Source organism: Rheinheimera sp. MM224, from assembly GCF_947090785.1.
Taxonomy (GTDB): domain Bacteria; phylum Pseudomonadota; class Gammaproteobacteria; order Enterobacterales; family Alteromonadaceae; genus Pararheinheimera.
The window spans coordinates 4,038,898-4,154,240 of sequence record NZ_OX352320.1; the positions used below are offsets into that span (position 1 = coordinate 4,038,898).

General features: G+C 45.9%; 101 protein-coding genes, 1 tRNA gene and 1 pseudogene (2 of these 103 only partly in view). 32 read left to right on the forward strand and 71 right to left on the reverse strand.

Features of this window, described 5'->3' with window-relative positions; translation table 11 throughout:
• Positions 1 to 4,649, reverse strand: partial view of a S8 family serine peptidase gene (locus OM978_RS21480; RefSeq protein ID WP_319633884.1) — the 5' portion only. 580 nt of this gene lie to the left of the window's left edge; only the first 4,649 of its 5,229 coding nucleotides appear in the window; the start codon lies at positions 4,647 to 4,649; its stop codon lies beyond the left edge, outside the window.
• Between the two features lie 417 nt (positions 4,650 to 5,066).
• Between OM978_RS21480 and OM978_RS18880 the strand changes: the two genes are divergently transcribed.
• From OM978_RS18880 to OM978_RS18900, 5 genes are all read left to right on the forward strand, one after another.
• Positions 5,067 to 5,909: a MipA/OmpV family protein gene (locus OM978_RS18880; protein WP_264343881.1), complete on the forward strand. Its 843-nt coding sequence runs from the start codon at positions 5,067 to 5,069 to the stop codon at positions 5,907 to 5,909.
• Positions 5,903 to 6,268, forward strand: a complete 366-nt coding sequence (locus tag OM978_RS18885; RefSeq protein ID WP_264343883.1) for a DUF3019 domain-containing protein — start codon at positions 5,903 to 5,905, stop codon at positions 6,266 to 6,268. Before OM978_RS18880 ends, OM978_RS18885 begins: the two co-directional genes overlap by 7 nt.
• Positions 6,268 to 6,954, forward strand: a complete 687-nt coding sequence (locus tag OM978_RS18890) for a response regulator transcription factor (RefSeq protein WP_264343884.1) — start codon at positions 6,268 to 6,270, stop codon at positions 6,952 to 6,954. The genes OM978_RS18885 and OM978_RS18890 overlap by 1 nt, the downstream gene beginning before the upstream one ends.
• A 43-nt stretch (positions 6,955 to 6,997) precedes the next feature.
• Complete coding sequence (locus OM978_RS18895) at positions 6,998 to 8,179, forward strand: sensor histidine kinase (RefSeq protein WP_264343886.1); 1,182 nt, start codon at positions 6,998 to 7,000, stop codon at positions 8,177 to 8,179.
• A 300-nt stretch (positions 8,180 to 8,479) separates the two neighbouring features.
• Positions 8,480 to 10,663, forward strand: a complete 2,184-nt coding sequence (locus tag OM978_RS18900) for a M3 family metallopeptidase (protein WP_264343888.1) — start codon at positions 8,480 to 8,482, stop codon at positions 10,661 to 10,663.
• A gap of 70 nt (positions 10,664 to 10,733) precedes the next feature.
• On the opposite strand, the gene OM978_RS18905 is transcribed toward OM978_RS18900, so the two are convergent.
• Both OM978_RS18905 and pmbA read right to left on the reverse strand, forming a co-directional pair.
• Positions 10,734 to 11,264 carry a hypothetical protein gene (locus tag OM978_RS18905; protein ID WP_264343890.1) on the reverse strand — a complete coding sequence of 177 codons (531 nt, stop codon included), beginning with the start codon at positions 11,262 to 11,264 and terminating at the stop codon, positions 10,734 to 10,736.
• Between the two features lie 110 nt (positions 11,265 to 11,374).
• Positions 11,375 to 12,721: a metalloprotease PmbA gene (pmbA, locus tag OM978_RS18910; protein ID WP_233009284.1), complete on the reverse strand. Its 1,347-nt coding sequence runs from the start codon at positions 12,719 to 12,721 to the stop codon at positions 11,375 to 11,377.
• Between the two features lie 185 nt (positions 12,722 to 12,906).
• Between pmbA and yjgA the strand changes: the two genes are divergently transcribed.
• The gene (yjgA, locus tag OM978_RS18915; RefSeq protein ID WP_264343892.1) at positions 12,907 to 13,434 is read left to right on the forward strand and encodes a ribosome biogenesis factor YjgA; all 528 of its coding nucleotides are present in this window, start codon (positions 12,907 to 12,909) and stop codon (positions 13,432 to 13,434) included.
• A gap of 27 nt (positions 13,435 to 13,461) precedes the next feature.
• Here the strand turns inward: yjgA and pssA are convergent, their stop codons facing one another.
• The 25 genes from pssA to OM978_RS19040 form a co-directional block, all read right to left on the reverse strand.
• Positions 13,462 to 14,805, reverse strand: coding sequence for a CDP-diacylglycerol--serine O-phosphatidyltransferase (gene pssA, locus OM978_RS18920; RefSeq protein ID WP_264343893.1), 1,344 nt, complete (start codon positions 14,803 to 14,805; stop codon positions 13,462 to 13,464).
• 136 nt (positions 14,806 to 14,941) lie between these two features.
• Positions 14,942 to 16,381, reverse strand: a complete 1,440-nt coding sequence (gene tldD, locus OM978_RS18925; RefSeq protein ID WP_233079816.1) for a metalloprotease TldD — start codon at positions 16,379 to 16,381, stop codon at positions 14,942 to 14,944.
• Complete coding sequence (locus OM978_RS18930; protein ID WP_264343895.1) at positions 16,378 to 17,217, reverse strand: carbon-nitrogen hydrolase family protein; 840 nt, start codon at positions 17,215 to 17,217, stop codon at positions 16,378 to 16,380. The genes tldD and OM978_RS18930 overlap by 4 nt, the downstream gene beginning before the upstream one ends.
• A complete protein-coding gene (locus OM978_RS18935) occupies positions 17,210 to 21,184 on the reverse strand; it encodes a YhdP family protein (protein ID WP_264343896.1) in 3,975 nt (1,324 codons plus the stop codon). Before OM978_RS18935 ends, OM978_RS18930 begins: the two co-directional genes overlap by 8 nt.
• Positions 21,184 to 22,653 (reverse strand): ribonuclease G, encoded by a 1,470-nt coding sequence (gene rng, locus OM978_RS18940; protein ID WP_264343897.1) that lies wholly within the window; start codon positions 22,651 to 22,653, stop codon positions 21,184 to 21,186. Before rng ends, OM978_RS18935 begins: the two co-directional genes overlap by 1 nt.
• A complete protein-coding gene (locus OM978_RS18945; RefSeq protein ID WP_264343899.1) occupies positions 22,650 to 23,213 on the reverse strand; it encodes a Maf family protein in 564 nt (187 codons plus the stop codon). Before OM978_RS18945 ends, rng begins: the two co-directional genes overlap by 4 nt.
• 8 nt (positions 23,214 to 23,221) lie before the next feature.
• The gene (gene mreD, locus OM978_RS18950) at positions 23,222 to 23,704 is read right to left on the reverse strand and encodes a rod shape-determining protein MreD (RefSeq protein ID WP_046521340.1); all 483 of its coding nucleotides are present in this window, start codon (positions 23,702 to 23,704) and stop codon (positions 23,222 to 23,224) included.
• A complete protein-coding gene (mreC, locus tag OM978_RS18955) occupies positions 23,704 to 24,591 on the reverse strand; it encodes a rod shape-determining protein MreC (RefSeq protein WP_264343900.1) in 888 nt (295 codons plus the stop codon). Before mreC ends, mreD begins: the two co-directional genes overlap by 1 nt.
• 14 nt (positions 24,592 to 24,605) lie before the next feature.
• Positions 24,606 to 25,649 (reverse strand): rod shape-determining protein, encoded by a 1,044-nt coding sequence (locus OM978_RS18960; RefSeq protein ID WP_046521342.1) that lies wholly within the window; start codon positions 25,647 to 25,649, stop codon positions 24,606 to 24,608.
• A gap of 286 nt (positions 25,650 to 25,935) precedes the next feature.
• Positions 25,936 to 30,687, reverse strand: a complete 4,752-nt coding sequence (locus tag OM978_RS18965; protein WP_264343901.1) for a DUF6701 domain-containing protein — start codon at positions 30,685 to 30,687, stop codon at positions 25,936 to 25,938.
• Between the two features lie 67 nt (positions 30,688 to 30,754).
• On the reverse strand, positions 30,755 to 31,207 hold the full coding sequence (locus OM978_RS18970; RefSeq protein WP_264343903.1) for a PilX N-terminal domain-containing pilus assembly protein: 453 nt from the start codon (positions 31,205 to 31,207) through the stop codon (positions 30,755 to 30,757).
• Positions 31,208 to 31,214: 7 nt separating this feature from the next.
• Positions 31,215 to 32,015, reverse strand: a complete 801-nt coding sequence (locus tag OM978_RS18975) for a type II secretion system protein J (protein WP_264343905.1) — start codon at positions 32,013 to 32,015, stop codon at positions 31,215 to 31,217.
• Positions 32,015 to 32,569: a prepilin-type N-terminal cleavage/methylation domain-containing protein gene (locus OM978_RS18980; protein ID WP_264343906.1), complete on the reverse strand. Its 555-nt coding sequence runs from the start codon at positions 32,567 to 32,569 to the stop codon at positions 32,015 to 32,017. Before OM978_RS18980 ends, OM978_RS18975 begins: the two co-directional genes overlap by 1 nt.
• The gene (locus tag OM978_RS18985) at positions 32,563 to 33,102 is read right to left on the reverse strand and encodes a Tfp pilus assembly protein FimT/FimU (protein ID WP_264343907.1); all 540 of its coding nucleotides are present in this window, start codon (positions 33,100 to 33,102) and stop codon (positions 32,563 to 32,565) included. The genes OM978_RS18980 and OM978_RS18985 overlap by 7 nt, the downstream gene beginning before the upstream one ends.
• Positions 33,103 to 33,123: 21 nt before the next feature.
• Complete coding sequence (locus tag OM978_RS21485; RefSeq protein WP_319633885.1) at positions 33,124 to 33,723, reverse strand: prepilin-type N-terminal cleavage/methylation domain-containing protein; 600 nt, start codon at positions 33,721 to 33,723, stop codon at positions 33,124 to 33,126.
• Between the two features lie 31 nt (positions 33,724 to 33,754).
• Positions 33,755 to 34,396: a prepilin-type N-terminal cleavage/methylation domain-containing protein gene (locus OM978_RS18995; RefSeq protein WP_264343909.1), complete on the reverse strand. Its 642-nt coding sequence runs from the start codon at positions 34,394 to 34,396 to the stop codon at positions 33,755 to 33,757.
• A 102-nt stretch (positions 34,397 to 34,498) separates the two neighbouring features.
• The gene (locus tag OM978_RS19000; RefSeq protein WP_264343910.1) at positions 34,499 to 35,716 is read right to left on the reverse strand and encodes a type II secretion system F family protein; all 1,218 of its coding nucleotides are present in this window, start codon (positions 35,714 to 35,716) and stop codon (positions 34,499 to 34,501) included.
• On the reverse strand, positions 35,716 to 37,461 hold the full coding sequence (locus OM978_RS19005; protein ID WP_264343911.1) for a GspE/PulE family protein: 1,746 nt from the start codon (positions 37,459 to 37,461) through the stop codon (positions 35,716 to 35,718). The genes OM978_RS19000 and OM978_RS19005 overlap by 1 nt, the downstream gene beginning before the upstream one ends.
• Positions 37,462 to 37,465: 4 nt before the next feature.
• Positions 37,466 to 38,701, reverse strand: a complete 1,236-nt coding sequence (locus tag OM978_RS19010; RefSeq protein WP_264343912.1) for a tetratricopeptide repeat protein — start codon at positions 38,699 to 38,701, stop codon at positions 37,466 to 37,468.
• Positions 38,698 to 39,609, reverse strand: a complete 912-nt coding sequence (locus OM978_RS19015) for an ExeA family protein (protein ID WP_264343913.1) — start codon at positions 39,607 to 39,609, stop codon at positions 38,698 to 38,700. The genes OM978_RS19010 and OM978_RS19015 overlap by 4 nt, the downstream gene beginning before the upstream one ends.
• Positions 39,610 to 39,611: 2 nt before the next feature.
• A complete protein-coding gene (mshL, locus tag OM978_RS19020; RefSeq protein ID WP_264343914.1) occupies positions 39,612 to 41,306 on the reverse strand; it encodes a pilus (MSHA type) biogenesis protein MshL in 1,695 nt (564 codons plus the stop codon).
• Positions 41,303 to 41,632 (reverse strand): hypothetical protein, encoded by a 330-nt coding sequence (locus OM978_RS19025; RefSeq protein WP_264343916.1) that lies wholly within the window; start codon positions 41,630 to 41,632, stop codon positions 41,303 to 41,305. The genes mshL and OM978_RS19025 overlap by 4 nt, the downstream gene beginning before the upstream one ends.
• Entirely contained in the window at positions 41,610 to 42,260 is a 651-nt protein-coding gene (locus OM978_RS19030) for a hypothetical protein (protein WP_264343918.1), read from the reverse strand. The genes OM978_RS19025 and OM978_RS19030 overlap by 23 nt, the downstream gene beginning before the upstream one ends.
• Positions 42,257 to 42,871, reverse strand: coding sequence for a PilN domain-containing protein (locus OM978_RS19035; protein WP_264343920.1), 615 nt, complete (start codon positions 42,869 to 42,871; stop codon positions 42,257 to 42,259). The genes OM978_RS19030 and OM978_RS19035 overlap by 4 nt, the downstream gene beginning before the upstream one ends.
• Positions 42,855 to 43,817, reverse strand: a complete 963-nt coding sequence (locus tag OM978_RS19040) for a hypothetical protein (protein ID WP_264343921.1) — start codon at positions 43,815 to 43,817, stop codon at positions 42,855 to 42,857. The genes OM978_RS19035 and OM978_RS19040 overlap by 17 nt, the downstream gene beginning before the upstream one ends.
• 102 nt (positions 43,818 to 43,919) lie before the next feature.
• Between OM978_RS19040 and OM978_RS19045 the strand changes: the two genes are divergently transcribed.
• Positions 43,920 to 44,840, forward strand: coding sequence for a 1-aminocyclopropane-1-carboxylate deaminase/D-cysteine desulfhydrase (locus OM978_RS19045; protein WP_264343922.1), 921 nt, complete (start codon positions 43,920 to 43,922; stop codon positions 44,838 to 44,840).
• Here the strand turns inward: OM978_RS19045 and OM978_RS19050 are convergent.
• Positions 44,812 to 46,620, reverse strand: a complete 1,809-nt coding sequence (locus OM978_RS19050) for an EAL domain-containing protein (RefSeq protein WP_264343923.1) — start codon at positions 46,618 to 46,620, stop codon at positions 44,812 to 44,814. The genes OM978_RS19045 and OM978_RS19050 overlap by 29 nt on opposite strands.
• Before the next feature lie 167 nt (positions 46,621 to 46,787).
• Between OM978_RS19050 and OM978_RS19055 the strand changes: the two genes are divergently transcribed.
• Entirely contained in the window at positions 46,788 to 47,264 is a 477-nt protein-coding gene (locus OM978_RS19055) for a GNAT family N-acetyltransferase (RefSeq protein WP_233009257.1), read from the forward strand.
• A gap of 213 nt (positions 47,265 to 47,477) precedes the next feature.
• On the opposite strand, the gene OM978_RS19060 is transcribed toward OM978_RS19055, so the two are convergent.
• Complete coding sequence (locus tag OM978_RS19060) at positions 47,478 to 48,179, reverse strand: 2OG-Fe(II) oxygenase (protein ID WP_264343925.1); 702 nt, start codon at positions 48,177 to 48,179, stop codon at positions 47,478 to 47,480.
• A gap of 18 nt (positions 48,180 to 48,197) precedes the next feature.
• Here OM978_RS19060 and OM978_RS19065 point away from each other — a divergent pair, with 18 nt between their 5' ends.
• Positions 48,198 to 48,590 (forward strand): acyl-CoA thioesterase, encoded by a 393-nt coding sequence (locus OM978_RS19065; RefSeq protein ID WP_264343927.1) that lies wholly within the window; start codon positions 48,198 to 48,200, stop codon positions 48,588 to 48,590.
• Positions 48,591 to 48,674: 84 nt separating this feature from the next.
• Positions 48,675 to 50,387, forward strand: a complete 1,713-nt coding sequence (gene ggt / locus OM978_RS19070) for a gamma-glutamyltransferase (protein ID WP_264343929.1) — start codon at positions 48,675 to 48,677, stop codon at positions 50,385 to 50,387.
• Positions 50,388 to 50,471: 84 nt separating this feature from the next.
• Here the strand turns inward: ggt and OM978_RS19075 are convergent, their stop codons facing one another.
• The 8 genes from OM978_RS19075 to OM978_RS19110 form a co-directional block, all read right to left on the reverse strand.
• Positions 50,472 to 51,227 (reverse strand): arylamine N-acetyltransferase family protein, encoded by a 756-nt coding sequence (locus OM978_RS19075; RefSeq protein WP_264343930.1) that lies wholly within the window; start codon positions 51,225 to 51,227, stop codon positions 50,472 to 50,474.
• Between the two features lie 19 nt (positions 51,228 to 51,246).
• Positions 51,247 to 51,573, reverse strand: coding sequence for a DUF2288 domain-containing protein (locus OM978_RS19080; protein WP_264343931.1), 327 nt, complete (start codon positions 51,571 to 51,573; stop codon positions 51,247 to 51,249).
• Between the two features lie 66 nt (positions 51,574 to 51,639).
• Positions 51,640 to 52,989, reverse strand: coding sequence for a sigma 54-interacting transcriptional regulator (locus OM978_RS19085; RefSeq protein WP_264343933.1), 1,350 nt, complete (start codon positions 52,987 to 52,989; stop codon positions 51,640 to 51,642).
• 2 nt (positions 52,990 to 52,991) lie between these two features.
• The gene (locus tag OM978_RS19090; RefSeq protein WP_264343934.1) at positions 52,992 to 53,567 is read right to left on the reverse strand and encodes a YtzC family protein; all 576 of its coding nucleotides are present in this window, start codon (positions 53,565 to 53,567) and stop codon (positions 52,992 to 52,994) included.
• A complete protein-coding gene (locus OM978_RS19095) occupies positions 53,564 to 54,982 on the reverse strand; it encodes a sensor histidine kinase (RefSeq protein ID WP_264343935.1) in 1,419 nt (472 codons plus the stop codon). Before OM978_RS19095 ends, OM978_RS19090 begins: the two co-directional genes overlap by 4 nt.
• Positions 54,983 to 55,241: 259 nt before the next feature.
• Positions 55,242 to 55,442 (reverse strand): hypothetical protein, encoded by a 201-nt coding sequence (locus OM978_RS19100; protein ID WP_264343937.1) that lies wholly within the window; start codon positions 55,440 to 55,442, stop codon positions 55,242 to 55,244.
• 480 nt (positions 55,443 to 55,922) lie between these two features.
• Positions 55,923 to 57,152 (reverse strand): adenosine deaminase family protein, encoded by a 1,230-nt coding sequence (locus OM978_RS19105; RefSeq protein ID WP_233009247.1) that lies wholly within the window; start codon positions 57,150 to 57,152, stop codon positions 55,923 to 55,925.
• A 102-nt stretch (positions 57,153 to 57,254) separates the two neighbouring features.
• Positions 57,255 to 57,341, reverse strand: a tRNA-Leu gene (locus OM978_RS19110).
• 477 nt (positions 57,342 to 57,818) lie between these two features.
• On the opposite strand from OM978_RS19110, the gene leuA reads away from it, so the two are divergent.
• From leuA to OM978_RS19135, 5 genes are all read left to right on the forward strand, one after another.
• The gene (gene leuA, locus OM978_RS19115) at positions 57,819 to 59,390 is read left to right on the forward strand and encodes a 2-isopropylmalate synthase (protein WP_264343938.1); all 1,572 of its coding nucleotides are present in this window, start codon (positions 57,819 to 57,821) and stop codon (positions 59,388 to 59,390) included.
• Between the two features lie 2 nt (positions 59,391 to 59,392).
• Positions 59,393 to 60,475: a 3-isopropylmalate dehydrogenase gene (gene leuB / locus OM978_RS19120; RefSeq protein ID WP_264343940.1), complete on the forward strand. Its 1,083-nt coding sequence runs from the start codon at positions 59,393 to 59,395 to the stop codon at positions 60,473 to 60,475.
• Complete coding sequence (gene leuC / locus OM978_RS19125) at positions 60,475 to 61,899, forward strand: 3-isopropylmalate dehydratase large subunit (RefSeq protein ID WP_264343942.1); 1,425 nt, start codon at positions 60,475 to 60,477, stop codon at positions 61,897 to 61,899. The genes leuB and leuC overlap by 1 nt, the downstream gene beginning before the upstream one ends.
• Positions 61,896 to 62,498 (forward strand): 3-isopropylmalate dehydratase small subunit, encoded by a 603-nt coding sequence (gene leuD / locus OM978_RS19130; RefSeq protein WP_264343944.1) that lies wholly within the window; start codon positions 61,896 to 61,898, stop codon positions 62,496 to 62,498. Before leuC ends, leuD begins: the two co-directional genes overlap by 4 nt.
• A gap of 305 nt (positions 62,499 to 62,803) precedes the next feature.
• Complete coding sequence (locus OM978_RS19135) at positions 62,804 to 63,175, forward strand: DUF3718 domain-containing protein (RefSeq protein WP_264343946.1); 372 nt, start codon at positions 62,804 to 62,806, stop codon at positions 63,173 to 63,175.
• A gap of 260 nt (positions 63,176 to 63,435) precedes the next feature.
• On the opposite strand, the gene OM978_RS19140 is transcribed toward OM978_RS19135, so the two are convergent.
• The 3 genes from OM978_RS19140 to OM978_RS19150 all read right to left on the reverse strand — a co-directional run bounded on the left by OM978_RS19140 (position 63,436) and on the right by OM978_RS19150 (position 67,636).
• Positions 63,436 to 64,497 carry a PepSY-associated TM helix domain-containing protein gene (locus OM978_RS19140; protein ID WP_264343947.1) on the reverse strand — a complete coding sequence of 354 codons (1,062 nt, stop codon included), beginning with the start codon at positions 64,495 to 64,497 and terminating at the stop codon, positions 63,436 to 63,438.
• A gap of 12 nt (positions 64,498 to 64,509) precedes the next feature.
• Positions 64,510 to 66,585, reverse strand: a complete 2,076-nt coding sequence (locus tag OM978_RS19145; protein ID WP_264343948.1) for a TonB-dependent receptor — start codon at positions 66,583 to 66,585, stop codon at positions 64,510 to 64,512.
• Between the two features lie 85 nt (positions 66,586 to 66,670).
• The gene (locus OM978_RS19150) at positions 66,671 to 67,636 is read right to left on the reverse strand and encodes a hypothetical protein (protein WP_264343949.1); all 966 of its coding nucleotides are present in this window, start codon (positions 67,634 to 67,636) and stop codon (positions 66,671 to 66,673) included.
• A 134-nt stretch (positions 67,637 to 67,770) separates the two neighbouring features.
• Here OM978_RS19150 and OM978_RS19155 point away from each other — a divergent pair, with 134 nt between their 5' ends.
• The 4 genes from OM978_RS19155 (at position 67,771) to OM978_RS19170 (ending at position 71,136) form a co-directional block, all read left to right on the forward strand.
• Positions 67,771 to 68,397 (forward strand): trimeric intracellular cation channel family protein, encoded by a 627-nt coding sequence (locus OM978_RS19155; RefSeq protein ID WP_264343951.1) that lies wholly within the window; start codon positions 67,771 to 67,773, stop codon positions 68,395 to 68,397.
• A gap of 131 nt (positions 68,398 to 68,528) precedes the next feature.
• Entirely contained in the window at positions 68,529 to 68,981 is a 453-nt protein-coding gene (locus OM978_RS19160; RefSeq protein ID WP_264343952.1) for a MarR family winged helix-turn-helix transcriptional regulator, read from the forward strand.
• Positions 68,978 to 70,042: an HlyD family secretion protein gene (locus OM978_RS19165; RefSeq protein ID WP_264343953.1), complete on the forward strand. Its 1,065-nt coding sequence runs from the start codon at positions 68,978 to 68,980 to the stop codon at positions 70,040 to 70,042. Before OM978_RS19160 ends, OM978_RS19165 begins: the two co-directional genes overlap by 4 nt.
• A gap of 62 nt (positions 70,043 to 70,104) precedes the next feature.
• The gene (locus OM978_RS19170) at positions 70,105 to 71,136 is read left to right on the forward strand and encodes a DUF2955 domain-containing protein (protein ID WP_264343954.1); all 1,032 of its coding nucleotides are present in this window, start codon (positions 70,105 to 70,107) and stop codon (positions 71,134 to 71,136) included.
• 30 nt (positions 71,137 to 71,166) lie between these two features.
• Here OM978_RS19170 and OM978_RS19175 read toward each other — a convergent pair whose 3' ends face one another.
• Genes OM978_RS19175 through OM978_RS19210 form a run of 8 tightly spaced genes read right to left on the reverse strand, consistent with a single transcriptional unit; the run spans position 71,167 to position 85,777 of the window.
• Positions 71,167 to 71,925 (reverse strand): TerC family protein, encoded by a 759-nt coding sequence (locus tag OM978_RS19175; protein ID WP_264343956.1) that lies wholly within the window; start codon positions 71,923 to 71,925, stop codon positions 71,167 to 71,169.
• A 45-nt stretch (positions 71,926 to 71,970) separates the two neighbouring features.
• Positions 71,971 to 72,768, reverse strand: coding sequence for a hypothetical protein (locus OM978_RS19180; RefSeq protein ID WP_264343958.1), 798 nt, complete (start codon positions 72,766 to 72,768; stop codon positions 71,971 to 71,973).
• A 39-nt stretch (positions 72,769 to 72,807) separates the two neighbouring features.
• Positions 72,808 to 74,439: an HD family phosphohydrolase gene (locus OM978_RS19185; protein ID WP_264343959.1), complete on the reverse strand. Its 1,632-nt coding sequence runs from the start codon at positions 74,437 to 74,439 to the stop codon at positions 72,808 to 72,810.
• Between the two features lie 15 nt (positions 74,440 to 74,454).
• Positions 74,455 to 76,662 (reverse strand): CHASE2 domain-containing protein, encoded by a 2,208-nt coding sequence (locus tag OM978_RS19190; RefSeq protein ID WP_264343960.1) that lies wholly within the window; start codon positions 76,660 to 76,662, stop codon positions 74,455 to 74,457.
• A complete protein-coding gene (locus OM978_RS19195; RefSeq protein ID WP_264343962.1) occupies positions 76,656 to 77,471 on the reverse strand; it encodes an MBL fold metallo-hydrolase in 816 nt (271 codons plus the stop codon). Before OM978_RS19195 ends, OM978_RS19190 begins: the two co-directional genes overlap by 7 nt.
• Positions 77,472 to 77,480: 9 nt before the next feature.
• Positions 77,481 to 83,237, reverse strand: a complete 5,757-nt coding sequence (locus tag OM978_RS19200) for an Ig-like domain-containing protein (protein WP_264343963.1) — start codon at positions 83,235 to 83,237, stop codon at positions 77,481 to 77,483.
• Positions 83,238 to 83,259: 22 nt separating this feature from the next.
• A complete protein-coding gene (locus OM978_RS19205) occupies positions 83,260 to 84,435 on the reverse strand; it encodes a FecR family protein (protein ID WP_264343964.1) in 1,176 nt (391 codons plus the stop codon).
• Complete coding sequence (locus OM978_RS19210; RefSeq protein ID WP_264343965.1) at positions 84,425 to 85,777, reverse strand: tetratricopeptide repeat protein; 1,353 nt, start codon at positions 85,775 to 85,777, stop codon at positions 84,425 to 84,427. The genes OM978_RS19205 and OM978_RS19210 overlap by 11 nt, the downstream gene beginning before the upstream one ends.
• Positions 85,778 to 86,050: 273 nt before the next feature.
• Here OM978_RS19210 and OM978_RS19215 point away from each other — a divergent pair, with 273 nt between their 5' ends.
• Positions 86,051 to 86,911, forward strand: a complete 861-nt coding sequence (locus OM978_RS19215; protein ID WP_264343967.1) for a YifB family Mg chelatase-like AAA ATPase — start codon at positions 86,051 to 86,053, stop codon at positions 86,909 to 86,911.
• 72 nt (positions 86,912 to 86,983) lie between these two features.
• Positions 86,984 to 88,780 (forward strand): hypothetical protein, encoded by a 1,797-nt coding sequence (locus OM978_RS19220; protein ID WP_264343969.1) that lies wholly within the window; start codon positions 86,984 to 86,986, stop codon positions 88,778 to 88,780.
• An 89-nt stretch (positions 88,781 to 88,869) separates the two neighbouring features.
• On the opposite strand, the gene OM978_RS19225 is transcribed toward OM978_RS19220, so the two are convergent.
• The gene (locus OM978_RS19225; RefSeq protein ID WP_264343970.1) at positions 88,870 to 89,235 is read right to left on the reverse strand and encodes a hypothetical protein; all 366 of its coding nucleotides are present in this window, start codon (positions 89,233 to 89,235) and stop codon (positions 88,870 to 88,872) included.
• A gap of 111 nt (positions 89,236 to 89,346) precedes the next feature.
• Between OM978_RS19225 and OM978_RS19230 the strand changes: the two genes are divergently transcribed.
• Entirely contained in the window at positions 89,347 to 90,378 is a 1,032-nt protein-coding gene (locus OM978_RS19230) for a nucleotide kinase domain-containing protein (RefSeq protein WP_264343972.1), read from the forward strand.
• Here OM978_RS19230 and OM978_RS19235 read toward each other — a convergent pair.
• Genes OM978_RS19235 through OM978_RS19265 form a run of 7 tightly spaced genes read right to left on the reverse strand, consistent with a single transcriptional unit; the run spans position 90,341 to position 95,165 of the window.
• Positions 90,341 to 91,420 carry a hypothetical protein gene (locus tag OM978_RS19235; protein WP_264343973.1) on the reverse strand — a complete coding sequence of 360 codons (1,080 nt, stop codon included), beginning with the start codon at positions 91,418 to 91,420 and terminating at the stop codon, positions 90,341 to 90,343. The genes OM978_RS19230 and OM978_RS19235 overlap by 38 nt on opposite strands.
• Positions 91,421 to 91,423: 3 nt before the next feature.
• Positions 91,424 to 92,185, reverse strand: a complete 762-nt coding sequence (locus OM978_RS19240; protein ID WP_264343974.1) for a hypothetical protein — start codon at positions 92,183 to 92,185, stop codon at positions 91,424 to 91,426.
• Complete coding sequence (locus OM978_RS19245) at positions 92,172 to 92,828, reverse strand: C1 family peptidase (RefSeq protein ID WP_264343975.1); 657 nt, start codon at positions 92,826 to 92,828, stop codon at positions 92,172 to 92,174. The genes OM978_RS19240 and OM978_RS19245 overlap by 14 nt, the downstream gene beginning before the upstream one ends.
• Positions 92,825 to 93,799, reverse strand: a complete 975-nt coding sequence (locus tag OM978_RS19250) for an ImmA/IrrE family metallo-endopeptidase (protein ID WP_264343976.1) — start codon at positions 93,797 to 93,799, stop codon at positions 92,825 to 92,827. The genes OM978_RS19245 and OM978_RS19250 overlap by 4 nt, the downstream gene beginning before the upstream one ends.
• Entirely contained in the window at positions 93,799 to 94,137 is a 339-nt protein-coding gene (locus OM978_RS19255) for a helix-turn-helix domain-containing protein (protein WP_264343978.1), read from the reverse strand. Before OM978_RS19255 ends, OM978_RS19250 begins: the two co-directional genes overlap by 1 nt.
• A gap of 12 nt (positions 94,138 to 94,149) precedes the next feature.
• Positions 94,150 to 94,449, reverse strand: a complete 300-nt coding sequence (locus OM978_RS19260) for a hypothetical protein (protein WP_264343979.1) — start codon at positions 94,447 to 94,449, stop codon at positions 94,150 to 94,152.
• Between the two features lie 53 nt (positions 94,450 to 94,502).
• Positions 94,503 to 95,165, reverse strand: coding sequence for a 4'-phosphopantetheinyl transferase family protein (locus tag OM978_RS19265; RefSeq protein ID WP_264343981.1), 663 nt, complete (start codon positions 95,163 to 95,165; stop codon positions 94,503 to 94,505).
• Between the two features lie 111 nt (positions 95,166 to 95,276).
• Between OM978_RS19265 and OM978_RS19270 the strand changes: the two genes are divergently transcribed.
• Entirely contained in the window at positions 95,277 to 95,831 is a 555-nt protein-coding gene (locus OM978_RS19270; RefSeq protein WP_264343983.1) for a hypothetical protein, read from the forward strand.
• Between the two features lie 20 nt (positions 95,832 to 95,851).
• Here OM978_RS19270 and OM978_RS19275 read toward each other — a convergent pair whose 3' ends face one another.
• Entirely contained in the window at positions 95,852 to 96,385 is a 534-nt protein-coding gene (locus OM978_RS19275; protein ID WP_264343985.1) for a hypothetical protein, read from the reverse strand.
• 417 nt (positions 96,386 to 96,802) lie between these two features.
• On the opposite strand from OM978_RS19275, the gene OM978_RS19280 reads away from it, so the two are divergent.
• From OM978_RS19280 to OM978_RS19295, 4 genes are all read left to right on the forward strand, one after another.
• On the forward strand, positions 96,803 to 97,009 hold the full coding sequence (locus tag OM978_RS19280; RefSeq protein ID WP_264343987.1) for a hypothetical protein: 207 nt from the start codon (positions 96,803 to 96,805) through the stop codon (positions 97,007 to 97,009).
• Between the two features lie 9 nt (positions 97,010 to 97,018).
• The gene (locus OM978_RS19285) at positions 97,019 to 97,606 is read left to right on the forward strand and encodes a DUF6338 family protein (protein ID WP_264343989.1); all 588 of its coding nucleotides are present in this window, start codon (positions 97,019 to 97,021) and stop codon (positions 97,604 to 97,606) included.
• Between the two features lie 30 nt (positions 97,607 to 97,636).
• Positions 97,637 to 97,798, forward strand: coding sequence for a hypothetical protein (locus OM978_RS19290; RefSeq protein ID WP_264343990.1), 162 nt, complete (start codon positions 97,637 to 97,639; stop codon positions 97,796 to 97,798).
• A 166-nt stretch (positions 97,799 to 97,964) separates the two neighbouring features.
• Entirely contained in the window at positions 97,965 to 98,417 is a 453-nt protein-coding gene (locus OM978_RS19295) for a hypothetical protein (RefSeq protein ID WP_264343991.1), read from the forward strand.
• A 231-nt stretch (positions 98,418 to 98,648) separates the two neighbouring features.
• Here the strand turns inward: OM978_RS19295 and OM978_RS19300 are convergent, their stop codons facing one another.
• The 6 genes and pseudogenes from OM978_RS19300 to OM978_RS19320 form a co-directional block, all read right to left on the reverse strand.
• Positions 98,649 to 99,611, reverse strand: a complete 963-nt coding sequence (locus tag OM978_RS19300; RefSeq protein WP_264343992.1) for a hypothetical protein — start codon at positions 99,609 to 99,611, stop codon at positions 98,649 to 98,651.
• A gap of 590 nt (positions 99,612 to 100,201) precedes the next feature.
• On the reverse strand, positions 100,202 to 100,738 hold the full coding sequence (locus OM978_RS19305) for a hypothetical protein (protein WP_264343994.1): 537 nt from the start codon (positions 100,736 to 100,738) through the stop codon (positions 100,202 to 100,204).
• Between the two features lie 162 nt (positions 100,739 to 100,900).
• Positions 100,901 to 101,278 (reverse strand): annotated as a pseudogene (locus tag OM978_RS21550) (TniQ family protein); the annotation flags it as partial.
• Positions 101,275 to 102,165: a TniB family NTP-binding protein gene (locus OM978_RS19310; protein ID WP_264343995.1), complete on the reverse strand. Its 891-nt coding sequence runs from the start codon at positions 102,163 to 102,165 to the stop codon at positions 101,275 to 101,277. The pseudogene OM978_RS21550 and the gene OM978_RS19310, both read right to left, overlap by 4 nt.
• Positions 102,162 to 104,108, reverse strand: a complete 1,947-nt coding sequence (locus OM978_RS19315) for a Mu transposase C-terminal domain-containing protein (protein WP_264343996.1) — start codon at positions 104,106 to 104,108, stop codon at positions 102,162 to 102,164. The genes OM978_RS19310 and OM978_RS19315 overlap by 4 nt, the downstream gene beginning before the upstream one ends.
• Complete coding sequence (locus OM978_RS19320) at positions 104,105 to 104,734, reverse strand: TnsA endonuclease N-terminal domain-containing protein (protein ID WP_264343997.1); 630 nt, start codon at positions 104,732 to 104,734, stop codon at positions 104,105 to 104,107. The genes OM978_RS19315 and OM978_RS19320 overlap by 4 nt, the downstream gene beginning before the upstream one ends.
• 153 nt (positions 104,735 to 104,887) lie before the next feature.
• Here OM978_RS19320 and OM978_RS19325 point away from each other — a divergent pair, with 153 nt between their 5' ends.
• A complete protein-coding gene (locus OM978_RS19325; protein ID WP_264344000.1) occupies positions 104,888 to 105,562 on the forward strand; it encodes an ATP-binding protein in 675 nt (224 codons plus the stop codon).
• Here the strand turns inward: OM978_RS19325 and OM978_RS19330 are convergent.
• Positions 105,559 to 106,743 carry a Bcr/CflA family efflux MFS transporter gene (locus OM978_RS19330; RefSeq protein WP_264344001.1) on the reverse strand — a complete coding sequence of 395 codons (1,185 nt, stop codon included), beginning with the start codon at positions 106,741 to 106,743 and terminating at the stop codon, positions 105,559 to 105,561. The two genes, OM978_RS19325 and OM978_RS19330, sit on opposite strands and share 4 nt — an antisense overlap.
• Positions 106,744 to 106,888: 145 nt before the next feature.
• Between OM978_RS19330 and OM978_RS19335 the strand changes: the two genes are divergently transcribed.
• Positions 106,889 to 107,593 (forward strand): substrate-binding periplasmic protein, encoded by a 705-nt coding sequence (locus tag OM978_RS19335; RefSeq protein ID WP_264344003.1) that lies wholly within the window; start codon positions 106,889 to 106,891, stop codon positions 107,591 to 107,593.
• On the opposite strand, the gene OM978_RS19340 is transcribed toward OM978_RS19335, so the two are convergent.
• Positions 107,590 to 108,141: a sugar O-acetyltransferase gene (locus OM978_RS19340; RefSeq protein WP_264344005.1), complete on the reverse strand. Its 552-nt coding sequence runs from the start codon at positions 108,139 to 108,141 to the stop codon at positions 107,590 to 107,592. The two genes, OM978_RS19335 and OM978_RS19340, sit on opposite strands and share 4 nt — an antisense overlap.
• A gap of 141 nt (positions 108,142 to 108,282) precedes the next feature.
• Between OM978_RS19340 and OM978_RS19345 the strand changes: the two genes are divergently transcribed.
• Positions 108,283 to 108,957 carry a DUF3334 family protein gene (locus tag OM978_RS19345; RefSeq protein ID WP_264344006.1) on the forward strand — a complete coding sequence of 225 codons (675 nt, stop codon included), beginning with the start codon at positions 108,283 to 108,285 and terminating at the stop codon, positions 108,955 to 108,957.
• A gap of 23 nt (positions 108,958 to 108,980) precedes the next feature.
• Here OM978_RS19345 and OM978_RS19350 read toward each other — a convergent pair whose 3' ends face one another.
• The 4 genes from OM978_RS19350 to OM978_RS19365 all read right to left on the reverse strand — a co-directional run bounded on the left by OM978_RS19350 (position 108,981) and on the right by OM978_RS19365 (position 112,270).
• A complete protein-coding gene (locus OM978_RS19350; RefSeq protein ID WP_264344008.1) occupies positions 108,981 to 110,156 on the reverse strand; it encodes an ATP-binding protein in 1,176 nt (391 codons plus the stop codon).
• Between the two features lie 172 nt (positions 110,157 to 110,328).
• Positions 110,329 to 111,024 (reverse strand): winged helix-turn-helix domain-containing protein, encoded by a 696-nt coding sequence (locus tag OM978_RS19355; RefSeq protein WP_264344009.1) that lies wholly within the window; start codon positions 111,022 to 111,024, stop codon positions 110,329 to 110,331.
• On the reverse strand, positions 111,024 to 111,398 hold the full coding sequence (locus OM978_RS19360) for a DUF3019 domain-containing protein (RefSeq protein ID WP_264344010.1): 375 nt from the start codon (positions 111,396 to 111,398) through the stop codon (positions 111,024 to 111,026). The genes OM978_RS19355 and OM978_RS19360 overlap by 1 nt, the downstream gene beginning before the upstream one ends.
• A 14-nt stretch (positions 111,399 to 111,412) precedes the next feature.
• Entirely contained in the window at positions 111,413 to 112,270 is an 858-nt protein-coding gene (locus OM978_RS19365; RefSeq protein WP_264344011.1) for a MipA/OmpV family protein, read from the reverse strand.
• Positions 112,271 to 112,868: 598 nt separating this feature from the next.
• Here OM978_RS19365 and OM978_RS19370 point away from each other — a divergent pair.
• Together OM978_RS19370 and rlmF are read left to right on the forward strand one after the other, a co-directional pair.
• Positions 112,869 to 113,909 carry a LacI family DNA-binding transcriptional regulator gene (locus OM978_RS19370; protein WP_264344012.1) on the forward strand — a complete coding sequence of 347 codons (1,041 nt, stop codon included), beginning with the start codon at positions 112,869 to 112,871 and terminating at the stop codon, positions 113,907 to 113,909.
• Positions 113,910 to 113,930: 21 nt separating this feature from the next.
• Positions 113,931 to 114,866, forward strand: a complete 936-nt coding sequence (gene rlmF / locus OM978_RS19375; protein ID WP_264344013.1) for a 23S rRNA (adenine(1618)-N(6))-methyltransferase RlmF — start codon at positions 113,931 to 113,933, stop codon at positions 114,864 to 114,866.
• Between the two features lie 81 nt (positions 114,867 to 114,947).
• Here rlmF and OM978_RS19380 read toward each other — a convergent pair whose 3' ends face one another.
• Positions 114,948 to 115,343, reverse strand: partial view of an MFS transporter gene (locus OM978_RS19380; protein WP_264344014.1) — the 3' end only. Its footprint extends 1,116 nt past the window's final position; 396 of the gene's 1,512 nt are visible here — the last part of the coding sequence; the start codon falls outside the window, past its right edge — the gene reads right to left on this strand; it ends in the stop codon at positions 114,948 to 114,950.

The following is a 115,343-nucleotide window of genomic DNA, read 5'->3' on the forward strand; positions in this document are numbered from 1 at the left end:
CTCAGATCAAACTGTGTTGCTTCTGGTCCGGTATAGTCATAACAGATCACCATATCGCGTTTAGCCACATCAGTTAAGTTGTTATAAGCCGCACTGATACCTGTTTCCTGAGCATATGGGAAACCAAAGATATCGAGCGGTCCATAGTTACCATGCAAACCTATGGAAGCAAAATCACCTGTGCCTGCAAAATCCATGTCGCCGTATGCCATGACGATTTCGAATTCGCCTGAACCGTAACGGTAGGATTTATTAAGAATCAGGTCGAAGGTATAACGGTCATCATCTTCAGTGCCATTTGAGCTGGCATTGCCGAACCAATCTACGCTCACGCTCTGGGTGCGGGCATTGACCCACTCTACGATAATCTCATCACCGGCAAAGCCCAGCGCAATACCTGAACCTTTAGCTGGCTCAAGCATATTTTGCTCTAACGGAGTGCCTAAGGCATCAACCACTGTAGCCCAGCCACTGTTTTCTAAATCCGGCTGACCACGCCAGAATGGAGCAATAAAAGGTCCATAAGGTGTCATCAGGTACGGGAATTTTTGCTGGATTAAATGCTGACCGCCATACCAGGCCGGACCAAAGCTGACATAACCTTGTGGCGACACAATGAAGCGATCATAAGTCATATAATCTTCATTATGGAACAGGTTCATTCGACCTTCATCACCCCAGTAATCGGCTAAATGAATTTCAAACGGATTGACATAAACCCAGTTGCCATTGCTGTCATAACCACCTGAACCAACCCAGTCACCTGCTGTTCCGCCAACGGCAGGGACAAAACCGTAGTTTTCAGCTAAGCCAACGAAACCAGCACCATTGCTGCCGTAGTTCGGCACACGACACATGGCATCAGTTTCGCTGTTGGTCACAGTGTAGTTACGCATCCAGTTGGTGGAATCTTGCTGTACACCAGCAACCCGAATGCTATTACCTTCAACAATCAGATTAGCCTGCTGTTCCACACTGCTGACTTTCACAGAATCCGGCAGCAAGGTTAAACCGGCTGGGACCACGGTACTTAAGTCAAAATCACGATCCGCACCTGTGTTGTTTTGCACCACATGCACTGTCACATCGACAACATCACCGCCACGAACTTTATCATTTACCTTAACAGTAACATCATTCATACCACGCTCTAAACGCACGGGGATGAAACCAACATTACCTGGCGCCGCACTGCTGCCAATATCTACACCAGCATACGCCACATCACCTTCAACCAGTTGATCCAGGCTCCAGCTTAAATCTACATCTACTGCGCTGCCATCTGTCACTGCAGGTCCGGCTACTTGTAAACCAGTTGCTCCCGCAAGCACAACAGCCGTTGCTACTTTATAAGTGTCAACCAGGTCTTCTGCTTTAACACCATAGTAGCCTGATGGATCCGGGCCTTCCTCACGTATCCAGTCAAACATATTTAAACTGGTATTGGATAATAAGACCCAGTACGAGCCAGCGTCCGGATTGGTCAGGTTGCAATGGTTCAGCTCAATTTGAGTAGTAGATGAACATAACCACTCTTCATCAAAATCAGCCTCGCCATTGCCATTAAAATCACGACCTATATGAATAGCTAAAGAACCACTTAGATCACCGATGATTGGATTAATACCTGGGCCTTTGACATGGTCCAACACTTCTACCACTAAACGTGCCGAACCTTCAGGTACGTTGATCAGAGAGATCTGGTTATTGCCTTGTTCATAATCACCATCTGTATAGATTGGTTGATGGTTGTTATCCTGAGGTAAGGTCACTTCAACAGTGTCTGCTTTCACCGGACCGTGGGCACGGTAAACCATATCGTTACTGGCAGCTAAAGGCAGGTCTGCGATCCGGTAGCCACCATTGTCGCGATGCACAGTCAGATTCACAGCTTCCGGTAAACCCAGACGGTCAAAATTGACCGAAACGGGCCAGTGTGACGCAGGAATAGCAGCGTCTGAAGCAGTCAGATTGACGTTAGTCCACAGCTCCAGCCCTTCCATTTTGTTTCCGGAACCAGCCAACTGTGAGTTGTACTGGGCCTGGATATCAGCAATGTCCGCCTTAATGACGATATTCTGACTTTCACCCGCTTTCAGGCTGAAGCTTGCAGGGAAAAACTCCATTTTGGCGTTATGCATATTAATTTCGCCATCAAAGGGGCTGGTCCAGCGATCATAGACCCAGGTGTCTGCGCTTAATGTCCAGTTACCGTCACGCGTCGCCGTCACTGTCCGAACCCAGGAACAAACACCGGCCCGGCAGTTACTGTTGACCAGTTGTGGTAAGTTTAACTGACGTACATCACCACCAACATTCGGATTGGCCAGCTTAAAGTTCGCCACGGTTTCATCCATGATCAAACCTGCATCAACTGCAGCTTTGACATCCACCCGACCAGCACCCGCTCTGTGTTGAGACGCTGGGTGGCCTTCAGGTAAATACTCAGGATCAACATCACGACGTACGGTCTGTGATGCAGTCATCTCCATGGCTGATTGCACCTCTGCAGCAGTCCAGTCCGGATGCGCCTGACGCACTAACGCCATGGCACCAGCAATATGCGGCGAAGCCATAGAGGTACCACTTAACATGGCCCAATCCTGCGACTGTGCAGTACCTGGCTCTAAAGGATGTTCATCCGCATAAGGGGCGTAAATATTGACACCAGGTCCGGCAATATTAGGGGCCAGGTGGTGCTTATAAGTGGTGGATGGGCCAAGTGACGAGAAATCAGCCAGAATATCACCAGCAGCCGGGTCAATAGTGCGGGCGACTGAACCACCTGTGATACTGACTTTATGGTCTGCGCCACCATCATTGAGCCAGTTAATGATATTCTGACCCGTGTTATAGCTGACATGGATGCCGGGTAATGGGAAAGTGTCATCCATAATCTGCATTTCTACATCGGTAATGCCCTGGTACCAATCTTCGTTATACAGAATAAAACCACCAGCGCCACCGGCCAATACGTTGTGGGCTTTCGCCACTCGTGCATTGATACCCCGCTTACAGATAACAATTTGATCTGGCGTGAAAGTGTCTGGCGCAAAGGCGTTTTCACATTTTTCATCGCCAAAATCAGCAGCTAACACAGCCTTGCCATCAACAATACTGCCGGTGGAAAAACCTGCAATATCATCGGGCCACTCTGCATCCGGATCAATACTGACATATGGAGTTGAGCTGCCGCCGCTAAAGCTGATCAGGTTTTTAGTGACGTCCAGTACACGGTCATGAGTACTGGCGGCTACCACCATGGACCATGGAGAGCTGTGCCCCAGACTGCCAAAAAAGGTGTTGTTTTCATCGCCGCCGGAGTTACCCGCAGCAGTAGCCACGATAATACCGGCTTCACGGGCAGCCAGCATAGCCAGCTCAGTTGAATCTTCCCACGGGAAACGCTCAGCACCACCTATTGAGAAGTTCAGGATATCCACACCATCTTCGATCGCTTGCTCATAAGCGCTAAGAACGGCTTCTGTCGGACAACCGTCCAACAAACAGACCTGATAAGAAACTATATTGGCATGAGGCGCTACACCTGAGGTGGACTCAAAGGTATAGCCCATTGGGTCACCATCACCATTGCCCGAAGAAGGCGACAGTAAAGGTACATCTTCAACATAGTTACCTGCGGCAGTACCTGCCACGTGGCTGCCATGGCCCTGATAATCTTCACCTGTTGCTGTGCCAAGGCCGCCGTATGAATCGGTGATCACAGGCCAGCTGTAAACACCAATCAGTTTGTCGTTACAGACAATTTTACCAGTTGCACAGTCACCGAGGTAAACCCCCTCACCCAACGGGTTAGTATGGTTATAGCCATCGCCACCCAAATCAGCAAAAGCTATATGATCGGAGTTGATGCCGGTATCGATAATACCAACAACAATACCTTCACCTTTCTGAGGGATATTGCTGACTGTGTTGCCAGACCACACCTGATCAGCACCGATAAAACCCGGACCACGGTCGGTCAGAATTTTTTGCATAGTGGAGCGTTCAACAAACTCAACCTGTGGCAAGCTGGCCAGTTTTTTAGCTTGCTGCTGGGTCATTTTCATCGAGAAGCCGTTCACTGCTGTAGTAAAACGCGCGCTGGCTTTACCGCTGATCCCCTGGCTTTGTGCCATATTGATCACGCTATCCTGCTTTTGCATCAGGTAGCTTTTGTAACTTTGTGCACGAGTTACAGCCAGTTGTTCAACAGCTGCAGTATCAGCAACTGCCTGACAGCTTTTACCCTGTTGGTTTTTCAGTGCGCCGGATTTAACTGCAAGCTCACGTTTAATAACACTTTTTGCGGTGGCTTCAAATCCCTTAACCCGGCCATCATAAATAGCAACAGGCAAGTCTCTTAAGCGGACGATATAAACATCTTCGCCTGTACGCTGTGGCTCAGCAACAAACTTCGCCTTGGCTGACGCAGGCTGAATTTGTTGGTTTTTGCCACCCGGCATAGCACGGGTTACATTGCCTAGTTGCTGCGGTTGATGACCAACATTTTGTTTTTTTGTTTGTGTTGGTTTGATTTGCTGTAATTTGATGGTATTGGCATTGGCAGGAGCCGCCTGAGCTGACAATGCTACCCCTACGCCATAAAGCGCAGACAGCATAGCCAGACTAACTGATTTTAACTTCACACTTCCTCCAGTGAATGCTTTGGATGATTAAAAGTTGTACTTTTGCATTCGGCCCGAAGTTATAACGTGCAAAAAAACGGCAAACTGTACGAAAGTGTGCAGCTAAGTTTTACCTGAATTTGCCTTAGTGAAACGACTCAGCTTTGTGTGAATTTTGGAGGCAGCAGAGCTTTTTACATTGTGTTTCTGCCGCCTCTGTACACTTTTGCACACTTTCACATGCTGTTATCCGCTAGCATCGCCCGTCCGCTATGACTTGGCCTCTGATGTGATGACTGGAATGAATAAAAGCCGCACCTGGGTTCGTTACGGATAAATAAAACACCAGCTATGATTAACCTGAGACCCGATGTCATTGGAATGTGAAACAAGCTGGGGATCTTTTTAATTTTTGTCAGCCATTTACAGGTTAAATACATGCTTTCAGGCTATCTGCGTCTTTTACTTACTACCTGGCTACTTTTTGCGGCAAGTTTCTTTGCTCTGGCAGAAGAAGAGACTCAAGACGTGCAGCAGTGGCAGTTTAGTGTGACAGTGGGGCATGGCCAGTATGGCACTTTGTTGTTTGATGCCAGTAATACCAATCTATATGTGTTGCCGCGCTGGTCGTTGTACTACAAGCGTTTTTATCTGGAAAACCTTGATCTTGGATTCAATCTGGTAGAAACAGAACATTTTTCGCTGGATTTGAGTGGCAAGCAAAGTTTCGACGCACTGTCGGTACGGCATAACAGTGCTGAAGATGGTTTGATTAAATCTTTAGCGATAAATAACGTCAAAATACCTGTTCTTTGGGATGAAACCATTCAGGATGTCATCAATTTTCAACGACGCCATTTAAGTTATTTAGCGGGAATAACGGCATATGCCAGGACAGATAATTTTGAACTGCGCAGTGAATGGCACACCGATATTTCCGGAGTACATAACGGCAACGAGTGGAATACCTTACTAAGATATCAGTATCAGGGGCAGTCTTTTAACTTAGCCCCAAGCTTGGGTATACGTCGGCTTGATCAACGTTTCGCTAACTATTACTTTGGCCTGGGTTATCACGACACCTCCAATATGCTCAGAGTTCAGCCGGGGCACATGTGGCTGCCCTCTGTAAGACTGGATGCCAGCCTGAATCTAAGTTCGAACCTAAGCTTTGCTGCGAGTCTGAGACGGGAGTTTTATCCGGCAGAGGTGATGCAGAGCTTATTTATTGGTTCGCGCCAGCATGACATTTGGTTTATGGGTTTCATGTATCAATGGTAAAAGCAAACTGCTTTACATTGCTTGTTTTACTTACGCTGCCCTTTGCTTCTGAGTCGGCACAGTTTGAAATTTTGCCCAAATTCTGTCTAATTGGTAAAAATGACGTTTGTGTCACCACACTACAGATGCGCTGGAAAACCAATACCGTTGCCTGCCTGGTGAATGAGAACACAAAAACCGTATTGCATTGCGCCAGGCAACAAGACGCCTACAGCATGACTTTGCAGAGCAACGAGACAGTGCTTTTTAGTCTGATGGATCAAAGCAGTAAAAAAGTGCTCGCCACTAAAGCCTTTAAAGTTCTGCAACATCAACAACAAGCGTTACAGCAAAGGCGGCTGTCATGGAGCGTATTCTGATGACTAAGCACATACTTTTGCTTGAAGATGATCTGGAGCTTACCCGACTGATTGTTGATTGCCTAAACTCCGAAGGTTATACGGTAACCTCCGCTTACAACGCGGCCAGAGCTGCTCAACTGTTCCATCAACAAAGCTTTGATTTGGTTATATGCGATGTGACATTACCAGGTAAAAGTGGTTTTAGTTTTGTCGAAGAAATTCGGCACAGTTTTGCCGGGCCTATTCTGTTTATGACAGCTCAGGTCTCAATGAAACAACAATTATATGGTTTTGAGCTTGGTGCTCAGGACTACTTGCTGAAACCCATAGATCCACGCTTGCTGCTGGCCAAGCTAAAAGTATTTCTGGCTCAGGACAAAGCGCCCATAGCGTTAAACTCTGAGCTGAAACAGCATAACTTACGGCTGGATACCAAAGCCAAGAACGCCTATCTGGCGGACACCCGGATCGATCTGACAACAGCTGAATTCCGATTGCTGGATGCGTTGATGCAACAGTATGGTGAAGTCGTCAGCAGAGACTGGCTGTTTCAACATCATCTGGGCAAAGTGTATGACGGTATAGATCGCACCATGGATGGCAGAGTATCCCGCTTGCGGAAAAAACTGCAGGGCATTGACCCAGCCTGGAACATAGTCATTTCATGGGGTGAGGGCTACTATCTTGCATATACACCGACCTGAATGGCTGTCTTTATCATTGCTACGCTTTTATTTCGTGCTGGCAATGACAGTCCCCATTCTTGCGTACACAGTAAATACCCTGCATCGTTGGCATACGGCAGACAGTGCTCCTGTCATTGCTCTTGATACCTTATTGTCTCAGGCTTTTACCACTCATCAGCACTCGTCCGGCAAAGTAGTATGCATAATGTCCGCAGAGGAAGATTGTGCTGATGCTGTATTTGTTCACATTAAGCCTCAGATCTGGCAACACACTGAAACCACGGGACAAGATAAATATCTGGAATTATCTGAAACGGCAGACCGTCGCCTGCTTTGTCAGCACCAGAGCGATAACAGCTTATATTGCCTGCGGCTGGAAGCTGAAAACTCCCCACTGGATAAAAAACTACTCTTTAGCCTGTTGTTTTACAGTGTGTTGTTTATTGCGTTTTTTATTTATACAGGCACCTTATTTAAAGATGCCGCTGTATTGCGATCATCCGCCTTAAATGAAATACGCCACGGCCATCTGCCTGCATTTACCCTGAGCAAAAAATCCTATCTGGAACCTCTGGCGCACTCCTTACAAAATATGACTGCCCGTATTGCAGAACTGACCCATTTCCAAACCGAAATTGCTGAGACTATTTGTCACGATATAAAAACGCCCGTGGCCCGTATGCATTTTATAGCGCACCAATTGGATAAGAAGGGAGAGCCACAGACTGCACAGCAACTGATGCGCAATTTGGCTGAAATTGAAAACAACATCAACGAATACCTGATGTTGGCACAGAACCAATATACACCTGACGAAATGGCTTACGAACACTTTAACCTGTCTGATTTTTTACATCAGATGGTGGACCTTTTCACCCAGGATAACCAGTTGACCTTCGATGTTGCAGTTGCATCAGACTTACTGATTACCGCCAATAAAAGATTACTACACAGGGCTATAGCAAACCTGCTGAGCAACGCGATGCGATACGCCGGAACCCGGATTAATGTGACGGCTGAAGTTGCTGATGGATATTGCCATATCGTGGTGCATGACGACGGACAAGCGGCCAGCCTGAACGTCGCATCCAAACGCCCTGCCGAGTCGCTGCATCATTCACTTGGTTTAAGTATAGTGCGGCGAGTATGTATGCAGCACAATGGACATTTTGGTTTTTCCGCGTCATTACATGGTGGACATGCTGCGACAATCAGCATTCCAATAACACAAGCCAAAAAATAAATTGGTTTGAAGATCAGGCCCGGTGTATACGCTTGCTTAAGACGTGGCAGTGAAAGCAAGCAGAATCCTTGAGGTTGAGCCTATCCTGTAACCAAATCAGAAGTCAGCCAATACTGCTGTTTTCACGAAACAAATACATAGCTGGCTTTTGCCCCCCACTTATCCCGCTAAACCTGCCATTTACTGCAAAACCTGTTCTTTCAACACTGCTTTTGGCATACTCGACCAGTTAACACTTGATGATTTTTTACTGTAAGTTCATAACAAAAAAACAACCAAGATACCCAGAGGAAACGATCTATGCGTAAGACCTTAATCGCCAGCGCCATTGGAGCAGCAGTCGCTTTGAGCGCCTGTTCCAAGCCAGCCGAAGAAGCTAAAACTACAGCAGCAGTTGAGCAAACTCAAACTGCAGCCCCAGCAGCGGAGCAAGGTGCAGTGAGCAACCCATTGTTAGTAAAAAGTACTCTGCAGTACGAAGCACCTGAATTCGATAAAATTAAAGTTGAGCATTATCAACCAGCGATGGAAGAAGGGATTAAGCAGCATATGGCTGAGATCCTGACTATTGCTGAGAATAAAGAACCTGCAACTTTTGACAACACCATTGTGGCTATGGAGAAAAGTGGTGAGTTGTTAACTCGTGCCTCCACTACATTCTTTAATATGACAGGCACCATCAGCAACGATGAGATCCTGAAAATTCAGTCCGAAATGGCGCCTAAATTTGCCGCGCATTCAGACAACATCAACCTGAATCCACAGCTGTTTGCCCGCGTAAAATCTGTATATGACGCTCGTGCTACTTTAGGTTTAGACGGTGAAGCCACCCGTTTAGTCGAAGATTATTATGAGCGTTTTGTTCGTGCCGGTGCCAACTTAACCGAAGAACAAAAAACCAAAATCCGCGCGTTAAATGAAGAACAGTCCACACTGACTAACAAGTACCAGCAAAACCTGATGCAGATGACCAAAGACATTGCCATCTTCGTCGACAACAAAGAACAGTTAAAAGGTTTATCAGAAGCTGAAGTGACTGCTGCAGCCGAAGGCGCAAAAGCCCGTGGTCAGGAAGGTAAGTTCATTATTGAAATTACCAATACTACTCGCCAGCCTGTTTTAGCTTCACTGGAAGACCGTGAATTACGTAAAAAAGTATGGGAAGCCTCAGCTTACCGTGGTATCTCGGGCGAAACAGACAACCAGCCTATCGTCGCTCGTTTAGCTCAGTTACGTGCTGAACGTGCCAAGCTGTTAGGTTATGACAACTGGGCTGCGTACCAGTTAGAACCGACTATGGCTAAAACGCCTAAAGCTGTTCTGGATATGTTCGCTTCTATGGTTCCTGCTGTAGTGGAAAACACCAAAAAAGAAGCCGAAGCTATTCAGGCGATGATCAAAGAAACCGGCGGTGACTTTGAATTACAACCATGGGACTGGGAGTTTTACGCTGAGAAAGTTCGTAAAGCCAAATACGATTTAGACGAAGCAGAAGTTCGTCAGTATTTCGAGTTTGAGCGCGTACTGAATGACGGTATGTTCTACACCATGAACAAGCTGTTTGGTATTACGCTGAAAGCGCGTCCGGATTTACCTGTATATCACCCGGACGTAAAAGCTTATGAAGTGTTTGACGCTGACGGCAAAAGCATGGCTATTTTCTATGCTGACTACTTTGCCCGTGACGGCAAACGTGGTGGTGCCTGGATGAGTTCTTTTGTTGAGCAAAGCAAGCTGTTAAACCAGAAGCCTGTAGTTGTAAACGTAATGAACATTCCTAAAGGTCCGGCTGGTGAACCTACGCTGGTTAGCTATGACAATGTGACCACTATGTTCCATGAATTTGGTCATGCGGTGCATGGTTTATTCTCAGATGTAAATTATCCGAGCTTAGCTGGTACTTCAGTATCACGCGATTTCGTTGAATTCCCGTCGACTTTCCAGGAAGACTGGGCAGCTCACCCTGACGTGATTGGCAACTATGCCAAACACTACAAAACAGGCGAAGCTATTCCTGCTGAACTGTTAGCAAAAATCATGAAATCACGCAGCTTCAACCAGGGTTATGACACACTGGAATATATGTCTTCTGCCCTGCTGGACATGGAATGGCATTCTCTGCCAGCCGATGCACCACTGCAGGACGTACAGAAGTTTGAAGCAGCTGCACTGAAGAAACACGGTGTGGATTTGGCTGCTGTGCCACCACGTTATAAGTCGACTTTCTTCGCTCACGTATTCTCTGGTGGTTACTCAGCCAGTTACTACGCTTATATGTGGAGTGAGATTCTGGCTGCTGACGCTTTTGCCTATGTGCAAACTCAGGGCGGTTTAAAGCTGGAAAACGGCATTAACTTCCGCAAAAACATCCTGTCTATTGGTAACAGCAAAGACCCAATGGAAGCCTACAAAGCCTTCCGTGGTCAGGAACCTACTACTGATGCTCTGTTAATCCGTCGTGGTTTAAAGACTGGCATTAACTAAGTTCTGCTGGTTTCAAGACACAAAAGCCGCTCACTGAGCGGCTTTTTCTTGATGGTATTCGCGCGCTATATTACTCGGCTGGCTTGGTAGGACAACTGGCTAATAACTGCTGTAAATGTGCACCTAAGTCCTGTTGGGCAAACTGCTGACTGGCAATGGCCATCTGCTTTAACGTCTGCAATGCCTGCTCTAAACCTTGTTGTTCAATTAAGGTTTTGGCATACACAGCTGCATCAGCGCCACGTTGTAATAAGCCCGCCATTTGCTCCAGAGACACATCCTGTTCCATCACCTGCTGTAAATCAGCCAGTAACTGCGACACCTTGGCCGACTCGACTAAAGCGCCTTCCACACTGATTAAGCGGCCAACCGGATCGGCCACTAAGGTCGTAGCAACACAAGAAGCGACAGTGCCCGCTTCAGCACCATTGGCAACAGCTTCTAAACCCTGAGTACGAATTTGTTCTACCGCCTGCTGTAATTGCTGATCTTTCGCCAGCCAGGCTTGTTCTAACTGCTGCTTTTCATCTCCGGCGAAATAACCACAGCTGGTCAGCAAAAAAGATAAGGTAGCTGGTACTAAAAAAGATAAGGACTTCATAAAAACTCCGGGAAAAATAATTAATGCTTTAGTGGGTATAGCTGGGGGAAAGTTCAGAAAAATCAAGAGGAAACAAAAAAGGTCAGAGCTAATGCTCTGACCTGAATATATTAATGACCAGCGATTTGCATCTGGCCTATCAGCACTGACCCTGTCAACACGCCACCACGAGGGTCAACGTCTTTGCCTATGGCCTGAATATCCATAAACATTTGCTGCAAAGTACCAGCTATAGTGATTTCGGATACAGGGAACTGAATTTGACCGTTTTCAACCCAGAAACCAGCAGCACCGCGTGAGTAGTCCCCTGTGACTGTATTGACGCCCTGACCCATAAGTTCTGTCACCAACAAGCCCGTGCCCATATCACGGCACAGCTGAGCTAAGTCGGCATCACCATGTTGCACTAACCAGTTATGGATACCACCAGCATGACCCGTGCTTGGTAAGCCTAACTTACGGCCTGAATAACTGGTGGTCAGGTAAGTATTTAATACGCCTTTATCCAGCACTGTTAAATCGCGGGTTTTCACACCTTCGCCATCAAAAGGACTGGAAGCTAAAGCTTGTTTTAAATGCGGACGCTCAATAATAGTCACTTTGTCAGACATCACAGGCTGGCCGACTTTATCCAGCAGGAAACTGGATTTACGGTAGATACTGCCACCACTGATCGCAGACACCAGATGACCAAAAATACTGCTGGCGATATCAGCACGGAAAATCACCGGCACTTTTTGCGTGCCCAGCTTGCGGCCATTTAAGCGTTGTACTGTTTCCAGTGCAGCTTCGCGGCCAATCTGAGCCGGGTCCAGCAACGCACCTAATTCACGGGCCACTGTGTAGCTGTAATCGCGCTGCATATCGTCGCCGTCTTCACCAATCACTACACAGCTCAGGCTGTGACGGCTGCTTGGGTAACCGACCAGTTGACCATGGCTGTTACCATAGACTTTTAAGCCCTGATGTGAGGAAAAGGAAGCACCTTCGGAGTTGGTGATCCGGGCATCATAAGCAAAAGCAGCTTCTTCAGAGGCTTTACACCATTCAATAGCTTGTTCGGTAGAGACTGAAGCCGGGTGAAATAAATCCAGATCCGGTGGCGATAATTCCAGCCAGGCCGCATCAGCTAAACCCGCATGTGGATCTTCAGAAGTGTAACGGGCTATATCAATAGCAGCTTCCACTGTGCGTTTTAAAGCGGCCGGGCTTAAATCAGCTGTAGAAGCAGAACCTTTACGCTGGCCGACATAAATACTGATGCCTAAACCACCATCCTGATTAAACTCGACGGTTTCTACTTCGCCATGGCGGGTTTCGACACTTAAACCACGGGTACGGTTCATCGACGCTTCGGCGCTGCTGGCACCTAATTGTTTTGCATGTGCCAGCACCTGGCTGACAGCATCTTTTACTTCGGCGATTTCTTGCCAGATTGTAACTTCGGTTTGACTCATTGCTTTACCTGTCAGAGTTGTTCTGTTTTAACTGCCAGAATTTGGGCTCAGCTTATCATAGTTCCTCAGCAATTGGACGTAGGGGCGACCTTTATGGTCGCCCGTCCCAAGCCCAATCCGATGCACGACAGAGTGCAGGCTATCGGGTATACTATATGCATTAATTAAGATGGTAAGAGAATTCTATGGCCGATTTGACCGACTTTACCCATGGCGACGACTGGGATGTTGAGTATGGTAAAAGTAAGACCCAAGTTAAAAAAGAGATGACTGCGCTGCAGAAACTGGGTGAAGACCTGGTGGCTTTAAGCCCTGCAGCCCGTGCTAAGTTAGATTTAGATGATGAATTAAAAGACGCTTTAGCGCTAGCTGACAAGCTGTCTAAAAAGCACGAAGCGCTGCGCCGTCATATCCAGTTTATTGGTCGTTTAATGCGTACCCGTGATCTGGAACCTATTGAGCGTGCTTTAGCTGTGCTGCGTAACACCAATCAGGCGGCGACCCGTAAATTCCACTTAGTGGAAACCTGGCGCGATAAACTGATTGCCAATCCGGATGCATTAACTGAATTTGTTGCAGCTTTCCCTGATGTAGACGTACAGCAGTTACGGGCACTTATTCGTAATGCAAAAAGAGAACAGGAAAAGGATCTGCCACCTAAGGCTTTCCGTGAATTGTTCCAGCTGATTAAGCCGGCTATTTTAGAAGACTAAAAAATGGGGTCAGATTTGACCCCATTTTTATATCAACCGCTTTACCACTAAATCCGCACCTATACGACGCAACTGGCTTAATAGCTTTTGCACCACTTCCGGATAATCCCGTACAGTTTCAATTTCTGAATAATGCACAACTTCGCTGGCGTGGGCTGTGATCACTTGTTTTTCTTGTTCCAGCAAGGCTTTTAGCTGCTGCAGATCATCTTCCACATAGATACCGTTTTCAAAATCCAAAGCAAAAGCCCGTGGATTCAGATTGTGGCCGGTAAACAGATGCTTCACACCATCCACACTTAAGCCTTTGAGATGATAACTGTTGTCTTGGTGTTTCCACAGTTTGACGTGCAGCAAACCTGAATCGATAAATTTTTGATTGGCACGAACAAATTTACGCAAAATGGTTTCATAGAAATACGGCAAACCGCCAATTTTGCTAAAACGCTGACCTGGTGGAATATAAAAATCGTTGGCTGTTTTATCGCCCACTACTATGGTCACTGTGACACCACGTTTTAAACATTTACGTAGCGCTCTGGCTAAAGCCACAGGCGGGTTAAAATAAGGCGTATAAATCAGGACATCCTGTTGTGCGACCGAAAGCAGAGCCAGCACTGTACTGTTTAGCTCGTTATTACGACGCCCTAATCCCATCAGCAACGAAGCCCGTAAAGCCGAGTCAGTTTTATCAGAATACTGATAACGGGTGGCTTTGGCATGTTTTAACCATAAGCGCGACTGACGTTTTACCGCCTGACTGACGTAGTCTTCGTCATCCAACAGTTCTGGCGTTTGTTCTTCATCGCCAAATAACTGCTGATGCGCCTGCACTATGGCGTCTGTCATCACCTGATTTTGCAGCACTAAATAACGGTCGGCACGGTAACGATTTTCTTCCGCCAGATAGACATTATTCAGTGAAGCACCGCTGTACAGCAGGGTTTGATCAAACACAAAACCTTTTAAATGCAGAACCCCAAACAACTCACGCTTTTTCACCGGCACGCCAATGATCTGAATAGGCAAGTCGTAGTCTTTGGCAATCTCACGATAAAAGTCGTTGTTGGTGCGGGCACCTTCCTGACCTATCAGGCCACGACGGGCACGGTGGTAATCGACATACACAGTCACCTGCAAATCAGGTTTTTGTTGTTTGGCTGCAAATAAAGCCCGCAGAATTTGCTCACCAGCTTCATCAGCCTGCAGATACAAAGCTGTGATCACAATACGATGTTGAGCGCGCTGGATCAGATCCAGCACTGTGCTTTTGTAATCAGCAGCTGACCACAACACAGAAACGGTTTCAGCCACCAGATCTGTTTTTGGCAATTTGGCCAGACGACGTCTGTTTAACAAAGTTTGTAACATAGCAGGCGAAATTCTCAGTCTGGGCTCAGAGTTACAGGTTCATTACAAACCACAAACTCTGACCCCTTGATCTATAATGGGCTGGATCTTGCCGTAAAACGGCACAAAGTCCTAGTGTTTTTCGTCTGAAAAGCAGTTAAGCGGTACCACCAACAGTCATGGCATCCAGTTTTAAAGTAGGTTGACCTACACCTACAGGCAGGCTTTGACCTTGTTTACCACAAACCCCAACACCAGCATCCAATGCTAAGTCGTTACCAACCATAGACACCTGCTGCATCGCCTCAGGGCCATTGCCAATCAGGGTTGCGCCTTTAATAGGTGTGGTGATTTTACCATCTTCGATCAGATAAGCTTCTGAGGCTGAAAACACAAATTTGCCTGACGTGATATCGACCTGGCCACCACCAAAATTCGGTGCATAAATACCTTTTTTCACGCTGCCGATAATTTCTTGTGGATCATATTCACCTGCCAACATATAGGTATTGGTCATACGAGGCATAGGCAAATGAGCAAAAGACTCACGACGACCATTGCCTGTTGGCGCCACGTTCATCAGCATGGCGTTGTGTTTATCCTGAATATAACCTTTCAGAATACCGTTTTCGATCAGCACGTTGTATTGACTGGCTGTGCCTTCGTCGTCGATATTCAGTGAACCACGGCGATGGGCTAACGTGCCGTCATCAACAATAGTGCAGTGTTTGGATGCAACTTGTTCGCCAACCCGACCAGCGAAAGTGGATGAACCTTTGCGGTTAAAGTCACCTTCCAGACCATGACCTACAGCTTCGTGCAATAACACGCCTGGCCAGCCAGAACCTAATACCACAGGCATAGTGCCAGCTGGCGCGTCTACTGCTGTTAAATTCACCTGAGCCATACGTACAGCTTCACGGGCATAACCCTGCCAGCGTGGAGAGCCATTTACGTCTTCAAGGAAATACTGATAGTTGGTACGGGCACCACCACCGCTACCGCCACGTTCACGGCGACCATTGTGTTGCAGCAGTACCGAACAGTTTAACCGCACTAAAGGACGAATATCTGTGGCAAAAGTACCGTCGGATGCTGCAACCAGCACCTCTTCATAAACACCGGATAAGCTGACAGCCACTTGTTCAGCGCGGCTGTCGAGGCTACGGATATAGACTTCCATCTGCTTGAGCAGCTCGACCTTGGCGGTATTGTCTAAACTTTGCAGTGGCTCACAAGGCAAATAAATTTGTGGTTGAGTTTGCTGCTTAAATACCTGCACTGAACCTTGTTTGCCAGCACCAGCTATACCACGGGCCGCTTCTGCAGCCTGTTTTAAAGCCGCTGCAGAAATAGAATCGGCATAAGCGAAACCGGTTTTTTCACCGCTGATCGCCCGCACACCAACACCACGTTCAATATTAAAAGAGCCGTCTTTCACTAAACCATCTTCTAAACCCCAGGATTCATGCACACTGGATTGAAAATAAAGGTCGGCGTAATCCAGCTTGTGCGCAAACAAAAAGCCTAAGCTTTGTTGTAAATCACTGGCGCTTAAGTCACTGGCGCTTAACAGGTTGTGTTCGACGTTACTCATGCTTTGAACTCACTTTGAAATCTGTTGTGGTGCCTTACCGGCATTTTCTCTGCCAGCTGCTGGCAAAGATCTAAATCTGTTTCGACACTCAGCACCATTTCGCTGCTGCCATCGGCTTCGGCCAGAATACGGCCCCATGGGTCGATAATTAAACTATGGCCATAGGTCTGACGACCATTACTATGAGTGCCCACCTGAGCTGGTGCTACAACAAAACTCTGGGTTTCTATGGCACGGGCTCTTAATAAGGTATGCCAATGCGCCTCCCCTGTCACTGTCGTAAAAGCCGAAGGCACAGCCATCACATTCATACCCTGAGCTGCTAAAGCCTGAGCTAATCCGGGAAACCGCATATCGTAACAAATCAGCATACCCAGCTTTAACTGCTGCGCCTGAACCAGAGTTAACTTCTCACCCGGCATAGTAGTGGCTGATTCCAAATACTGCTTGCTACTGTCATTGACTAAAGCATCAAATAAATGAATTTTCTGATAATCAGCGACCAGTTCACCAGTTGGACTGTATAACAGACTACTGGCAGCAAAACGTGTTGGATCAGAAGTTTGGGTTGGCAAAGTGCCGACCAATAAATACAGCTGATGTTTTTTTGCTAAAGCCGCATAAGCCTTTTGTAACGGGCCAAAGCCTAAAGCTTCCGCCAGTTGCAGGTTTAAACCTTCAGGGCCTGCAAATACCGCCACTCCTTCAGGCAATACCGCCAGATGTTGTTCTGTTTTGGGCAACTGGGCCAGCAAAGTATCCACTTTGGCCAGATTCACTAAAGGATCAGGGCCACTGGTCAGTTGTACTGCAGATAAACGCCAGAGGTTAGCCATTGGCTTTGTCCTTGGTTTTGCTGTTTGCTGCAGGTTTGGCAGGCTGTTGCTGCGACTCTTGCTCCTGCTGCAAACGTAAGCGTTTTTCCTGTTCGGCTTTTAACAAATCAGAACGTGGAATTTCAACTTCCGTAGTATGACGCGCCACTTCCACAACTTCAGGCTGATCAAAATTACCCGTGACGACAAAATTCACTTTGGACACCACTTCAGCCGATTCGACCAGTTCATCAAGAGCCAAAGCAGCTAAACCAGTAGCAGGGTTAAACTGCAACAAAGCCACTAAAACAGGCAGGCTCGAGGTAATTTTGGGTAAAAAGGCCATCTGATAATCTAGCTGCCGGGTGACTAAGTCAGCATAGCCCTGAATTTCGATTTTACCGGCCGCGCCATCTACCATCGTATTATTGGTATGCACCACGCCTTTATCCAGTTGCAAATCACCTTTCATTTCAGTGTAGAAAAAGCCTTTGGAGAAAATATCCCTGAAATCCAGCTTCAGCTTACGTACTAAAGATCCCAGACTAAACAAAGACAATAAGCGCGCACCTTTGTCGCTGACTTCAGACAAAGAACCTTCACCCAACTGCCAGTTTAGTTTGCCGCCTAAAGTAGCGTAATTAAATTGAGTTGGCCCACCAGCCCAGCTGATACTGTCGATCTGTACTTCAGCAGTACTGCCCGCTATGGCTGAACTTAAATGGTAGTCTTTCATCAACTGACCAAAATCAGGGCTGGTTAATTTAGCAGATAAGGTAGTGACACCAGCTTCTGCATCTTTTTGCCAATCACCTTTGATACTCAGTTGGTGTGTTTTGTAACGTGATTCAAAGCTCTGAATAGTTAAGCTCTCGCCATCGGATTCTGTTTGCATGGTCAGTTGGCCCAAATCAAAAGGCCCAAACACACAACTTTTACAATCCAGTTTTATTGGCGGTAAATCGGCTAACCATGGCATAGGTTCGGGTTTTACGACATCGGCCAGGGCTTTGGCAATTTGTTGCTCTTTAGTCAGTTTAGCGATGGACTCTGCAGCGGCCAGGGCTTCTGCCTCAGCTTGCACCGGGTCGTAAGGGAATAACTTTAAAAACTCCAGATTAGCTTCAATACCCTGCGCCATAAAATCTTTTGCTAACTTTAACTGGCCTTTAGTTTGGGTAGAATTGATAGTTGCTACCCAGGAATCCGCTTCTGGCTTTAACTGCAGTTGTACCTGTTCAAACAGGATATCGTCCGTCACAGTCAGCGTATTCACTTTAGCATTGACTGAGGTTAAAGCGGGTAACAATCCGGCCTCATCAGACTGCTGACTCACTTGCTGGCGAATTAACTCAAACCAGGGCATAAAGTCGGTTTTATCTAAATTTGCACTGATGGTAAAGCCATCAGCAAAACCAGCATTTTCTTTGGCGCCTAAACTTAAATGAGCGCGACCTATCTGACCTTGAGCATGCACATAGCTGGCGTCAAAAAATACTAAATCCTGATAGGTCAGAGCTATGACTGAATTGTCCTGACTGCCGCTGGATGACCAGAACACTGTTCCGGCCTGACCTGGTTTTTTCGCTAAAGGCGTGGGCAACAGCAATTCGGTGTCGGTTAAATCCAGTGCTAAATCAGCCTGATAGGTATAGCCCTCTCCTGCTAACAATAAGTCCAGTTTAAACTGCCAACTCAGAGGACCAGTAGCAAAGTGTTCCAGCTGCGGCGCTAAGCTCAATAACAATTCATGACTGTTCTGTAAGCCCTGGCTTAACAAGGACACTTTGTAATTGTCCTGTTGCTGTTCGCCACGAAAGCCAAACTGCACTGGAATATTGCTGATAAAAAGCTGTAAATCATCAGCCGTCAGTATGTCGTTGTGAAACTCAAGACGGCCAGTCAGATTCTCGCCCACTAAAGCCGGAGCAGACAAAGCCAGACCATTACGCTCAAAGTCGATGGCACCTTTGATATCCACAGTCGGCTCATTCAGACCTATAGTCAGACGCACATCGCCTTTGACAGGCCCTGTCACACCTAAATAAGCCAGAGTTTCACCGACAGAATCGTGCAAAGGTGAAGCCTGCATCAGGGTAGTGACTTGTTCAGCCAGCAATTGTTGTTTGATATCAATAATTAAATTATCGGCGTTATATAAGTCAGGAATGCCGACTTGCACTCCCTGATCCACAGGAGCATCAACCAGATAACCTGATTTACTGCTGATCAGCATGGCGGCATTTTCAAAAAATAACTCTGCGGATAACTCCGTTAAACTGGGCCAGTTTTCATCAAATAAAAACTCGGCATTAGTCACATCGGCCAGCGCCTGAAATACACCGTCTTTTCCGGCATAAGGGTAAGCAGAAAAATCGCCTGACCACAGTACTTTGCCTGAACTGACATCACCAGACAGCAGCGCAGGTTTAAGGTAGTTAATCACAGATTCCGGCATGTAGAATTTCGGGAAAAACTGCTCTGCATTTTGTACTGGCACACCATGCAGTTCTGCGACTAAATCCATATTGGGTGTGTCGTCGAGATTCACTACTAATTCGGCTTCGAGGCTAAAAGCATCCTGCCATAAACTTAAATAAGGCACTAAGATTTGCCAGTTGCCAGCACGTTTACGCCAGGCCAGTTCCAGCTCTGCGCCTTTGTAAGTCCAGTCTTTACTAAAAGCCTGGCCCCATTGCAGCGCACCATCTTCTGCTTTTAATCCGACCCAGCCAAAACTCGGTGAAGCAACAAAAGAGCCATGAAAGCCTTGAACTCCTGGCACATCAGCCACTGGAGCTGAGGAGAATTCATTAAACTGACCAGATAAGTACCATTGATCATCTTCCGTGACTAAATCCAGTCGCTCTACTTTGCCATCCAGTTGGTAAGACAGCAGTGATTGCAACTGCTCTGAACCGTCGGAAAATAGCTCCAGCAAAGGCCGGGCTACAGCTAGTTGCAGATTTTGTAATGACGCCTGATAACCCAGTTCATTCTGATTAAGCTGCAGTTGTAAACCTGGCCAACTTTGGCTGCTGTTGCTCAGCGTCATAGGGCTGGAACTTAAACTCCAGCCTTTGGCCATAGGCACCCAACGCAGGTAACCATCAGACAGCGCCACTTTGTTCCAGACGCCATCTTTCAGCCAGCCGACGTTATTGTCGGACAATGCCACGTCAATTTGTTGCAACTTACCGGCTTTAATATCACCCCAGGCCGCAAAGTTGAGTTTGGCGCTATTGAGCTTACGGGTTTGTGGTAATAACTGCTGGAACCAGGGCAACAAATCCAGTTGCTGACTGGCCAGATACAACTGGCCCTGAGCTTTGGATGGCTCACCGGTTAAATCGATAATAAAAGATAAGGTATTGGCCGTCACATCAGCCACGGACAGCTCGCCCCAGCCCTGATGGCGTTCACCATCGTTTTGCCAGTTCAGCGCTTTGATTTCAAGCCGGATATCTTCGTCTTGTGCATTGTTAAACACCAGTTGGCTGTCGAGTACAGAAAAATGCTGCAGCTGCTTAAAAAACAGATCCTGCAAGGCATCAAATAACTGCTGATTATCCGAAGGCGTTGCCACCCCAGTGCCTAACCAACGCTGAGCATCCACTCTGTAGGTTAAGCCTGTCAGCTCAAAGTGAGCAGCACTGAGTTTCATGGAGCGCAGTGATCGCCAGAAATCCAGCCGGATCCCGGTTTCCTTTACAGTCAGCTGTGGCTGATAGTTACTGTCCAATACTTCAAGTTGCTGCAAAACCAAAGCAGGTCCTGTGCCTTGCCAGCCAGCCGACAAAGCGCCGATACGTACTTCGGTGCCGTATTCAGTTTTGATCCAGTGTTCAATATCGGTTTTATAACCGGGGGCGTAAGGCAGACCAAAACGTAAAGCTGAGACTAAGGTGGCCATCAACACTACGAAGATAGCAAAGCAGATCCAGACTTTGTGTAAGCAATAAAACCAGGCCTGTTTGACAGTCCGCACTACATCATCACCACATCGAATTGTTCCTGACCGTATTGAGGTTCGATCACGACACTGATTTGTTTACCAATAAACACTTCGAGCTCAGCCATGCTATGAAATTCATCATTAATTAACGCATCTTTTACCGCAGGTGAAGCATAAACCACAAATTTATCTGCGACATAAGCCCGGTTTACCCGCACTATTTCGCGCAATATTTCAAAACAGACAGTTTCAACAGTTTTTAAACTGCCACGACCAGCACAAATTGGACATTCACCACAAAGCACATGTTCCAGACTTTCGCGGGTGCGTTTGCGGGTCATTTCCACCAAACCCAGCGCAGAGAAACCATGGATATTGGTTTTGGTTTTATCCCGGCCCAATGCCACTTCTAAACTGTGCAACACGCGTTTTTGGTGCTCTTCGCTTTGCATATCGATAAAGTCGATAATAATAATGCCGCCGAGATTCCGTAACCGTAACTGACGGGCTATAGCTTGAGTGGCTTCAGTATTGGTGTTAAAAATGGTTTCTTCTAAGTTACGATGCCCAACAAAAGCACCGGTATTGACGTCTATAGTGGTCATGGCCTCGGTTTGATCAATCATCAGATAACCGCCACTTTTCAGCATGACCCGACGCTCCAGCGCACGCTGAATTTCATTTTCCACATCAAATAAATCAAACACAGGCCGCTCGCCCGGATAATACTCCAGCCGCGCAGTCATCTCTGGTACAAATTCTTCTGTGAAAGCATGCAACTGCTGATAAGTCAGCTTGCTGTCGATGCGCACCCGCTCTAAATCAGAGCCGACAAAATCACGCAGAATACGGTACGCCAGCGTTAACTCTTCATACAACATGGTTTCTTTGCGGGCGTTTTTTTTGCGCTTAAGCACTTTGGCCCAGAGCTTTTGTAAAAACTTACCGTCGTGCAGCAGTTCATCTTCACCAGCGCCTTCGGCTGCGGTACGAACTATGTAGCCACCGGTTTCATCCAGACAAGTACTGACAATATCTTTTAAACGCTGACGCTCAGCTTCACTTTCTATACGCTGCGATACACCCACATGAGCAGAACCCGGCATAAATACCAGATGACGGCTTGGTAAGGTGATATCTGTAGTTAAACGAGCACCTTTGGTACCTAAAGGATCTTTCACCACCTGCACCAATAAAAACTGACCTTCATGCACCAAAAGACGAATATCTTTGACCGGACCTGATTTGAGTTCAGCGTCCGCAATATTTAAACCTGCAGTGACAATATCGGAGGCATGTAAAAAGGCAGCTTTATCTAAACCAATATCAACAAAAGCGGCTTGCATACCAGGCAAAACACGACTGATTTTGCCCATATAAATATTACCAACCAGACCATGTTTAGCCTGGCGCTCAATATGCACTTCCTGTAGCACACCGTTTTCAATCAAAGCCACACGGGTTTCACTTGGCGTGACGTTGATCAGTAATTCTGCGCTCATGGTGCATCCTTCAGTTTGAGCAGCAACTGTGCGGTTTCATATAAAGGCAAACCTACCACAGCAAAGTAACTGCCATCTATGCGCTGGACAAACTGACCAGCCAGACCCTGAATACCGTAACCGCCAGCTTTATCAGCAGGTTCGCCTGTATTCCAGTACCAAAAAATTTCCTGTTCTGACAAGTCTTTAAACCAGACTTGAGTCGCGACTGTCGTGCTGATAGTGCCTTGTGCCGTTGCAATAGCCACTGCTGTTTTCACCCAATGGCTACGACCTGATAATAACCTCATCATGCGCTGAAAATCAGCCAAATCCACAGGTTTACCTAAAACTAATTCATCCACCTGCACTATGGTATCGGCGCCTAAGGTAGGAAGTGGAGTGTTTTGACTGGAAAAACCTGCCCGTGCTTTTTGTTGTGCTAAGCGCAGTACATACTGATCAGCGTTTTCGCCTGCAAGTTGAGTTTCATCAATAGTACCGCTGACCAGCACAAAATCCTGCTGCAACTGGCCTAATAATTCACGGCGACGGGGTGAAGCGGAGGCAAGGGCAATCATAAAGACACTCAATGAATTTTAAACTGGCGGCGGATACGGCGTAATAACCAAAAGATCCAAGGCCAGACCGCAGCTCCGGTCACCACAGGCCATAAATAGGCCATGGTAAAAACAACGCCTGTTAAGAAGTGGCTGAGCCAAAAAATGAAGTAATGATAAAAAGCTAAAAACAGAGCTATGACTAAGCTTTGCTGCAAAATAGAGAAATTCCGGATTTTTAGATGATGGGCCGAGCAGAAATAAATGATGATTGAATAGGCCAGCGCATTAACACCCAGCACAGTGCCGACCAAAACATCCAGCAAAAAACCTACTACAAAGGCCGTGCCTATGCTGACCCGAAATGGCAAAGCCAAAGCCCAATAAAACAGCACCAGCAAAGGCCAGTCAGGCCGGAATAATTTCACCATGGCAGGCAAAGGTACAACGGCCAATACCAGGGAGAACATCAGGGATAAATACACCAGATATAAACGATGCGACTTTTCCATCAGCGATCTCCTGCCACAGCGGAAGCTTGCGCATCAGGCGGAGCTATTTGCTCGTCAATTTCCGGTTTAGCTTTAGGCCAGACTAATAACACATAACGAATACGATCAAGTTGGGCATAAGGCCGTGCATAGACCTGCAAAAATGGCTGTTGTGCATTACGACTAATTCTTACCACTTCAGCCACCGGATAACCTTCTGGGAAAATACCATCCAGACCTGAGGTGATCAGTTTATCGCCTTGCTGAATATCTGCGCTGTGCGGAATATGCATCAGACGCACTTCGTCCGACTGACCTAATCCTTCAGCCACCACATGATCGCCGTTACGTTCAACCCGTAAGGATATCGCATGAGTGGTATCAGAAATTAATAATGCGCGGCTGCTGGTTGGCCCAACACTGACGATTTGTCCCAGTACACCCAAATCATCAATTAAAGGTTGCTGTGCGACGACACCGTCGTTGCTGCCTTTATTGATCACTATCTGGTTACTGAACGGATGACTGTATACGGCCAATACTTCGGCCACCAGACGCTTACTGTCAGCAACAGGCACAGAACCTAACAGGGAACGTAATTTGTCGTTTTCCTGCTGTAAAAATTGCAGGCGCTGCATCTGGGTATTTTGGCGAAGCAAGGTTTCACGCAGCTTCTGGTTTTGTTCCAGTAAACGCTGGTGAGACATAAATTGTTCAGAGGCATCGGACATCATGGCTTGAGGTAAATTAGCCATGTAATACAAAGGGCTCACAGTTGCGGTTAAATAACTACGCAACTGTGTGGAGCTGTCGGTGAATCTGTCCAGCGTCATCAGCCCAACGCTGCATAAGACTGCAAAAAACAGCCGTAATGGCAGAGATGGGCCGCGCTCAAAGATAGGTTTCATTCAGGACTGACTTGTTAGTCGTAACTAAACACATCACCGCCATGCATGTCGATCATTTCTAAGGCTTTACCGCCACCACGAGCAACACAAGTCAGCGGGTCATCGGCTACAACCACAGGAATACCGGTTTCTTCCATTAACAGACGGTCTAAATCACGCAATAAAGCGCCACCACCAGTTAATACCATGCCACGCTCTGAAATATCAGAAGCCAGCTCTGGCGGAGATTGTTCCAAAGCAACCATAACGGCAGAAACGATACCAGCCAGAGGCTCTTGTAAAGCTTCTAAAATTTCGTTGCTGGTCATGGTAAAGCTGCGAGGTACACCTTCAGCCAAATTACGGCCACGTACTTCAATTTCCAGAATTTCGTCGCTTGGGTAAGCTGAACCAATTTCTGTTTTGATACGTTCTGCAGTGGCTTCACCAATCAGAATACCGTAGTTACGACGAATGTAGTTGATGATGGCGTCGTCAAACTTATCACCACCAATACGAACTGATGAGGAATACACCACACCGTTCAGAGAGATAATGGCAACTTCAGTAGTACCACCACCTATGTCGACCACCATAGAACCAGTCGCTTCAGATACAGGTAAACCTGCACCGATAGCAGCAGCCATTGGCTCGTCAATTAAGTAGACTTCACGGGCGCCAGCACCCTGAGCAGATTCACGGATAGCACGGCGTTCAACCTGGGTAGAACCACAAGGCACACAAACCAGTACACGTGGGCTTGGACGCAGGAAGCTGTTGCTGTGCGCTTGTTTGATAAAATGCTGCAGCATTTTTTCAGTCACATAGAAGTCGGCGATGACACCGTCCTTCATTGGGCGAATGGCTTTGATATTGCCAGGAGTACGGCCAAGCATACGCTTAGCTGCGTGGCCAACGGCCGCAACACTCTTAGGTCCGCCAGTACGCTCCTGACGAATAGCAACAACTGAAGGCTCGTTCAGAACGATGCCCTGATCTTTTACATAGATGAGTGTATTGGCTGTCCCCAGGTCGATCGACAGATCATTTGAAAACAGACCACGCAATTTATTTAACATGGAACAGACTAATCCTTTTAACTAAGAGGTGGTGACACAAGGTGCCCGACGAAATGGGGCTTATTTTAAGTAACAAAACGCCAAGAAAATAGCTTTATCTTTAGTTTTTACCAAATTAAACCAAAGCCATTGAAAAGCCAAATGTTTAGTCATCAGACAAGACTGAGTAATTTAAGTTTTATCGCAGCAGAAATATAAAAATAAACAGGTCCACAGAAATATTCAGCGCATCAAAGTCAGAGTAAAACTAAAGGTATGCATTTAATTTTACTCTGACCCGAATAGGTTAGTTCAGCCGCTCCTGCCAGAAGATTTGACGTTTGTTGCCACGGTAACGGCCAACACTGACTTCAGAAAATGGATTATCTGCAACCTGACTGCCATTTTCCTCCAGCCAGTTGTATTTCAACCAGTCAGGGGCAGCATAAAATACTGGCCAGACACCTGTTGAACCGCCCGGAATCGTTGCACTAAGAGATGTAGCCCCAGTCAAACCTGAACTCAGTGGATAGCTGCTTCCCGTTACTCCTAAGCCTGCAGTACTAAAACTGACTGAAGCAGGATCTATAGTCGTACAGCTGTCATCGATATTCACAACAAAAGCTGTACCAGACCAAAATTCTGTTCTGAACTCTAACGGCACCAGAGTTGAAGCTGGGGCAGCATCCGCCACATTGCCACCTTTAATCACTAAACGGCCATACTTCTGAGTAGGAGCTGTGATGCCAACCTCAACTTTCTGACACAGACCAGCATCTGTAGTTTTGACACAGACACCATCCTGATCCGCCCATTGTCCGGCTAAGAGATTCAATTTCAACTGAGGTACAAAAGGAGCAGGATAATCCGGCTCTACAGGCCGCAAATAACTCAGCACATCACCACTTAGGGTAAGGCTGAACAGGCCATCATACGCATTGCTTTGGTTGCTCAGAGCAAAATTGCCCCTGCTGACCGCCACTGGGGAACTCAAAGAAACAGCGGCGTCGCTATAGGACGTCGTTGTAGTAGTTGCTGGCCCAGCCCAGTTACCTGCACGGAAAAAACTATGAGCATAGTTTTGGGTGGTTATACCTTGCATATTTCGGGCTTCATAAACCACAGATGGATTGGTCTGATACTGCATAGACTGCCCCAGATAATGGAAATTACTACAGTTTTGCAGAGCAGGAATCACAGCTGTCGCAGGCGTGGCAGTGAAATAAGCCGGAATAAAACGCCCAATAGCGGCACTGGTTGCACTTGGAATGGTATAGCCAAAATAACCATTTGTAGCAGGAGAAGCGGTAAAGCTAAAAACACCTACTTCAGATACAGATGGAGCTATGGTGGTGACGCCACCAGCCGCAGCAACATGGTTATACGAGGCTAAACTTAAAGAACCTGTACTAGCCCCCTGCGAAACCAATGGCGCCACTAAATTGCGGCTCAGTCCGATAGTATTCAGCCGGAAATTCGGAGTGTTTAATGTATTTCCGCAAAGGTTCGTATCACCATTATTAGCCGAAGCTTTGGCTATCACTGATAGATTAAAAGTTTCACCCGCTTTTTTATAGGCATTGCAGTTGGTATAAGGAGAAGCACAACTGACGGGGGCTGTAATAGTATTCCCCTCCTGCACACAAAGACCGGCAGGCCGGGCGATAAATTGATCAGAGCCTGTCATCACCAACCCGGTATCTGAACCAGCTCCGTCATAACGAGCATTAAATTGCATTTGGCCTGCATCAATATAATTCAATGATACAGTGGCCTGACCGCTGGCATTAAAACTCAGGTTTCTTGTTTGTGCAGCCCCCTCAGATTGAGCTATTGCCACAGTATCCACCAGAACGGAACGACTTTCTGGTCGGCCGGATGCGACTGGGTCTATATAGTCGGACCAGAGTTTGACGGCTTTAGTCACACTTGCGAACGCAGGGACACACTGCTGGCTAGAGTTATCTTTGCGCACTGCGCTTATCACTACATTCTGTGACTGGTTGGCAATCATATCTTGCACATTAAATACAAAACCGCTGTCTGCCACTGTAAAAATACAATCATCAGCTGCCCCCCCTTGCAGACATTGCACAGCATTGGTAGGAGTGACACTCGACGATGTGACAGCCAGTGTAAAACTCCCTGCTGTCGTTTTAATTAAGTTTTTTGATGTTGAACCGGTAAAAGTAAAAGGATTAGTGCCACTCCAACTGCCGCCAACTGCCGCAAGGTTTAACGTCACAGGAGAAGTATACAGCTCTGTACAAGACGCATTGGCACAAGCCTTAATAATGACTTCGGTTGGGTTGCAGGTTAAGGGCGAAGCCGGGTAACTAAACTCTATATGGTGTAATTGTGACCCCAGCTCTATCGGAGCAGAAGGCTGCTGTGTACAAACCTGAATATTAGTAATTTCATGGAAATTCGTATTGTCGCCTGTGGAACCTGTGTAGGAAAGCAACAAATTGGCCGGAGGGGCTGGCTGGCCCAAACTAAGCAAATTCGATGATGTCAGCAAAGTACTGTAACTAGAACCACCAGCCAGGCGTCTTTCCAACTGGAACGAAACCGTTTGTGGGCTTGCGATTCTGGAATCAATAGTAATTCTGTATCTGTCCCCTCGGGCTAGCGTGCTACCGGTTGAACTCAGTATAGGAGACAAGGTAGTGGTGCCACCAAGCCAGCCATAGTTAGTACTGCTTGCAGCCCTGACCCCTATAGCTTGAGGACGAGCCGTTGTACCACCAACCCGTCCTTCCGTGGCCTGAGAAAAACTACCATACTCATCAAAACCTATACCGAGCCAGCCTCCGGAAAAACCATTCTGTGCCGGGCTGACATTGGTGCGTTGCGCATAACCAAGGCTACCACCGTAACTGCCAGGAACCGGGGCTATTGCAGCATCGGACAATACAACAGCAATACCATCAGCTCCATTGATACCACCACCATAAGCATAATGATCAAACTCTATGGTCATTTTATTGCCAGCGGCAGGGAAGCTACGCTTAAAGGTGATAGAAGTGGCCTGATTTAAGGTGTTTTCAGTCAGCCGCAAACGACTGGGAGAGGTTCTTAATGAAGGAGGCGTGCTGTTGCGTTGTGTTAAATACCAGTTTGCATCGTTGGCAAAGTTTTCTGTAAAACATTCATTGATACAAGTAGCGACTTGCTCGTACATATTTTTGATATCAGATGTCAGCAGCTCCCGATCATAAAATCTGACTTCATCAATTTGGCCACGAATACCTGCTGTTCCATCCGGCAAGGCACCGATAGCAAAATTCCCAGTGCCGTCATTGGGCGTTTTTGCACTGTCACTGTCGCCTATAGTGCTGTCCGGTACGCCATCCACCAGTTGATTATTCACGTAAAGCCGCATCCGTCTGTTATTTTTACTATAGCTGAACGCAATGTGCTGCCACTGATCATTAAAAATAGCGGTACCACTGGTTTCAACATAACGAACACCGCCGCCTGTCATCCGGACTGAAAACCTTAAATTGCCGCCTGACTCGCGGGTTAATTGAAAACGCCCGGCTAAACCACTGACTGCACCACCGTAAGCCATAATAGTCTGGCTACCCGAAGCCTGAGCAGCAGCACTCATTTTTAGCCACAAGGTAAAACCAAATTCATCACTGTTGTGGAAATAGCTGTTTCTGGCTATATCCACAAAAGGATGGCTGAACGTACCTGTCGCCTGAAAATCGCCATAAGTACAGGAAGCAGGTGACGGGAATAACTGAGCAACAACGGCACTGTTAACAGCACGGCCATGCTTGGCCTCCAATGAAGAGTCTTTCACTTCACCAGCGCTGCCATTCCAAAGCACTTCATCAAAACGCCAGTAGGAATCTCTGGTTACCGTACCTACACCACCACAGGCATACAAAGGCTCGTCCACAGGAATACAGGAGCCAATCACCTCACTGCTACCGTTGACATAGACCTTGTCATAGTCAGGCGTGACTAAGTCGCCATAAACTTGCGAGTTATTCACTGAAATACTGCCGGAAACCGAGGTCACTAAGACAGGAGAAGTATCTGAACCCAACGTACTGTTATTGATAGTGACAGTACTGGCGCTGGTAATGGAACCACTGGTCATAGTGACATTATTCACTACGGCAGGGTTGTTGGACGTCATAGTGTAGTCACCTGAGATAGTACCGCCAGTGATGCTAATGCCAGATTGCACAGTAGCGCCTCCGGCAAGGTCGGTATTATTGGTGGTTAAGGTACAACAAGGCGTAGTGATCATGCCGGTGACTGAGCCACCTGTCAGATTTAAAGCTCCATTTGTACTGGTAACATCAGCTAAGAAAACATCGTTGTTGGTGGTGATATTACTGCTGATAGTGACATTCGCATTATAAGTGCTGTTACTGGTATTCAACGCCCCGTTGGTGACTGTCACAGTTGAGCCGTATTGACTCGCTGAGCTGGTAATGCCATTTCGAATACTGACAGCCCCACTGACTGAGCTGCTGCTGACAGAACCAGTTCCTGAGGTAGTCAGACTTCCTGTTAAACTGGTATTCGTTAGCGTAAGGCTGCCATAAGTCGCCAGAATATTACCTGTTTGATTCAGGTTCTGCACACTGACAGCAGCCTCAGAGCTGATGTTTCCCGTGATACTGGCTCGCACCGCGTTACTGGTGCCCTGCACAAGCACACCACCACTTTCAGTTTGAATATGGCCAAAAAGCTGAGTCTGGCCATAAATTTGGATCTGACCATAAGAGCTGACCAGACTGATACGGTTAGAACTGCTGCCAATCAGGTTGTTCGTTGCAGAAATACCGGCGTTGGCAGACAAGTTAATGCCAGAGCTGGTATTGGTTGCGATTTGGTCGCCACTCGCAAAGCTGATTTGGCCTGAACAGGTAAAAGTTCGGTTAAAGGCATTGTAAGACCAGCTGCCACTACAAGTTCCACTGCTATTTAGTGAGGTCAGGTTAGTTGGGCTGATATTGAAGTTAATAGTGGCGGCAAAAGCAGGCAAATTCGCAAAAAGCAGAAAGCCGGTAGCCACCCACAACAATAGTTTCATACAGCTACCTCACTCTTTCGTAAAAGAGTATTACAACGGTTCACAGCTTTGTTAGTTATAGCACCCACTAACGCCAAACCTCCATCTGAATGGTGCGGGAAGTTTGAAATTGTCCGCTACCACAAGTACCTGTGCTGGTTAGTTGGTAATAAATAGTTTCTGTGGCAGCCGCAGTGGCACGTCCTGAGTTGCAATTTAAGGTAAAACTGCAGCTCTGAAGCCCGTTGGCAGTGAAGGATACAACCGCAGCAGGAGCAGTTCCCACAGTCCCCACAGGAGCACAATAAGTTGATGTACCGACAGGGTTAGCGTTTGTGGTCAAAGGGAAAAGCTGAACCAGGCCTTGTTCCATGCCAGACTGAGCTGCAAAAAAAGCTCTCGTGCCTAACACTTCGTAACTGATACTTTCAGTACTGCTGGTCAATAATTTAGATAAAGCGGCGACTAATAAAGTCATCACAACAATAATAAAAATAGCAATGATCAGAGCGCTGCCTTGCTGTTTCGTTCGTTTAGGCATAGAAAAATCAGGGGACATTGGGAATATGGATCTCCTGATTAAACACCAAGGTATCGTTGAAGTTCGATCTGAATGCCAGACGAATATGCACAACTGCATTACGGGTTAACACCACACTATTTTCAAAGCTAAAAACAGGAATATCCGGGTTAGGATCCGTATAAAAATTTAAGTCAATATTCTCGGCCATCAACACACCAGTGGGTAAATTAGCGCCAGCTACAGATTCTATACTTGCACGCTGATAGCGCAGTAAAGTAGTCCCGACCACACAATAGGCGACTGGTGGCGTCATAAAATACATGCGTTGGCTCGGAGAGTTTGGAACAACATTACCAGGAAAAGTAAAAGTCACATTCAGTAAGCGTGGATTCGTATTCACCACCAAAGAAAGCGTATTTGCGACCCGTTGTTGCTGATAAACATCTGTACCAGCATTTACGGGATACACAGTCATAAGAGCTGAGGTGTTAGCCACTAAAGCATCCCAGCTTGCTGTACTAAATAAAGTGGTTGGACTTACCAGACTGCCTTCATATCGCCCTGCCTGCAGCAGAGGAGCAAACTCGATGCATTGTCCGTTATTCCATGTCCTTACACTATTTGGAACTACATTCCTCAGCTCTCGCGTCAAACGTTCTATAGCAAAGCGACTTTGACTGAGTAGCTGATCCCGCCCTGCAGCATCAGCGTACATTTGAGCACCCAGCCCAAGGTAACTTGTGGTCGCTATCCCCACTATACCAAGCACTACAATAACCAGTATCAGCTCAACCAAAGTAAAACCAGATGTGCGGCTTTTACTCATTACCAGTTGCTCCGGTAAGCAGAAAAAGCCAAAGCTTCACCTGAAGGCGTAGTGATGGTAACAGTCACTCTTTTAGCTTGCTCCGCAACTTGTCCTAAATCTGCACCGGCACAACTGACGATCACATTGGCCTGATAACCAGTATATAAATTGTTCAGAGCCAAATTGCCTGTACTACCGACAATATCACTGCCGTTTAACTGCAAACCGTTAAAATCATCCACATCGTTATAACCAGCGCGGGTCTCACTTTCAGCACCCAAGGCGTTACAAGCAGTACAAACCGGATAACCGTTGTCACCACAACGGAATTCGCCACCAGCCCGGTCTGAATTCTGATCAAAAGAGCGAGCCATAATTTCATTTAATAAACTATGCCCAAGCTCCGCAGCACGCACCTGATGCCAGGGGTCTGCACTTTTTTTGTAAAGAGGGCCTAAAACACCAGTAATAACCACCAGAGCTATTGCCAACACCACAATGCCAACAATTATCTCAATTAAGGTAAAACCAGATTGAGGCTTAGGGGCTGAGGAAAAAGGTGAGGCTAACATGGATGGATATAGCCTTCAGATTCAATACAAATTTTGTAGGTTATTACGTCAGTAATTTCGATACGCAAACCAGCAGTTATTAACGTATTTGTATTAGTGGTAGGTTGGCCCAGCGAGTTGAACTTAAACAGAAAAGGTAGTGTTTGATTTGTACCACCTGTAGACGCCGCAGTATTAAACAAACTTAACCCAAGGGAGCTGCCTGCTGGACGCATAAACTGCAAACCAGAATTTTGGTTAGCTGCAGCGGTCAGTTGAGTATTAGTTTCAATGGCATCGCATGGCGAAACATTAGGAAAACCTAACTGAAATTGAGTGAGAATAAGCTGATGGCAAAATCCAGCAGAAGTCTGCTGCATTGCTTGAGTTTGCATACGACGCAGGATAGAGATCATCTGATCCTGCGTCGTTTTTTCTTCCGCACCACCTTTGCCAACAAAACGTGGCAAGGCTGTGGCAGATAAAATACCTAATAAAGTGATAACAATGAGGAGTTCAATTAATGTCAGGCCACGATTGGTTTTGCGCAACATCACTGAACCCCATAGGCTTACTTAGTTACAACCATCATCTTCAACTGTAATAGTTGGTTCAGTAGCTGCATCAGCAGCCTCAGTGTACGTTACAAAACAAGCATCAGCCAAAGTCGCAGGGTTTAGCTCTGCTACTGAACCAGCTATACGGACAGTTCCAGCAACAAGAGGAATAGTCAGGGCTGGTGTTTGCGCAGTAGCATCAATAACTGCGAAGTCTGCTAAATCCAGAGCGGCTGTAAAAGAGGCTGCATCAGCATCAAGGTAACCAAAAGCTAAATCCACTGTACCAACCGCAGCTACACAATTAGTAACCGGAACTAAATCTTCGGTTCCGTTTGCAGTAATTTCTGCAGCAGCAGCAGCAACTACAGCTTGGGTAGCACGGTTGTAGCAAGATAAGTCGGCAGCTGTTTGGCCAGCAATAGCACTTTTACCAAAAACTAGTGAGTTTCCGGTTTTAATTGCGCCTTCAACACTTTGCAATACAGCTTCACGGGCGTCACCGGTAAAATTCAAAAAACGCGGAGCTGCTGTTACTGCCAAAATACCTAAAATCACGATCACGATAATCAGTTCAACTAAGGTGAAACCTTGTTGAGTTTTATTGAGAGCTTTCATACTTCTTACCTCTGTTTAAAAATTTAATTTGTTAATTTGGTTTAAGTTTGAACACATTTACAGAGCCAGTAGCTGGATCGTAAGTGAAACCATTCAGGTCAGCTGTAACACCTGCAGCCGGAATTTCTGTCAGGCCATTGGTCTGATAATAAAAACACTGGTTATTGGTGCCACCAGTGCCTTCCTGAACCAACAAGCTGAAGCCAGTTAAATCATCAACCTCAATATCACCAGCCACAGTCTGAGCTACAGCTCTTGGGGCATTTTGCATAATGTTTTCTAATACATTCAAACATTCAGCATGAGTAATAGATGCATCTGTTATCGTTGTATCCGCTCTGCTGTCACCTGTTGGAAAACCAGCGATGATACCAGTACCAGACGCAGCATTCACACCAACAGTTACACCATCCACAGTGATAAAAGTACCATCAGCAGATAATGTGCCACCACCAGTATCAAAGTTACCTAAAGGACGGCCGTCAATTTCCCACTGGCCGCGCGCTAAACCTACTGCGGACGCAAAACCACCTGCGATACCGTCAATAGATGCGTCTTCTGCATCATCAGTAATAGCTAGAAACCGCGGCAATGCTGTTGCTGCTAATAAACCCAAAATTATCACTACTATGATAATTTCGATAATAGTGAAACCACTTTGTCGCTTCATCATGTTAACTCCACACCCTTAATTGTTAGTCTATCGCTGTTTACGCCCATTTTACTTACTATTACAAACTTGTCTTCCGTTTTTTTCATTTTTACCGATTATTTACTAACCACCCTTGTAGGCGTTTAGCATGTCCCACATAGGGGTAAAGATACCTAAGGCCAAAATCAATACCATACCTGATACCACACAAATCAGAATGGGCTCTATCTTTGCCGTCAGTGCTTTTAAGTCGTATGCCACTTCTCTTTCATAAAAGGAGGCAACTTCCGTCAACATATCGTCAACCTGGCCTGTTTCTTCGCCCACAGCTAACATTTGGAGCACTAAAGGCGTAAATAATTCACTTTGTACTGCCACCCGCAGTAAGCTCTCACCGCGTTCTATATTTTTTCGCATCTCGCGGATTTTTTCCGCCATATAATCATTATCTACGGCTTCAGCCACCAGGGTTAAGGCTGAAGTTAAAGGCACACCAGCCCTTAGCATCATAGAAAAGCTACGGCAAAAACGTCCCAGTGTCGCCCGGACAATAATAGAACCCATTAAAGGGGTTTTAAGCTTCCAGTAACTCCATTGATAGCGGCCTTTTTCTGTCTGTAAATACATCCTCAAAGCCCAGATACTGCCGATCAGCGCCGCCAGCATCAGTTTCCAGTGGTTAATAAATAAATTGGAACTAGCCAGCAAGACCCGGGTCGCCCAGGGCAGCTCTGTATTAAATTTAGCAAACATGGCTGCGAATTGCGGTATTACCAGCACATTCATCAGTACCATAGCCACTGCAATAGCAAAAAGTACAAAAGTTGGATAACGGGTGGCTTGTTTAATTTGCTTTTTGGTTTCCATTTCCTGTTCAAAGTAGCTGGAAAGTTGCAAAAAGGATTCATCTAAACGACCGGTGTTTTCACCGACATGGACAATAGACACCACCAAACGGCTGAATATCTTCGGGTGCTGTGCCATAGCCGCAGATAAAGTGCGGCCTTTTTCCAACTGTTCAGCTAAATCCAACAACACCGTATTTAAAGCAGAGGAACTGGTGCTTTCCGCTAAACCGACAATAGCGCGGATAATAGGAATACCGGCTTTCATCAGCGAATACATCTGGCGAGAAAAAATAATTAGCTCGGTCATACTGACCCGTTGCCATGGCCAGACAATAGCTGCGCCGGATTGTTTTTCTTCCTGCAGCTGAATTTTTATTGGAATTTGGCTACGTTGCAGCAGCATATCTGCTGCAGCGGTTTCACTACCTGCTTCGATACTACCGCTGATCGCTTGACCTTGCCGGTCTCTGGCTGTGTAGCTGAAGATTGCCATTAGATAAGATCCAGCTCTGCAGTAGTAATACTGACTGGCTCTTCTAATTCAAGATATTCCGATACTTTAATCACTTCTTCTATGCTGGTCAGCCCTTGCATCGCATAATCCAGCGCCATATCACCCAAAGGCCTAAAGCCCTCGTTGTTACGGGCAGCAATAGCAAAACCTTCGGCGTCACTGCGGCGCAAGGCGTCAGCCAGTTCACGGTTCATCACCAGTAATTCAAACACGCCAATACGACCCGAATAACCTGTATGGTTACAGTTCTGACAACCTTCACCACGCCAGAACTGCTGGCTTGGTGTTATGTGCTTGTGCTGTAACCAACTGATTTCAGAAGAGTCCGGCGTATAGGGTTTCTTACAATGCGGGCATAAACGTCGCACCAGTCGCTGTGCCAGAATGGCCCGCAAGGCACTAGCCACTAAATATTCAGCGGCGCCCATATCAATTAAACGTAAGGTACTGCTGATTGCATCGTTGGTGTGCAAAGTCGACAACACCAGGTGACCTGTTAAAGCGCCACGTAAGCCAATTTCTGCGGTTTCCTGATCACGCATCTCACCGACCATGATGATGTCGGGATCCTGACGTAAGCTGGTTCTTAATACGTTACTGAAGGTCAGGCCTATTTTGTGGTTTACCTGTACCTGATTAATCCGGGGTAAGCGGTATTCCACCGGATCTTCCACCGTAATAATTTTATTGCCTTCTTTATTCAGCTCGCTGAGCATGCCGTACAAACTGGTGGTTTTACCCGAACCTGTAGGGCCAGTGACCAAAATCATACCGTGAGGTGTTTTTAAGATACGGCGCAAACGTTTCAGCAGCGCATCCGGCATACCGGTTTGTTCCATCGTCAGCAAACCTGCTGATTGGTCTAATAAACGCATTACCACCGACTCGCCATATTGCACAGGCATAGTCGACATCCGCACATCTATAGTGCGACCTTTAATTTTGATTTGAAAACGGCCATCCTGCGGCAAACGTTTTTCTGAAATATCCAGCTGCGCCATCAGCTTTAAACGCAGTACCAACGCCGGCACTATACTGACTTCTTTTAACACGTTTTCCTGCAATACACCGTCGACCCGCTGGCGAATACGCAGCAGTTTTTCGTCCGGTTCGATATGAATATCCGAAGCCCGCACTTGCACCGCATCCTCAAAAATAGATTGCAGCAGCTTGACGATAGTGTTGTCGTTATCTGTTGGGTCGCTTAAGGCGCCAAAGTCCAGAATATCGGTTTCGGCGTATTCTTCTTTGAGCTGAGTGGCAAAACTTTCAATCTGTTTAGTACGACGATATAAACGGTCAAAAGCGCTAATCAGTTGGCTTTCCCGTACTATCGCAATAGAGATATCTTTGGGTGCCAGCATAGGCGCTATCTGGTCCAGCACAGACAAATCGGCTGGATCGCTCATGCCCAACAAGACGGAGTTCCCTCTGTCTTCCAACACTAAAGCGCGGAAACGACGGGCATGAACTTCTGGTAATAAGGCGACAGCTTTAGGGTCAATTTGCTGCTGACTAATATCCAGCAAATCCACTTTGAGCTGTTGCGATAAAAACTGCAGTAACTGGTCTTCAGTCAAAAACTGCATATCAATCAGGCTACTACCCAGCTTGCGGCCAGTTTTCTGCTGCTGCGCTAAGGCTTGCTGCAATTGCTGCTCACTGATGATGTTTTCATGCACCAACAGGTCGCCAAGTCGCATTTTTAGTCTGGGTTTTAACATAAAATCACTCTAACGCTGCTATGCGTTTTTTTACATAGTCCAGGCTCTCTGCTGATAAGCCAAAGCCGTTTACTGCCACCTGACGATAAGCACGCAATGCCTGCTCTGTTTGAGACATCGCATCGTAACTTAATGCCATACCGAGCCACCAACGCGCCTGTTCAGGCTGCTGACGAGCCAATTGCTGAAACACTTGTACAGCTTGTGCATGCTGACTGGTTTTTTGCAGCGCTGCAGCTTTTAACGCATAAAAGTCAGTGTAGTTAAAGATGTCCGGCTCGTATTGTAAGTAGCTCAGCGCTTTGCTCCAGTCTTGCTGTTTCAGCGCTAAAGCGGCCAGCGCCATAGATAACTTTGGATCCTGCACACCGGCGGCACTTGCCTGTTCCAGAATTTGCACAGCACCTGCGTCATTCCGCTGAATTTGAGCCAGACGCGCCAACTCTAAATAAGCCTCACTGCGGGAGGGTTCAAGCTGACGAACCTGTTGCCAGTAACTTACAGCCTGAGTTAACTTGCCGATAGATTCAGCCTTTTGCGCTTTGTTCTTTAGTAAGTCTTTTTGTTGTTCCGGACTGAGTTGTACTTTTTCAATAGCCAGAGAACGGGGTTTATCTGCAACTTGCGGTGTATCGTTCCAGTCAGGTTCAATAGCAGTTTCAGACTCGGCGGCAAAGTCTCCGCTTTGGTCAAATTCGTTCACCTGCACTTCGTCTGTCGCTGTTGTATCGGCCAACGAAGTTTCATTGCTAGCAGCAACAGGTTCAGGTTCAGCCACAACAACCTCAACGACACGCTCTTCAGCTACAGGCTGGTTTACAAAAGGCTGTAATTCAGGTTCTGCTACTATGACTGGTTCTGCTACTGGCTTCTTAGCCAGCTGAGCTGCAGCTTCTGGTGATACACGGGTAGCCACCACATCCTGCAGGCTGACGGGTTCTGCCGGGACATTAGTGACGGCAGCCAGATTTTGAGCCTGCGGCACCAGCTCTGCGACAGCAGCGAGCGGATGCACCTGACCTTTTTGTACTTCAGCTGCTGTAGTGGCTTGTTCGGTTTTAATGGAGAACCGCTCCATATACCAGGCCTGACCACACCAGCCCGCTAATAAAGCCAGAGGCACAGCTCCCCACAACAACAGATGTGACTTACGTTGTGGTTTAAAGCTGGCAAAACCTCTGTGCTGTTGTTGCTGTTGCTGCTTGTCTAAATCACGCAACATCTTATTGATCACGCTCATAACCACAGCCCCCGGAAATGCCAGGCAGCGGCGGCGGCAACCAACAGCACTGAAATCAGCGCACCAAGCAAAATGGGGTTTAGAGCTGACATCTGAATTTGTACGTCTTCAGTATCTTTTGCGGCATAACGTAAATGTTTGGTATCCACCTGCAGCTTATTTTCGCCAAAGGCCAACATCAGGCCTTTATGACTTAACACATTCACTAAACGTGGGATCCCTCTGCTGTATTTCCAGATTGCCTTTAATGCACCAGGTGAAAATAATGGTTGTCGAACACCAGCAATATCAATGCGGGTGCTGATATAGGCCTGCACTTCATAAAAAGACATGCCACGTAATAAATAGGAAAAACTAACACGCTGGCGCAACTGGCGAAACTTGTAACTGGCTAAGCGTTTATCCAGCTCAGGCTGGCCAAATAGCACCACCTGCAACAGTTTACGTTGCTCAGTTTCCAGATTCGTCAGTAAGCGTAAAGCTTCTAAGGTGTCGTCTGGCAAGGCCTGAGCTTCATCGATAATCAGTACGACTCTTTTGCCTTCAGCGGCCAACGCAACCAAACGATGCTGTAACAACTGCACCAACTGTTGATTATCTACAGTATCTGCGTGCTTTAACCCCAACTCAGTAGCAAAGGCCCAGCGCAATTCCAGCGGAGATAAGTAAGGATCAGGGATATAAGCAATAACCCAATCCTCTGGCGCGTCATTCATCAGCTTACGGCACAGCATGGTTTTACCTGTGCCCACTTCGCCAGTGACTTTGATAAAACCTTCGCCTACATTCAGAGCTGTGTTCAGCACCTCTAAGGCTTCATGATGCTGAGGTAAATCGACATAAAACGCCGTGTTTGGAGTCAAACTGAAAGGGGTTTGCTGTAAACCAAAGTGGCGTAAATACAACATAATCAGTTCTTCGGATACCATTGATCAATCAAATCGGCAGACTGCTTCAGCTGTTGTTGCATAGCACCGCCGGACGATACCGTAGGCTTAATCAGAATAATCAGTTCTTTTTTCCGCTCTACTTTACTGATATTAGTAAACAACTTACCAAATAAAGGCACAGAACCAAGCACCGGTACTTTAGATTCGCTGTCACTGATTGTGGACTGCATTAAGCCACCTATCACCACAATTTCACCGTTACGGGCTTTGATAATAGTATCGGATTCACGAATATTGGTCTGAGCCGAAGGCAAGGTAAAAGCGCTGGTGCCACCTAAATTGATCGACTTGCTCAGCTCTGTGGTCTCAGATACAGAAGGATGCACGTGTAAAATCACGTCACCATCTACGTTAATCTGTGGAGTCACATCCAAAGCAATACCAGAGAAAAAGGGTTCCAGTTCAGGAATGGGTACATCTCTGGTGATACCTGTGCCAGTGCCTGTCGTGTCGGTCAGGTTAGAACTACTGCTGACACCAGTGACATAATATTCATCGGAGCCCACTTTAATCACAGCTTTTTGATTATTGATAGCAGTAACACGAGGGCTGGATAATACTTGCGCATTACCCTGAGTTTCCAGCAGGTTAATGACGCCACTAAAGTCATCCCCTTCAAAGCCTATACTGCCTAAACCGCCAATCTGAGCAGTAATATTATTGCCCAAAGTAAAGCTGTTATTGCTGAAGTTGATATCGGTAGAACCTATAGTGCCTGCAATTTGACTCCAGTTAATACCTTGCTGGTAATCATCATTTAAGGTCACTTCAATGATTTTGACTTCCAGTATCACCTGGCGCTGCAAACTTTCTTCGGTCTGACCTAAATAGGCTCGCACTGCTTCGATTTCCGCAGGCAACCCCCGAACAGTGACTAAACCTGCCTGCGGACTTACCACTACAGCTCTGTCCGGGCCCGAGCCCATCACACCTGTAATAGCTTCTTTTAAATCTTTCCAGAAATCGGTTTCGCTGGAGCTTTGCACCGAGCTGCCATTGCCTTGCCCACCCTGGCCGTTCTGACCATTCTGGCTGTTACCGTTTTGATTATTGCTGTTCTGGTTGTTGTTATTCTGGTTACCATTTTGGTTGTTGGAATTGCCGTTACTGTTGCCATTCTGGGACGAAGAAATACCACCAGCTGTTACAGAAATAGAAGAACTGCCTGAACGTTGCATCAACAAATAGTTCACTGGAATAGTTTCAGTGCGTAAACCACCGGGCATCACTTTGTAAATAGAACCTACTTGCTGGATATGGTAACCATACAACTGTTCAACAACGGAAAATGCTTCGTTTAAGGTCACTTGTTTTAAATCAAGCGTGATCTGACCCGATACGGCTGGATGAATAGCCACACTGTAATCTGTATCTGCCACTAAAGAAGTAAAGAAATCAGCAACATCTACATTCGCAGCAGCCACATTAAAACGAGGTTGCATCGACTGGCCTTGTTGCATAGGCGTGGCCAGTGCTAACAAATCCTGAGTCACACTGTCAGGTACGACAGGAGCTGCTGGTTTAGGTTGTTTTTGCGATTCAGCCAAAGCGGCTTGCGCCTGCTGTGGCACTTTAGTGTCCTGCAAGCCCTGGCAAGCAGCTAAACTCAGGCTGATGAAAGCTAATGTAAAATAGTTTTTCTTAAAATAATTCATTGAGTTTTCATCGCTTTAAACAGACTTAAGGTTAAACGTTCATTCGCTTGCTGCAGCACCACTTGTGAGCGGTTAATGCTCAGCACTGTATAGCCATCAATGTCATCACCTTGTTTCACTGACTGACCATTGATTAACGCCATATGTTGTCCCTGCACATTTTTGATCAGACCCAGCTTAAATTTAGCACTCAGGTCCACTGCTTCGGGATCTGCAGCCACATTTACAGGTACAGCCATTGCCATATCAGGTTTTGTTGGATCTGAAGCAGCAAGCACAGCAGCGCTCAGAACCAAACACAGGCTACAACTTAATATAACTTTCATTGTCACTCACAGTCAGTAAATGCAAAGTCAGCTCTGCATCAGGGTATTCAGTTACTTTATAGTCGATACTTTGCCAGCCCAGTGACCAGGACAAGGTATCAAGACGTTCCAGTACAGCCGCTAATGCAAAATAATTACCCGTTAACACCACCACTGTAGAGTGTTGATAAATAACGGCTTTATTATCAGTGCCTTGTTCAGAAAAAGTTAAAGGCACAGGCGGATTGGCGATCACTGATTTCATTTTTACATTATTGCTACTTTTTAGCACGTCTTGTAGTACAGACGCCATGCGCTCTGAACCAATAAAGTAGCTGGTCAGTTTAGAAATCTGTTGCTGTAGCTCTTGCTCCTTATGCTGCAAGCTCTCCAATTCAACTTTGTAATTGGCGTCAATATCAACCCCGGCTTGTTGCTGTAAGGCGGTTAGCGTATTGCTTTGCTGCTGCATCGTCATAGTAGCACTGGTGATTTGTTGATCTACTTTACGCAACTCTTCAAAAGCCGGCACTAAAAGCTGCAACATAAAAAGCCACAAAGACAACAACAGAGCGCCTATAAAAGCTGTGTACTTTTCCCGTTCTTTTAAAGCGCTGAAGCGCTCTGACATCTGCTGCCATGCACTCATGGTTGCGCCTCCGACGTAGTAGCGCCAGCTGCAGAAGAGGTCACTTTGAAGGCTAAAGCTTCAGTATTTTCCACTTGTTTGATTTCAAACTGAGAAAAGGTATGACCTTTAAAAAACGCTGTGCCGCTTAGCTGGTTCAACCATCTCGGTAATAACTCTGGCTCTGTAACATAACCACTAAACTGGCTGGAGCTGGCATTTAAGCTAAAACCACTCAACCAAAAACCCTGAGGGTCAATGCTGGCGAGATATTTAAATACAGGGGAATACTTTACTGAGGTTTTTAATTGTTCACCCTGCACAAATTGCAGTAGTTTTTGTTTTTGCGCGATGATCTGGTTCAGATCCGTACGCTGCTTTACCAAAGCAGGTGATGGCTGACGACTACCTAAAGTGGCCTGCAATTGGGTTAATTGTTGTTCCTGGGCTTTTACCTGCTGCTGCAATACCGCTAATTCAGCTTGTTTCGCTTGCGTTTGCATGTTCATAACCAGACCAGCAACCAGCAAGACAACACAAAGCCCAAGGGTACTGCTGACCAGTAACTTTAAACTGATTTTCTCTTTAACAGGCTGCAACGCCTGTACATAAAGGTTAACCCGAAGCTTCAAGGTTCACCTCCCGCTGCGCGCACAATGGCTCTATAGCACCAGCCAAGGCTAACCAATACAGGCTAAATTGCTCTGCTGACATTTGCACGCCTGCATCTTTGGCTGAGATAGCAAATACCTGAGAAAATCCATTTTGAATAAACAATTGCACTACACCAGTCTGATTCGAATTTGATAACAGCAGTGCAATTTCTTTGACTGGAGCTTGTTTCAGCTGGCCTTCGAAATAATCAATGGAACGCTGTAATTCCAGCAATAAATTATCAAACACACCTTGCTGCATTTCATCCAGACTGTATTGATCCAGTCGATTAAAACCACGCAGACGACGGGAGAAGCATAAATTGCCTTGCTGCAATATCTGCACAGCTAAATCCTGGCCACTCTGATGGGAGACCAACATTAACGCCTGATTTTTAGCGGGTAATAAGTTTCGTGCTAACCATTCTTCCGGCTGAATTCCCACCAACTGCAGCTTATTCTGTACAAATAAAGCCACAATGTCGGCCAACCAGCTTTTGGAACTGACGACCACATTCACTTTTACACCCTGTAATTGGTTTTGCAAAGGCAGATCCAGATAATCCAGCACCATGTCATCATCAGGCAAGGTCACTAAATCTTTGATAGTCCAGGGTAATGCTAATGAGATTTCATCGTCAGGTACTGCTGGTTTATCAATCAGCAACACCATATAACGTTCTGGCGGGATCACTAAAGTACACTGACAATCAGGAGGTAACTTTGCTGCTACGGTTTTAAAAGCAGCAGACAATTGCGCAGCAGAACCAAACTGCTCTACAAACATTTGCTCAACCCGCTGCTCTGTCGCAGATTGCTGAGTCACTACAACAACCTTTAAACTATTGGCAGACAGATGAATGCCGGCAAACATATGACCGTTTTTTTTAGTTAATTTTAATTGCGCCAATAGCTTTGTTAACATAAGGGCAAATACTACCTACTGTTCTTTCTTCATTCTTATGCTGCTAAATTAGCACAGAACGATAAAAATGATAAAAAATTTGTTCCAAATAGACGGCAAACAATGAAACTAACCTCTTATTTGCAGTGGAAAAAGCTGCAACACCCTGTTTTGACTGGCCATCAGACGGAACTTTGGCTGCGTTACGCTCCAAGTGACAACCCGGACATATCCGGAAACAAATTATTGAAACTAAAATACCAGTTGGAGCTGGCACTGCAACAAAAATATCAGGGCTTGTTAACTTTTGGTGGGGCCTTTTCCAATCATCTGGTCGCAACCGCCGCGGCGGCTGCCGAAAATAACCTCAAAAGCATAGGCATAGTACGGGGGGAAGACGCTGACTTAAATAATCCTACCCTGGCTTTATGTCAGTCTTATGGCATGCAATTAATTCGGGTCAGCAGAGCTGATTACCAAAGCCGCCATCTGCCAGAAACAATACAGCAGCTCAGTGCACAATTTCCAGCTTACCTACATATTCCTGAAGGGGGTACCTGTGAAGCCGCTGTGCGTGGTGTCAGTGAACTGGATATGTGTAATACACCCAATGGCCCAGCTTCTTTGCTGATTTGCGCTGTGGGCAGCGGCGGCACCATAGCAGGCCTTATTCATGGCGCTGAAAGCACAGCAGTGTTAGGCATTGCAGTGGTGAAAGATTTGAGTTTACCGGAGAAGATAAAACAATTTTTACCTCTAGACCGTAGCTGGCCAGAATGGCAGTTAATACAGGCACTACATCAGCCACGTTATGGACGCTTCGATCAAGAGCTGTGGCGGTTTTGTCAGTCTTTTGCTGATCAGGAAGTGTGGCTTGAACCTATCTATACAGGTAAAGCTTTGTACTCTGTATTTGAGCTGATTAAAAGCGGTGTCATTCCAAAAGGCAGCCGCCTGAGCTTTTTTCACACAGGCGGTCTACAGGCTCTGAAAGGACTGGCCTATCGTGGTCTGATTAATCCGATAACTGATTCTGAGCAATAAGACGAGCCAACGGCTGACTGAAGTAATAACCCTGAGCCCCTGTCACACCTAATTTTTTCAGGCATTGCCATTCAGGATCTTGCTCTACACCTGTGGCTATCACTTTAATGTCTTTGCCAACACAAGAAGCCAATAAGCCACGGATAAACAGCTGCTGCTCCAGTTGATGATCAATACCCCGCACTACAGCCGGATGAATTTTTAACATACGGATAGGCAGTTCATCAGTATAAGGCGTCGCATCCAGACTCAACCCGACATGATCGACGATCAATTCAAATCCCCACTGATGCAGTTGCAGCAATCTGGGTTTCAGGCTTTTGTAGTGTTTAATTAAATGGTGTTCATGAAATTCAAGCGCAAAATCAGTTGCCACTACAGCTTTACTGTCTACCTGCTGCTGCAACCAATGCCACCAGCTATCGTCAAGTAATGACTGGGTATTTAAATTCACACTACAACGACAATGTTCCAGCGCTTCGGTTTCACTCAGTTTGGCGACTTTAAGTAGTACATATTGATCAATGGCCCCCACCAAACCACAGTTAGCCGCCATAGGCAAAAATAACGCAGCAGCCAGCTTATCACCATCGCTGCTGGCCAACCGAACCAAGACCTCATGTTGTAATACATCATTGTCCTGCCAGGAAAATACAGGCTGAAAACTCAGTAAAAACCGCTGTTCCTTCAAGGCATTATGCAGCTCAGTCCGCCACCAGACAGAGCCTTTAATTTTAGGTTTTTGCGGATCATTAAAACCATAAGCCGCATTAGGTCCCTGCAACTGAGCGGTTTTTAATGCCATATCGGCTTCAGCCATCAGCTGATAAGAACTTTGTCCCTGCTGATACAACACAAAACCTATATGTACCAAATCAAAATCCTGACACTCGTCAAAAAAGTTAGCCTGACTCAATACCTGCGCCATTCGGTCGCCCAGTTGTTCAGCCTCTTTACCGGTGAAGCCAGGGATAAGTATCGCCAGATCGTTTTCAGCCAATCGGGCCATCACAGCATCAGGCCAGTTAGCCACCAACTCGACAATCAGTTCTACACAACCCCGCAGACGCTTGAGTTTAATCAGGTTGGACAAATTAGGTTCTGGATGCGACAACTGCACTAAAAATACCGCACCACTGGCCACTTCAGTGCTTTCTGTTAAATAATGATTTAAGCGGCTTTCAAAAAACACTCTGTTGCCTATCGCCAGCTCGTGATCCACCAGGCCCTGTACCCGCACCAATTGACGAATTTCACTATCGCGTTTTTGCCAGTTTTGCAGCTTTAACAAAACCCGCTGTAACTGAGTGGTAGGATTGGTTTCCTGATGGAATGGCAACTCCAGATGAGTGAGTAGCAATTGAGTTTGATGTTCGAGCTGCTGTAACTCCTGCCTGAATTGGTGCTGATAGGGCCGGATCCAAACTAGCCACGCCAGCCAAAGCACAAAAGGCAGATTCAATAACAGATAATCCAGAGCACTCCAGCTATGCACCAATTCAGGTGAGAGATGTAACACCGGATTAGAGCCATCCAAAGCGACAAAATCAGTTGCTATTGGTGGCGGGCTAGACAGCAGCTTTAACTGGCCCTGCTCACTGACCAGCCAGGACTGTTGCTGTAACGGCTGTAAAACCAACCATTGCTGCCACTGCTGCTGACGCTGCTGCAGTTGTAATTCACCAATACTATAAAAGCTGACATTGACCAGCAGTAACACCAGTACGCTAAGTAACTGCTGCCAATGACGTTTCTTTTGCACTATCTGGCTTAACCACATTACAACTCCTTTTGCCTCAAACAACGAATACATTAAGTGTGAGCTAAGTTTCAGCGCTATGCCGAGTTTTTTGTTGTGCTTTCCCCCTCTTGTTACGGCCAGACAAAATGACAGTGACTTTGGTATAGTAAAGCCAGAATCATTAGAAAAAATAACAGGACAGACGAATGGAATGGCAAGTTGCAGGCTTTAGCCAGCTGGATTCATACACTGTATATGCCATGCTGCAGTTAAGAGTCGATGTATTTGTGGTTGAACAAAACTGCCCTTACCCGGAACTGGATAACAAAGATTTGCACCCGCAAACCCGGCATATATTACTTAAAAAAGGCGACAAGATTTTAGCTTATGCCCGGGTATTAGCGCCTGGTGTCAGTTATGAAAACAGCCCGGCTTTAGGCCGCATTTGTGTGTCACAAACTGCCCGTCGTCTGGCTTTGGGCCGAGGTTTAATGGATAAAGCTCTGGATGTCGCCAGTAGCTGCTGGCCTGATCTGGAGATCCGTATTTCAGCTCAGTGTTACCTGCAACGTTTTTACGAGTCTTTTGGTTTTATTGCTTGCAGCGAACCTTATCTGGAGGATGATATTCCTCATCTGGAAATGGCTCGCCCGGTAACGCCTTTAGGTGCGGAAACCGTATAACTGATCTGTTCCATTGATCAGCTATATCTGCGGCTTAGCACTCAGGCGCTTGTGCCGTATAACTGTTCTGCACGGTTAAACAATACCCCAAGAATGGCCAGAATATATTTATCATGGGTTCAGGCCGTTAAGCACTAGTGCCGTATAACTGTTCTGCACTATTAAACAATACCCCAAGAATGGCCAGAATATATTTATCGTGAGTTCAGGCAATTACGCACTAGTGCCGTATAGCTGTTCTGCACGATTAAACAATACCCAGCTGGTTAGAATATATTTATCGTCTGACACTGGCACACAACCTCTGTGGGTGTGAGTAAAGTAAGCCGGAGCTATCACCATACGTCCGGCTTTGGGCTGAATCGCTTTATTCTGGTAATAAAACTCTGTCTGGCCACCTTCAGCAACATCATTTAAATAAAACATAAACAACAAAGTGCGATGCAAAGGTTCATTGTTGGGGAGCTGTGGGTATACCTCTGAGTGCCAGTAGCCATAGTTGCCTTTACCTTGCTGGTATTTTTGCATCTGAATAGGGCCGAGCCGGTATAAAGTACGCATAAAGTTGTCAGCCTGAGGAGCTCCCAGTTGCTGATAATTTTCAGCTGTCACTGTCACCATACGCTGCTCTGATGGGTGAGCTACGGTCATGCTGACAGGGCCAATCAGCGCAAAATGGTACTTCTTAAAATACTGCGCCACATAACTGGTGGTGTACTTAATAATCTCACTCAGAGCAGGGTGATAGTCCTGGTACTGATTTAAATACAAGTCAGTGCTTAATTTTTTACTGGTATCGACACCACCGCCAGTGCGCCCTGCTGTCGTATGAGGGCTCTGCTCAAATAGCTTGATCAGTTGCTGACAAAACTCCGCCGGTAATACATCATCGTAAACTTCAATAAAATCATTCATAGTTTTTAGGTTATTGTTATGTTTAAAGAAATTATTCAGCCTCGCTTTAACGAGACAGACGCTCTGGGTCATATCAACAATACAGTGCTGACGCAGTGGTTTGAAGGGGCAAGAGATCCTATTTTCAAATTATTTACACCTGATCTCGATACCAGACAGTGGCGATTAATACTCGCCAGTATCAGTGTGCAGTTTAAAGCAGAGCTGTTTTATGGCGTACCGGTTGAATTACGTACCGGGATCAGCATGGTTGGTAACAGTTCGTTTGAAGTGCATCAAGAGGCATGGCAAAAGGATCAGTGCTGCGCTTTGGGTAAAGCCGTACTGGTGCAATACGATTTTGCGGCTAAACAGAAAATGCTGTTGAGCGCAGAACAAAAAGCAGCGTTAAACGAACACTTAGCCAGCTAATTCGGGCTTTGGTCGCGTGCCGCTGGTAATTTCAGTAAGCTCTGATTAGTTTGAGTGCTCCTGTATTCCAGAGGCACAACCATAATGAAAAAAATCTTACTCTGCAGCTTTATAGCGTTATCTCCTCAACTGATGGCGTATGACCGTATTACTGGCGCTGATTTTGCCAGCCGCTCCGAAGTGATAGCTCCTCATGCAATGGCGGCTACCAGCCAGCCATTAGCCACTCAAATTGCTTTGGATATTATGAAACAAGGTGGCACAGCGGTAGATGCCGCTATTGCTGCCAATGCGGCTTTAGGTTTAATGGAACCCACAGGCAACGGCATAGGCGGTGATTTGTACGCCATTATCTGGGACGGCAAAACCAATAAAATTTATGGCTTAAATGCCTCAGGTCGTTCACCTAAAGGTTTAAGTCATAAACAACTGGCTAAAGAGCTGAAGAAGCTTGGCCGTGAAGATTTGCCTCCTTATGGCATGCTCCCGATCAGCGTACCTGGCGCAGTAGATGGCTGGTTTGAGATGCATCAGAAGTTTGGCAAATTGCCTATGACACAAATTCTGCAACCTGCTATCACTTATGCCGAACAAGGTTTTCCAGTCAGCGAGCTGATCGCTTATTACTGGGACAGATCAGTGCCACGCTTAAAAGACCAGCCGGGTGATTTTGTTGGTACTTTTACCATTAACGGTAAAGCTCCGGCAAAAGGCGAGATGTTTAAAAACCCTGACTTAGCTGCCACTTATAAAGCCATAGCCACGGGCGGTCGCGATGCCTTTTACAAAGGCGACATCGCCAAAAGTATCGATGGTTTTATGAAAGCAAATGGCGGTTATCTGCGTTATGAAGATTTCGCCAGCCACAAATCGGATTGGGTAGAACCTGTATCCGTGAATTACCGTGGTTATGATGTCTGGGAATTACCGCCTAATGGTCAGGGCATAGCGGCGCTACAGATGCTGCAAATTCTGAAAAACTTCGACTTAAAAGCCATGGGCTACAACAGTGTCGAAAGTATTCATACTTTAGTGGAAGCGAAAAAACTGGCTTTTGAGGATAGAGCCAAGTTTTATGCCGATACCGACTTTAACAAGTTACCGATCAAAGGACTGATTTCTGAAGCCTATGGTAAAGAGCGAGCTAAGCTGATTGGCGCTAATGCTGCCCAGCGTGTTGATGCAGGTAATCCGGCCGCCTATGAAGGCGACACCATTTATATGACCACAGCCGACAAAGACGGCACTATGGTTTCACTGATCCAAAGTAACTATCGTGGTATGGGTTCAGGTGTGGTAGCTCCAGGCACTGGTTTTGGTTTCCAGGACAGAGGCCAGATGTTTTCTATGGACCAAAAACACGCCAATGCTTATGAGCCGGGTAAACGTCCTTTCCAGACTATTATTCCAGCCTTTATCAGTAAAGATGGCAAACCTCTGACCAGCTTTGGTGTGATGGGTGGCGCTATGCAACCTCAGGGTCATGTGCAAATCGTCGTTAATATGGTGGATTACGGCATGAACCTGCAGGAAGCAGGTGACGCAGCGCGCTGGCAACATTTGGGCAGCACTGAGCCTACCGACTCGCAGACTGCTTATTTAACCAATGGCGGTTATGTTCAGTTGGAAAAAGGTGTGCCTTATGAAACAGCTCGTGAGCTGATGAAAAAAGGCCATGATGTGCGTTACGCTTTGGGTGAATACGGTGGTTACCAGGCCATTATGAAAGACCCGAAAACCGGCGTTTATTATGGCGCTTCAGAATCCCGTAAAGACGGTCAGGCTGCTGGGTATTAGCTTTTTAAATTGGGGTCAGCGGTATCATAAGACGGGCGGGTACAAGACCCGCCCCTACGTTGCTGCCTCGTTGCAACTCCAATTTTACTTCAACAACAGCTTTAGTATGTCTTCCCGCTGTTCAGGGCTTAACTGTTGCACTTCTGTACCTTCAGCTCGTATTTGTTTTAGCTGATCGCCTAGCAGGATATCGCGGCCTTGTTCGTGGTGTTTAATCACCAATAACTTCTGCACAAAAATCGTATCCGGATGGGTGGAGTTCAGGTAGTTGGCGGGCATAAAGTCGACCCACTCGCTGGCATAAGGCTCAAAACCAAACTGACTTAACCACTGGCCATCCACCAACGCCTGTACCACATAAGCACCACTTTGCTCTGTGGTTAAACGGAACTGATCAAAGTCCTGCTGCTGCACTTGTTCTAACGAAGACAAAGCGATAGGGGCACGAATACCGTAGCTGCCAAAACCTAAATCACAGATCCACTGGTCACCATCAGCTTCAACCAGCAACACCATATGAGTTTTAGGCCGGCGCACCGGATAAAACATAGGGCGACAGGCAACAAATTTGTAGCTAAAACCTAAAGCCTGTAAGGCCATCGCAAAGAGGCCGTTGACCTCATAACAATAACCACCACGGCCCTGACCTACTATTTTTTCGACTATCTGCTCTGGTACTAAAGAGACAATTTTACCTGCCTGTACATCCAGGTTTTCAAAGGCAACGCTAAAGAGCTGAGCTCGCATCAGCTTTGTTAAGGTTTCAGCACTCTGTTCTAAAGACCCTGTATAACCAATACGTTTCAGGTAAGACTCTAACTGGAAATTTTCTGCGTACATAAAGCTTTGACCTGCGTAATTAATGAGTGGATGAACCGGCTTTGTCCTGCACTAAAATCCAGGGGGAAATCACCACGGCCCATAGTTCTGCTTTTTGCTCAACCCAAAGCACAGCTTGCGTATCGTCCACTCTGTCGACTAAACCTGCCTGTAACCAGTTCTGCACTGCAGTTTTATCATCCTGACTAAAAGCAAAAGCCACATCCACTAAATCCAGTTCAGCGGAGACCTGAACCACAGAACCTGCTGCATAAAATTTTTGCAGCTCCAGCCAGTTGATACGGGCTGTTTCGCTGATGATTTTGGCTTTCAGTACATCGGGTTCTACTTCAAAATTTTCGTGCATCAATTGATCTCTCGGGGTCAGATCACATTGTTCGCTGTTAACAATGTGCTCTGACCCCATTTTCAGTTATTCCAATTCGTCGCTTTGCTCGGATACCTGAGCTGCGCTGAGTTCATGTTTTTTCAGTAGTTTATGAAAGTCTGTTCTGTTACGCCCGGCAAGTTCTGCAGCCCGGGTGACGCTGCCTTCGGCCATTTTTAACACCCGGATCAAATACTGCCGTTCAAACTGATCACGGGCTTCGCTTAAGGTCGGCCAGAAACTACGATTTTGTGATAAAGCCTGCTCGACTAAAGCCACGCTCAGCACGGGGCTTTGAGTTAAAGCCACACATTGCTCAACCACGTTAACCAATTGGCGCACATTACCAGGCCATTGGGCTGTCACCAGCGCCTGCATCGCATCTTCGGAAAAGCGGTTGACCTGTACGCCATGACGCTCTGCATTTTGTTGCAGTACATGACGAGCTAACAATGGAATGTCTTCAGCCCGTTCTCTTAAGGTCGGCAACTGCAAATTCACCACATTTAAGCGGTAATACAAATCTTCGCGGAAGCTCTGTTCTTGCATCGCCTGTTTTAAATCACGGTGCGTTGCCGACAATACCCGCACATCTATGGCAATAGTTTTAGTACTACCCACAGGGCGGATTTGCCGCTCCTGCAAAGCCCGCAATAACTTCACCTGCAATGGCATCGGCATATCACCAATTTCGTCGAGGAACAGAGTGCCGCCGTCGGCTTCGCGGAATAAACCTAAGTGTTCAGTCACTGCGCCGGTAAAAGCCCCTTTAGTGTGACCAAAAAGCTCTGATTCCAGTAAATGTTCAGGTAAAGCGCCGCAGTTAATAGCGACAAAATGGCCTTTAGCCCGTGGACTGGCTTTATGAATAGCTTTAGCCAGCATTTCTTTACCTGTACCGCTGGCACCAGTGATTAATACGCTGACATCCCGCTGCGCTACTCTGTACGCCTGATCCAGCACCTGCTCCATCACTTTGCTGCGGGTAATAATATCAGTGCGCCATTCATCTTTACTTGGCACATGAGACTGGTGTACTGCCTGAGCTAAAATATCGCGTAAGTCGTTATTGTTCAGAGGCTTAGTTAAAAAACCAAAGACACCACGCTGAGTGGCAGCTACAGCTTCAGGAATAGAGCCATGAGCTGTCATCAACACCACAGGCAAACCAGCATGGCGCTTAGCGATTTCATCAAACAAAGCCATGCCGTCTAAACCCGGCATACGCAAATCACTCAGCACTACATCAACTTTATTTTTACCCAGCAGCACTAAAGCAGTTTCAGCGCAATCTGCACTGATCACCTGATAACCTTCGCCTTCCAAACGTAACGTCAGTAAACGTAATAAGCTGGGATCATCATCCACCAGCAATAACCGGGCGCCATTGCTCATGATTAATTTCCTGTCTGGTTTAACTTGGCTTCAATTTGGGTCAGCGCATCAATTTTCTTCTGCAAATCTTTGCTTTGCCGGCGCAGTCTGTCCAGTTGTTCTTGCTGCTGTGCATTTAAACGCGATAAGGCAGTGACCGCAGATTCACTTTCCAGCAACTTCTGGTTATAGGCTAAATCCCAGCGTAATAAATCGGCTAAGCCTTTAGGTAAGGTGGTCAGTTTGTCATTTAACTGAGTCTGAGCAGCAAAGCGCACCGCATAAGGGCTCTCAGGATGCAGCTTAATTAATAAGGTTTGTAAGGTGGTGACAGGGTTAGTTCTGAAGCTTCGTAATAATAAATCCCGCTCCGCCACAGGCATCAGCAACAACTGGGCGCGGAAATCCCGCCAGGCTTGTAAGGTTAAAGCATCGTCAGCTATGGCCAATTCAGCTTTGACAGGTTTAGGAGGTTCCACCAGCTGGGTTTGTGCAGGTTCCACTTTTGGTAAAGTTTTATTCACCACAGGCACTACAGGTTTTACACCCTGACAGGCTGTTAACGCCAAACAAAGGCCAAGACTTAACCAAACTTTCATACCGCATCCTCAACTAAAGGTAAACGCACCTGAATACACACATCGGCGTAACTGACATCGATAATTTCTGCCAGACCACCTAATAAACGGGCGCAGTCGGCGACAATAGATAAACCTAAACCTGAACCTTGCACAGCGTCAAAACGAGGGGCTTTGCCGCGCTGGAAGGGTTCAAACAATTTAGCCCGCAACTCAGCAGGAATAGGGGTGCCGTTATTTGCCACGTCTAACAGCATAAATTTATCATGCAGGCGTAAATTGACCCAGACATTACTGCCCTCAGCCCCATAAGCCTGTGCGTTGTTAATCAGGTTATCCAGAATACGCCGGAATAACATGGAGTCGGTGTAGATACGCGGCAACTGACAGTCCAGCACAATTTTTTGCTCACGTTGCTGCAAGGATAACGCATGGTCATTAAAGCAGTTTTGCAATAAGGTTTCACTGTCGTGCCAGCCAAACTCGGGTTTGGCTTGTTGCAATAACTTGTTGTAATCCAGCAGCTGTTCCGTCAGCACACTTAAACGGTCTGCGCTGCCATTAAGCAAACTGACCACTTCCATTTGCTGCGGATTTAAAGGCCCAACCAACTGTTCGCTTAGCAGAGCACAGCCTTCACGGATACTGGATAAGGGTGTTTTTAATTCATGCGATGCATGGCGCAATAAAATCAGTCGCAAGGCTTCCAGTTGCTGCAAACGTGATGCCAGCCAGCGTAACTGCTCACCCAGTTCAGTCAGTTCACGTGGACCATCTACTTTGTCATGTGGGAAATGGTGACTGGCCTGGCCTATAGAACGGATCATGGTATCCAGCATTTTCACCGGCGCGGTAATACGGGCTGAGGCCCACAGTACCATCAATAAGGTCAGTACCACTAAAGCCACGGTTTGCCAGGCAAGGTGACTTTGTGCTTCTTCGGCATAGACTTGCTGCTGCTGTAATCGTTGTTCCAGCAAAGCCCAGATCACTTGAGTGAGTTGCACCTGCTGCTGGCGGATTTTTTGCAGAATAGGACTCAGCTCTTCATTACTTTCATGCAGGTAGCTGGCAAACAACAACTCCAGTTGCTTTTGCTGCTGCGCACACAGCACTGGCTGGCCCAGATTCAGACAAACAGAACCCAGGTTCTGTTGGTAGTTATTGAGGTGAGTGGCTGCCAGTTGCGACAAGGCATCGGTTTTCAAAATGCTGAACTGCAATACGGAACGTTCAATGTCATTCACCAGCTTTTGCATATTTTCAGCACGGCGCACATTAGCAACCGAGCTCTCAGCTTCAGCTATGGCATAACGGCTGACATCAGATAAAGCACTATGACTTTGCCACAACAAAACCCCAAGTGGGATTAGCGCCATAAAAAAGCTGAGTAAAACAAACTGCCGCAAGGAAGCAGGCTGAACAGGCATTCGCATCAGGACAGGGTTCCACGAAAAATCAGGCGCTTATCATAACGGATTTAAACAGGGAGGTAAAAAAATCGTCTGGAACGATTTTTAACAATGCGAAGCGTTGGCCCCTTGGGGGTAAGCGCCATGGATGGCTGCGCATAAAAAATCGTCTGGAACGATTTTTAACAACGCGAAGCGTTGGCCCTTTGGGGTGCTCTGCAGGATTGCAGAGCATAAAAAAAGCCAGTCAGAGACTGGCTTTTCATCTATTCACAGCAACTAATTAGTTAGTAGCTTGTTCCATCGCAACTGCAGTGCGTGCTTTACGTACTTTAGCAGCAGTGCGGGCATAAGCATCAGCAGCTTGAACACGCTCTAACTCTAAAACTGCATTGCCGTTTAAATCAATTTTGCGCATGTAGGTTACGAATACAAAAGCGTTAACCATGAAGAATGCGATAGCTGCGATTAAAAATAAGTCCATAATTCACCCCGTCTTTACTACTGTTCATTTCAGCGTTTTGCTGAGCCTGCCGGTAAATTAGGTAAGAGTAACAACATCGTACCTCTTACCTAATTTACCGTTACGAACTAATAAATGCAGAGTCCGTGCCAAGTTTTAAAATTAATTTTTAAACGTTAAATATCAATGACTTAAAATAAATTAATTTCATTTTTGGCTGAAACTGAACAGAAACTCCAAAAGATCTGTCGCTAATTAGCAACAGCAAAATAGAGCTTAAAATAATACTTATATATTTCAATAACTTAGCATGTATGCTTTTTGCGACACTTTTGTCAGGATTCATTAAGAAGATATAATTTAATTAAATTTCAATAACTTACAACAAATCAAAAATGTAGATTCTAGAGTAAAAACGGGGTAAATACGCGGAGTGTCTGATTCGGCTCAGAGTAAAATCAAATTTGGGATTTAATTTTACTCTGAGCCGAAATAAGCAGGTTAGTTAATAAAGCCGTATTTTTGCGCGACTTTATCGAAGTACTCTAAACATTGCTTAGCGTACTGGCGCTTTTCTACATAGCTGCCCGGAAAAAAGCTTTTCTTAAAGCCGTAGGCCACCATATCTTTTAAACGCTTCAGCGGAATATCAAAGTTATCCAAAGCCAGTTTGTATTCGCGGCTGACTGTCGTGTTCGACACCAGCCGGTTGTCGGTGCAGATCACAGTGACAATACGGTGATCCAGCATATCGCCCAGTTTATGCGCTTTAATGTCGCTGATGCCCGGATTGGTTTGCAGATTACTGGTTAAACAGACTTCAATAGCAATACGTTTGTCGGCTATATAAGAGGCCAGCTCACGAATATACTTTTGTTTGTCTTTAATCGAAGGGTCCTGGATCATCTCCGGCACAAACAACGAATAGCCGTGGCCTATACGGTCGGCATAACATTCGGTAATGGCCTCAAACACACTTTCAGCGCCATAAGCTTCACCGGCATGTAAGGTTTTCAGTAAAAAGTGCTGATGAGCAAACTCATAAACTTCTTTAAATTTGCTGGCCGGATAACCAGACTCCTGCCCTGCTAAATCCAAAGCCACTATCGGAATACCAGCTTCATCCCGCAGCCGCACACTGGCACGCACTAATTCCATCGCGGCCAGCTTAATGACTTCAATAGGACTAAAATCCCGCATCAGCTGGAATAAGTTGGTGTAATAAGGTGAAAAACCTTTGTCGCCAAACATCCGCATGGCACAGTTGATAATGCCGTAGGCAAAAGGCGGTTTGTCGCCGTTCAGAACCACAGCTTGGCTATTGTATTCCTGCTGAGCTCTTTTCAGACCATTGTTGACCGCATGCATCACCCGGTCAAAATCTATGCCTGTTGGCAGGTCGATTAATAACTGAGGCGCAAAACGTACTTCGATGTAATTTACGCCTTCAAGCTGGTTGTCGATGGCAAGCTCATAAGCAGCGCGTTCCAGATTATCCATATCACGAAGCACAGCACAGGTGTATTGGAAACAATGCAGGTATTCGCCCAGATTCTGGTAGCTGTCTTTAAACACCAGCTCTTTTAAACCTTCCACCGTCTGACTCGGCAGTTTCACACCGGCTTTAGCAGCCATCTCAATCAGGCTGTCTAAACGTAAGCTGCCATCTAAGTGCAAATGCAGATCGGATTTTGGCATTTCTTTAATGAAATCAAGAGAGTAAAAATGCATAACAGAATAAACCTGCAAAATAAGCAAAGTGTTTTAGTTATAGCAGTTAAGTAGCAGAACAGGAATTTAAAAGGGAATGTATAAGGAGTAACAGAAGATAAATGGTGCCCGGGGCCGGACTTGAACCGGCACGCCCTTTCGAGCGAGGGATTTTAAATCCCTTGTGTCTACCGATTTCACCACCCGGGCATGAGCAGAGCGTGTTTGATAACACTGGCAGAACGGGGCGCATTTTATGCTGAATAACAGGCATTCGTCATGTGTTTTTCATAAAAAAACTGAAAAAACGCATCAACCGCCTATTTTTTCAACAAAAACAACTCTATTTCGCTGCCTTTGCTGCAAAAAACATCAGGCAGATGACTAAACACAAACAAAAATACTTAGATATTTAGCCGTCTATACTGTTGCAAAGCCAAAAGTGCCGTGATATTACTAATAGCAGTTGTATAAATTAAACCCAATGAAGACCCAGACAACAATGAATTTAAACCAGCGTTTCGCTAACCTGCTCACTCTCCTCGTGCTCCTCAACAGGCCACGGGGCTTTGTGCATTGGTAAAACGACTGTACCAGTAAACCAAAAACCCCGTGCCACAGGCCGGGGTTTTTTGTTTTAACCAAGGCCACCAAAACGGGTTTTAATCAATTAATGAGGAAAATGTGATGAGTGGTCAGGACAAAATCTGGATTTTTGATACCACCTTAAGAGACGGCGAACAGGCGTTGCGTGCCAGTTTAAGCCATAAGCAAAAAATTCAGCTGGCTCATGCTATTGCCCGCTTAAATGTTGATGTGATGGAAGTGGGTTTTCCTGTGTCATCACCTGGTGACTTTGAGTCTGTACAAAGCATAGCCACACAGGTCAAAGGGCCTATTATTTGTGGTTTAGCCCGTGCTGTCAGCGCTGATATTGAAGCGTGCGGTCAAGCCTTGGCTAATGCAGAACGTCGTCGAATCCACACCTTTATCGCAACTTCTCCTTTGCATTTGCAGTACAAATTACGCCGTACTTTAGAACAAGCCACTGAACAGGCGGTTGCGGCTATTCAACTGGCGCGTCGTTATACCGACGATGTTGAGTTCTCCTGTGAAGATGCAGGCCGCACTCCTATTGATGATTTATGCCGTATTGTCGAAGCCGCTATTAAGGCTGGCGCCCGCACTATTAATATTCCGGACACTGTGGGCTACACCATTCCGAATGAATTTGCCCGCATCATTACTGACCTGCGTAATAAAGTGCCGAATATTGATCAGGCCATTTTAAGTGTGCACTGCCATAACGATTTAGGTTTGGCTGTGGCGAATAGCATCACAGCAGTTCAGGCTGGTGCGCGTCAGATTGAATGTACGGTCAACGGTATTGGCGAACGCGCCGGTAACTGTTCATTAGAAGAAGTGGCGATGATTATCAAAACCCGCCCGGACATTCTGCCGTTTTACACTGACATTAAAAGCACTGAAATTTATCGCAGCAGCCATTTGGTCAGCCAGATTTGTCATATGCCGATTCAGCCGAATAAGGCGATTGTTGGTGAAAACGCTTTTGCCCACTCCTCAGGTATTCACCAGGATGGTGTATTAAAGGCACAAAACACCTACGAAATCATGTCTCCTGAGCAAGTCGGTATTCGTCAGAACGAATTAAACCTGACCTCCCGCTCTGGCCGCGCTGTGATCCAACACCGTTTAAGCGAAATGGGTTACACCAATGAAGATTACAACTTAGACGAGATCTACAAAGCTTTTGTCACTTTAGCCGACCAAAAAGGCCGTGTTTTTGATTACGACTTAGAAGCGCTGGTGTTTTTCCAGAACTTACAGGATACCAACGAACCCTACAAACTGGAGTTTTTAAGCTCTTCCACTCATACCGGCCATGTCGCCAGCGCCACTGTAGGCATCAGCATTAATGGCGAAACCCATACCGAAGCAGCCACAGGCAATGGCCCGGTAGAGGCTTCATTCCAGGCCATTCAGCGGATTGTTGGCACTGACGTCAAGATGGTCGACTTTAACTTACAGGCTAAAGGCAGTGGTGAAGATGCTTTGGGCCAGGTAGATATTATTGCCGAACATCAGGGCCGCCGTTATCACGGTGCAGGCTTAGCCACTGACATAGTGCGCTCTTCAGTGTTGGCTTATGTGCACGTATTAAATTTAATTGAACGCAGCAAACAGGTAGACGCCGCCAAGCAGGCTCGCCGTTTATCTGAATCACAGACAGAGAAGTAACAATGAAAAACTATAAAATTGCCGTGTTAGCCGGAGATGGCATTGGCCCTGAAGTGATGGCTCAAGCGTTAAAAGTACTGGCTGTGGTGTCTGATAAATTCGGATTCAGCATTCAAAGCACTGAGGCTTTAATAGGTGGCGCTGCTATTGATGCAACGGGCGTGGCCTTACCTGAAGCGACTTTGGATTTATGTAAAAACAGTGATGCCATTTTATTTGGTTCAGTGGGCGGCCCTAAGTGGACCAGCCTGCCGCCAGCCCAACAGCCAGAACGGGCTTCGTTATTGCCACTTCGTAAAACCTTTGATTTGTTCTGCAACTTACGCCCAGGTCAGATTTACCCTGCTTTTGCTGAGTTATCGCCTTTGCACCCAAAAATCAGCAGCCAGGGCATGGATATTTTATGTGTGCGTGAACTGACAGGTGGTATTTATTTTGGTGAAAAAGGCCGTACTGAAGACGCAGCTTTTGATACCCAAAAATACAGTGTCAGCGAAATTGAACGTATCAGCCGTGTTGCTTTTGAAGCAGCCACTAAACGCAAGAATAAAGTGACCTCTATCGACAAAGCCAACGTGCTGGCAACCAGTGTGTTATGGCGTGAAGTGGTGGAGCGTGTTGCTAAAGACTATCCGCAAGTGCAGCTGGAACATATGTATATCGACAACGCCGCTATGCAGCTTATTCGGGCACCGCAGCATTTTGATGTGTTGTTATGCGACAACCTGTTTGGCGATATTTTGTCGGATGAAATTGCGGCCATTGCTGGTTCTTTAGGTTTATTGCCTTCAGCCAGCTTAAACGGTTCTAACTTTGGTTTGTACGAACCAGCTGGTGGCACAGCGCCAGACATCGCAGGCAAAGGCATTGCCAATCCAATAGCACAGATTTTAAGTGCCGCCTTAATGTTGCGTTACAGCTTCGCCGAAGAAGCCGCAGCCCGTGCTATTGAGCAAGCGGTTGCCAGTACTTTAGAGCAAGGCATAGTCACGCGGGATATTAATTCAGCATCGAATTACGGCACAGCAGATGTAGGCGCTGCAGTGATTGCTGCCTTAAACGCTATTGATACAAAGAGAGCTTAATGATGGCCAAAACCTTATATCAGAAGATTTACCAAAGCCATGTGGTGGCTCCGGTCAATGGCAGCACCGACTTGTTGTTTGTCGACCGCCATTTAATTCATGAAGTCACCAGCCCTCAGGCATTTGCTGGTTTACGTCAGGCCGGTCGCACTGTACGTCGTCCGGATTTAACCTACGCCACTATGGACCATAACGTCTCGACTCAGCTGCGCAGCATAGATGCGGCGGGGGAAACCTCTCGTAAACAGCTGGAAGCACTGGCAACGAACTGCAAAGAATTTAATGTGCCTTTACTGGATTTAATGCACCCGGACCAAGGCATAGTGCATGTGATTGGCCCTGAGCTGGGTTTAACTCAGCCAGGCATGATTATTGTCTGTGGTGATTCCCATACTTCTACTCATGGTGCTTTTGGCGCTATCGCCTTTGGTATTGGTACTTCTGAAGTAGAACATGTGCTGGCCACCCAAACCTTGCAGCAGCAAGTCGCGAAGACCTTAAAAGTAGAAGTTACAGGTTCTTTATCACCTTTTGTGACGCCAAAAGATGTGATTATGGCGGTGATTGGCCAGTTAGGCACAGCAGGTGGTAATGGTTATGTGGCTGAATTCTGCGGTTCTGCTATTCGTGGCATGAGCATGGAAGGCCGTATGACGCTGTGTAATATGAGCATTGAAATGGGTGCTAAAGCTGGTTTAATAGCACCGGATGAGGTCACTTTTACCTATTTAAAAGGCAAACCTCATGCACCTCAGGCAGAACACTGGGATGCAGCAGTGCAGTATTGGCAAAGCCTGTATTCAGATGCCGACGCTGTATTTGATAAAACCGTGACTATTGCCGCAGAAAAAATCAGACCACAAGTGACCTGGGGTACGAACCCTGAGCAAGTCATAGCTGTAGATCAGCCTATTCCTGCTCCTGAATCTTTCAGCGATTTAATTAAAGCCGATGCCGCGCGCCGTGCTTTAACTTATATGGGCATTGAAGCGGGCCAAAAACTAACAGATCTGAAAGTCGATGTGGTCTTTATTGGTTCCTGTACCAACAGCCGGATTGAAGATTTACGCCAAGCCGCTGCTGTGGTGCAAGGCAAACAAGTTGCATCCGGTGTTCGTGCTTTAATAGTACCAGGCTCAGGTCAGGTGAAACGTCAGGCCGAAGCCGAAGGTTTAGCTGATATCTTTAAAGCTTCGGGTTTTGAATGGCGTGAGCCAGGTTGCTCTATGTGTTTAGGCATGAACGACGATCGTGTTGAAGCAGGCCAACGCTGTGCTTCCACCTCAAACCGTAACTTTGAAGGCCGTCAGGGCCGTGGTAGCCGCACTCATTTAGTCAGCCCTGCTATGGCAGCAGCTGCTGCTATTGCCGGTCATTTCGTTGATATTTCTTATGTTGGGCCTGCTGAAGGAAGTTACCAATGAGCCAGATTTTTGCACAAGGGCTGGTCTGCCCTTTAGATAAAAACAATGTTGATACCGACCAAATCATACCTAAGCAGTTTTTAACTTCGGTCAGCCGTGACGGTTTTGCTGAAGCGTTGTTTTATGACTGGCGTTATCTGGCCAACGAAACGCCTAACCCGGACTTTGTGTTAAACGAGCCTCACTACAAAGGCGCCTCTATTCTGCTAACCCGGGCTAACTTTGGATGCGGTTCAAGCCGTGAGCATGCGCCATGGGCTATTCAGCAGTATGGTTTTAATGTGGTGATTGCCGAGAGTTTTGCCGATATTTTCTTTAATAACAGCATCAACAACGGCATGTTACTGATAAGCCTAAGCGCATCCAATATCGAATTTTTATTCAGCCGCTGCCAGCAAGGCATACAAGAATGGAAAATTGATTTAGCAGGCCAGCAGATTATTCTGGGCAATAACGCAGCTGTGGGTTTTCAAATAGACCCTGATATCAAACAGCGTTTATTAAGTGGCCTGGATTTTATCGGTGCCAGCGAACAGTTTGCACCACAAATTAGTAGTTATGAACAACAACGTGCCAGTCAGCAGCCTTGGTTAGGTTAACCGCGCTTTCGTGCAGACCGCAGGGGCCGCGGCTTGTCCCGGCCCGTCTCTGGGCACCACGATATTTGCGGGGAAGGACAAGCCCAACTACCATCTGATTGGAATTTGAAACGGGAGAGGATAAACCTCTCCCCTACAATTACACCTAGCCCCATCCAGCCATCCAGCCGTAAACTACTGATTTATTTGAACTACTTGCTTATCAGAAAAAGCGGGTAATACTTGGCAGAGTAGTACCCAACAGTATATAGTTTCATTATTATCAATTTTACTAGTTCACCTATTAACCTCTAAGGGGTATTTTTATGAAAAAGCTCGTTACATTAGCAGTAGTAGCAAGTGCTTATTTCGCGGCAGCGCCGGCAGCTTTGGCTCAGGATCAATGGGTCACCTCTTTGTGTGAATACACAAAAGCCGACGATAAAAATCGCGTCCGTAAAGTATTATCCGATAACAAAGTGAACCTTCGTAAGATTTACGATGTAATTCAATGCAATGGCGATTCGCTGATTAAATTTGCAATGCGCAGTGACGCTTATGAAACGGGTTCATTTTTTGTGAAGCAGATGCCTGCTAAAGCTTTAGTGGCAGAAGATCTGGAAACATGGGCAACCGCTAATGGTTTAGCCGCATCTCCGCTGATTAACGATATAAAAGCCCGTATCGGCCAGGACTAATTATAGCCTTCGTACTTGAAGCCGTAGCTTTGTTGCCTGCCTGATTTTAAGGAAAGAGTCGCCCCAGTCACATAGGACAACTATGCTCCTGGGGTCTCGATCGCTTGCCGCCTCGCTACAACTTCAATTACTTTGGCTATATACCCTATGACTTGAAGCTTACGGGCGGGGATAAACCCAGCCCCTACGTTTCCTGCGCTCCTCGCCCCAGTCACACAGGGCAAGGTGCCTGCTCGTGTAAAGTGTACTGAAACGGTCCATTAAGGGGCCGTTTTTTTATCCTTGCTATAAGCTTCACGTCTTTTATGATAAATCATGCCTAATACCCAAAGTATCAACGGGATAAAACCTGTCAGCAACAGCAAAACTTTATAGAAGTCCCCTCCTACAGCAGCCATATGCAGAGGATAAATCAGTTGGCTAAGTTGTTTTCCTTGCCCCATCTCCGTGGCTTTTTGCACAGATAAAACACTGGAACTGGCTGGGTCGAGTTTGATCAGAGTACGGCCATTCGGGTGCCACTCTGCGCTCAGCTGAGCACGGATTGATAATTCTTGTTCTGTTTTCTTTCGAAAACTGACTAAACGCAGAACCCCTTCAGGTAATTGTTGTTGTGCGGCCGGCAACCATAAAACCCACTGACTTTGAGTCACAGGATAAGCAGACATTTCAATTTGAGCTGTTTTTGCTTCAACATCACGAAACAACCAACTTAGGCCTTGTTGTACTTGCTGGTTATAGACCATAGCAGTGCCACTCAGAACACTAAGTAGCAGCAGAGGAGTAGCCCAAAACGCAATAACAAAGTGCCATTGCCTGGACCAGCGGATAGCAGGAGCAGACAAGGGTAAACGCCATAAGCGCCAGCCCCAGTGCCTGGGCCAGCTATGCCATAAACCAGATCCAATCAGCAGTAGCGCCAATAACCCCAGCACACCCATAATTTGTTCGCCCAGCTCAGCACTGAATAAATGCAGATGAAATTCATAAAACCAGCCGATGAAATCTTCATACTGGCTGCGGCTTAGCAATAATTGACCCGAAGCGGACCAGTACTCTAAGGTGCCATCCAGACGGGCGAGTTCAAGCCATGGTCGTTCAGTAGTAGCAAGCCGGACAAAGTTGTAGTCGGTCTGAGGCAAAGTATCTAATACCTTACCCCAAATGGCTAAATCAGTGATTAAAGGCTGCTGCAGTTGCGGATACAGCCATTGCAGCAACGAATTCTTGTAGAGTAAAACAGCGCCGGTCAGGCTGGCGGGCACCAGCCATAAGGCTAAAATCAGGCCAAAAACCCGGTGTAACTTTTTGGCCACTCTCATCCGTTAAAATCCTTAAAACGCCATCTGCCAATTCAGATTTAAAGTGCGGCCTAAACCGGCAAAATAACTGCTATTGGCAGGGGTAGTTTGTGAATAATAGGTAATGTACTGTTTATCCAGTGCATTCTCCAGACCCAAAGTCCAGCTGCCCCAGTTGTTTGTATCATAACGGCCGGATAAATCCAGCGTATGGTAGCCATCAAAAGAAGAGCCGTCGTTATAGTCGACGTCAAACAGCTGACTGATTTGTACTCTGCTGCTCAATTGCATCGGCCATTGTTGTAACCAATACAGGTTTAAGCGTTCAGGGGCAATATTAATGCCGCCTAAATCTTTATCGACCTGACCATCGTTGTTACTGTCATAACGGCCATCTGTGCGGGCATAAGTGAAACCTAAAGTGCTGTTATCACTCAGATTGTATTCGCCTTCAGCTTCAAAACCTGATATTTCAGTTTGCTCACGCATCACGCTGTAAATACCGTCGGCATCGGCTTGCAGGCGTGAGCCCAGATCGGAATCCGACTGGAAATAGCTCAGCTGCAAACGGTATTGATCTTCTGTCAGCTCGATACCGACTTCAGCGTTATCAGAGATCACAGGCTGTAAGTTCAGAAACTTAGCTACAGACTGATTCGGTGTATTAATAGCACGCAGTACCCTACCCACATCCGGCATGCTAAAACCTTCGCTGTAGCTGGCATAAACCCGGATACTGTCAGACCACTGATGCACCACACCAAAGTTTTTCAGCAGTTCATTAAAGCTGGGCTCGCCACCAGTGACAAAACTGCTGTTGGATGAAGCCAGCGTCGTAAAGTCGGCGACAGATAACTGGCCGTATTCATAACGGGCACCAGCACTGAAAGTCCAGTTTTTAATCTGGTTGTAACGCAGCTGAACAAAAGGTGCGTAGTTAGTGAATTCAGTTTCAGGTACCCAGTTTCTGTTGGTCATCACCAGTTCCTGATAAGTGCTGTCCTGCAACCAATCCAGACCAGTGCTTAAATCCACGCCCGTATCCGCTAAATCAGCACGGAAATACGTCAGACGACTGCCGACTTTTTCTGAGATATTTTGTGATTGATCAAAAATAGCTGCACCTAAGGCAGGGTCCTGGAACACCGCAGCTCTGCTGCCGCCAAACATAGAAGCAAAGTCCTGAGCAAATAATTGCAGATTCAACTGACCGCCAGCTATATCCTGATGCTGATAATCCAACGAAGCCGAAGTCACTTTATTTTGTGATGGCTTGCCTTCGGTGACTCCGCGCGCTGAGGTAGTAGGAATGCCTTGGGCTGCATTACCTGGAACCGTGACGTAGTTATTATTACCTTTTAAATCGAAGTGATTGATCATCAGCTGCAGGCTTTGAACTTCAGTCATCTGCCACTTACTTTTGATAAATAAGTCGACCGTATCGGAGTCCATGGTATCACCCTGAGTGGTATCCACTCCAATAGGATTACCATCACCATCCAGATACAAGCCGGTTTTATTAAATGCAGCGCCAGTGACTAAAGAGACATCATCAAACTGTTCGGAAAACAGATAACTAGCTTTATAACTTTGAGTATCAGAGCCACCAGCTGTTGGCAACGAACCGGATAAACTGACCTGATGCTTCTGCTCGCCCGGTGATTTAGTAATGATATTGATAATACCACCACTGGCACCCATGCCCTGAATAGCATTGGCGCCACGTATGATTTCAATACGTTCAATCATGGAGGGGTCTATGGTATTGCCATCGCGCGAACCGTTACGTAAAGGCGTAGATTGCGGCACACCGTCAATCATATAAAGAGGCTCACGGCCACGCAGGGTTTCGCCATTGGCGGTTAATTTTTGTCGGCTAGGTGAAAAGCTGGGTAACAAATTACCCAAAATTTGCGATAAGTCCTGAGTCACAGCCAACTGAGATTTTAACTCTTCCTGATCGATCACCGTAATAGTGGCAGGTACTGTACTGACGGGATAAGAAGAGCGGGTAGCTGACACACTGATGGTTTCAATTTCAGTGGCAGTTTCTGCAGCCAGTAACGGCAATGGTAAGGCCAAAGCCATAGCTAATCTGGACAACTTCATAACTTCACCTAAGCTAACAAAAATGGTTCGCATTTATAAATGCGAACCATTCTTATGTCAAGTCAGATAAGACGGCTGCCTTGCCTTAGTTTGAATTGGCGCTCAGGCTTAAACTGGCGAAGCTGATGAAATCTTCAGCCGTCTCAATTCCTGCCATTGCAGAACCATCCTGCATTTGAGAAAAAGTAGGGGGTTGTTGAAACTGGAAGCTGAGTTTTAAGCGTTCAGGTTTTTGTAAAAAATTCAGCACAGGTTGGCGAATAGACTCTGGGATCTGTTGGTTTTGTTGCAAAGCAGCACTCAGTTGCTGCTGGGTACTGGCGTAATCCGTGGTGATTTGTGCCGCAGCCAGCTTATCAAACAGCTGTTGTAAAAATTCTTTGTTTTCTATTTCAAAAGAGCCATTGGCTATACCAATAACTCCCACTTTTTTCATCAAACCTGGCAAATAGTCTGGCTGCTCAGATTGCAGCTGCTGTTGTTCAGGTGTCAGCCCATGTATGTTTTCAGCAAATTTCCATAAGTCCGTCACGCCAGTTAAAGCAAAACGGTAATTCAGGCTGAAATGATGATCGACCCGCAATTCCTGCTGGAAAGTCAGCTCCCCTGTTTTTGCTTTGTATTTGTATTGATAACTCAGCTCCATCAGCAAAGTAGCCAGATAATCAGCTAAATCTTTTGGCAACGAGGCCAGAGCCTGTTGCGCCAGTTTTAAATCTTTTAAGCGGGCAGCTCCATCTTCAGGTAAACCATCACGCTGTAACCCTATCAACTCCACTTCACCAACTGTGGCTAAATCTCCCATACCTGCAATGCCTATATGCAAGTCACGGATTTTGTAGCTTGAGGTAATAATATTCGCCGACAGTTTGCTGTAGCTCATATGAATAGGAGGCATATCACCTTGTTCGGCTAATTGCAGGTACTGCTGATTACTGCGTTCGATATGACCTGCCATCAGCTGTTCCGCTTGATGATTCGCATATAAAAAACCAGCCACAGCACTGGCAGATAGAACCAATGCAGCACCTAACCAAACTTTTTTACTCATATTCCCTCTTCCCTCAACAAAACTAACGGCGTCATACTAGCATGAGCAGAAAATAAAACACCTGCTTCAAGCTGTGATTCAATGTAAAAGCCTGTTAGTTTGATGTCTTTATTCTCTGTTTTTTTTGGTGCGATATGGAGTTCTATTTCCACTGGTTTGATTTATTAGGTATTGCCGTATTTGCAATTTCTGGCACCCTCGCAGCCTGGCGCAAACAAATGGACGGTTTTGGTGTCATAGTACTGGCAACAGTCACTGCCATAGGTGGCGGTACTTTACGCGATTTAATCCTCGACTCTCCGGTGATCTGGTTAAGCAACAACAGTTACTTTTTAGCCATTTTCGTTGCCGCAGGTTTAACTATTCTGGCAGTTCGTAACAGACTAGTGATCCCAAACAATACCTTACAAATTGCAGATGCCATTGGTCTGGCGTTTTTTGTCATTATGGGCACACAAAAAGCACTGGACCACGGCACCTCTGGTTTTGTCGCCATTATGATGGGCACTATGAGTGGGGTCTGTGGTGGCATGATCCGTGACGTATTATGCCGTGAAATTCCTATGGTGTTTCGTGGCGAGCTGTACGCTATTACCTGCATTTTTGGCGGCCTGGTGTACGTGCAGCTGCTGGGCTTTGGCGTCGCACAAATGCCCGCCATGCTGGCAGGAATGACTGCCTTATTAACCTTGCGTTTAGCCGCCATTCGCTGGCATCTGACTATTCCTGTATTTGGCAAAAAAGCCGACGACCTGCGTTAACTCCAGCAACCTACAAGGCCACTTGTACTTTTTTATTTACACACAAAACAGAGCTTATTCTGCTTCGGCTTGAAATTAATTAGGAAGCTAACTAAAATATAGTTAGCTTCCTAATTATTAACGAGCAAATTATGAGTTTCCAAAGTTTAGGCCTGCAAGTTCATCTGCTGTCACGCCAATGGCGTTGTTTATTAGATAAACAACTGGCCTGTCAGGGCCTGACCCAAAGTTCTGGCATAGCACTGGTATACATAGCTGAAAATCAAGGCTTTAGCCAAACTGAACTGGCCCGCTTGTTAGCTGTAGAAACCCCATCTTTAGTGCCAGTGCTGGACCAACTGGAAAAACAAGGCCTGATTGAACGCCGCCCGTCAGAACAGGACAGACGCCAAAAGGCGTTGTATTTGCTGCCTGCAGCAACAGACTTAGTGGCAGCTATTAATCAGCAACGCCGCGTTTTGCAGCAGCAATTACTGGGGAATTTAACACCACAGCAGCAGCAGGATCTTCCACAATTGCTGAGTCTGGTATTGCAACAAGCCGCAGTGCTTTTGCAGGACCAAAAAGCCGGAGACATATCATGAGCGCCGAACAACTGTTTAACCGTTGGATCAAATGGACTTTAGTGCTATTTGGATTGGTGTTTGGTTACTACCTGGCTGCCGATTTGTATATGCCTGTCACCACAGACAGCTTAGTGCAACGTTATGTCGTGCAGGTTGCCCCCCAAGTCCCTGGCCGTGTGGTGTCTATTGCGGTGCAGAATAATCAGCAGGTTAAAAAAGGTGATTTGTTATTCGAACTGGACCCGGCTGACTATCAGCTCAAGCTGGAACTGGCCCAATTGCAACTGGAACAAAGTCAGCAAAACAACCGTCAGTTAAGTGCAGCTTTACAAAGCGCTGCAGCCCGTGTTGATCAGGCGCGTTTTGCCTTGCAGGAAGTACAGCGGGAAGATCAGCGTTATCAGCAACTGTACAATCAAAAACTAATAGCACGTCAGCAACTGGATCAAAGCCATACAGCTGTGCTCAAAGCCAAAGCGGAGCTACAGGCCAGCACCGCAGATTTAGCAGAACGTGAAGCAGAACTGGGTATTCCAACTCAGGAGCTGGTGCAAATTAAACAGGCCCGCAATCAGCTGGCATTAGCCCAACTGGAGCTGGACAGAACCAAGGTGTATGCAGATGTCGATGGCATAGTCACAGACTTGCAACTGGAAGTTGGCACTAATTTGGCCAGTCATCAAGCTACTGTTGCTCTGGTCTCCACTCAGCAAAGTTGGGTCAGCGCTTTGTTTCGTGAAAAAAGTTTGCTGCATGTACAACAAGGTACCGAAGCTCTCATCACTTTTGATGCTTTACCAGGCGAAGTATTCAGCGCTTCGGTACGGGATATAGATGCAGGTGTTGCCAACGGCCAGAGCACACCAGATGGACGTTTAGCGACGGCAGACAGCAGCAGCCGCTGGGTCCGTGATGCGCAGCGTTTAAAAGTAAATCTGGCGATGCAACAGCAAATGCCGTCCGCTTTAGTGGTTGGATCCCGGGCAACAGTGCAACTGGTGCCAAAAGACAACCGCCTGCTGGCAGCTTTGGCAAAAAGCCAAATTCAGCTGATTAGCTTGCTGCACTATGTTTATTAAAGCGGCGTTTACTAAAGTGACGTTTACTAACGCAGTCTTTACTAAAACTTTTAGGTCCGGTTATGTTTGCACCCACTCCCTTTCATAAAGTACTGCGGCTGGCCTTTGGTGCCAGCCTCGGCTTACTGCTGGCCAAACTGACCAACTCGGATCAATGGGGTGTGTTTTTTACCATCAGTCCTGTGTTGTTGTTAGGTTTAATCCCCAGACTGACGCCTTTTGTTGTACTGCAATACGTGAGCGCGAACCTGATAGCTGGCTCTATGGTGCTGCTGTACAGCTGGCTTGGTGCTTTAAGCACTGTGATGACGCTGCTGGTTTTTATCTATTTCCTATGGTTATTCCGTTTGATGGCCAAAGGCGCGCTTTTTGTATTTGCCGCTATTGCCATTATTAACGGCAGTATCTTTTTGCATTTCGCCAGTTACCCCAGCATGGATCCGGGCCAGATGCTTGGCAATGCTTTATTGGCTGTACTATTTGCTTTGCTGATTAGTGGTGTTGTGATTTGGCTCTTTCCTGTGCCAGAACAGTCTATGCAAATGCCTCCAGCTAAAACCCCACTTGAACAGCAACAGCAAAGCCTGGTCGCAGCAGCTATTGCAACCTTGTCTTTTGTGACCTTTCAACTGCTGGATTTACAGGATTCGCTATCTGCTCAGGCCAGCAGCATCCTTATTCTGTTGCCTATGAGTTTTACTGGCATAGTGCAGGCTGGTATCAAACGAGCGTCAGGAGTATTGCTGGGTTCCGCCTATGCGATAGCGGTCCAGTTGGTGTTGTATGACAACTACCAGCATTTACCCTTAACTATGCTGGCATTCTTTTTTGGTATGCTGATTTTCGCCAGAGCGCAGCAACTGGAAGGCCCGGGCTCTGGTGTAGCTTTTGGTGGCATGACCACTATGGCTATTATTTTTGGTCAGTATTTAAAGCCAGATCAAGATTTGATGTACAGCGCTTTGTACCGCATCAGCTCTGTCAGTGTGGCTGTGGTTTTGACACTGGTATTAGCCACTGTACTTTATCTGCTGCTGGAACGTCGCAACCTTAAAATCAACGCCAATAAAAAAGCCCCGCTTGTCAGTGACTAGCAGGGCTCTTCTCATCGGCTTCGCTTAGGCTTAGTCGGCTTTTTCGTCCGATATAGCTTTATGCAGTTTCACTACGTTGCGGCCTTTACGCATGCGGATATTGATCATCTCAACAGCTACAGAGAATGCCATAGCGAAATAGATATAACCTTTTGGCACATGCACATCAAAACCTTCGATCATTAAGGTCACACCAACCAAAATCAGGAAGGATAAAGCCAGCACTTTAATGGATGGATGTGCGTCGACAAAGTCACCAATAGACTTAGCAGCAAACATCATCACTACCACAGCAGAAACAATGGCAATGGCCATAATTTCAATTTGATTGACCAGACCCACAGCAGTGATCACTGAATCTAATGAGAAGACGATATCTAAGATAGCGATTTGGATCAGCACCATAAACAGGTTGTTGGCTACCACTTTAGGACCAGCACTATCTTCTTCCATACCTTCGAGGCTATGGTGAATTTCCTGAGTCGACTTGGCCAGCAGGAATAAACCACCACCAATTAAGATCACATCACGGCCTGAAATGTCATTACCCAGCACAGTAAACCAGGTTTCGGTTAACCCCATCACCCAGGAAATAGAGAATAACAACGCCAGACGGGCAAACATGGCTAAGCCTAAACCCATACGGCGGGCAAAGGCGCGTTGATGCTCAGGCAAACGCCCCACCAAAATAGATAAGAAGATAATATTGTCTATACCTAAGACGATTTCCAAGGCTGCCAGAGTACCTAAGGCTATCCAGGCTTCCGGACTCGCGATCCATTCAAACATATGAAGTTCCCATGATTTTAATTAACTGCGGCTAGTGTAGCGGCTTTATTGGCGAATTTCAGCTGTAACCTTTTGCTTATCTGACAACTTGGGCAGTTGTTCCCTATATTCCACTAAAGCATAACGTCGTTTTAACTGCTGAATTTGATCCTGCTGTTCAATCAGAAATTGATTAAAGCGCAGGATTTGTTCCGGATGCTTTTGGCTGGATAAGTGAAATGCGAGGTTGGTAAAAGGTAAATGCTCAGCCATCACCAGAGCTTTGGCAGATTTCATCTGAGCTAAATGGTACTGAGCGACATTGTATTCCACATTAGCTGCATCAACCCTGCCCCGCAGCGTCATTCGCAGCGCAGATTCAGCATCAGGTACATCCAGAATTTTAAACTTATGCTGTTTTTTCAGCTCTATCCACCGGGTTGGTGAAAAACCATGAATATTAGCCAGCACTTTAAAATCCACCATGGCCATTTTCTGCTTTTCCGGTAGCACCATAGTGCCACCCAAAGTATAAATCACCGGAGCGCTGTAATATTTAACCAGCTTTTGATCTATGTCTAAATGAGGTTGCCAACGCAGATTATCCGGATAAACAAAGTCCGTCAGTTCAGCCGAATCCTTGTATAAACGCTTGACTGGCAAAGCTTTAAATACAAACTCATCGCCACTCCAGACGCTGTATAACTGAATCAAATCAACAAAGTAACCACGGGGCTGCGCTGATTTAAAGTCGTAATGTGGATAATAATCCAGCTGCTCTATACCAATCACATAGGGTTTAGCCTGAACAGTGCCGCAGAAAAAACTCAGGCAGCTCCATAACAATATCAATACAACTCGCATGCGACTCCAACGTCTTCTTTGATACTTTCTAAGCTTAGGCTATTTCGTGCTGTAGCGTTGCTCAGGCGGCAAATAACCAGGGATACGGCTGTGGTCAATTTCATCTAATTGCCCGGGTTTTAAAAATTGTTCTGCGTACTGCAGATACACTTTCTGATCGATAAAAATATCAAACAGATCCGGGTCTATATGCTGGTTCTGTTTCATTCGGCCCATAATCATCAGGCATTCACTTAATGGTTTGCCGTCTTTATAAGGCCGGTCTGACGCCGTTAAGGCTTCAAAAATATCGGCTATGGCCATCATACGGGCTGGTATCGACATTTGGTCTCTCGTCAGACCTTTGGGATAACCAGTACCGTCCATTTTTTCATGATGACCACAAGCAAACTCGGGCACCCTTTGTAAATGTTTAGGGAAAGGCAAAGACTCCAGCATATCGACGGTAATATTCATATGACGGTTGATGATCTGCCTTTCCTCCGGAGTTAAGGTGCCACGGGCTATACTCAGGTTGTAAATTTCATTATCAGATAACAGATTTTGTTCCTGTCCCGCTATGCAAATCTGCAACTGACGACCACAATCAGCGACCTGCTGCTGATCGTCTTTGTCCATAAACTCGCCACCTATATTAGCTTTGCGCAAAAAATCGCGCTGCGCGTCCAAAGCAGCCAGTCCTTGTGCCAGTTGCTGTTGCAACAATGCAATTTGTGCCTGATCCTGCTGGTGAGACGCAAGATACAAAGGTCCGGCAAGACTTAGTTCGAAATCCCGTTTGGCTATCTCTATTTTGGCGTCGACCAGCTCTATCCTGTCGAAAATGGTCTGTAATTTACTAGCCTTATCCATCACATGTTCTGGCGTGGCAATTTTACCGCAGTCATGTAACCAACCCGCCACACTTAACTCATGCCGGTCAGCATCCGTCAGCACAAAGTCTGCTAAAGGTCCGCTGTTATGATGATGAGCCGCATTCGCCAGCATCATGGTCAGCTCCGGAACCCGCTTACAGTGTCCGCCAGTGTAAGGGGACTTTTCATCTATAGCTTTGGCGATCAGACGGGCTATGCCCTGAAATAACTCTTCCATGTTTTCAATCAACTGCTTATTGGTCAGTGCCACAGCAGCTAAAGAAGCCAATGAACGCACCAATTCCATTTGCTGAGTTGAAAATGCACTGACTTTGCCATCCACTGTGGCATTAATCAGTTGCAATACACCATTGAGCTCGCCCTCATGATTTTTCATCGGGATAGTCAGCACCGACTGGGTATGATAACCAGTCCGCTGATCCATACTGCGCGCAGCGCTTAGGTCATATTGCTGACAAGCATAAGCATCAGGAATATGGATCATTTCACCTTCAGCGGCAGCAATAGCCACTATAGCGTGTTGATTCACCTGGCCTTCTTTGTAAATGGGGATAGAAGGAAAAGGGATAGGCACGCCAGAGCTACCGCCCATATACATATTCAGCGAGTTGTTGATCAAGGTCTCAAATTTCAGACTCTTGTCAGCCGTCACTGAATAAATAGTGCCACCGTCTGCCTGAGTTAAAGTTTGAGCACTGGTTAAAATACGCTCCAGCAGACGGGTTGTATCCCGCTCTACCGATAACGAAATGCCTATGTCTATCAAATGTCGTAATACTGAAGGTTCAGTCATCATTTTTCACTGCCATGACTACTTTTCTGCATGAGTATAGACCCCATCCCAATCTGCACCAGTCTGATGCGTACGGTAATGAGTCAGTCGTTCGAGATACAAGCTGTATAACTTATCGTTATAGCACTGATACAACGAGGCCCAGAGCTGTTCGGCCTCGTTCCAGTCTTGCTGCCAATACAATACAAGTGCTTGTTCATGCCGCTGCAAAGCAGCTACAAAGTCTGGGTTAGTTAGTAAGTCGGGATCCACAGGTTCATAAATAATGACTGCTTCTGTTTTACCCTTCACTTTGACTTTGTCTATGGTACGAAAAGTCATGTTTTGGCATTGTTGTGCCGTCATCTGGCTCACCAAAAACCGCACGCCATAATATTTAGTCAGACTTTCCAGTCGGGAGCCTAAATTCACAGCATCACCAAGTACGGTATAAGCACGACGATACTCCGACCCCATATCACCCACATTCATTTCGCCCGTATTAATACCAACCCCAATATCGATGGCGGGCAAACCATCTAAAACAAAACTTTTGCTGAGTTCATCGGTGATTTTTAACATAGAAAAACCCGCCTTCACCGCCAGCTCTGCATGAGCTTTTACATCCAGCGGCGCATTCCAGAACGCCATTACCATATCGCCCACGTATTTATCTATGGTGCCCTGATGCTCAAAAATAGTTTTGGTAATGGGCGAAAAGTAGCGATTTAACAAGGATTTCAGTTCGGTCGCTGTCAGTTTCTCTGACAAGTTGGTAAAACCACGGATATCTGAAAATAACACCGACATCTCTTTTCTTTTACCATCCAGACTTACGCTTTCAGGGTGATTCAGCATTTCATCTATATGAGCTGGGGGTACGTACTGGTCGAAAATTGATTTAATCCGGGCTTTTTGTTGTGAAGCGCCAAAAAAGCCATAGATTAAATTCAGCAAAGTCAGGCCTAAAATCAGTAACAGACTGGACGTTAAGGGTAAATCCAGCTTCAAAACTTGCCAGCTGTACAAGTTGCCCCCCAAGGTCAGCAGTAACAGACTGCCTCCTGTTAAAGCCAGGCTGACAGGGCCTAAAGCAGGAAACAACAAACTCATCAGAACACCCAGTACCACTAAAAACAAAAACACCAGAGCCTCAGCCCAATCCGGATGAGAGTGAATTAACTCCGGATAAATTAAGCCTTCAAATACATTGGCGTGCACTTCTACGCCTGGGTATTGCACACCAACAGGAGTCGAACGTAAATCAGCGTGGCCTACCGCAGAAGTGCCGACAAAAACGACTGCATCTTTTAACAGCGCTTTATCCACTGCCCCATGCACTACATCAACAGCGGAAATATAAGGAAAACTGCGCGCAGGACCTCGATAAGGAATAAGCACTCTGCCGTATAAGTCGGTGTTAATGCGGGTATTGCCCACTGTAACACCCACTATGGTATTAATTTGCTGCAATGGCGCAGTTTCTACTTCCAGCTGCTGAGCCAATGCATATAAACGGGCAGCCTCCAACGCCAGTGACGGATAAACTTTGTCCTGATAGCGGATGAGCAAAGCAGCCTGGCGGATAAAACCGTCAGGATCGGGAGATGAATTAATAAAACCTGTTCCAGCACTTTGTTGCTGAAGTACAGCCGTATTGGCGACATAACCGGCAAACTGACTGACAGAACTTTGACTGGCTTCAGAATCCACAGACACATAGGTTTCAGGCAACTGCCCCACAGCCAGTTGTTCCCGCTGGAATAAAAACCCCAGAACTACGTCTTTGTTTTCAAGGCTTGAGGCAAACTGATGGTCTGCATCTAACAGTGGTGCTATCTGCTGTAATTCCGCCGTCGTTTCAGCAGATAACCGCTGCTGGCCGGACTGCAACACTTGTTGTGCCGGGTTGCGCTCAGGCTCGGAAAAAATCACATCAAAAGCGACCACCGAAGCACCAGCCGCAGTTAATTGCTCCAGCATCTGCGCCACTATTTGGCGACTCCATGGCCAACGACCCAGTTGCTTCAGACTTTTTTCGTCAATATCAACTATCACTACAGGTAAGTCTTTGACCTCTCTGTACGACAGCATCAGTTTTAATCTACTGTCGTACAGCAAACCATCAAGACGCTTTAACACTGACTGTTCTGAATAGACAGCACTCAACTGAGCCAGCACCAGCACTCCACTAAACAGCAGGCTACAAAACAAAATCCATTGATGGCGTCGCCAATACTTCAGCACCAGATTTCCATTCCTTCCTGCGCCATCACCACTTCAGGGCGCTGCGCACTAAACTGCTGCGCCAGTTCATCCAATTGCAGATCAGTGCGGACCGGATCATGGCTGAAAATGACCAGCTTTTTCACTTGAGCTTCTTTGGCTAACACCACCGCCTGACTGACCAGTGAATGACCCCAGCCCAACTTATAGGGCATATCTGCTTCCAGATATTGGCCATCGTGGATCAACAAGTCGACTCCTGCGACAAACTCTAGCCACCGCGCTCTTGAAGTGAATTCTTGCTGTGGCGGAAACAGCTCATTATCTGTGACATAAGCCAAAGCTTGTCCGTCTGCGGTAATACGATAAGCACTGCCAGAACCCGGATGATTCAACCGGCAACGCTGGATATAAAAATCTCCCAACTGCCACTGATCGTCCGCTATAGGAGTAATACGGATCACTGAAGGCAGTTGCTCTGGCGCTACAGGAAAAAACTCGCCTGACATTTGTTTTAAGATTGCGTCATGCTCGGCGTTTAAAGTATGTCCCGGAATAATCCGGATTTGACGACCCGGCTGATACGCGGGTGCAAAAAAAGGAAAACCCTGAATATGGTCCCAGTGGTTATGGCTAAGCAGTAACACCAGCTCTTCAGTGCCAGCCATTAATTCCTGCCCCAATAACCTGATCCCAGTGCCCGAATCGAGAATTAATTGCTGACCACTTTGACTAGTCAGCAGCACACAAGGGGTGTTACCGCCATACCTTTGTGTATCCACTCCCGGTGTTGGAATTGAGCCACGCACGCCATAAAATTTAATCTGCATAAGGACTCACTAAATGGGATTGTTTTCATATTCATAAAATTGATATTGCCGCAGTGTTGCACTGTAGCCACCAGCATCGTAGTTACTCCAGCCCAAGGTGACTTTGCTGCTGGTCAGTTGCATAAAAAAATTGCTGGAGAAGGTAAATCCGGTAAATAGGTAAGCCCCTGGCGTCGCAGAGTTCGCTTCAAAAGCAGGATCCCAGCGCCCTACATCAGAACTACTGCCGTCCAACAACACTCGTCCAACCCAAGCATTCACACCATAAGTGCCCACCATCAGTAATCGGCCTGCCGCATCGGTATGGATAGCTTTAATCTCCAAATCAACAGGCGTCTGATCGCTGAAGCTGTTGTACAATTTTGGACTACCAGAGTTAAATGAAGTGTCGGTCAAACCATTGCGCTGTACTCGATACAAATAATGCGATTCATCTCCTTCATAATTTTTCGACAGGGCAAAAATCAGATTCTGTCCGGCATCAAAATCCAATGCATTCAGGTATTCTGAGTATTGGGTTTGATCATTGGTGTTATCGACCAGATTGATCACGCTGTAGCCTTGTGCTGCATCTCCAAAAGTATCGGAAGGGCTATTGACAGCATTCATCAGCAGGCCTGTTTCATTAAAACGGGCGACATAAAGTCTGGGATCTGCCATTAGTTTGTATTGACCAGCAATGACTATAGAGTCATCCGCCGGATCCAGTTTCATCTGACTGAGTCTTTCTTCGGTCTGAGCGTTTGTGTCTATTTCAGTAAATAGCGTAAAACCTGCTGCTGATGGACCAAAGTTACCTGCGTCCAAGGAGCCATCGGTATTCAATTGCAACAAGGCAATATCAGAATTGTCCTGAGATTGGCTGTATTCAGCCCCTACAATCAGATGACCATCTGCTTTTAGCTGTAAATGCACTGCCGCTGATCCGTTGTAGCTGCCCAACTGGCTTGGGATTAAATCAACAATACCGCCAGCAAACCCTTGATCGACAAAGCCATCTTGATCCAATCTGGCTACAAAACCGATCTGATCATTGTTTGTATTCAGGCCTGAACCTGCCACGTATAACTGATTCGAACCAGCTTCAAGCACTGTATTCACTTCCATCTGTGCCAGTTGATCATCAGCCAGTAACACCAGGCCATGATTGCCAAAGCTCTGATCCAAAGCGCCACTGGAGGTGAGTCTGCCGACAAAAGCCTGTTGATAGCTGCCATTTACATAAGAATAGCTGTAGCCATAAAACAGCGTTTTATTCACCTGACTACCAAGTACTAACCTCTGACTACCCAGTAAGCTGTCATCGCTGAAACCCGCATTAAACCAACGCTGACCATCTGCTGAAAATGCGCTGTCCGGAGTCAGACTAGTCAACTGATATTTGCCTACCCAGTTAAAACTGACACTACCCGCAGCACCATAATTTGGATTACTAAAATGCTGCAACAACCATAAACCTGAACTGTCGCTTTGCAGATCCACAGCTTTTAATTGCCCGTCCACAGCAAGCGGCTGGTTAAGAACAAACTGACCCGTCAGATCGTAGCGACTCATCGAAAGCAGATCTTCGCTCGTTTCCGCTGTGCTGGTCAGCACATAAAAACCTGTTGCATCATCGACAGTCACGGAATGGTAATGCAGCGGAGCACCCGCGTAACCACCCACCTGAGTAAATCCGGCATTGCTACCAAAACCAGGATCCAGACTGCCATCGTATGTCACTTTCAAGAAAAGTCCATCCGGGCTGTTGGGCGCAGAACTCTCGGTCACACTGCCCACCACATAGAGTTCGTCGTTGTACAAGACCGCGTCATAAGGCATTGAAGCTGCTAAGGATAAATCATACTGCTGGTATCCAACACAGTTTGGCGTACAGCCAAAAGTGCTGATATCTAAAGCAAAAGAAGATGAAAAACGGGCAATCACTATATGACCAGAAGACGATTGGCCAACCCCATAATAATTGTGGTCACTGTCCTGCCGCACCAGTTCAAACTCTTCTATAGTGCTGAAGGTGCTGAGCCAGCCAGCCTGATAACCAGAGTCAGCAAACTCAAACAGAAAAGCACTGCCATTTTTACTGCCCGATACCACATAATGCCCTAAATGATTCAGGATCAGGTCGGTCGCCTGAACATCTGCACTATCGCATGGGGTATATTCACAAAGCACATAACCCAGCATGTTGCCGAAATTGCTGTCCAGTGAACCATTTTCACTAAGTTTAACCAGATAGAAACCTGAACTGGCGGTTTCAGTATAATTAACCAACAGCACCAGCTCATTGGCACTGGTTAAGACGCCAGCTACAGCCTGTTCTGTCGTATAGATAGACAATACCTTATTTCTGAAAATACCTTTGTCTGCATAACTCGGATCAACAGAGCCATCTGCATTAAGCCGGACGACAAAAATATCCTGGCCAGAGGAGTTAGCTACGGTGCCAAGCACCAGACTGCGACCATCACTCAGTGGAATAATTTGCACCGGATCGTTGTATTCGCCACTCAGCATCATTTCCAAAGACAGATTTGAGCCTCCGGCAAAAGTAGTGTCAACGACAACTTCAGTTTCAAAAGTTTGGGCAGCTGTGACTGTAATGACAACAGTTGCGGTATCTACCAGACTGGGATCGCCATTTTCCGTGACTTGAACCACCAGACTGTAAGAAGCCGTGATGCTGGCGTTAAGCGAAGATGAGTTAGCAATCTGAATACTGCCACCCGAAGTGATGGCAAAAACCCCGGCTGAGTTACCGGATAAGATTTGATAACTGTAACTGCCCGGATCGGCATCGTATTGAGTCATCGCCAGTACCAGCTGACTATCTATATAATCATCTGAAATAGTCACTGTGGCGTCTTGTAACGACGGCGGATCATTGACCGGACTGATGTTTAACTCCACCTGAGCATCAGAAGTGATTGCTCCTTGAGTCAACCGATAAGTGAAATAGTAAGCACCGTAGGAATTGGCAGCGGGCTGGTAAGTGAAAGTACCATCTGTATTTAAACTTAAAGTGCCATAGGGAGGAGCCTGCACCAGACTGACGGTGATGGCTTCATTTGGATTAAAACTGTCGTTCAGCAGTAATGAGTCAGCACTAGTCACAGTCAGAGTAATGTCTTCATCTAAAGTGTACGCATCAAAGTTCGCCTGTACGGGGGGTGGTGTATAAGTCACATTCAGAGTCACCTGAGCCTGTGCACTGTAAGTCCCATTCGAAGCCTGATAGATAAAGCTGTCTGTGCCATAAAAAGTTGGGGCTGGCGTATAAACAAAACTACCATTTGCATTTAACGTCAGCTGTCCATGTGCAGGCCCGGAAACCAGGCTGGCTGTCAAAGTGGCGGATGAAGACTCACTGTCATTGGCCAGCACGCCTGGAGAAGCTGTTAATGTTGAACCCTGCGCCAGACTATAAGTATCAGGCTGAGCTATCACTGGTATAGCTAAAATTTGGATCTGCAACACAGCCTGATCAATCAGGCCATAACTGTCCTGTGCTTGCACCACTAAAGTTTTTGTTGTGCCTGAGAATTGAGCCAGTTGTGTTGCATCCGCAACCATGAATAGACCAGAGGTTGATAAACTAAAAATACCTGCATCATTGCCACTCACTATGCTAAACAAGACTGTGTCATTAGGATCGCTGTCTGCTGCAGTCAACTGAGCAAACGCATACCCATTCGGAGAGTTGGCAAATATCTGGTAGCTGGCATCAGCTAAAACAGGTGCCGATGCCTGATAAATAATATTGATCACCACAGTACCTGTGCTGGAAGCACCTGTGCGGTCCAGAACCCTGAACACAAAACTATCAGAACCAGTCGCCTGAGAATTTGCTGAATAACTGAAGCTGCCATCTTGCGATAGCTGCACAGAGCCTTTTGTTGGCGCAACAACAACCTGGCCATCCAGGGTTAAATTTTGATCGTCCACGTCAGAGGCATAAGCCAATAAACCAGGCGCTGCTACAGATAATGGAGTGTTGTGATTCACCGAAAAACTTGCAGCCTGGACTACAGGGGGATCATTTTGCGCTAAGACGTTCAAGACTACAGTTGCAGCGCTTACTAAACCGCTGGGATCTGCGATTTGATAGCTAAAGCTGTCGGTACCGAAAAAATCCTGATCCGGCAGGTACTGAAAACTGCCATCCGATGCTAACAGCAGTTGACCATTCTGTACTGTACTTAGCAGCTCAGGTTGCAGGCTAATACTATCTCCATCGGGATCTGTATCATTCGCTAACAAACCAGCAGCGGTAGTCACTGTTAACTCTTCGTCTTCTCCCACCTGATAGCTGTCGTTTTGTGCAACAGGAGCTGCATTGGTCATTTCAATACGAAGTGTCACTTTAGCCTGCGCAACACCGCCCTGTTCGTCCGTTAATTGATAGACAAAAAAATCTTCGCCTACATAATTTTCTATTGGCGTATAACTAAAAGCACCATCCAGATCCAGCTGCACGCTGCCATGAGCAGGATTTGTAACTGCAATACTGTCGACAACAAGGCTATCGCCATCAAGGTCCAGATCGTTCGTTAAAAGACCAGGAGAGGCAATACTAAGGCTGGTGTTTTTATTCAGGCTGTAACTGTCGTCCATAGCTACAGGCAGATCATTTATTGGTAATACAGTCAGGCTGACCAGCGCTTGTGCTGTTAAGCCCTGAGTATCGGTGATCTGATAAATAAAGCTATCGTTGCCGACAAAGTTTGCTGCGGGTCTATAGACAAAGGAACCATCAGCATTAAGCTGCACGGCGCCGTTTTCAGGTAAACGTACCACCAGGCTATCCAGGCTAAAGCTGCGATCATCCGGGTGACTGTCGTTAGCCAGCAAGAAACCACCCAGTACTTCATCTTCATTCAGATTAAATTGATCTGCAGTAGCTACAGGTAAGGAAAACTGAGGCGCCCCAACAGGCTGGATCACATGCTGTTCGGAGTACAAACTTTCACCCGATGGATCAACACCAGTGATCAGCACAAAATAACGGCGGCTATCCTCCACTGCAGGTACAGAAAAACCCGTTTGAGTCAGGGCTAAAAATTGTCGGCCACCAGTTTTAGTCAGGATGTTTTCAGGGGTAATACCTGGTTGCTCAGCAATATACAGGTTGTAGCGGCGTGCACTGTTATTAGCCGACCAGTTCACCTGTAAAGAACCAGCAGTGCGACTGCTGTTTAGTCCAACGACGGCTTCAGGTAACCATTCAATATCACGAGCATCAAACAAAATACGATTGCCCAGTTGGTCTTCCAGCCACAGTTCTAAGCGCAAGGATCCCGGACTTAAACCAAAATTACGGGGATTCACCCCAGTCACAGTTTGTGAGAAGGATGTACCACAACTTGCCTCACACAATACCAAAGCCTGTTCACTGCCATTAAAGCCAACCAGGACCCTGGCGATTCCATCAGGATCGGCCACATCCACAGCGATCGTTATATTGCCACTGATACTCTGTCCTGAACGCGGAAACCGATAATTAGCGGTGCCATTTCCAACCGCCAAACTTTGCACCTGGTTGGTTCGTAAAGGCGAGCCAGCCACCAGCGAGTTGTAACCAAAAGCAACCATCAGGCCCATTTCAACCGGAGTTTCGCCTACCGGAGGTGGAGAAACAGGAGGTTGCCCTCCTGTAGGGTTATCCGATACGGCTTCACCACCCGATCCTCCGCCACAGCCAACCAACAGCGCGCAAAAGGTGATAACTAACCCCCACCGAAAAAACTCCCGAAGCAGAACTAGGTACATAGTGTTCATCCTTTGTTGCTGGCTATTTGATCAAAAAGACACCACCAGCTGTGGTCGCGGGGTCCTCTATTTCACTCAACACAAATTGGCCGAGGATCTGATCAATGCCGTCAACAAACAGGGTATCTATCTGGCCTTGAGCTCTTTCATTACCGTGACTGGCAAAATTTACCCCCAGTTCCAGTTGGTCAACATTCACCACACCATTAAAGGCTGCAAACCATTCGCCACCTGCATCACTAAAAGACAACTCACCTTGCGGTACTGTGCCGTTGTCAAAATCTATCGTCATGCTGGCCTGAAAATTTGACACAGTACCTTCAGTACTTTGCACACTGAATTGTTCAAGACTGGCATATTGATAACTGCCTGAACGTGCAGCAATCAACTCAGCTACCGGGATTTGGTTGCTACTGCCCTGATAGGCTTGCTCTGCAATAAAAGATGTATCTTCAGAACCCTGAGCGGACAGCGAATTGGTCGCATCTGTAAAAGCTGTATTTGAAGCTGCGTCTGAGCTGCTGCTGGAATTGGTGTTGCCTGCACCACCAGTTGTATCTCCTGCAAATTCAGCGGGAGGAGACAACATAGGTGTCACCTGCCCAGCCGCAGTGATTTGTGCAAAAGAAGCACTCTGCCCGCCACCAAAAGTCACGTTTTGCACAGTACCATCTGCTCGGGTAATCTGTAATTCAATCTGGCCATCCCATACACCGACCAGCATAATTTCGTTGATATAAGACAACTGAAAGGTCGTACCACGAATACCAATACTGCCCACTGGTGTTTTTAGTTGATAGTTACCTGCATCCCCTTTAATGGAGCCAGTGACTGTGCGTAAACTGCCTTTGACCAACTCCATCACCACAGACCCCTGCTCTGTGGCTGAACCGGCTTTGTACTCGGAAATCAAAAGTTCGGTGTCGCTTTGCAAAGCCAATAAAGCACCATCGAGCATTCGGAATTGAGCCTGACTTTGTGCTCCTGTACTGACCTGATCAATATTAAACACTGGCGCTTTGCGACTCAAATCGCGACTTTGCCGCGTATCTGTTGCTGTTGCCGTGACATCGCCTCTGGCCATTAGCGTCAAACCCGCATTCTTTGTTTGTTCTTGAGTGACTTGCTCCTGAGCTGATAAGACAAAACTAAACAGAGCGACTACCGGCATCGCATACAAGGTAAATTTAGAAGGCATAATTGGCTCCTAGCACACATTCAGTGCGGTCATACTCATACAAAGTGACAAGGCTGTTCTTATCAGTGTAGCTACATCTGAGTTCAGTGCTGATGGAGGCCGAATACTGCCAAATCCAGCTACCGCTGACGGAAAATAACGATTCGTCCCGCTTAAGACCAAATAACGGATGGGATGCTTTATAACGAATATCCTGAACTTCTGCCCTGCCAATCAAAATATGAGAAGCGCTGGCCAACCAGATACTGGTGTAACTTAATGAACTGACGTCTCTGCTGTTGTAATCAGCACTATCCAGACGGCTGCGTTCAGTGGAAAAGCTGATATTAGCCTGATTAATCCAACGGCTGCCCTTGCCCTCCCATGATGCGCTGATGGCATGTACAGTCAGATTTAATCTGTCATCTATTCTGTTGTCAGAACGGCCTGAAACCCACTGTAAGCCCAAAGAGTGCAGCCCATTTAATTGATACTGACCGCTAATTTGGCCGCCCCAGTCATTACGATACAGCTGACCGCCTAACCGAAGAGGTCTGCTATAGGCACGCAGGCTGTAACTGTACTGTTGATAATCAGCCTCGTAGCCAAAACGTGCAGCCAGTGTTTCGCGATCAAACTCGGATAACTGATTAAACTGAGTAGCACTCAACTGCGCATCAGCTAACCAGGCATAACGTTGATCTTGCTGCCAGCGCCCATCGAAGCTATACCCCAACTGATGGAAGTAATCACTGCTTGCTTTACTTTGCGGAAACACATCAATCTCACCGAGAGACGGGATAAAAATCCGGTCTTCCGCTGTGCCACTGTTCACATTGTCATCATGACCAAAAGCATATTTGATTTTATGTCGCTGATAACCACTTAACTTATTTTGCTCCCATTCGGCTGCACTGCGCAGTTTGGCAACAGGCTCGGCTAAATCGGCCTGAGGTTGTTGTTCCAATTCAGCGAGCTGACGTAAAGCCGCAGGATAATTTTTTGTTTTGTAATAGGCCTGAGCCAAAGTAAAGCGAGCTTGCTGCCATTGTGGTTTTTCAGCCACAACCCGCTCAAGCGCAAACACAGCTCTGTCATTTTGACCAACCTGCAAGGCGATACGGCCATACGCCATATCAAAATCAGCGTCGCCTGCCAGTTCTGCTTCTAACGCCTCTGCCAGCTGATAAGCCTCAGCCAGCTGACCAGATTGCACCAACTGAATAAACTTTGTTTTTTGCTGTTCAATGCTAAGCGTTTCAGCCTGTAGCGAAAAAGCAACACTACCCAGCAGGCTAAGTATGAAGATACGCAACAAAGACGCTGGTTTGCTTTTCGCCTTATGTCCCCCGACTTTTTCCACAGCAACCTCATTTATTTATTATGGCCAGACAAATACCAGTGTCGCGCTGCCTGTTTATTGCTCTGCTGTTAGAGGAATAGCAGGAAATGTAAAAAAGGAAAGTCGCGGTCGTAGATTTCACAGCAGAAAGAGAAAATAAATAGCCCACATAAACATAGATTTATCTATATCCCCCAGAGCTTAAAGATGCACTTTTGTCAATTCGCTGGGACTGCTGGCGAATTCATAGTTCAAGGTTAAAATTAAGTAAACAAAGTTATTTAAGGATGAATTATGGCACTGGCCTTAGTTCACAGCAGAGCCCGCAGCGGTTTGCAGGCGCCGCTGGTCACAGTGGAGGTGCACCTGAGCCGGGGTTTGCCTGGATTTCAGTTGGTAGGCTTACCTGAAACTTCTGTCAAAGAAGCCAAAGACAGAGTACGCAGTGCACTGATTAACAGTGGTTTTGAGTTTCCGGATCATAAAATTACCGTCAATCTGGCCCCTGCAGATCTGCCCAAAGAAGGCGGGCGTTTTGATTTGGCGATAGCCCTTGGCATATTGCATGCGAGCGGTCAGCTACAAGCAGATTTATCCGGTTATGAGTTTTTTGGTGAGCTGGCGTTGTCGGGTGAAATTCGTAGCATAGTCGGAGAAATTCCCTTAGCTTTGGCCTGTAAAATGGCTGGGCATATCGCCGTGTTTCCGTTACAAAATGCCGTGCAAGCGCAACAAATTCCAGATATGCAGCTCTGTGGTGCCGAACATTTGTTACAGCTGCACGCCTTTTTATTACACCAGCAGGCCTTACCTGCTATTCCGGCAATTCCACATACTGAAGCTGAACTTTATCCGGATCTGGCCGAAGTGCGCGGTCAGGCTCAGGCGAAAAGAGCACTGGAAATTGCCGCAGCCGGTGAACACAACTTGCTGATGTTTGGACCTGCAGGCACAGGTAAATCTATGCTGGCACAACGTTTACCCGGCATTCTCCCGACATTAACGGATCAGGAAGCATTAGAAACTGCTGCGATTTATTCTGTGGCAGCACAACCTCGTACTTTACAACAATGGCACCAGCGACCTTTTCGCCAGCCTCACCACACCTGCTCCGCCGTCGCATTGGTAGGGGGTGGTGTGAATTCCACTAAATAAGACGACTATACAAAAAATAAAGCAACTGGCATATTTAACACCTCTGTTTGGATAATAGGTATTGGTGGATGCATGGCGGCGGCTGTAGATAGAATAGAAGAATTTCCAAAAGATGGTCACCTGTGGTGGATACGGTGGGTTGATCATTATTACATCCCACACAAGGGAACGGCTACAGCCTCAGTTGAAGTCTTATTGGAACCTCTTTCCACCTCTCTAGCGCAACTTCGTGACATCGACTTAAAACCTGTTCTAAAAGATCCTGACAATTCTAAGCAGAAAACAATTCGTGTCTTTTCTGGCTATTTACCACGACTAGTAATTGGAACTGTATTTCAAGATGGAGTAGAGGTTGGCACTATCCCTCTTACCAACGAGCATTTCGAGATCCAAGACTTTAAAATTCTAGTCATGAGTGTCAAAGATGAGATTCAATCAAAACCGGAGTGGTGGACATATCCTTACAGAGTGATCAATCGCGGTGACTATCAACTTCAAGGTTTCCCCAATAGTAATGCTGTAGTCGTAAGCAGCAGTTCTGAAGTGCTCGTTATACCTTGCCATGAAATATTCCGGACAATGTATGCGCCACATAGCGCCATAGCAAGGGCTCTGACTTCTGGCCCCTGGGAACAAACAGTAAGTGAGCTGCTTGATCCGGATGAAACTGGTGTAAGGCAAGATGGCGTATGGCAAATCTCCCTGCGACGTGACATAAAAAACCACTATGCTAAAATTTTAACAAATCTCTGGCTTTCAGAAGTAGGCAAAGCTGCGGCAAATAGTGTGTATACCGCGTCTTTAAGTTCCAAAGGCCCAAGTAATATTGCTGTGCCTTTTCCATTTTTACTAACAACACTCAAAATCAAAGTGAAGGGTATTTGGTTAGATGGCTCGCCAGCTAAGTTTCTTGCATTGCAGATAACAGGCATGGAGTGGCCAGATAAAGTAGAAATTGCCTACAAACGCAAAAACAGCGCAGACAAAGGATTAATTCAAACACAAACTGACGCACCGAAACCATACTCGTCGTCTGGAGCCAAACCAACAGCAGATGAAGAAGGCATTATTGATGCAAACTCTGCAGAAGACCCATCAGCGGCATCAGGAGCCACTGAGTTTCATGCACCATCAGTAGAATGGACAAATGAACCTGAGCTGGTCAAAGTCCAAAAAATGGAAAGCTTTGAATATGCTGATGGTTTGACGCGCAATAACGAAGAATCGATGCAAGGCGTTTCGCCAGGAGAGGAATGGTACGGAGAATCTAACTCTGGCTCTGCATCATATTCAGCCGAACGCCGAGACCCAAGCAAACGATTTACTGAAGTCGCTCACATGCTTGATAAATTGTGCTCATTAAGTGCAATTAAAAGCTGGTCAGTCGTTCCCCATCCTAAACCTTTTTTGTCCGTTGGTTCGTTGTCGGTTTGGCATTTTCCGAAAACGATCTTTGGAATCAATAAAACAGTCGGTTTTAGTTATATAGACCGTACAACGTATCGTAGGAGAGGAGCCCTCGTTTGCGAAATCCAAATCTATAACCAATGTGTTTACTGGCTAGAAATTGAAGTCAGCCCAAACGGTGGTGGGTTTCGCTCACTGATTTTCTCTGCTCCAACTGATATTCGCAATGATGTCATTTTCAGATTGATCAGGATGGCAGCCCACTCCAAAGGGATATGGCCAGATATCGACGAATTGATCTTAGACGCAGGAACTGTCTGGGCCGAGCCTTGGCAACACAGCTATATTGGAAGAACGGCATACTCTGACGGACGTTTAAATGAACTCAGAGCTTTTCAAGCAATAGCTCGAGTCGCTAATAAAACCATTAAACAGGAATCAAACAGATCAACCTCTCGTTAGAGTTAGTCATTGAGTGTGAGAGTTCAACAAGCTATTCATAACCATCATTTGGCGTATTGCTATAGCGTAATAGTGGACCCAAAAAAGCGTTAGTTGAGCAATGTAATCAATGCAGCTTTTTTCGCAGATGAAAGAGTATCTAATTTCTTCAATATGAGACGCTCGTCTTCGGTCAATGGGTCGTGTTTTTTGATCATTGGCGTACCATCACCGGTAATAATCCAATGAATGTTAGCTGACATCCCTTCAAGATTTGCTATACGAGCCAAAGCATTCAACTTCTCTGGATCAATGAAACAACTGCCTGTCATAGCTTTTCGTAAAACCGAAGAGTTCGCATAACCCATATGTGACGAACACTGTTCGACTGATATGCCTAAGCAGTCAATAACTAAGTGCTTGAGTCGATGAGACATCTCCCTTTGTAGCTGGGTATTTTTCTTAGTTCTACTCACATCTAATCATAATATCATTATTTATGTTTATATTATGATTGCTTTTAGGTGCATTCGTAAAGAAAATTTTCTATAATGACGGATGACTTAGACGACGATAAGTAAAGTTAAATGAAAATTGCCACCCTACATGATGTGTTCATTAAAAAGCAGCCACCAAAACTGTCTGTTGTATTTGAGACCTATTGGAGGTTTGCCTATTTACGTCAGCAAGCATTCTTCAGTCGTTTGTATAGTACGCAAGGACCATGGAGTGATGACAAAATCATTAATGAATTTAAATTTACAAATGCATATCGTGCGTCAGACAGAGTCAGCCAATATCTAATAAAGCATGTGATTTATTCTAAAAAATGGTCAATCCAGGACACTGTACTTCGGACACTTTTGTTTAAATTTTTTAACAAAATTGAGACATGGCAGCTTTTGGAAAAAGCATTTGGTGAAATATCACTGAAGACCTTTTCAGTTGAAGCCTACGCAAAGGTTTTACAGGAGGCAATGGACAAGCGGATAACTATTTATTCTGCGGCCTATATCATACCATCTGGTCCAAAACGTGATTATGAGGGTAAGCGTAAGCATCAGTTTCATCTTACATTATTAAGAGAACTCATGCAGGGAGGCTTCATTGATGATCTGATCGCTTGTAAATCAATGAAAGCGGCTTACCAACGCATTTTACAAATTGAGTCTTTAGGTAAGTTTTTGGCATACCAATTTGTAACTGACTTGAATTATTCAGACCATTTCCAATTTAGCGAGCAAGAGTTTGTTGTTCCTGGGCCTGGCGCACTGGATGGGATTCGGAAGTGTTTTACTCATTTGGGTGATTACACAGAAACGGACATCATTCATTTTATGATGGACAGTCAGGAGCATCAATTTAGTCATTTGAACTACCCTTTTCAAAACCTTTGGGGCCGCGACCTGCAATTAATTGACTGCCAAAATTTATTCTGTGAAGTAGATAAATACTCCCGAGTTGCGCACCCTGACATCATGGGAATAAGTGGCAGAATGCGGATTAAGCAAAAGTTTAAACCGCAAAAAGCACCAGTAGAAGTTTGGTATCCACCAAAGTGGGGCCTCAATGACAAGATTTCTAAAGATTTTTCATTTCCTGAATTGGCGATAATGTGAGTGTGCGTGCATCAGCATCCACACTCAGCACACCTGAGCCTGTTTTCTTAAGCTCACGGAAAATGCGATAACTCTCTAATATACAGTGCTGCCATTCCCATGGCTCACAATCGCTAACCTCGTAGCCACGAACTAACCGCTGTACTCGTTTAATTAAATCTAAATCAACCCACTTAATGTTTTCAAGAAAGCTTGGGCGAGCGTAATCATAGATGTGATTGATAATGGCTTCCTCGATTATTGCAGCACGAGCACCATCTTCTACCTCATCTTTTTTTGGTTGGCTTTTACGTTTGGCTTTCAATAGGCTTCTGAAAACTGGTGACCACCCCAAAAGGCCTGCACCTGCAATGTGAAAAACATCATGAAATCTATAACCATCGTCTTCATATGAATTATCTGTCAGCCGATCGCCAAGCTGAATACCATTCATCCTCATAATGGTCGAATTAGACTGCTCTATAGGTAAAAACTCAATTTCAAATTTGCGAGGCAACTGTTCATAGTATGGACAATCTTTGTCAAACTGACGGGCTGAAAGCCCACTAGGGTGCGCCCAATACGCGATTGTTTTATTGATACAATTCAAAGCAATAACTGACAGATTTTGATTAATAAAACTGGCCAAATGCTGCAGGTTAATCAGAATATCTTGGATTAACTTATTTGTTTCTTCCAAAACAGGTTCTTGAGAAGTTAGTAAATATCTGCGTTTATGCAACAAATAAACATGGTCAAGTAACGCATAGATCAATTCAAACTCATCATGCGTGACGCCGTCTGAAGTCGGCCAATCGCGTAAGACAATATTCATTCGACTTGCCATTGTCACGACGTACCATAGTATATCGCCGATTTCTTCAGCAAAATGCAATTCAAAATCATTATAAGCATTCTGATCACGCTGCTTTTTCTTTAACACTGAGGCGAGTGATCCAAGCTCTCCGATGGCTCCGAGTATCGCTATATCGGGCCCATGGAGTTGTGCCCAGTTAATACGTACGGTTCTTGTTGCTTCTTCCTGAAACCTTTTTGCATCCATGAGTTAGCCCTTTAGTGAACTAAGTAATTTACGAAAGTCGCGTACTTTACCAGTGTGATCAAGAGTGGCGTACGTAGCATGACAAACAAGAGTGCCCATCTCTACACCAACTTCGCGGCACACAAAATCCTGTAATCGCGCTAAACCTAATAGGTTACCCATAGCTTTTTCAATGAAAAATTGAGAACGATAAATGGCTGTCAGGTGAACTTCAGAGCGGTCATGGGACAACTTAAAACTAAGATGGCTCAAACATGGGAATGCATAAAGACTGGCGTCGTTGCGGTTGATCGGTATCGTCTGACATTCATCAAGCGATATCTCATTGGCGCAGCGAGCACCATTGGTTTCGATCATGCGCCTGATTCTATCTACAACATATGCCAACGGATTAAAAGCCTCTCCATCTTCTTTTTTTCCCTGGACTAAACGCAAAGCATAAGTACCTCGCTGATTAGCTTTTACATGCCGCAACTGTGGATAAATCTCGTTTGGATATATTTTATAAATCCCGTCCGTACCATATTTTTTGTACAATGCTGCCGGAAAAATCGTATCAGCTACCGTTTGTACAGAATACAAATCATGATTAGTTAAAAAAGTATCAAATTCTCGTCTAATATTCCTTGAACGTTCGCTCGTTGCTCCTGGCTTTTTTATTTCAAGTATTAGGTTGTACTCAATATTGTGTTCTGCTTCTGCTTCGAGATGCTGAACAGCTTCCAACCACGCTTCCTCTCGTGTTTCCGCGCTAATGACTTTCATTTAGATGGCTTACCTCAAGTAATGCGATTGTCCGTTTGTTTATAAAATTCTCAGATAACCAACAATGTCCTTTGTCTCCCCACTCGGGTCCCCAGCTGTTTCTAATTAAATAGTATTTAGATCCGGAAGATAGTAGACCTATGCCGACAACTACCACTGCGTGGAAACCTACATGATCATCTTCTTCATCGAGCATAAAAGGTGAAGTGATAGTTCTAAATGCATCGGGCAAGGAAATACAGGCTACTGTCACAACGCCTTTGTCTAGTTGCCCATCGATGGAGGAAGTAAAATCGAACGACTCACATGAATGTACGCGGTAGCGACCTGATAAACTCTGAGGTGGCACTTTGGGGGCGTCAGCTTCTATATCGTAAGGTAAACTTGTTTCATCAGGCTGGCCAATATGCTTCAAAGTATCTATCACACTGCGTGTTGTCAGACCATTGTCGTAATCTGAATGCCCCTCTTTTAGATATGCGTGATAAGCTAAAAATTCGACTGATAGAGGATATAACACTCTATTGCTCATGGAGTTCAAATCACTGGCGGCAAAAGCAAGACAAAGAGGTCGATATCCCTGATCACGGACATCTGGCATCAAAGCTCTTAAATCATAAGTAACGGTTAATTCATCACTCATTGTTTATATGCCCGAGGTAAACCACTTTCTTTACCACGGAAATCGATGGTAACGTCAAACTGATTTAAAGGTGCTTTGCCAACCTCCCAAGGCCTTTTTTCATGTGTATGCAGTTCAGTAACTGCGGTCCCTTTTAACACCATTTTGCGTCTTGATACACCGCCTATCGAGTGGCCATCTGACGTCGTGTGTATATCAACGATTTTGTCGATATTTTCTAATTGAGATACATCGCTCCAGGCAAATCCACTTGTAGAGTGCTCAGGTAAATCAAGGATGATTGTGTCTTCTTCACTAGACAAAATATACCCATCGTTATCGCTTTCAGTAAGATGAAACACATCAGGATGAGAGGCGTTCAGACCTAATCCTTTTAACAGAGCTTGCTTAATTTGTTTAGGTTGCACTTGCGCTGCATGTTGAGATTCTTGCTGTGAGATAAATTTAAAATTTTGCAATGCTACCCTTGTCGCCGAATAACTGACTCCAAGTCTCAATGACAGCTGATAGATAACTTCCGGATTTTTTAAATCATGCTTTGAATAATTCTGTCGTCTAATTGTGTAACCGACTAGGGTCTTCGGTAAAATAAACTCAGAGGCAAAAGCTTCCGCTTCAACCTCTTGAAGCGGCGGATTATCACCGTTTCTAACAGCAGTGATCAACTCCTCACTATCAACGCTCGTTCCATGCTTTAGCCAAAAATGACCAAGCTCATGCGCAGCCGTAAATCGCTGGATTGGCAATCGTCGGTTAGTTGAGATCAACACGCCACAAGTATTATTGTGAGTTGTGTAGGCCCCTAATAACCCGTCAAGGGGACGGCATACTGTTACGATGTCTAGTTGCTTTAAGCATTCAAAAATATCAATTTGCTGCAAGCCATTCCTTATTTTCTCCTTCAACCCGAAGTGAGCCAAGGCTTCTGATGCTCCGCGGGTACCTCGCAATGTAGCTTCTCGATAATCCATTATTCACCTGCTGACTTCATTGATAAAAACTCGGCAAACTTCTCTAATTCTTTTCTATCATTATCAGATAATTGCTCAATTTTTCTTGCGAACACTGCCGCATTTGGGTTTGGCTCGACACTAAAGTTTTCGGCTGTAAAATAGGCGATAGGTCGTTGATAAAGCTTTGCTAAAGCCATTAGCTCAACCGTATCTAGCTTCCGTTGGCCATTTTCAATAAGCGATAGAGCAGTTCGATTTATCCCTATGTGTTTCGCTACAACTTCTTGCGAGATATCCAGATACTCACGGGCTTCTTTAAGCTTTGCACCAATAACAAGACGGGTTTCTGTAGACATAATGTTGCTCTTCTAATTTGATTGAAACTCGAGTTCAAGTTGCTCCATTATATGCTCAACCGCTTCAACTACTGAGTCATATCCCCCGCATTTGATCCAGGTAGGATCAAGCTTAGTGCCAGTATATTTTTGAATCGTTGGAGACAATTTAACTACGGCCTTGGAATCTACAGCTGGAGTTTCCCATAGCCCTTTCTTGTCGGTTTCAAACTCAGCAAACTCTACTTCGGCTTCCAGTTCTTCAATTAAGTCTGATTTAAGATCATCTTTAATCCCTTCGTACTCTTGTTTGCTGATCGTAATACTGGTCATGTTTACACTTCCTGTTGCTTTATCTTACAATCTAAGCTTAAAATGTTAGAAAATCAAACATTATGCGTTATCCAGCATGCTGCGATCACCCACGGCCTTGTCAGCAAAAGGCGGCCATGACAAATAATGTCACCATTTAACACCGAATATTCATAGGTATCCTTCGCCAACTGCCTTAGTCCTGGTGAGATGTTGCGGATGTTTAGGCTTGTATCACTCTTTGCGTGTTTCAGTGCTTTATAAGCACTTTCTTTTGCTGAAAAGAGTATTGAACAGTATTCATTGAACGGCGCATCAATATGCTCATGTAATGCTAGGTCTGACGAATTGACAAATACAGGTGAAGGTTTTTCGCTCCAGTTATCGATGGTCTCGATATCAACTCCGAGTGAGCAGTATTCGTTATTAGAAGCCGCAATGCTAACGACAAATGGATACTTGTGGGATAGGGAACCTACAACACCTGGTGGCAATATTGGTTTTCCGTCTTCACTTCGTCCTATAGTAAAAGTCTTATCATAAAAAGCCGTGATAGCTTTCCGTAGACAGTTTCGTCCTGCAACGAATTCAGCTTTCCGCCCTCGGCTAGCATTTTCACTCAATGCAAACTCATCCATCTTCAATGGTGTTTGAAAATCATTGATAAAGCCGCTACTTACACTCATATTTTCTGGTGTCAGTCTCGATAATGCTTGCGCTAATGTACCAATATCCATATTGTAATTTCTTGACCAAAGCTTGTTGCTATTTTCAGCACGTTATTTTGGTGAACACAAGCAAAATTACTAATTTGACTGTATGAGCTAACTCGCAAAGGAGTGTATTACATGCCACAGAGAATCGCCCTCATGGGGGTTTCAGGATCAGGTAAAGACTATACTGCAGATTATTTAATTAAAAATCATCAATTTACGCGATATTCATTTAGCGACCAGTTAAAGCGGCTCGCTCACCACATTTACCCTTGGTTAGAATTAGATTACCCTCCGATCATTAAAGAAAAATCTTTAGACATACAGCTACTCACTGGCGAACGCATTACAAAATCACCTAGAGAAATATGGCTTCACTTAAACACATTAAGGGATATAGAGAACAATATTTTTATCCGTATGCTCTCCGAAGAAATTGAAGCTGTGCAGCTAAAAAATCCAATATCGAATTTTCTAATATCAGACATCCGTTCAACAGATGAATTCCAGTGGTGTAAATCGAATAACTTTAAAATCATTTATATTAAGCATGAGAAACAGATATATCAAGAATATGAAATTGACGCTGCAATCTCGCAAAATGCGCCTTACGCAGATTACACGTTTGTTAATAATTTCAATGGTATTGAAGAGTTTGAAGCATTTTATCAAGCCAATCTTAAGTCTTAAGCGAAAACTTTACGCTAACGCTAGCTTAAACTGTGGCTGGTTGGGGTTTCCTCATCACCACCTCGGGCCACATACTCTTGATGAAGGTCATAAATCACAGCTAAGAATAATTCTGAAAGATGATATTTATACTCTAGGCTATGTACACCTTTCGAACTAGACATTTCCTCGATACCGTCTTTTAAACCACCTGAGTAATCTGTGAATGCGCTCTTGGCATCTTGAAAAATAGGTAGTAGATCAGCTAATTCCGGAGCATAGCCTATTTCGTGAGCATATCGGTTTCTTAACTTATTGATCTGCATTAGAACGTCAGCTCTTTGGAGGGACACTAATTCAAGGTCTCGAAGCAATGATATCAGCCGAGCGAAAGACAATTCGTCAGCCAATGAAGCCAACCTCTGGTCATACATAAAGACAAGTTGTCTCATAAGGAATTCAATCGCTAAATGCCCAGTGAGCACTTGTGCAAGCATTTCTTCAGGTCCTGCTGCATAGTGGTATAGATCTTCAAAGTGCTTAACCATTGAACTTTTATCTTTACGTTTGCTCAATCTAATCTCCTAAAGCATTTAGACTCGGAAAATCCGGCTATGTGAAGGGTTTATCTATTTCTTAAAATGTTGGCACTGAGGACATTACAGCTAATTCAGATTATTTACAATTGGTTATAGGTACAACACAGTTAGGCCTTTCAATAAGGACGGATATTTCCCTATTCAGCGATAAAACTAGCAATTAATGAAGGGGATCGTTCATACCTGCTCAACAAAACCAGCTTCTGGAAAAATGCCAATACAAGTTTGTTAATGGCGTGTTCTCTAAATACAAGTGAACATGTCTTGAATTTTCACCGTATCAGGTCCATTCTTATCCTAATTCAAGGACGAGACGAAACCACTGTAATGGACCAATCCATTCACGTACTGCTGTCAATTCCAAGATTTAGTATCGGTGCCAGACTAATCTGCATGCAACAAGCCAAAAAACTGGAAGAGGCTGTTGCGCTTGTTCGGAATACAAAAAACCGAGCCGCAGGAGAGTCTGAGTTTCACTATGCTGAGAAGCTGCATGCTTTGAAGCAAATCACAGAATATCTTTTGGTTGAACGTTCAGCTGTTACTGAGGCTGAATTTGTTCAAGCTGTGGAGTATTTGGAAGTTGTTCATTTAACGTAAGGATATTAGATGGATATTTGGTCTCAAGATAAGTTAATTTTATTCATTGCGTTCGTGGTTCCTGGTTTTATAGCACTCAAAGTTTACGAATTATTTTCCCCTACAAAAGAACGAGACACATCAAAACAGTTGATAGATGTGGTGTCATATAGTTGTTTTAATTATGCGGTGATGTTTTGGCCCTTAACAATAGTCGAAAGTACTGGATTTAAGCTGAATTGCCCAAAGACATATTATTTAACCTATTTTTTGGCGCTTTTTGTGATTCCAGCTCTATTGGCTTTTGGTTTGAATCAGCTGAGGAAAGCACAGTGGATACAGAGATTTTTGCCGCATCCAACACAAAAACCATGGGATTTCGTGTTTTCACAAAGGGAGACTTATTGGGTCCGAGTGACTCTAAAAAATGGCACCGTTATCGGTGGACTGTTTGGAGCACGCTCATTTGCATCAAGTGCTCCAGCTGAAGAGCAAATTTACCTGGAACAACATTGGGTCTTGAATAAAAACGAAGGATTTAAACGACCAGTTGAAGAAACTGCGGGGATAATTATACTAGCAGCTGAAATAGCCACTGTTGAATTATTAAACAGTTAGGATGATTGATATCACACAAGGAAAAACATCATGAGTCAAGAAAGTGAGCAAACGAAGCAAAAAAACGTTTACTCTCCTGAGGGGTTCAGTCCAAAGCCGCAAGCTCAACGCCCAGCAGATTTCGTAGCGATCGGTGGACATCAACCCGCACAGAAAAGTACTAAGCCTAAGAATCCACCAAAAGGTAAGTAACTACTTGTTGGGTCAAAATAACAATACTGTGGTGGCACATACAGTCGGAGGTTTATCAACCAGACTGATTTAACAGTCGGGTGACTAAGTAGTTCTGGTATATGGAAGAGCGCATGTTTGAACATAGTGAATTGAGTTGGATTAGTGAAAAGGGGATTTTTAAAGCATGACTCCGTATATTGCAGAGTGCTCTCAGCGCGCTCAAAAATCGATTAACGAATTAAAAAATGCCGGTTTAGAAGCGGATTTACTTGAAATAAGCAGCGACGTTTGGGGGTTAATACAGATGGGTGGTTTTAACCACTTTCCTGGAAGAGATGTATTCGCTGGATTGCCTGTAAAATTGGTAAATTCGCCGCAGAACTACATAAAAGCATTGTCTACACCGGACTTACTATCGTGGACAGTTTACTACGATACGCCACAATTCCCAGGTAAGTTTTTCGCTATTGAGTTTAAGGGGGGTGTTACGACTTACGAAAGTTTTGATAGCATCAATTTTGAAAATGTCCGGCAATGGGTTTTAGATAGGGCCGCTCTTATTGGAAGACGGGAACAATTGACTCAGTATGGCAGGCAAGAGTCTAACAATCCGCAAATATATTGTTCATTTATGTAGGAGTCAGCCAAGGAGTCCATGTTGGATGCTAAAACATGATGCAGCTTGCAACTGTGTTCATGCTCAATCTTTGTTTATGACTCAAGCTCTCTGTAATATGAGGCCGAATAATTTACCCGCGCCTAAGCCAGTAACGCTCCAGAGAAAGTGAGCACAGTCTGCAACTGGGGCATTGTTTATCACGCATTGTGATACACAGGCAGATGTGTCCCATATCCGCGATCATTTCAATTATTGGTCAATCAACTTTAAGTAATGTCCTACAGCTCCACATGAAAGTGGCTGTGCACAGTTCCGTCCAGAGAATACAAATTTATTGCTATTACTCAATGAAACCCAGCGGTTAAAATGTTCCAAGAAAGCCCCATCAAGGCGAACGTCGATTGAGTCTGGCCACAGAACTAAGCCGTTTACTTCAATACGTACTTCCTCAACAAGCAAGGTCAGTACATATTTAAGCGGAATTTGATACAGGTCAGCTATCAGCTTTGCAAGCAATGCTTGAGCACAGCGAGGATCATCAATCTGCATTAAACGATGAAAAATAGTCTGAGTTCGTCGAACCAGTTCTCGGTCCTTTTTATTAATCGGCATGGGTGCCTTATGATGCAACTTAAGCTCAATCCCATGGAAAGTACTCAAAAATTGCGCGAATGAGCTCAAACTTGCGATTTGTCCCCGACGTCGCTTTAAGTAGCTATCCATGTCTTTCTGCGTAATATCCTCTGGACTAATTACGTTTATTGTAGATAGAAAATTTGCAGCGGCTTTTTGGTACATTCGTACAGTATTACTTTTTAAGGGAGGCTCTCGCTCCATTAATTGGGCGATGTAGGCTTGCAGAATGGGAAACCACGCTGCGCTGTGGTGGTGGCCTGTAAGCTGTGAAATTCGCCGGTTTTCGATCATTTCTTCAAGCCTTTCGTGGTCCCAGTGCAACGCTTTTTGCTCACAGAAAAATTTGATTACTAAATACCCACGCCTTAAACCCTCGCCTCCAAATATCTCAAAAAGTCGGCTTTGATTCAGTTCTTCCAGGGAGCTGCAGGAGCGATCAATTTCAGCAAAGAACACCCCATATCTATCTATACGCTTCGTTATGTTATCTGCAATGTTTAAACCATCCCAAGCGAAGAATGCTTCAAAAAGAGATCTGACCCAAGGTTGCTCTATTAACTCAATATTGAGCCTCATCCTCTTCTTGGCTCGTTCTGCAAGTTCACAAATGCGGCAAGTCGAGTGACCAAGCAATGTTGAGCCGCATGTCTGGCACAACCGATGTATATCAGAACTATCAGCACATCGGGCGCATACAGGCTTCTGTTGTTCGTTAAAATGGAGAACATTACGGTATCGCCGACAAATACAGCATGTTCTGTGATCACTGTTCCGACAGCGATCACACACGGGCTGGTTAAATCCCTTAGTCAATGCTCGGCTTACCCGTTTTGACAACTTGCCACATTCTGCACATGGCGTTGGCTCCGTAAAATATATGACGCAAACAGCGCAGACTGCATGTCCATTGACTATTTTTGCTGCTTTCAGTACAGGTCGATTGCATCGGGGGCAGCGTCGGTCTTTTCGCTTACACAATGAGCATTTAGGATTGGCGTCGCCTTTAAGAACACGAGCCAGCTTTCCACAAAGAGTGCATTCAGCAGGCTTAAACTCACGGCTATAGCAAGTGCGACAGTATGTATGACCTTTCTCTATCCGACCGGCTTTATCCATTAAGCGCCCACACTCATCACAACGACGAATTTGTGCAGCCTCGCCGGTACTCATTTGAGTAACGCCAATGCAAGTAATCGTTTTGCTCTGAGCTTGCGGTATGCTTTTCTATCAATTCGCTTTAACCGAAGTAGCTCTTCATCAAAAACTTTGGGTTCATATCGTCTATTTCGACTGGAGCCAGGTTTTAAACGCTGTATTTCCTCTCGCAGCCCTTTAGGTTGCCTCAATCGAGTAAACGTCTTTTGGCTAATACCGGCAGCCTCAGCCCCTAAATGGAAGGATGCTGGCCAATCGGATATCCAAACGCTCAGCAGCTCCAGAAGTAAAAAACGCTCAGGCCATCGAGCATGTTCAAATTGAAGGCGATCATGTGGTAACCAGGCAGTCTCAGGCAGGTTAAATGCGTCTCTTATTGCTGCATACGAAATCCGAACCGTTAATACAGACAACAGACTACGGATAGCTGCAAATAATGCAGTCCCATGAAATGGGCCAATGTGCTCTGCAGTTGATGGCGTTAGCAAATTATTCAAAAGCAGCTTCTGCAAGTCCAGAAGTCGCTCTGAACAACTATTTTCTGTCATTGTGTTATGCAGACACGAATCACATTGATGGCAGTAGCGTGCATCTAAACGAAGAGAACGGTGGGGAATGACTGGGCTGCCACATGCAGGGCAACAATCTATGAGCGGGATACCATGCTCAGGACAGTATAAAACAAAGCCCAAACGCCATATACGTCGAAACCAATATGGATGGTTTGAAAGACATTCAGGACAGAACTGCAGTCCATGCCGTCGTCTGGTCCGGTGGTACACACTGGCAGAAAGAAGCAGAGAGGTATCTCCATAGCGTGAAGTACTCCCCAGGGACTGCCGAAAAGGAATGAGAGTGCTCGTGGCCAAAACCTCTGTTGACACACCAGCCAACTCAGAAACCTCACATAGCCACTCTCGATCTGCAGATCTATCGCAATCGCGATCCCATAATGCTCTACCTGGCCAAAAGTAATTCATAAACAGGTAGGGGGTGGTTCCATGAGCATGGGCATTGCGGATAAGAAAAGACGAAAGCAATTCATCAGGCTGAAGCTCTACCCTGAAAGGCCATTCTTCAAACTTCATAGCAGCTGCGCTTGCTTACCGTAATCAGAAAGTTTAACCCAATCGATTTGGTTAATCGTCTTGAGTGTAATGCGCTCGCTTCGGTCTCTAATCGATTGGGCTGTGGCTCGTTTTAGAATTCTGGATAGTCCTCCAATTGTTCCTCCACTCATCCCATGGAGTTTGATTGCAATGTCACGGTCAATCAAATTAGAGGGATTGGCTAATGGCAGTAATCGCTCAAAGCTGGCGAGTAGTCGAAGAAATTCTGCATTGAGCTGCCAACGTGGTAACCCGAAGGGTTCAAATCGACTGGAGAGCTGCGGATCCGTGTGCAATGCACGAATCGCGTCTCTGGTGCCTACAGAAACGATTGGGAGCTTTAGGTCATTACTCAAGTTTTTTAAAACACCCAAAAACTGACGCTGCTGCCTTGCATGCCCATACAGTACATTATGGATCTCGTCGATGACCAACATCTTGCATCTGACATAAGTGAGAATCGAGTGGGCTTGGTTTTTTTTACGCTGGACAGGATCTGAATCTCTGTGTGCAATACGCAAAGCTAACAGCAACTCCGTCCAAAACCGTGATTCATTAGGTTCTGAGGGCATCCCCATAACAACAACCGGCATCAAGGGTTCGCCACCACCTGCAGCGGTAACTGGATGAAGTTCTCGAAATCTATCAATGATCGTCGTTTTGCCATTGCCACTTTCACCAACAAGCAGAAGATTCGGCATTCGAACCGTTCTAGGATGTGAAAGGAGATCTGAGAGCGTATTAATGGCTTCCTGAGCTCTGGTGTAACCAATCCATCTATCCTGGTGAGCAAAAGCAATACGTTCTTCCATCGGCAGAGTCATTGCGTTCCAAACAATCGGTTCCAAATGTTCGAATTGACTCATGATTTAACCCTAAGATCATCAAATGGCTGAATGGGCATAGAGAAAATATCATCTGAGCTGAAGCTCGTTTGAGATTGCTCTTTCGTGTGTATCTGGTCCTGTGCAGCAGGTTCAGTTGTAGCTGCGTTCAGGGTTTTATCCTCACGGGCCTTCGCCTTCTGATGTGTGGTATTCATACGGTGGATCTGGCGTCTTGCTGCTTTTGTCTTCGTAATGGCAGCTTCTACACGCTCACGCATTCGGCCAACAGCCTCAAATATGGCCTCTTCGTCTACATGCGCCTGTCCTTCCTCTTTTAATCGCTGCTGTGCAGCTCTAAGCTCCCACACACTAATTGGAGGGTGAGCGGCATTACGATAAGGGATTTCGTAGTACTGATTGGCGTCAGGATCAAAGAAATAGACAACGCTTATATCGCGGGGGTCTCTGCGTAAAATAAACTTCCGCTTAGCTTTGGACTGATTCAAATCTTGGGCATTAATCCAAGGATTCAAAACTTCGTGATAATAATAGATATCATCAATGACGACCCCGTAAGGCTGGACGGTGCGCTCTACAAACGGTAAAAAATCTAAGCACAGGCGTTGAGGATCTGCAGGAATATCGGGAATACCTTTTCCTGGACGGGACATGTCACCAAGTAACCCAATTTCCCACTGCCTACGTGGAGGTGCATTCAATTCAGAGTGTCTTCGCTGATGATAAACGTTAACAATGAAGTCTACCAAACGTTGCTCAAACTCCTTTAGGGTCAGGGCTGATTCTTTCTCTGAATCATATCCTTTTCGCTCTCTAGGCGAAGAAAATGTTGCACCAGGTAATGTTCTGATCTCTCCCGCGCTCGTGCCCATGAGCCTTTCGATATGCCCTCCATAATGAGGCACTTTTACCGGACGCATCTGCAGATCAATAGCATATTGCTCACAAGCTCTAGACAGCATTGAGCCTCGAAATTCTTTTGCATTGTCACAATGGACTATCCCCATTTTCCCCCAAACAGGCCAATCACCAGGGATATCCAAATCGACTAAATACTCGTTCTTTGGCAGCATGGCTCGGGCTAGGCACATCCCTACCGCAATAGCGCTTGGCTTCTCCATCGAGACATAACACCCTACGACCATCCTGCTAAAGATATCAATCGCCAACGTAATCGTTGGGCGCCCCATTGGTAGGCGAGTAATTTCTTCAACAACGATGATGTCAGCCTCAGTGTGATCAATCTGAATCACAGCCAATGGCGTTTCAGCGCCAGGGAAGCTCCCCATTATTGGCTCAAACTGATTGCGAGCTTTCTCAGCCATGCCTCGACGGCGCAGAGACATGGCCTGTGGAAGCTCACGTAAGCGATTCCTAACGGTATTTGGATGTGGGGCTTCAATCCCTGCTTTCTTGCAGAGATAAGCGACATGGTTAACAACATCTTGGGGTTTCTGACGCTGCTTACTTAGATAAATATCATTGATGGCCACTTCAATGACTTTTTCGATGGTGGCTTGCAGTTGTCTTGAGCCCCGCTTAGGGCCTCTTTTTTGCGGAATGAGTGCGGACAAATGCCCAGCATCATTAAAAGTACGCAGCCATTCATAAACCGTGGCAGTGTTGACACCAGCACCTGCAGCAACTTGAGTTACTTTTTCTCGCGTCCGGTCAAGATCATTCAGCAATGGCTTTATGACTTGAAAGCGTCGTTGTGCTTCCGCCCAATCCTCATCTGAAATATCACAGATATCGCGACCAATTATAGAGTTGGCATCCACATCCTGCGGGTTTTCTGGAGGAAGTGGCCGAAGCCTGTCTACACGCAGCCGCTCTGTTTGTTTAGTCTCCAGATCGTCGGCTAAGACGCTGTCCATACCCAATAAATGAGTTATTTTGTAGCGTCTGCCTTCGGCGAAAACTACTGAGCCAGGTTTTACTGAAAGAAAAACTGAGTTAGTCATACAAACCCCTCACCCGCAGTAACCCATATCGACGAGGCCATAGTCAACGGTCCTCGCAAATCAACCTGAACTCTCCTAATTGCAACCAGACGCCATAAGGACGCCATTGCTTTCATACGATTCTCCAGAGTCCAATAGGCTGCTATTAGTAATTTTTCTGGCGTTGTTTCACCTAGGATTGCTAATGTACGAACCAAATGCTCCTCAATTGAAAAATTGGGAGTTTGATCACGGTATGTACGCAAAAATTTTGCATTAGCCAAGTATGAAGTTCCACGTATCTCAGCGTCAGTAATAATCTTAAACTTCATGTCATTGAGCTTTGAATAACGAATTGCAGCTCTGAATTTAGGCTTTAATTTGCTCCACTCATCTTTCAGATTTGCACGATACTTAACTTCATAGATAACTCTCTCGCCGTTATCGTATCCAACTAAATAATCTGGAGTGTAGAACCTCTCACGACCTTCATCACTTTCATACGTAATCCGAACAGGTTGCTCAAAAACGTCGACTACCATCGGGTCAAAATCTAGCATGATCAAAAAATCACGTTCCAGAGACGACTCGAATGGAATTGAAATACCACCAATCGCCACTTTGCCTGTAACACTACGATGATTCATACCGATAATTCGGGCAGGCCGCCTCGAATCCAGTCGCGTGATTTTCTGTGACATTTAGAACCAGTCGCCTCAACTGATGTTACCTAGTCGCTTTAATTAATGTAGCGCACTATGTAACTTATTGATCAATGGTATCTACAATCGCATAAATTAATGGAATTCACAGGTGGTTCGGTGCCTCGTCCCGGAGAAATATCTTTAGCTCACAGTGGCATTTTATTTTTGGATGAAGTGCCAGAGTTTCCGCGCACAGTGCTTGAGTCGTTACGCCAACCTCTGGAAAGTGGCAAAGTGTTTATTTCCAGAGCAGCGCGGCAGGCCGAATTTCCAGCCTGCTTTCAATTGGTCGTTGCATTGAACCCAAGCCCTTCAGGGCATCATAAAGATGGCCGCTCCAGTCCTGATCAAATCCGCCGCTATTTAAGCCGCTTATCTGGTCCTTTTCTTGACCGGATTGAATTACAGGTAGAAGTCCCTTTATTGCCCAAAGGCAGTTTAAGCCAGCAGAAAAATGAAGAGTCCAGTGCGCAAGTAAGACAAAGGGTCCACTCTGCCAGAGTTATACAATGGCAACGACAAGGCAAAGCCAATGCGCGTTTAAACCTGACTGAACTGGAGCAACATTGTTATTTAACGCCAGCAGATGCCTACTACTTTGAAAGCTGTCTGACCCAGCTGAAACTTTCAGCACGCAGTTATCATAAGTTGCTCAAAGTAGCGCGAACTCTGGCCGACTTAGCGCAGCGGCCTCAGATTGAGCGCCATGATTTACTCGAAGCCTTAAGCTACCGTTCTTTTGACCGCTTACTTAACTATTTGCAATCCTAAGCTTCTTTTGCTGGCCGCCCCTGATGTACACCCAAAAACTGACTGATGCCAATCAATAGCACGCCAAAAAGCATCAACAAAGAGAAGGGTAAAGCAGTACCTGTATAAGCCAAAGCTAACAAAGGGCCAGCTAAGGCGCCGCTGCCAAAACGCAAGGTGCCAATTACAGCAGTGGCTGTGCCGCTATGCTCTGGAAAACGCATTAAAATCATCGCATCGGCGTTGGTTGCAATCAAACCTAAGCTTGCCATTAATGGGGCTATACTCAGCACAGTAAACACCAGTCCCAACTCAAACCAGTTGGCAAGGCTAAGCACACTGGCGCTGCACAGAGCCAGTATCAACCCCAGATTTAGCATTCGCTGCGGGCCAAACCGGCCAACAAACCTGCTATTGCAAAAGTTAGCCAGCATCAGCATGCCAACATTCAGCGCAAACAGCAGACTGAACAGTTGTTCATTGACACCGTAGTACTCAATATAAACAAAAGGCACTGCGGTTAAAAAACAGAAGAATGCAAACGAAGCAAACATCGAGGTCGCAATTTGTGGCCGTGCCGCGACATTGGCAAAAACAAAACGATAGCCGGAAAAAAACTCCAGTTTACGACCTTTAGCTACAGGTACAGGGTCAGGCAAAAATCGCCAGGTCAGCAGCAAGATCAAAGCGGAATACAAGGCCAGCACCAGAAATATATCCTGCCAATGTCCAACCCAAAGTACAGCGCTGCCAATAGCAGGGGCGATCAAGGGAGCCATCATCATAATCATCGACACATAGGACATGCCCTTAGCGGTATTTTCCTGATACAAGGCCCGGATAATTCCAGGCACCACAACAGTAGCAGCACTGCCGGCAAAAGCCTGTAAAGCGCGCAGCCCCAATAGCCACTGTGCATCCTGACAAAATACCAAGGCAAAACTGGCAAGGCTAAAAAATAACAGTCCACCCAAAGCCAAAGGACGACGGCCAATAGCATCAGCCAGTGGACCAAACACCAACATACCTATCCCATAAGCAGCCAGGTAAATGCTTAATGATTGTTGAATAAGGCCAATATCAGTGCCAAGCTCAGTAGCCATCACTGGCATAGCGGGCAAGTACATATCGATAGCCAAAGGCGTAATAGCTATGATGCTCGCAAGCAGCAGTAACAAACCAAAAGAAACTGTTTTACTCATGATGAGATCCCGACAGGACAAGGCTAAATAATACCTGATCCAGTGAACAATTATGCCGGGCATCATCGTAAAAATTGCGACACTGGTCCTGAACTGTGTTAAAAACACTGCAGGTCTGCTGACCAGCATCTTGCCGGAGTGTTTTATGAAACAGCTTATTTTGTTACTCAGTTTGCTTTGCACTCTGGCGCAAGCCGCACCTATGAAGGTGGGTTTACATGATTCAGCGCCATGGGCCTATCGTAATGCTCAGGGCGAAATCACTGGGGTGGACTATGAAATAGTGAAAGCTATTTTGCAGCGTGAAGGTATTGAAGCCGAATTCGAACTCTATAGTTACAGCCGTTTATTAAAACTATTTTCAGAACAAAAACTCGATATTGCCAGCCCTGTTGCCGTGCCTTATCCCGGCGCATTTTACAGCCAGCCTTATTTTACCGTGCTGGACGTAGTCATTCAAAAAAGCAACAAAACGATCAAAATCAATACGCTACAAGACCTTACCGGCAAAACTATAGTTGCTTATCAGCAAGCCAGTGAAGTGTTAGGCCCTGACTTTTCTGCCATTATTAAAAAAGCCCATTACCTGGAAGAGGCGGACAGAGAGAAGCAGTTTGAGTTATTGATGAATGACAGAGTGCAGCTGATGGTCGGAGATGCCAAGGTACTGGCCTACTACGCCGACAAAAACTATGGCAGCGGCAGCATCCAAATGCACCAGATTTTTCCATCCGTCGATTATCCGGCCGCATTTTGGAATGCCAAACTTCAGGCTCAATTTAACTCAGGTTTACTCCACCTGACAGAGTCAGGCGAACTGCAAAAAATTCACGATAAGCCGCGCCTTTAATCCAGAGTTTTAATCACTCTGGCAGGATTACCTGCAACCACCACATGGGCAGTCACGTCCTTAGTCACAACAGCGCCAGCGGCAATGACGGCTCCATCACCTATACTGACACCGGGCAAAATAATAGCTCCGCCGCCAATCCAGACTGAATTGCCTATAGTCACAGCTTTACCTTGCTCCAGTCCGGTTTTACGTTGTGTGGCATCCAGCGGATGAGTCACAGTGTAAATCTGCACCCCAGGGCCCAACAACACGTCATCACCAATACTGACTTTAGCCGCATCTAAAATAACGCAGTTGTGGTTGGCATAAAAATTCTGTCCCAGTTCAATGTTAGTGCCATAGTCGCAGAAAAAGTTGGGTTCGATATAACAGCTGCCGAGTTTACCAAATAGCTGCCCTGCCAGCTGTTGATGTGCTTTAAACGGCAAAGGCCCTTGCTGATTGAGTTGGGCACACAAGGCTTTGGCATGCTGCCGCTGTTTCGCCAATATTTTATCCGCTGGGTTAAACCATAAACCAGCGGCCATTTTTTCCTGTTCAGTCATCAATTTTGTCCTTATTCAATTTGCCTGAAAGAGGGCGGTATCAGCTAAGCTGGTAACACAAAGCTTCAGGCTTTTTATAGTGTTATGCGTTGGATTAGAGATATACTAAGGCTAATGTCGTTGTTTAGCCGGGTCTATGAGATGAAAAAAACGAAAGTAGTCACCACCGAAGAAATATTGCTCACCCTCTGCCAGTCTGTTACTCAGGTATTAGCTGCCGCTGGCAACGATAAAGTTGCTTATTCACCTATGGTGCAAAAAATCCAGAAAACCTGCTTACGTCCTGATCTGGGTTGTTTTGTATTATTTGACGGTGGTTTCTCTGGTTTAGTCATTATCAATTTTACATCGCAGGCCGCGATGGAAATTTACCGCAAGTATATGATGAGCATGGGCATGCCAGAATCTGAACTGGCGAATTTCCATACGTCAGACGAAGTCAGTAATGTGATGGGCGAACTGATGAATCAAATCGTTGGTGACTTCACTAACAGAGTCCGTATGGAGCTGCAAACCTCTATTAATCAAAGCCAGCCTAAAATGATGGCGATTAATAAACAAGTGCAAATCATGATCAATACCCAGTTGGATCAGCCTCAGGCTCGCCGGGTCACCTTCAGTACACCAAACCACGCTATTTTTTATATGGAATTGTCGATGGATAAAACTGAATTTATTCAGTTGCATGATTTTGTACCGGCACAAGATGAAAATCCGGACGATATTATTGCCAATACCAACGCAGCTGAAGCAGAAGCGGTTGAGGTGTTAACCTCGGATGCGGATGATGATTTCCTGAAAAATCTGGGACTGTAACTCTATCGACTGCCGTTAACGATTTAAGCTAACGGCAGTTTTATCCTGAAACTGGCACCACCTAAAGGACTTTCTCCCACCTCAATACTGGCCTGATGCCATTCCAGCACCCGGCATACGATAGCCAGCCCTAAACCAAAACCACCAAAACCTTTTTGCCTGCTTGGGTCTAATCTGACAAAAGGTTTCAGAATTTCAGATCGCTGCTCCAATGCGATGCCTGGACCGTCGTCTTCTACTGAAATTTCAATCGCCTTCTGGCTAGTAGCTAAACTAAGTATCACCTTGTCACGAGCGAATCGTTTTGCATTCACCAATAAATTTTGCACCGCCCTTTCCAGATAATGCCCATCACAGACATAAACGCAACAAGGCCCGGCTTGTAGCTCGATGGCAGCGCCGGGTAGAGGTGATAGCTTTTCTACTAAGTTTTGTAACAACTCAGATAAGTCGACCTGTTGCAGTTTCAGTTGAGGTTGAGTCGACTCCAGTCGCGCATAGTCCAGCATTTCATCGACTAATTGCTCCAGCTCTTTGACATCATTTAGCATCAATTGTTTTTCGTCTATTGGCAAAGCAGATAACTCCAAAGCAAAACTCAAGCGCGCTAAGGGCGTACGTAATTCATGCGAGACCGCCTGAGTCATTTCACGCTGCAAACCGAGCAGGCGCTGAATTTGTTGCCGCATCTGTTCAAAACTGAGTGCAATAGGGGCAATAAAAGAACGAGCAGGGACGGCGGCAACCCCATTTGGGTTCGATAATTGTTGCCTGAGCATTTGAATATCGCGGGCGACAGGCCAAAGCCATAGCCAAACCGCCACAGCTAATAAGCCCAAAAATAGCAGGCTAAACCAATAGGAAGGTACTGTACTTTCGGTTAAATCAGCAGGTCCAAGTTGCCATAACTCGCCTTGCTGCATAGCATAAAAGAACACCTGATCTGTGGTAAACAGAGGCACGACCTGACCAGCTTTTAGCGCAGCCAGTTCAGTTTCAGACCATAAAATGCTGCCAGCGGGCAATAAGGTGGCTTCCAGAACAGAGGATAATTTCGCTTGGGGTAAAGACTGAGTACGCAATTGGCCTGCCAGATTGTCAGCGACTAACAACACCCATGGCGGCACCTGGCTTTGGGTTTCCTGCCAAATACGCTCTACAGTCCAGCCCACCCCTATCAGTACAAGTGAAATAAACAAATAAAAATGCAGGAATAGCCTGGACACTATCTAGGACCCAGAGTGATAGGAGTTGCAGCGCGACGACAAGCGCATCAAACTGCAATCACATAGTTGTCTTCTGTGATTGGGCAGGGACTCTCGGCTATCAGAGCACACAGTCAACAAAGCTGCAGCTCCAAGTGAGAAGTATTTATTCGTTCCAGGCATCAGCAACAAACAAGTATCCCTTACCCCACACCGTTTTAATCCGGAAAGGTGTTTCCGCATTGTCATTCAGCTTACGCCGTAAATGCGACACTCTGACATCAACAGTGCGATCCAGACCATCATACTCACGGCCAATAATTTGTTTATGGATGGCTTCACGTTTGACTGTTTGGCCAGCATGTTTAGCCAGCATCCATAACAAATCAAATTCATAACTGGTCAACTCCACCATTTCGCCGGCAAAGTGAGCTTCACGGGCACTGTTATTCAACTTGAGTTTGCCAAAACTAAGTTCCTGATTTTCAGTTTTTTGCGCAGGGCTGCCTCGTCTTAACAAAGCGTGCACCCGTGCCAGCAATACACGAGGTTCAACAGGTTTAATCACATAATCATCAGCGCCTAACTCTAAACCCAGCACCTGATCAATATCCCCTTGTTTGGCTGTTAACATCAGAATAGGAGCGGTAAACCAAGGGCGAATAGTACGGCAAATAGTAAAACCATCCATACCTGGTAACATCAAATCCAGGATCACCAGATCAGGCAGCCAGGTCTGACAAATTGCTGGGACTGTATCACCGCGGCTTTCCAACCGGACTTCAAAACCTTGTTGCTGTAAAAAACTCTGCACTAAAGCAGCCAAACGGGCATCATCTTCAACCAATAAGATTCTTTGCATCAGAACACACTCCAGGGAGCCACCAGACGTCGTCTTTTTTCCGGCTGACGGCTTAATACAATTAACTCTTTCTGCAACAACACTTGCGTGTCATTTTGCAATCTGACTTCCGTTTTACCCGGCCAGCTCAACAGTTGTTGCCACTGCCCTTGCTGTGCCTGTTGCCAACACTGCATTTTCTCTTGTGCAAAATACAGACATACATTTTCCGCTTTGTTACTGCTCCAACTGACGCTGAGCTGAGCTTCACACTGTTGGTCTGGTGTTGCAGAAACGCAAAAAGCCGGACTTACAGACCAGCATAATTCAGCCCTGCATTCAGGGGGTTGGGCGGTTACCAGCAATATATTACCGGCGAATAACAGCCCTAGCATTCCCAATCCTTACGTCAATAAAAGCGATAACTCATACCTACAAACCAGGTCTGCACTGAATCATCCTGCACTAACGGGCTATCCGTCATGGCATCATCCAGATGCAGATATCTATAAAAAGTAAGCACAGACCAACGTGAAGTCAGAGCCTTCTGCCAGCCTAAACGTAATTCAGGTTGCCAGCTCGCTCTACCCTGATAACGCTCCAGGTAATACAGCTCATCTTCACCCACACCATAATAGGTATCGATCAGTTTGGCACTTTTCCAGTACAAGCTGGTACTCAGATCAAACTGACCACCAGCCAGAGGCCAAAACCTTGACCAACTCAGACTGGCATTCTGGCCTTCATACTTTGAGTTGACGTCTTGCCACAGGTTCAGCCTGCTTTGCCATTGCTCGCCAAACCAGTTGAATTGCAATCCAGCATCCACAGCAGTAGGTCTTTTCTTCACATGCTCAACTGAAACCCTGCTCATCGACCTTTCAGCACCCGTTTCAACTTCAGGAGGTAAAAAAGATCCGGAGCTGTTCATGGTGATCACATTGCCAGCAAACCAGCGTTGAAAGTAGCCTTTTTCAGAGTTCAGTCTCATCACCAGACTAACAGCAAATTGATCATTTTGCGCAAGGCTGTAACCCACTGTACCATTATCAATAAACCAGGTGTCTGTGTAGTAACTAAAGTCAGGCAAAAGCAGCATAGGGAAGCTTTCACCATCGTAAAGAGGGTTACTGCGTTGTCCTGCGCCTAAAGCGACAGACAACTGAAATTGTTCAGACTCTACGCAACCGTCTTCGTCGCTGGAGCATGCCAAAGCGGCACTGCTACCAAAAAAGCAGGTGAGAAAAAGCCAAACTACTGATTTCATCGACACATTACCCATACTATGAATGCCGCATACTTTAACAGTTAATGCAAAACAGCTTAAGTAAAGTTAACAACTTCGCACAAATTGCCGCATCCAATCACAACCCAACCAGGCGAGAAGATGGGATCCATAGCTTAACAAAATACGTATTTAAACCGGATAATGAGGTACTTAGAGTGTCCTTTGAAAAGGATCCCTGGCGTCAATTTAATGCTATGATGCCCATTATAAATAAGAATAAAAAAGCCAGTGACTGTAGTAGTAACTAAGAGCTAACGTAGGGGCAGGGTTTACCCCAGCCCGTCTCGCAGATAAAGCTATGTTAGGGCGATAAGAGAAAGAGTCCCCAACATACATAGTTGTCCTATGCGATTGGGGCGAAGCTCTTTATTGTAAAAGCGGGCAGTCAACGCAGCTGCAGCTTCAAGAAAGAAGGGTGTTACCCAAATTAATTGGAGTTGCGGCAAGGCGACAAGAGAAAGAGACCCCATGAACATAGGTGTTCTATGCGATTGGGGCGAGAGAGCGCAGTCAACGCAGCTGCAGCTTCAAGAAAGAAGGGTATATGAAGTCAACAAATCAGCCAGGAATAGCCCCGATGACACCGATGAAAGGAAAAGCGACCTCTTTTGATATCGCTTATCTGGCCGGCGTATCGCAATCCACAGTTTCACGTGCATTGCGTGACAGCCCGGCGGTTAATCAGGAAACCAAAGACAAAATTTTTGCCATCGCCAAACAGCTGAATTACAAAGTGGATAAAAACGCCAGTAATTTACGTAAGCAGACGACTGGTACTTTGGCGCTTTTGTTGTTTGAAGACCCTACTGTAGACGAGTCCCAGATTAATCCATTTTTCCTTGCTATGCTCGGCAGTATTACCCGCGCCTGCAGTCAACGTGGCCACGATTTATTGGTGTCATTCCAGCAGCTAAGTAACGACTGGCATGCCGACTATGAAGACAGTAAAAAAGCTGATGGTATTATTCTGTTAGGTTATGGCGACTACAAAGATTACGAAGAAAAACTAAATACCTTATTAGCTCAACAAACCCATTTTGTCTGCTGGGGAGCTGAAGTGCATGGTCATCCTGAATTCACTATCCGTAGCAATAACCTGCAAGGTGGCAAACTAGCCGGACAACATCTGTTGCAACAAGGACGAAAACGTTTTGCTTTTATTGGTAATGCATCCGATAACAGCCCAGAGTTTTTGGCGCGTTATCAGGGCATGGTTCACGCTATACAACAAGCAGGTATAGCCGAAGACACTGTGGCTCAGCTGGATGCCATATCAACAGAACAAGCAGGCTTTGATGCGATTAACGAACTGCACGCTCAGGGTAAAAGCTTTGATGCGCTGTTTTGTGCCAGTGATTTGATTGCGATTGGTGCTATTCGTGCCTTGCAGAAAAAAGGCCTGAAAGTACCTGAGGATGTCGCTGTAGTAGGTTTTGACGATATTCCTGTTGCTTCATTTTCCTCACCAGCTTTAACCACTATTCAACAAAATACCTCTTTGGCTGGTGAAATGCTGGTGGTTAACTTATTAAAATTGATTAACCATCAAGCCGTAGAACTGACTGAAATTCAGCCAAAAATTATTGTCCGCCAATCTAGTGGTGCTGCAGAGCGTTAAGCTGCAGCCCAGGTTCCTTTAATGAAGATATCCAACAAAGCTTTGCATCCACGCAACAAGCACCAGCAGCCTTATGATTTTGCCGCCCTCTGTGCCGCAGTTCCTGCACTCACTGCTTTTGTCCGCGACAATGGCTATGGCACGCTTTCGATCGATTTTGCTAATCCGGCAGCAGTTAAAACCCTGAATCAAGCCCTGTTAAAGCACATGTACTCTGTAGAGCACTGGCAACTGCCTGATGGCTTTTTATGCCCTGCGGTACCAGGTCGGGTTGATTATCTGCATTATCTGGCAGACCTGTTAGCTTTACTAAATAAAAATAAAATTCCGACCGGTAGCAAAGTGCAGCTGCTGGATACAGGCTGCGGTGCCAATCTGATCTATCCTTTGCTGGCGCAAGCTGAATACGGCTGGAAAGTCACAGCCTCTGAATTAGACCCGCAAGCTATGGCTGCAGCTCAGCTTTTGATCACCCAAAATCAGCTGCAACATAAAATCGCTTTGCGTCAGCAACACAACTCAGCACATATTTTTCACGGCATTATTCAGCCTGATGATTTGTTTGACCTGACCCTGTGTAACCCGCCTTTTCATAGTTCAGCTGAACAGGCGTTGGCAGGCAGTGAACGCAAAGCACGAAATCTTGGGCAAAAAAGCACAGAGCTGAACTTTGCTGGCCGTTCGCATGAGCTTTGGTGTGATGGTGGTGAAGCTTCCTTTATCCGCCTTATGATCGAAGAAAGTCAGAGTTATGCGCAACAAGTGTTGTGGTTTAGCAGTCTGGTGTCAAAACAAGAGAACCTGCCTGCATTGCAGCAGCAACTGAATAAACTTGGGGCACAACACCAACTGCTTGAAATGCAACAAGGCAATAAACAGAGCCGGATATTAGCCTGGAGTTTTATGCCGGACAAACAGCGCCAGCTCTGGGCTCAATTTCGGTGGCAAAAGAAATAACAACAGCAGAAACAGTAAAGGTGCTTCTGACCTGTCCATCGCTAAACAAGGCCAGAAGCGGGAGAGCTCTTACTTAAACATTTATTTGGACGCTAAGCGGCGTGTTTTGACTCGCAGCACATACAAAGCGGCAATAATCCAGCTAACACCACCTATCACCAGCGCATATATAGCTTGTTTCTCAAACAGATGATTCACCAGCGAACCCAAAATGCTGGCCGCTAATAACTGCGGTAACACGATAAAGATATTAAATATCCCCATGTACACCCCCATCTTATTGGCAGGCAGGCTGTCGGCTAATAAAGCGTAAGGCAGAGATAAAATCGATGCCCACGCCATGCCTACACCAATCATAGGGATCCACAACATCATAGGATCTTCTATCCACATAAAACCAAATAAACCAAAAGCGCCACACACCAGGTTAAAACTGTGCGTGAGCTGGATACTGGACTTGCGTACCATAATAGGGAT

Bases quoted from the DNA above. Each gene is read 5' to 3' on its own strand.
- OM978_RS18880 (WP_264343881.1), top strand. From the start codon at position 5,067: ATGCTTTCAGGCTATCTGCGTCTTTTACTTACTACCTGGCTACTTTTT.
- OM978_RS18885 (WP_264343883.1), top strand. From the start codon at position 5,903: ATGGTAAAAGCAAACTGCTTTACATTGCTTGTTTTACTTACGCTGCCC.
- OM978_RS18890 (WP_264343884.1), top strand. From the start codon at position 6,268: ATGACTAAGCACATACTTTTGCTTGAAGATGATCTGGAGCTTACCCGA.
- OM978_RS18895 (WP_264343886.1), top strand. From the start codon at position 6,998: ATGACAGTCCCCATTCTTGCGTACACAGTAAATACCCTGCATCGTTGG.
- OM978_RS18900 (WP_264343888.1), top strand. From the start codon at position 8,480: ATGCGTAAGACCTTAATCGCCAGCGCCATTGGAGCAGCAGTCGCTTTG.
- OM978_RS18905 (WP_264343890.1), bottom strand. From the start codon at position 11,264: ATGAAGTCCTTATCTTTTTTAGTACCAGCTACCTTATCTTTTTTGCTG.
- pmbA (WP_233009284.1), bottom strand. From the start codon at position 12,721: ATGAGTCAAACCGAAGTTACAATCTGGCAAGAAATCGCCGAAGTAAAA.
- yjgA (WP_264343892.1), top strand. From the start codon at position 12,907: ATGGCCGATTTGACCGACTTTACCCATGGCGACGACTGGGATGTTGAG.
- pssA (WP_264343893.1), bottom strand. From the start codon at position 14,805: ATGTTACAAACTTTGTTAAACAGACGTCGTCTGGCCAAATTGCCAAAA.
- tldD (WP_233079816.1), bottom strand. From the start codon at position 16,381: ATGAGTAACGTCGAACACAACCTGTTAAGCGCCAGTGACTTAAGCGCC.
- OM978_RS18930 (WP_264343895.1), bottom strand. From the start codon at position 17,217: ATGGCTAACCTCTGGCGTTTATCTGCAGTACAACTGACCAGTGGCCCT.
- rng (WP_264343897.1), bottom strand. From the start codon at position 22,653: ATGAGCGCAGAATTACTGATCAACGTCACGCCAAGTGAAACCCGTGTG.
- OM978_RS18945 (WP_264343899.1), bottom strand. From the start codon at position 23,213: ATGATTGCCCTTGCCTCCGCTTCACCCCGTCGCCGTGAATTATTAGGC.
- mreD (WP_046521340.1), bottom strand. From the start codon at position 23,704: ATGGAAAAGTCGCATCGTTTATATCTGGTGTATTTATCCCTGATGTTC.
- mreC (WP_264343900.1), bottom strand. From the start codon at position 24,591: ATGAAACCTATCTTTGAGCGCGGCCCATCTCTGCCATTACGGCTGTTT.
- OM978_RS18960 (WP_046521342.1), bottom strand. From the start codon at position 25,649: ATGTTAAATAAATTGCGTGGTCTGTTTTCAAATGATCTGTCGATCGAC.
- OM978_RS18965 (WP_264343901.1), bottom strand. From the start codon at position 30,687: ATGAAACTATTGTTGTGGGTGGCTACCGGCTTTCTGCTTTTTGCGAAT.
- OM978_RS18970 (WP_264343903.1), bottom strand. From the start codon at position 31,207: ATGCCTAAACGAACGAAACAGCAAGGCAGCGCTCTGATCATTGCTATT.
- OM978_RS18975 (WP_264343905.1), bottom strand. From the start codon at position 32,015: ATGAGTAAAAGCCGCACATCTGGTTTTACTTTGGTTGAGCTGATACTG.
- OM978_RS18980 (WP_264343906.1), bottom strand. From the start codon at position 32,569: ATGTTAGCCTCACCTTTTTCCTCAGCCCCTAAGCCTCAATCTGGTTTT.
- OM978_RS18985 (WP_264343907.1), bottom strand. From the start codon at position 33,102: ATGTTGCGCAAAACCAATCGTGGCCTGACATTAATTGAACTCCTCATT.
- OM978_RS21485 (WP_319633885.1), bottom strand. From the start codon at position 33,723: ATGAAAGCTCTCAATAAAACTCAACAAGGTTTCACCTTAGTTGAACTG.
- OM978_RS18995 (WP_264343909.1), bottom strand. From the start codon at position 34,396: ATGATGAAGCGACAAAGTGGTTTCACTATTATCGAAATTATCATAGTA.
- OM978_RS19000 (WP_264343910.1), bottom strand. From the start codon at position 35,716: ATGGCAATCTTCAGCTACACAGCCAGAGACCGGCAAGGTCAAGCGATC.
- OM978_RS19005 (WP_264343911.1), bottom strand. From the start codon at position 37,461: ATGTTAAAACCCAGACTAAAAATGCGACTTGGCGACCTGTTGGTGCAT.
- OM978_RS19010 (WP_264343912.1), bottom strand. From the start codon at position 38,701: ATGAGCGTGATCAATAAGATGTTGCGTGATTTAGACAAGCAGCAACAG.
- OM978_RS19015 (WP_264343913.1), bottom strand. From the start codon at position 39,609: ATGTTGTATTTACGCCACTTTGGTTTACAGCAAACCCCTTTCAGTTTG.
- mshL (WP_264343914.1), bottom strand. From the start codon at position 41,306: ATGAATTATTTTAAGAAAAACTATTTTACATTAGCTTTCATCAGCCTG.
- OM978_RS19025 (WP_264343916.1), bottom strand. From the start codon at position 41,632: ATGAAAGTTATATTAAGTTGTAGCCTGTGTTTGGTTCTGAGCGCTGCT.
- OM978_RS19030 (WP_264343918.1), bottom strand. From the start codon at position 42,260: ATGAGTGCATGGCAGCAGATGTCAGAGCGCTTCAGCGCTTTAAAAGAA.
- OM978_RS19040 (WP_264343921.1), bottom strand. From the start codon at position 43,817: ATGTTAACAAAGCTATTGGCGCAATTAAAATTAACTAAAAAAAACGGT.
- OM978_RS19045 (WP_264343922.1), top strand. From the start codon at position 43,920: ATGAAACTAACCTCTTATTTGCAGTGGAAAAAGCTGCAACACCCTGTT.
- OM978_RS19050 (WP_264343923.1), bottom strand. From the start codon at position 46,620: ATGTGGTTAAGCCAGATAGTGCAAAAGAAACGTCATTGGCAGCAGTTA.
- OM978_RS19055 (WP_233009257.1), top strand. From the start codon at position 46,788: ATGGAATGGCAAGTTGCAGGCTTTAGCCAGCTGGATTCATACACTGTA.
- OM978_RS19060 (WP_264343925.1), bottom strand. From the start codon at position 48,179: ATGAATGATTTTATTGAAGTTTACGATGATGTATTACCGGCGGAGTTT.
- OM978_RS19065 (WP_264343927.1), top strand. From the start codon at position 48,198: ATGTTTAAAGAAATTATTCAGCCTCGCTTTAACGAGACAGACGCTCTG.
- ggt (WP_264343929.1), top strand. From the start codon at position 48,675: ATGAAAAAAATCTTACTCTGCAGCTTTATAGCGTTATCTCCTCAACTG.
- OM978_RS19075 (WP_264343930.1), bottom strand. From the start codon at position 51,227: ATGTACGCAGAAAATTTCCAGTTAGAGTCTTACCTGAAACGTATTGGT.
- OM978_RS19080 (WP_264343931.1), bottom strand. From the start codon at position 51,573: ATGCACGAAAATTTTGAAGTAGAACCCGATGTACTGAAAGCCAAAATC.
- OM978_RS19085 (WP_264343933.1), bottom strand. From the start codon at position 52,989: ATGAGCAATGGCGCCCGGTTATTGCTGGTGGATGATGATCCCAGCTTA.
- OM978_RS19090 (WP_264343934.1), bottom strand. From the start codon at position 53,567: ATGAAAGTTTGGTTAAGTCTTGGCCTTTGTTTGGCGTTAACAGCCTGT.
- OM978_RS19095 (WP_264343935.1), bottom strand. From the start codon at position 54,982: ATGCGAATGCCTGTTCAGCCTGCTTCCTTGCGGCAGTTTGTTTTACTC.
- OM978_RS19100 (WP_264343937.1), bottom strand. From the start codon at position 55,442: ATGGACTTATTTTTAATCGCAGCTATCGCATTCTTCATGGTTAACGCT.
- OM978_RS19105 (WP_233009247.1), bottom strand. From the start codon at position 57,152: ATGCATTTTTACTCTCTTGATTTCATTAAAGAAATGCCAAAATCCGAT.
- leuA (WP_264343938.1), top strand. From the start codon at position 57,819: ATGAGTGGTCAGGACAAAATCTGGATTTTTGATACCACCTTAAGAGAC.
- leuB (WP_264343940.1), top strand. From the start codon at position 59,393: ATGAAAAACTATAAAATTGCCGTGTTAGCCGGAGATGGCATTGGCCCT.
- leuC (WP_264343942.1), top strand. From the start codon at position 60,475: ATGATGGCCAAAACCTTATATCAGAAGATTTACCAAAGCCATGTGGTG.
- leuD (WP_264343944.1), top strand. From the start codon at position 61,896: ATGAGCCAGATTTTTGCACAAGGGCTGGTCTGCCCTTTAGATAAAAAC.
- OM978_RS19135 (WP_264343946.1), top strand. From the start codon at position 62,804: ATGAAAAAGCTCGTTACATTAGCAGTAGTAGCAAGTGCTTATTTCGCG.
- OM978_RS19140 (WP_264343947.1), bottom strand. From the start codon at position 64,497: ATGAGAGTGGCCAAAAAGTTACACCGGGTTTTTGGCCTGATTTTAGCC.
- OM978_RS19145 (WP_264343948.1), bottom strand. From the start codon at position 66,585: ATGAAGTTGTCCAGATTAGCTATGGCTTTGGCCTTACCATTGCCGTTA.
- OM978_RS19150 (WP_264343949.1), bottom strand. From the start codon at position 67,636: ATGAGTAAAAAAGTTTGGTTAGGTGCTGCATTGGTTCTATCTGCCAGT.
- OM978_RS19155 (WP_264343951.1), top strand. From the start codon at position 67,771: ATGGAGTTCTATTTCCACTGGTTTGATTTATTAGGTATTGCCGTATTT.
- OM978_RS19160 (WP_264343952.1), top strand. From the start codon at position 68,529: ATGAGTTTCCAAAGTTTAGGCCTGCAAGTTCATCTGCTGTCACGCCAA.
- OM978_RS19165 (WP_264343953.1), top strand. From the start codon at position 68,978: ATGAGCGCCGAACAACTGTTTAACCGTTGGATCAAATGGACTTTAGTG.
- OM978_RS19170 (WP_264343954.1), top strand. From the start codon at position 70,105: ATGTTTGCACCCACTCCCTTTCATAAAGTACTGCGGCTGGCCTTTGGT.
- OM978_RS19175 (WP_264343956.1), bottom strand. From the start codon at position 71,925: ATGTTTGAATGGATCGCGAGTCCGGAAGCCTGGATAGCCTTAGGTACT.
- OM978_RS19180 (WP_264343958.1), bottom strand. From the start codon at position 72,768: ATGCGAGTTGTATTGATATTGTTATGGAGCTGCCTGAGTTTTTTCTGC.
- OM978_RS19185 (WP_264343959.1), bottom strand. From the start codon at position 74,439: ATGATGACTGAACCTTCAGTATTACGACATTTGATAGACATAGGCATT.
- OM978_RS19195 (WP_264343962.1), bottom strand. From the start codon at position 77,471: ATGCAGATTAAATTTTATGGCGTGCGTGGCTCAATTCCAACACCGGGA.
- OM978_RS19200 (WP_264343963.1), bottom strand. From the start codon at position 83,237: ATGTACCTAGTTCTGCTTCGGGAGTTTTTTCGGTGGGGGTTAGTTATC.
- OM978_RS19205 (WP_264343964.1), bottom strand. From the start codon at position 84,435: ATGCCTTCTAAATTTACCTTGTATGCGATGCCGGTAGTCGCTCTGTTT.
- OM978_RS19215 (WP_264343967.1), top strand. From the start codon at position 86,051: ATGGCACTGGCCTTAGTTCACAGCAGAGCCCGCAGCGGTTTGCAGGCG.
- OM978_RS19220 (WP_264343969.1), top strand. From the start codon at position 86,984: ATGGCGGCGGCTGTAGATAGAATAGAAGAATTTCCAAAAGATGGTCAC.
- OM978_RS19230 (WP_264343972.1), top strand. From the start codon at position 89,347: ATGAAAATTGCCACCCTACATGATGTGTTCATTAAAAAGCAGCCACCA.
- OM978_RS19235 (WP_264343973.1), bottom strand. From the start codon at position 91,420: ATGGATGCAAAAAGGTTTCAGGAAGAAGCAACAAGAACCGTACGTATT.
- OM978_RS19240 (WP_264343974.1), bottom strand. From the start codon at position 92,185: ATGAAAGTCATTAGCGCGGAAACACGAGAGGAAGCGTGGTTGGAAGCT.
- OM978_RS19245 (WP_264343975.1), bottom strand. From the start codon at position 92,828: ATGAGTGATGAATTAACCGTTACTTATGATTTAAGAGCTTTGATGCCA.
- OM978_RS19250 (WP_264343976.1), bottom strand. From the start codon at position 93,799: ATGGATTATCGAGAAGCTACATTGCGAGGTACCCGCGGAGCATCAGAA.
- OM978_RS19255 (WP_264343978.1), bottom strand. From the start codon at position 94,137: ATGTCTACAGAAACCCGTCTTGTTATTGGTGCAAAGCTTAAAGAAGCC.
- OM978_RS19260 (WP_264343979.1), bottom strand. From the start codon at position 94,449: ATGACCAGTATTACGATCAGCAAACAAGAGTACGAAGGGATTAAAGAT.
- OM978_RS19265 (WP_264343981.1), bottom strand. From the start codon at position 95,165: ATGGATATTGGTACATTAGCGCAAGCATTATCGAGACTGACACCAGAA.
- OM978_RS19270 (WP_264343983.1), top strand. From the start codon at position 95,277: ATGCCACAGAGAATCGCCCTCATGGGGGTTTCAGGATCAGGTAAAGAC.
- OM978_RS19280 (WP_264343987.1), top strand. From the start codon at position 96,803: ATGCAACAAGCCAAAAAACTGGAAGAGGCTGTTGCGCTTGTTCGGAAT.
- OM978_RS19285 (WP_264343989.1), top strand. From the start codon at position 97,019: ATGGATATTTGGTCTCAAGATAAGTTAATTTTATTCATTGCGTTCGTG.
- OM978_RS19290 (WP_264343990.1), top strand. From the start codon at position 97,637: ATGAGTCAAGAAAGTGAGCAAACGAAGCAAAAAAACGTTTACTCTCCT.
- OM978_RS19295 (WP_264343991.1), top strand. From the start codon at position 97,965: ATGACTCCGTATATTGCAGAGTGCTCTCAGCGCGCTCAAAAATCGATT.
- OM978_RS19300 (WP_264343992.1), bottom strand. From the start codon at position 99,611: ATGAGGCTCAATATTGAGTTAATAGAGCAACCTTGGGTCAGATCTCTT.
- OM978_RS19305 (WP_264343994.1), bottom strand. From the start codon at position 100,738: ATGACAGAAAATAGTTGTTCAGAGCGACTTCTGGACTTGCAGAAGCTG.
- OM978_RS19310 (WP_264343995.1), bottom strand. From the start codon at position 102,165: ATGAGTCAATTCGAACATTTGGAACCGATTGTTTGGAACGCAATGACT.
- OM978_RS19315 (WP_264343996.1), bottom strand. From the start codon at position 104,108: ATGACTAACTCAGTTTTTCTTTCAGTAAAACCTGGCTCAGTAGTTTTC.
- OM978_RS19320 (WP_264343997.1), bottom strand. From the start codon at position 104,734: ATGAATCATCGTAGTGTTACAGGCAAAGTGGCGATTGGTGGTATTTCA.
- OM978_RS19325 (WP_264344000.1), top strand. From the start codon at position 104,888: ATGGAATTCACAGGTGGTTCGGTGCCTCGTCCCGGAGAAATATCTTTA.
- OM978_RS19330 (WP_264344001.1), bottom strand. From the start codon at position 106,743: ATGAGTAAAACAGTTTCTTTTGGTTTGTTACTGCTGCTTGCGAGCATC.
- OM978_RS19335 (WP_264344003.1), top strand. From the start codon at position 106,889: ATGAAACAGCTTATTTTGTTACTCAGTTTGCTTTGCACTCTGGCGCAA.
- OM978_RS19340 (WP_264344005.1), bottom strand. From the start codon at position 108,141: ATGACTGAACAGGAAAAAATGGCCGCTGGTTTATGGTTTAACCCAGCG.
- OM978_RS19345 (WP_264344006.1), top strand. From the start codon at position 108,283: ATGAAAAAAACGAAAGTAGTCACCACCGAAGAAATATTGCTCACCCTC.
- OM978_RS19355 (WP_264344009.1), bottom strand. From the start codon at position 111,024: ATGCAAAGAATCTTATTGGTTGAAGATGATGCCCGTTTGGCTGCTTTA.
- OM978_RS19360 (WP_264344010.1), bottom strand. From the start codon at position 111,398: ATGCTAGGGCTGTTATTCGCCGGTAATATATTGCTGGTAACCGCCCAA.
- OM978_RS19365 (WP_264344011.1), bottom strand. From the start codon at position 112,270: ATGAAATCAGTAGTTTGGCTTTTTCTCACCTGCTTTTTTGGTAGCAGT.
- OM978_RS19370 (WP_264344012.1), top strand. From the start codon at position 112,869: ATGACACCGATGAAAGGAAAAGCGACCTCTTTTGATATCGCTTATCTG.
- rlmF (WP_264344013.1), top strand. From the start codon at position 113,931: ATGAAGATATCCAACAAAGCTTTGCATCCACGCAACAAGCACCAGCAG.